Source organism: Streptomyces sp. TLI_146 (assembly GCF_002846415.1).
Taxonomy (GTDB): domain Bacteria; phylum Actinomycetota; class Actinomycetes; order Streptomycetales; family Streptomycetaceae; genus Streptomyces.
On record NZ_PJMX01000001.1, the window covers coordinates 3,988,156 to 4,103,498 of the forward strand.

At 71.9% G+C, this 115,343-nt stretch carries 88 protein-coding genes, 1 tRNA gene and 1 riboswitch (2 of these 90 only partly in view); of the genes, 30 read left to right on the forward strand and 59 right to left on the reverse strand.

Features of this window, described 5'->3' with window-relative positions; all coding sequences use genetic code 11:
• Positions 1 to 1,309, reverse strand: partial view of a glycosyltransferase family 2 protein gene (locus BX283_RS17945; protein WP_101388593.1) — the start only. Its footprint begins 2,474 nt before the window's first position; only the first 1,309 of its 3,783 coding nucleotides appear in the window; the start codon lies at positions 1,307 to 1,309; the stop codon falls past the left edge of the window.
• A 187-nt stretch (positions 1,310 to 1,496) separates the two neighbouring features.
• Positions 1,497 to 1,760, reverse strand: a complete 264-nt coding sequence (locus BX283_RS17950; protein WP_067159810.1) for a WhiB family transcriptional regulator — start codon at positions 1,758 to 1,760, stop codon at positions 1,497 to 1,499.
• Positions 1,761 to 2,420: 660 nt separating this feature from the next.
• Between BX283_RS17950 and BX283_RS17955 the strand changes: the two genes are divergently transcribed.
• The 3 genes from BX283_RS17955 to BX283_RS17965 are packed head-to-tail and all read left to right on the forward strand — an operon-like array spanning position 2,421 to position 5,215.
• On the forward strand, positions 2,421 to 2,930 hold the full coding sequence (locus BX283_RS17955; RefSeq protein WP_101388594.1) for a cysteine dioxygenase family protein: 510 nt from the start codon (positions 2,421 to 2,423) through the stop codon (positions 2,928 to 2,930).
• 12 nt (positions 2,931 to 2,942) lie between these two features.
• On the forward strand, positions 2,943 to 3,899 hold the full coding sequence (gene cofD / locus BX283_RS17960) for a 2-phospho-L-lactate transferase (RefSeq protein WP_101388595.1): 957 nt from the start codon (positions 2,943 to 2,945) through the stop codon (positions 3,897 to 3,899).
• A complete protein-coding gene (locus BX283_RS17965; protein ID WP_101388596.1) occupies positions 3,896 to 5,215 on the forward strand; it encodes a coenzyme F420-0:L-glutamate ligase in 1,320 nt (439 codons plus the stop codon). Before cofD ends, BX283_RS17965 begins: the two co-directional genes overlap by 4 nt.
• Positions 5,216 to 5,323: 108 nt before the next feature.
• On the opposite strand, the gene BX283_RS17970 is transcribed toward BX283_RS17965, so the two are convergent.
• From BX283_RS17970 to BX283_RS17980, 3 genes are all read right to left on the reverse strand, one after another.
• Positions 5,324 to 6,331: a DNA-3-methyladenine glycosylase gene (locus BX283_RS17970; RefSeq protein WP_101388597.1), complete on the reverse strand. Its 1,008-nt coding sequence runs from the start codon at positions 6,329 to 6,331 to the stop codon at positions 5,324 to 5,326.
• Between the two features lie 318 nt (positions 6,332 to 6,649).
• Positions 6,650 to 7,732 (reverse strand): sugar phosphate nucleotidyltransferase, encoded by a 1,083-nt coding sequence (locus BX283_RS17975; RefSeq protein WP_101388598.1) that lies wholly within the window; start codon positions 7,730 to 7,732, stop codon positions 6,650 to 6,652.
• A gap of 105 nt (positions 7,733 to 7,837) precedes the next feature.
• Positions 7,838 to 9,115 (reverse strand): peptidoglycan recognition protein, encoded by a 1,278-nt coding sequence (locus BX283_RS17980; RefSeq protein ID WP_101392423.1) that lies wholly within the window; start codon positions 9,113 to 9,115, stop codon positions 7,838 to 7,840.
• A gap of 128 nt (positions 9,116 to 9,243) precedes the next feature.
• On the opposite strand from BX283_RS17980, the gene BX283_RS17985 reads away from it, so the two are divergent.
• The 4 genes from BX283_RS17985 (at position 9,244) to BX283_RS18000 (ending at position 15,393) form a co-directional block, all read left to right on the forward strand.
• Positions 9,244 to 9,996, forward strand: a complete 753-nt coding sequence (locus tag BX283_RS17985; protein WP_101388599.1) for a TIGR03089 family protein — start codon at positions 9,244 to 9,246, stop codon at positions 9,994 to 9,996.
• A gap of 187 nt (positions 9,997 to 10,183) precedes the next feature.
• Entirely contained in the window at positions 10,184 to 11,638 is a 1,455-nt protein-coding gene (locus BX283_RS17990; protein ID WP_101388600.1) for an LCP family protein, read from the forward strand.
• A gap of 220 nt (positions 11,639 to 11,858) precedes the next feature.
• Complete coding sequence (locus BX283_RS17995) at positions 11,859 to 13,571, forward strand: LCP family protein (protein ID WP_101388601.1); 1,713 nt, start codon at positions 11,859 to 11,861, stop codon at positions 13,569 to 13,571.
• Positions 13,572 to 13,677: 106 nt separating this feature from the next.
• Positions 13,678 to 15,393, forward strand: coding sequence for an LCP family protein (locus BX283_RS18000; RefSeq protein ID WP_101388602.1), 1,716 nt, complete (start codon positions 13,678 to 13,680; stop codon positions 15,391 to 15,393).
• Positions 15,394 to 15,498: 105 nt separating this feature from the next.
• Here the strand turns inward: BX283_RS18000 and BX283_RS18005 are convergent, their stop codons facing one another.
• Positions 15,499 to 16,524, reverse strand: a complete 1,026-nt coding sequence (locus BX283_RS18005; protein ID WP_101388603.1) for a glycosyltransferase family 2 protein — start codon at positions 16,522 to 16,524, stop codon at positions 15,499 to 15,501.
• Positions 16,525 to 16,724: 200 nt separating this feature from the next.
• Here BX283_RS18005 and BX283_RS18010 point away from each other — a divergent pair, with 200 nt between their 5' ends.
• Entirely contained in the window at positions 16,725 to 18,107 is a 1,383-nt protein-coding gene (locus BX283_RS18010; protein ID WP_101388604.1) for an LCP family protein, read from the forward strand.
• Positions 18,108 to 18,216: 109 nt separating this feature from the next.
• Here BX283_RS18010 and BX283_RS18015 read toward each other — a convergent pair whose 3' ends face one another.
• Positions 18,217 to 18,741, reverse strand: coding sequence for an acyl-CoA thioesterase (locus tag BX283_RS18015; RefSeq protein ID WP_180357184.1), 525 nt, complete (start codon positions 18,739 to 18,741; stop codon positions 18,217 to 18,219).
• 128 nt (positions 18,742 to 18,869) lie between these two features.
• Between BX283_RS18015 and BX283_RS18020 the strand changes: the two genes are divergently transcribed.
• Positions 18,870 to 20,195, forward strand: a complete 1,326-nt coding sequence (locus tag BX283_RS18020) for an LCP family protein (RefSeq protein WP_101388606.1) — start codon at positions 18,870 to 18,872, stop codon at positions 20,193 to 20,195.
• Positions 20,196 to 20,398: 203 nt separating this feature from the next.
• Positions 20,399 to 21,655 carry an LAETG motif-containing sortase-dependent surface protein gene (locus BX283_RS18025; protein WP_101388607.1) on the forward strand — a complete coding sequence of 419 codons (1,257 nt, stop codon included), beginning with the start codon at positions 20,399 to 20,401 and terminating at the stop codon, positions 21,653 to 21,655.
• Positions 21,656 to 21,986: 331 nt separating this feature from the next.
• On the opposite strand, the gene BX283_RS18030 is transcribed toward BX283_RS18025, so the two are convergent.
• Positions 21,987 to 23,144, reverse strand: coding sequence for an acyl-CoA dehydrogenase (locus BX283_RS18030; protein WP_101388608.1), 1,158 nt, complete (start codon positions 23,142 to 23,144; stop codon positions 21,987 to 21,989).
• Positions 23,145 to 23,334: 190 nt separating this feature from the next.
• On the opposite strand from BX283_RS18030, the gene BX283_RS18035 reads away from it, so the two are divergent.
• Entirely contained in the window at positions 23,335 to 24,660 is a 1,326-nt protein-coding gene (locus BX283_RS18035; RefSeq protein WP_101388609.1) for a UDP-glucose/GDP-mannose dehydrogenase family protein, read from the forward strand.
• Between the two features lie 7 nt (positions 24,661 to 24,667).
• On the opposite strand, the gene BX283_RS18040 is transcribed toward BX283_RS18035, so the two are convergent.
• The 4 genes from BX283_RS18040 to BX283_RS18055 form a co-directional block, all read right to left on the reverse strand.
• Positions 24,668 to 25,810, reverse strand: coding sequence for a dipeptidase (locus tag BX283_RS18040; RefSeq protein WP_101388610.1), 1,143 nt, complete (start codon positions 25,808 to 25,810; stop codon positions 24,668 to 24,670).
• A 490-nt stretch (positions 25,811 to 26,300) separates the two neighbouring features.
• On the reverse strand, positions 26,301 to 27,485 hold the full coding sequence (locus BX283_RS18045) for a dipeptidase (RefSeq protein ID WP_101392424.1): 1,185 nt from the start codon (positions 27,483 to 27,485) through the stop codon (positions 26,301 to 26,303).
• A gap of 5 nt (positions 27,486 to 27,490) precedes the next feature.
• A complete protein-coding gene (gene purE, locus BX283_RS18050) occupies positions 27,491 to 28,021 on the reverse strand; it encodes a 5-(carboxyamino)imidazole ribonucleotide mutase (RefSeq protein WP_101388611.1) in 531 nt (176 codons plus the stop codon).
• Positions 28,018 to 29,214: a 5-(carboxyamino)imidazole ribonucleotide synthase gene (locus BX283_RS18055; protein WP_257584327.1), complete on the reverse strand. Its 1,197-nt coding sequence runs from the start codon at positions 29,212 to 29,214 to the stop codon at positions 28,018 to 28,020. Before BX283_RS18055 ends, purE begins: the two co-directional genes overlap by 4 nt.
• Positions 29,215 to 29,330: 116 nt before the next feature.
• On the opposite strand from BX283_RS18055, the gene BX283_RS18060 reads away from it, so the two are divergent.
• Complete coding sequence (locus tag BX283_RS18060; RefSeq protein WP_101388612.1) at positions 29,331 to 29,846, forward strand: GtrA family protein; 516 nt, start codon at positions 29,331 to 29,333, stop codon at positions 29,844 to 29,846.
• A 35-nt stretch (positions 29,847 to 29,881) separates the two neighbouring features.
• Here the strand turns inward: BX283_RS18060 and BX283_RS18065 are convergent, their stop codons facing one another.
• Both BX283_RS18065 and BX283_RS18070 read right to left on the reverse strand, forming a co-directional pair.
• Positions 29,882 to 31,144, reverse strand: a complete 1,263-nt coding sequence (locus tag BX283_RS18065; protein ID WP_101388613.1) for an ATP-binding protein — start codon at positions 31,142 to 31,144, stop codon at positions 29,882 to 29,884.
• Between the two features lie 50 nt (positions 31,145 to 31,194).
• Positions 31,195 to 31,872 carry a response regulator transcription factor gene (locus BX283_RS18070; RefSeq protein ID WP_100574199.1) on the reverse strand — a complete coding sequence of 226 codons (678 nt, stop codon included), beginning with the start codon at positions 31,870 to 31,872 and terminating at the stop codon, positions 31,195 to 31,197.
• Between the two features lie 580 nt (positions 31,873 to 32,452).
• Between BX283_RS18070 and BX283_RS18075 the strand changes: the two genes are divergently transcribed.
• Positions 32,453 to 33,985 (forward strand): peptide MFS transporter, encoded by a 1,533-nt coding sequence (locus BX283_RS18075; protein ID WP_101388614.1) that lies wholly within the window; start codon positions 32,453 to 32,455, stop codon positions 33,983 to 33,985.
• 70 nt (positions 33,986 to 34,055) lie between these two features.
• Here the strand turns inward: BX283_RS18075 and BX283_RS18080 are convergent, their stop codons facing one another.
• From BX283_RS18080 to BX283_RS18110, 7 genes are all read right to left on the reverse strand, one after another.
• Positions 34,056 to 34,409: a hypothetical protein gene (locus BX283_RS18080; protein ID WP_101388615.1), complete on the reverse strand. Its 354-nt coding sequence runs from the start codon at positions 34,407 to 34,409 to the stop codon at positions 34,056 to 34,058.
• Between the two features lie 217 nt (positions 34,410 to 34,626).
• The gene (locus BX283_RS18085; RefSeq protein WP_101388616.1) at positions 34,627 to 36,048 is read right to left on the reverse strand and encodes a hypothetical protein; all 1,422 of its coding nucleotides are present in this window, start codon (positions 36,046 to 36,048) and stop codon (positions 34,627 to 34,629) included.
• A 14-nt stretch (positions 36,049 to 36,062) separates the two neighbouring features.
• Entirely contained in the window at positions 36,063 to 37,124 is a 1,062-nt protein-coding gene (locus tag BX283_RS18090) for a hypothetical protein (protein ID WP_257584328.1), read from the reverse strand.
• Positions 37,125 to 37,168: 44 nt separating this feature from the next.
• The gene (locus tag BX283_RS18095) at positions 37,169 to 38,101 is read right to left on the reverse strand and encodes a hypothetical protein (protein ID WP_101388618.1); all 933 of its coding nucleotides are present in this window, start codon (positions 38,099 to 38,101) and stop codon (positions 37,169 to 37,171) included.
• 158 nt (positions 38,102 to 38,259) lie between these two features.
• Positions 38,260 to 38,916 (reverse strand): peptidase, encoded by a 657-nt coding sequence (locus BX283_RS18100; protein WP_101392426.1) that lies wholly within the window; start codon positions 38,914 to 38,916, stop codon positions 38,260 to 38,262.
• 181 nt (positions 38,917 to 39,097) lie between these two features.
• Positions 39,098 to 39,568: an ATP-binding protein gene (locus tag BX283_RS18105; RefSeq protein ID WP_101388619.1), complete on the reverse strand. Its 471-nt coding sequence runs from the start codon at positions 39,566 to 39,568 to the stop codon at positions 39,098 to 39,100.
• An 80-nt stretch (positions 39,569 to 39,648) separates the two neighbouring features.
• The gene (locus tag BX283_RS18110) at positions 39,649 to 40,017 is read right to left on the reverse strand and encodes an STAS domain-containing protein (protein WP_101388620.1); all 369 of its coding nucleotides are present in this window, start codon (positions 40,015 to 40,017) and stop codon (positions 39,649 to 39,651) included.
• A 367-nt stretch (positions 40,018 to 40,384) separates the two neighbouring features.
• On the opposite strand from BX283_RS18110, the gene BX283_RS18115 reads away from it, so the two are divergent.
• From BX283_RS18115 to BX283_RS18125, 3 genes are all read left to right on the forward strand, one after another.
• Positions 40,385 to 41,257 (forward strand): RNA polymerase sigma factor SigF, encoded by an 873-nt coding sequence (locus BX283_RS18115; RefSeq protein WP_101388621.1) that lies wholly within the window; start codon positions 40,385 to 40,387, stop codon positions 41,255 to 41,257.
• 169 nt (positions 41,258 to 41,426) lie between these two features.
• Positions 41,427 to 42,572, forward strand: a complete 1,146-nt coding sequence (locus tag BX283_RS18120) for a DegT/DnrJ/EryC1/StrS family aminotransferase (protein WP_101392427.1) — start codon at positions 41,427 to 41,429, stop codon at positions 42,570 to 42,572.
• Positions 42,565 to 44,775, forward strand: a complete 2,211-nt coding sequence (locus tag BX283_RS18125; RefSeq protein WP_180357186.1) for a lipopolysaccharide biosynthesis protein — start codon at positions 42,565 to 42,567, stop codon at positions 44,773 to 44,775. Before BX283_RS18120 ends, BX283_RS18125 begins: the two co-directional genes overlap by 8 nt.
• 563 nt (positions 44,776 to 45,338) lie before the next feature.
• Here the strand turns inward: BX283_RS18125 and BX283_RS18130 are convergent.
• The 6 genes from BX283_RS18130 to BX283_RS18155 all read right to left on the reverse strand — a co-directional run bounded on the left by BX283_RS18130 (position 45,339) and on the right by BX283_RS18155 (position 51,938).
• Positions 45,339 to 45,722 carry a hypothetical protein gene (locus tag BX283_RS18130; protein WP_101388622.1) on the reverse strand — a complete coding sequence of 128 codons (384 nt, stop codon included), beginning with the start codon at positions 45,720 to 45,722 and terminating at the stop codon, positions 45,339 to 45,341.
• A gap of 82 nt (positions 45,723 to 45,804) precedes the next feature.
• Positions 45,805 to 47,556: a hypothetical protein gene (locus tag BX283_RS18135; RefSeq protein WP_306822809.1), complete on the reverse strand. Its 1,752-nt coding sequence runs from the start codon at positions 47,554 to 47,556 to the stop codon at positions 45,805 to 45,807.
• A 285-nt stretch (positions 47,557 to 47,841) separates the two neighbouring features.
• Positions 47,842 to 48,636 carry a polysaccharide deacetylase family protein gene (locus BX283_RS18140; RefSeq protein WP_257583068.1) on the reverse strand — a complete coding sequence of 265 codons (795 nt, stop codon included), beginning with the start codon at positions 48,634 to 48,636 and terminating at the stop codon, positions 47,842 to 47,844.
• A complete protein-coding gene (locus tag BX283_RS18145) occupies positions 48,633 to 49,889 on the reverse strand; it encodes a glycosyltransferase family 2 protein (protein ID WP_373979592.1) in 1,257 nt (418 codons plus the stop codon). The genes BX283_RS18140 and BX283_RS18145 overlap by 4 nt, the downstream gene beginning before the upstream one ends.
• Before the next feature lie 150 nt (positions 49,890 to 50,039).
• Positions 50,040 to 51,137 (reverse strand): GNAT family N-acetyltransferase, encoded by a 1,098-nt coding sequence (locus BX283_RS18150; protein WP_257583069.1) that lies wholly within the window; start codon positions 51,135 to 51,137, stop codon positions 50,040 to 50,042.
• Between the two features lie 108 nt (positions 51,138 to 51,245).
• Positions 51,246 to 51,938 (reverse strand): aspartate/glutamate racemase family protein, encoded by a 693-nt coding sequence (locus tag BX283_RS18155; protein ID WP_101388627.1) that lies wholly within the window; start codon positions 51,936 to 51,938, stop codon positions 51,246 to 51,248.
• 55 nt (positions 51,939 to 51,993) lie between these two features.
• Between BX283_RS18155 and BX283_RS18160 the strand changes: the two genes are divergently transcribed.
• Both BX283_RS18160 and BX283_RS18165 read left to right on the forward strand, forming a co-directional pair.
• The gene (locus BX283_RS18160) at positions 51,994 to 52,599 is read left to right on the forward strand and encodes an HD domain-containing protein (RefSeq protein ID WP_101388628.1); all 606 of its coding nucleotides are present in this window, start codon (positions 51,994 to 51,996) and stop codon (positions 52,597 to 52,599) included.
• 131 nt (positions 52,600 to 52,730) lie between these two features.
• Complete coding sequence (locus tag BX283_RS18165; RefSeq protein ID WP_101388629.1) at positions 52,731 to 53,597, forward strand: SDR family oxidoreductase; 867 nt, start codon at positions 52,731 to 52,733, stop codon at positions 53,595 to 53,597.
• Here BX283_RS18165 and hutI read toward each other — a convergent pair.
• The 4 genes from hutI to hutU all read right to left on the reverse strand — a co-directional run bounded on the left by hutI (position 53,576) and on the right by hutU (position 59,449).
• Entirely contained in the window at positions 53,576 to 54,742 is a 1,167-nt protein-coding gene (gene hutI / locus BX283_RS18170; RefSeq protein ID WP_101388630.1) for an imidazolonepropionase, read from the reverse strand. The two genes, BX283_RS18165 and hutI, sit on opposite strands and share 22 nt — an antisense overlap.
• A gap of 203 nt (positions 54,743 to 54,945) precedes the next feature.
• Positions 54,946 to 56,283, reverse strand: a complete 1,338-nt coding sequence (locus tag BX283_RS18175; RefSeq protein ID WP_101388631.1) for a formimidoylglutamate deiminase — start codon at positions 56,281 to 56,283, stop codon at positions 54,946 to 54,948.
• Positions 56,274 to 57,464, reverse strand: coding sequence for an allantoate amidohydrolase (locus tag BX283_RS18180; protein WP_101392428.1), 1,191 nt, complete (start codon positions 57,462 to 57,464; stop codon positions 56,274 to 56,276). The genes BX283_RS18175 and BX283_RS18180 overlap by 10 nt, the downstream gene beginning before the upstream one ends.
• Before the next feature lie 320 nt (positions 57,465 to 57,784).
• Positions 57,785 to 59,449 carry a urocanate hydratase gene (gene hutU / locus BX283_RS18185; protein WP_101388632.1) on the reverse strand — a complete coding sequence of 555 codons (1,665 nt, stop codon included), beginning with the start codon at positions 59,447 to 59,449 and terminating at the stop codon, positions 57,785 to 57,787.
• Between the two features lie 172 nt (positions 59,450 to 59,621).
• On the opposite strand from hutU, the gene BX283_RS18190 reads away from it, so the two are divergent.
• Complete coding sequence (locus BX283_RS18190) at positions 59,622 to 60,947, forward strand: diaminopimelate decarboxylase (protein WP_101388633.1); 1,326 nt, start codon at positions 59,622 to 59,624, stop codon at positions 60,945 to 60,947.
• Between the two features lie 345 nt (positions 60,948 to 61,292).
• On the opposite strand, the gene BX283_RS18195 is transcribed toward BX283_RS18190, so the two are convergent.
• Positions 61,293 to 62,132, reverse strand: a complete 840-nt coding sequence (locus BX283_RS18195; RefSeq protein ID WP_101388634.1) for a MurR/RpiR family transcriptional regulator — start codon at positions 62,130 to 62,132, stop codon at positions 61,293 to 61,295.
• Between the two features lie 151 nt (positions 62,133 to 62,283).
• Here BX283_RS18195 and BX283_RS18200 point away from each other — a divergent pair, with 151 nt between their 5' ends.
• Positions 62,284 to 62,700 (forward strand): hypothetical protein, encoded by a 417-nt coding sequence (locus BX283_RS18200; RefSeq protein WP_101392429.1) that lies wholly within the window; start codon positions 62,284 to 62,286, stop codon positions 62,698 to 62,700.
• Positions 62,701 to 63,042: 342 nt separating this feature from the next.
• Here BX283_RS18200 and BX283_RS18205 read toward each other — a convergent pair whose 3' ends face one another.
• A complete protein-coding gene (locus tag BX283_RS18205; protein ID WP_101392430.1) occupies positions 63,043 to 64,035 on the reverse strand; it encodes an SGNH/GDSL hydrolase family protein in 993 nt (330 codons plus the stop codon).
• A gap of 188 nt (positions 64,036 to 64,223) precedes the next feature.
• Between BX283_RS18205 and BX283_RS18210 the strand changes: the two genes are divergently transcribed.
• From BX283_RS18210 to BX283_RS18220, 3 genes are all read left to right on the forward strand, one after another.
• Complete coding sequence (locus BX283_RS18210; protein WP_101388635.1) at positions 64,224 to 65,600, forward strand: cystathionine beta-synthase; 1,377 nt, start codon at positions 64,224 to 64,226, stop codon at positions 65,598 to 65,600.
• 357 nt (positions 65,601 to 65,957) lie between these two features.
• Positions 65,958 to 67,178: an acetyl-CoA C-acetyltransferase gene (locus BX283_RS18215; protein ID WP_101388636.1), complete on the forward strand. Its 1,221-nt coding sequence runs from the start codon at positions 65,958 to 65,960 to the stop codon at positions 67,176 to 67,178.
• A 401-nt stretch (positions 67,179 to 67,579) separates the two neighbouring features.
• Positions 67,580 to 68,371: a hypothetical protein gene (locus BX283_RS18220; protein ID WP_180357463.1), complete on the forward strand. Its 792-nt coding sequence runs from the start codon at positions 67,580 to 67,582 to the stop codon at positions 68,369 to 68,371.
• Between the two features lie 19 nt (positions 68,372 to 68,390).
• Here the strand turns inward: BX283_RS18220 and BX283_RS18225 are convergent, their stop codons facing one another.
• On the reverse strand, positions 68,391 to 69,728 hold the full coding sequence (locus BX283_RS18225) for a tol-pal system YbgF family protein (protein ID WP_101388637.1): 1,338 nt from the start codon (positions 69,726 to 69,728) through the stop codon (positions 68,391 to 68,393).
• Between the two features lie 135 nt (positions 69,729 to 69,863).
• Here BX283_RS18225 and BX283_RS18230 point away from each other — a divergent pair, with 135 nt between their 5' ends.
• Positions 69,864 to 70,196: a hypothetical protein gene (locus BX283_RS18230; RefSeq protein WP_101388638.1), complete on the forward strand. Its 333-nt coding sequence runs from the start codon at positions 69,864 to 69,866 to the stop codon at positions 70,194 to 70,196.
• Positions 70,197 to 70,204: 8 nt separating this feature from the next.
• On the opposite strand, the gene BX283_RS18235 is transcribed toward BX283_RS18230, so the two are convergent.
• Positions 70,205 to 70,528, reverse strand: coding sequence for a hypothetical protein (locus tag BX283_RS18235; RefSeq protein WP_101388639.1), 324 nt, complete (start codon positions 70,526 to 70,528; stop codon positions 70,205 to 70,207).
• 135 nt (positions 70,529 to 70,663) lie between these two features.
• Here BX283_RS18235 and BX283_RS18240 point away from each other — a divergent pair, with 135 nt between their 5' ends.
• Entirely contained in the window at positions 70,664 to 70,894 is a 231-nt protein-coding gene (locus BX283_RS18240) for a DUF4287 domain-containing protein (protein WP_101388640.1), read from the forward strand.
• A gap of 155 nt (positions 70,895 to 71,049) precedes the next feature.
• On the opposite strand, the gene BX283_RS18245 is transcribed toward BX283_RS18240, so the two are convergent.
• Positions 71,050 to 71,922 carry a Bax inhibitor-1/YccA family protein gene (locus BX283_RS18245; protein WP_101388641.1) on the reverse strand — a complete coding sequence of 291 codons (873 nt, stop codon included), beginning with the start codon at positions 71,920 to 71,922 and terminating at the stop codon, positions 71,050 to 71,052.
• 394 nt (positions 71,923 to 72,316) lie between these two features.
• Positions 72,317 to 72,398, reverse strand: a tRNA-Leu gene (locus tag BX283_RS18250).
• 412 nt (positions 72,399 to 72,810) lie between these two features.
• On the opposite strand from BX283_RS18250, the gene BX283_RS18255 reads away from it, so the two are divergent.
• Both BX283_RS18255 and BX283_RS18260 read left to right on the forward strand, forming a co-directional pair.
• Complete coding sequence (locus BX283_RS18255; protein ID WP_101388642.1) at positions 72,811 to 73,581, forward strand: ABC transporter ATP-binding protein; 771 nt, start codon at positions 72,811 to 72,813, stop codon at positions 73,579 to 73,581.
• Between the two features lie 61 nt (positions 73,582 to 73,642).
• Entirely contained in the window at positions 73,643 to 76,171 is a 2,529-nt protein-coding gene (locus BX283_RS18260; protein WP_101388643.1) for an ABC transporter permease, read from the forward strand.
• Positions 76,172 to 76,236: 65 nt separating this feature from the next.
• On the opposite strand, the gene BX283_RS18265 is transcribed toward BX283_RS18260, so the two are convergent.
• From BX283_RS18265 to BX283_RS18335, 14 genes are all read right to left on the reverse strand, one after another.
• Positions 76,237 to 77,505 (reverse strand): phosphatidylserine/phosphatidylglycerophosphate/cardiolipin synthase family protein, encoded by a 1,269-nt coding sequence (locus BX283_RS18265; protein ID WP_257583070.1) that lies wholly within the window; start codon positions 77,503 to 77,505, stop codon positions 76,237 to 76,239.
• A 168-nt stretch (positions 77,506 to 77,673) separates the two neighbouring features.
• Complete coding sequence (locus BX283_RS18270) at positions 77,674 to 78,975, reverse strand: cyclopropane-fatty-acyl-phospholipid synthase family protein (RefSeq protein WP_101392433.1); 1,302 nt, start codon at positions 78,973 to 78,975, stop codon at positions 77,674 to 77,676.
• Positions 78,976 to 79,208: 233 nt separating this feature from the next.
• Positions 79,209 to 80,594: an NAD(P)/FAD-dependent oxidoreductase gene (locus BX283_RS18275; RefSeq protein WP_101388644.1), complete on the reverse strand. Its 1,386-nt coding sequence runs from the start codon at positions 80,592 to 80,594 to the stop codon at positions 79,209 to 79,211.
• A gap of 380 nt (positions 80,595 to 80,974) precedes the next feature.
• Positions 80,975 to 81,889: a Ppx/GppA phosphatase family protein gene (locus BX283_RS18280; protein WP_101388645.1), complete on the reverse strand. Its 915-nt coding sequence runs from the start codon at positions 81,887 to 81,889 to the stop codon at positions 80,975 to 80,977.
• A complete protein-coding gene (locus tag BX283_RS18285) occupies positions 81,886 to 82,422 on the reverse strand; it encodes a DUF501 domain-containing protein (protein ID WP_101388646.1) in 537 nt (178 codons plus the stop codon). The genes BX283_RS18280 and BX283_RS18285 overlap by 4 nt, the downstream gene beginning before the upstream one ends.
• A gap of 71 nt (positions 82,423 to 82,493) precedes the next feature.
• A complete protein-coding gene (locus tag BX283_RS18290) occupies positions 82,494 to 82,970 on the reverse strand; it encodes a septum formation initiator family protein (RefSeq protein ID WP_101388647.1) in 477 nt (158 codons plus the stop codon).
• A 126-nt stretch (positions 82,971 to 83,096) separates the two neighbouring features.
• Positions 83,097 to 84,383 carry a phosphopyruvate hydratase gene (gene eno, locus BX283_RS18295; protein WP_101388648.1) on the reverse strand — a complete coding sequence of 429 codons (1,287 nt, stop codon included), beginning with the start codon at positions 84,381 to 84,383 and terminating at the stop codon, positions 83,097 to 83,099.
• A 442-nt stretch (positions 84,384 to 84,825) separates the two neighbouring features.
• Positions 84,826 to 85,506: a transglycosylase family protein gene (locus BX283_RS18300; protein ID WP_101388649.1), complete on the reverse strand. Its 681-nt coding sequence runs from the start codon at positions 85,504 to 85,506 to the stop codon at positions 84,826 to 84,828.
• Positions 85,507 to 85,508: 2 nt separating this feature from the next.
• Positions 85,509 to 85,755: riboswitch (cyclic di-AMP (ydaO/yuaA leader) on the reverse strand.
• Positions 85,756 to 85,969: 214 nt separating this feature from the next.
• On the reverse strand, positions 85,970 to 86,956 hold the full coding sequence (locus BX283_RS18305; protein ID WP_101388650.1) for a transglycosylase family protein: 987 nt from the start codon (positions 86,954 to 86,956) through the stop codon (positions 85,970 to 85,972).
• 131 nt (positions 86,957 to 87,087) lie between these two features.
• The gene (locus tag BX283_RS18310) at positions 87,088 to 88,323 is read right to left on the reverse strand and encodes a cytochrome P450 (RefSeq protein ID WP_101392434.1); all 1,236 of its coding nucleotides are present in this window, start codon (positions 88,321 to 88,323) and stop codon (positions 87,088 to 87,090) included.
• 119 nt (positions 88,324 to 88,442) lie between these two features.
• Positions 88,443 to 89,402, reverse strand: a complete 960-nt coding sequence (locus BX283_RS18315) for a nucleoside triphosphate pyrophosphohydrolase (RefSeq protein WP_101388651.1) — start codon at positions 89,400 to 89,402, stop codon at positions 88,443 to 88,445.
• A gap of 22 nt (positions 89,403 to 89,424) precedes the next feature.
• On the reverse strand, positions 89,425 to 90,084 hold the full coding sequence (locus BX283_RS18320) for a SurA N-terminal domain-containing protein (protein ID WP_101388652.1): 660 nt from the start codon (positions 90,082 to 90,084) through the stop codon (positions 89,425 to 89,427).
• A gap of 250 nt (positions 90,085 to 90,334) precedes the next feature.
• Positions 90,335 to 90,769 (reverse strand): GtrA family protein, encoded by a 435-nt coding sequence (locus BX283_RS18330; RefSeq protein ID WP_101388654.1) that lies wholly within the window; start codon positions 90,767 to 90,769, stop codon positions 90,335 to 90,337.
• On the reverse strand, positions 90,766 to 91,785 hold the full coding sequence (locus tag BX283_RS18335; protein WP_101388655.1) for a glycosyltransferase family 2 protein: 1,020 nt from the start codon (positions 91,783 to 91,785) through the stop codon (positions 90,766 to 90,768). The genes BX283_RS18330 and BX283_RS18335 overlap by 4 nt, the downstream gene beginning before the upstream one ends.
• A gap of 182 nt (positions 91,786 to 91,967) precedes the next feature.
• On the opposite strand from BX283_RS18335, the gene BX283_RS18340 reads away from it, so the two are divergent.
• Positions 91,968 to 94,427, forward strand: coding sequence for a YfhO family protein (locus BX283_RS18340; RefSeq protein ID WP_101388656.1), 2,460 nt, complete (start codon positions 91,968 to 91,970; stop codon positions 94,425 to 94,427).
• 19 nt (positions 94,428 to 94,446) lie between these two features.
• Here the strand turns inward: BX283_RS18340 and BX283_RS18345 are convergent, their stop codons facing one another.
• The 6 genes from BX283_RS18345 to BX283_RS18370 all read right to left on the reverse strand — a co-directional run bounded on the left by BX283_RS18345 (position 94,447) and on the right by BX283_RS18370 (position 111,025).
• Positions 94,447 to 95,325, reverse strand: a complete 879-nt coding sequence (locus BX283_RS18345; protein ID WP_101388657.1) for a glycoside hydrolase domain-containing protein — start codon at positions 95,323 to 95,325, stop codon at positions 94,447 to 94,449.
• Between the two features lie 100 nt (positions 95,326 to 95,425).
• Positions 95,426 to 95,911, reverse strand: coding sequence for an SUKH-3 domain-containing protein (locus BX283_RS18350; protein ID WP_101388658.1), 486 nt, complete (start codon positions 95,909 to 95,911; stop codon positions 95,426 to 95,428).
• Entirely contained in the window at positions 95,901 to 106,715 is a 10,815-nt protein-coding gene (locus BX283_RS18355; RefSeq protein ID WP_101388659.1) for a LamG-like jellyroll fold domain-containing protein, read from the reverse strand. The genes BX283_RS18350 and BX283_RS18355 overlap by 11 nt, the downstream gene beginning before the upstream one ends.
• A gap of 293 nt (positions 106,716 to 107,008) precedes the next feature.
• Positions 107,009 to 108,454 carry a serine/threonine-protein kinase gene (locus BX283_RS18360; protein WP_101388660.1) on the reverse strand — a complete coding sequence of 482 codons (1,446 nt, stop codon included), beginning with the start codon at positions 108,452 to 108,454 and terminating at the stop codon, positions 107,009 to 107,011.
• Entirely contained in the window at positions 108,451 to 108,864 is a 414-nt protein-coding gene (locus BX283_RS18365; protein WP_101388661.1) for a hypothetical protein, read from the reverse strand. The genes BX283_RS18360 and BX283_RS18365 overlap by 4 nt, the downstream gene beginning before the upstream one ends.
• A 109-nt stretch (positions 108,865 to 108,973) precedes the next feature.
• A complete protein-coding gene (locus tag BX283_RS18370) occupies positions 108,974 to 111,025 on the reverse strand; it encodes an N-6 DNA methylase (protein WP_180357187.1) in 2,052 nt (683 codons plus the stop codon).
• Between the two features lie 177 nt (positions 111,026 to 111,202).
• On the opposite strand from BX283_RS18370, the gene BX283_RS18375 reads away from it, so the two are divergent.
• Positions 111,203 to 111,928 carry a hypothetical protein gene (locus BX283_RS18375; RefSeq protein WP_101388662.1) on the forward strand — a complete coding sequence of 242 codons (726 nt, stop codon included), beginning with the start codon at positions 111,203 to 111,205 and terminating at the stop codon, positions 111,926 to 111,928.
• 91 nt (positions 111,929 to 112,019) lie between these two features.
• Here the strand turns inward: BX283_RS18375 and BX283_RS18380 are convergent, their stop codons facing one another.
• On the reverse strand, positions 112,020 to 112,700 hold the full coding sequence (locus BX283_RS18380) for an HNH endonuclease family protein (RefSeq protein ID WP_101388663.1): 681 nt from the start codon (positions 112,698 to 112,700) through the stop codon (positions 112,020 to 112,022).
• Positions 112,701 to 112,951: 251 nt separating this feature from the next.
• Here BX283_RS18380 and BX283_RS18385 point away from each other — a divergent pair, with 251 nt between their 5' ends.
• Entirely contained in the window at positions 112,952 to 113,230 is a 279-nt protein-coding gene (locus BX283_RS18385; RefSeq protein WP_101388664.1) for an antitoxin, read from the forward strand.
• Between the two features lie 103 nt (positions 113,231 to 113,333).
• Here BX283_RS18385 and mfd read toward each other — a convergent pair whose 3' ends face one another.
• Positions 113,334 to 115,343, reverse strand: the 3' portion of a protein-coding gene (mfd, locus tag BX283_RS18390) for a transcription-repair coupling factor (protein ID WP_101388665.1). 1,524 nt of this gene lie beyond the right edge of the window; only the last 2,010 of its 3,534 coding nucleotides appear in the window; its start codon lies beyond the right edge, outside the window; it ends in the stop codon at positions 113,334 to 113,336.

Consider the following 115,343-nt stretch of genomic DNA (forward strand, 5'->3'; position numbering starts at 1 on the left):
ACTGCTCGATCTCCAGGAAGTCGGCGTCGTCGCCGCCGGGGCCGGACTCGACGGCGCCGTGCCGGGAGCCGCCGGTGTCCTCGGTCCCCGCGCCGAGGCTGGAGGCGACCTGCTCGACGGTGGCGCGGACGGTGGCGCCGGGCGGCGGGAAGAGCGGCCGCAGCTCGCTCGCCTCCAGGCCGCTCTTGCCGCGCCTGCGGCGTCCGGCCAGGATCCGGCCGGGCCGCAGCAGGGTCGCGGACAGGCCCATGATCTCGTCGACGGCCTGGCCGGGCGCCTTGCCCAGCAGATAGGCGAGGGTGCGCAGCACGGTGCCGACGACGATGCGCAGGAAGACGTAGGGCAGTGCGGCGGGGCGCGAGTTGACGAGCATCGTGTAGACGGCGCCCGCCTTGTCGACCCGGTGCGGGTCGACGGCGGAGCGGCCCGCGCAGTCGACGGTGCGGCGCTCGCGGGCGGCGGCCTCGGCGTGCCGTACGACGGCTTCGGGGGCGACGAGGACGGAGTGCCCGGCGGCATGGGCGCGCCAGCACAGGTCGACGTCGTCGCGCATCAGCGGCAGCCGCCGGTCGAAGCCGCCGAGCTCCTCCCACACATCGCGGCGGATCAGCATGCCGGCGGAGGAGACGGACAGGACAGGGCGGACCTGGTCGTGCTGGCCCTGGTCCTGCTCGCGGCGGTCCAGGCCGGTCCAGCGGCGGCCGCTGCGGGCGATGGAGACGCCCACTTCGAGCAGCTGCTTGCGGTCGTACCAGCCGCGCAGTTTGGGGCCGACGATCGCGGCGTAGGCGTCGGAGTCGGCGACGCGCAGCAGTTCGGCGAGGGCGTCGGGCGCGGGGGCGCAGTCGTCGTGCAGCAGCCAGAGCCACTGGACGGGCTCGCCGTGCGGCAGTTCGGGCAGGTCGTAGGTGTCGTCGCGCCAGCTGCGCGAGACGGGGTCCCAGCCGCTGGGGCGCTTCAGATACGGCAGTTCCTCCGGCCCCAGCACCGGCACGGTGCGGACGGCCTCGTCGACGGCGGCGCCGAAGCCGGTGCGCCGCGCGAGGTGCAGGACGCGCTCGTCGCCCAGGGCCTCGGAGACCAGGCGGGCGGAGTCGTCGGCGCTGCCGGTGTCGGCCGCGTACGCGCTCTGCACAGGGCGTTCCTGGCCGAGCAGGCCGGCGAGGGCGTCGGGCAGCCAGCGCGCGCCGTCGTGCGAGACGAGCACGGCGGTGACTACGTGTCGGGGAAACTCGGGTGGGTGGGTGGGAACTAGAGGTGAGGTCGCGGCCTCGGAATACGGGGCCGTCGACTGGCTGTGCACGGACATCGAGGTACGGGCCCCTCCGGCCGGGGTCCGGGGGTTGGGGCCCCGGAGGCTGCTGTGCTGACTGGCAGCGCCCCACACTAATGGCTGGGGAACACGGCAGTCCGCCGCCTGCGGGAGCCGGGTGGAGCCGGAGGGCGTCCGGACAGGGCCCGTAGGGGGTCCGGAGGGGGCAAAGGCCCCGAAAAAACTAGACCGCCGCCTTCTTCAGGCGGCGGCGTTCACGTTCGGACAGTCCGCCCCAGATGCCGAATCGTTCGTCATTCGCGAGGGCGTATTCGAGGCACTCGGAGCGGACTTCACAGGCGAGGCAGACCTTCTTGGCCTCCCGGGTGGAGCCGCCCTTCTCCGGAAAGAAGGACTCGGGGTCGGTCTGGGCGCACAGCGCGCGCTCCTGCCAGCCGAGTTCTTCGTCCACATCGTCGACCAGCAGCTCCTGGAACACCTCGGTCATGTGCACCCCTCGTCTGTCTTTGCTGCCCCGTGATGCTGCCGCTACCGATTTCGGGCGAACGACACGAGTGAAATTACAAGTGTGCGGATCCGGGCCAGTCAAGCCGAGATCTGCTATTGGGCCCCGTATTCACTCTGCGGAACCAAGGCTATACGGAAAGTGTTCAAATCGGCAAAAACCATGACACATGCCAATGGCTCAATCACCCTCCTCCCACCTGCCCGGAGAAGACGAGCCGAATATCGATCTTGTTGCGTCCGGGCGACGGAAGCGACTGGGATCACAGTCCGGTCACGAGAGCGTCATGGCGTTTGCGCGCACGGTTGCAGCGCCACATCTCCGGCGGCGCCTGTGCACAAACCTTTCTCCGTGCACAGTAACCGGATGAGGTGAAACATTACGACCAAATCGGGTATTGAGTTGACAGCCGGGCTCTTCTTGGTCACCTTTGACGCATGCCAGCGACCACAGCGCTCTTCGCGACCCACGTCCGTGGGTTCCGCAGTGCTGTCCAGGCGCGCTGTTGCTGTTCCAGCTGTTGATGCCGTAGCGCTCCAGCCTTCTCCGCGTTCTTCCCGGCCCTTCGGGCCCCCGCGCGCATATGCCCTTGCGACACCCCCGCACAGCTTCCTGAGTTTCTGCCGAGGAACCACCGCATCCATGAACAGCGACAGCGACCTTCAGATCGCCGGCGACATCCTTGAGGTCCTGCACCTCCTCCAGCCCGCCCGCGAGCACCCGAGCACCGTCGCCGACTTCGTCGGCCTGGCCCGCTCGCTGGCGGCCGACCCCGCCCAGTGGGAGCCGCTCGTCCAGTACGACGCGACCAGCCGCTGGTACCACCGGCTGCGCACCGGCCCCGGCTACGAGGTGTGGCTGCTGTCCTGGGTGCCCGGGCAGCGCAGCGGGCTGCACGACCACGGCGCCTCCTCGGGCGTACTGACCGTCCTCCAGGGCGAGTTGACCGAGCGCACCGAGCGCGGCACCCGCAGGCTCGACGCCGGATCGCAGCGCGTGTTCGCGCCCGGATACGTCCACGAGGTCGTCAACGACTCCCTGGAACCGGCCGTGAGCCTGCACATCTACTACCCGGGCCTGACCGACATGCCCATGCACGCGAGCCAGTCCGCTCTGTCCACAGCCGCCGCCACGGATGTCGTACCCGCCTGACACACTCTGTACATGCGCATTGTGGTTCTGGCCGGCGGCATCGGCGGTGCCCGTTTCCTGCGCGGCCTCAAGCAGGCCGCGCCGGACGCGGACATCACGGTGGTCGGCAACACCGGTGACGACATCCATCTGTTCGGGCTGAAGGTCTGCCCCGACCTCGACACGGTGATGTACACCCTGGGCGGTGGCATCAACGAGGAGCAGGGCTGGGGCAGGACCGACGAGTCCTTCCACGTCAAGGAGGAGCTCGCGGCGTACGGGGTGGGACCCGAGTGGTTCGGCCTGGGCGACCGCGACTTCGCGACCCACATCGTCCGTACGCAGATGCTCGGCGCGGGCTATCCGCTGAGCGCGGTGACGGAGGCGCTGTGCGCCCGCTGGCAGCCGGGCGTCCGGCTGATCCCGATGTCCGACGACCGCGTCGAGACGCATGTGGCGGTCGAGACGGACGGGGAGCGGAAGGTCATCCACTTCCAGGAGTACTGGGTGAAGCTGCGGGCGTCCGTGGAGGCGACGGCCGTGGTGCCGGTCGGGGCCGACCAGGCCAAGCCCGCGCCCGGCGTCCTGGAGGCCATCGCGGCCGCCGACGTGATCCTCTTCCCGCCGTCCAACCCGGTCGTCAGCGTCGGCACCATCCTGGCCGTGCCCGGCATCCGCGAGGCGATCGCGGAGGCGGACGTTCCGGTGGTCGGGCTCTCCCCGATCGTCGGGGACGCCCCGGTGCGGGGCATGGCGGACAAGGTGCTGGCCGCCGTCGGCGTCGAGTCGACGGCCGCGGCGGTCGCCGAGCACTACGGGTCGGGGCTGCTCGACGGCTGGCTGGTCGACACGGCCGACGAGGCCGCCGTGGCCCGGGTCGAGGCGGCGGGCATCCGCTGCCGCGCGGTCCCGCTGATGATGACGGACCTGGACGCGACGGCGGCGATGGCCCGCGAGGCGCTGACACTGGCCGAGGAGGTGCGCGCGTGACCACCGGCTCCGCGAACACCCCGCCCTCGTACCGGGTACGGGCCGTCGGCGGCATACCGGAGGTGCGGGCCGGGGACGACCTGGCGAAGCTCATCGCGGGGGCCGCGCCCGACCTCGTGGACGGCGACGTCCTGCTGGTCACGTCGAAGATCGTCTCCAAGGCGGAGGGGCGGATCGTCGAGGCGGTGGACCGGGAGGCGGCGATCGACGCCGAGACGGTACGGGTGGTGGCCCGGCGCGGCGCCCTGCGCATCGTCGAGAACCGGCAGGGCCTGATCATGGCCGCCGCCGGGGTGGACGCCTCCAACACCCCCGCCGGGACCGTGCTGTTGCTGCCCGAGGACCCCGACGCCTCGGCCGAGGCGATCCGGTCCGGGATCCGGGCCGCCCTCGGCGTCGAGGTGGGCGTCCTGGTCACGGACACCTTCGGGCGGCCGTGGCGCGCCGGGCTCACCGACGTGGCGATCGGCGCCGCGGGCGTGCGCGTCCTCGACGACCTGCGCGGCGCCACGGACACGCACGGCAACGAACTGAACGCGACGGTCGTGGCCAGCGCCGACGAACTGGCCGCCGCGGGCGACCTGGTCAAGGGCAAGGCCACCGGCTTCCCGGTCGCGGTGGTCAGCGGCCTGGGGCACCTGGTCTCGGCGGACGCCGAGGGTGGCAGCCGGGCGCTGGTGCGGGGCGCGGCCGACGACATGTTCCGCCTCGGCACCTCGGAGGCGATCCGGACGGCGGTGACCCAGCGGCGTACGGTCCGCGCGTTCACCGACGACCCGGTGGACCCGGGCGCGGTGCGCCGCGCGGTGGCCGCCGCCGTCACGGCTCCGGCGCCGCACCACACCACGCCCTGGCGGTTCGTGCTGCTGGAGTCCGAGGAGTCCCGGATACGGCTGCTCGACGCGATGCGGGACGCGTGGATAGCCGACCTGCGCCGCGACGGGAAGTCGGACGAGTTCATCGCCAAGCGGGTGCGGCGGGGCCAAGTCCTGCGCGACGCGCCGTACTTGGTGGTGCCCTGCCTGGTGATGGACGGCTCGCACAGCTACGGCGACCCGCGCCGGGACGCGGCCGAGCGCGAGATGTTCGTGGTCGCCACGGGCGCGGGCGTGCAGAACTTCCTGGTGGCGCTGGCGGGCGAGCGGCTCGGCTCGGCGTGGGTGTCGTCCACGATGTTCTGCCGCGAGGTCGTACGGGAGGTCCTCGCCCTGCCCGACAGCTGGGACCCGATGGGCGCGGTGGCCGTCGGGCGTCCGGCCGAGGCGCCGAAGGAGCGGGCGGGGCGGGACGCTGACGCGTTCGTCGAGGTGCGGTGACGTGACGCGGTAGCGGGGGGCGGGCGCGGGGCGTTCGGGGCGCGTCGGGTTGTCGGGCGGCTGCGGGCCGTCCTTGGCTGAGCGCGCAGTTCCCCGCGCCCCTCAGGTCTACAGCGCGGCGATGTCGCGGGGTGACATGCGGGGTGCTCGGCGGGGCGGGGTGCGGCCGCTGAGGAGGATCAGGCGGGTGGCGCGGTGGCGCTGGCCCGCGTACGGGGCGAGGAGCTCCAGCATCGCGGCGTCGTCGGCGGTGCGGTCGCCGGCCAGGGCGTATCCGACGATGCCCGGCAGATGGAGGTCCCCGACCGTGACCAGGTCGGGGGCGCCCATCGCGCGCTGAAGGGTCTCCGCGCTGGTCCAGGGGCCGATGCCGGGGACGAGGTGGAGCCGGGCCGCGGCGTCCTGCGGGGGCAGTCCGGTGGCCTCCTCCAGACGGCGGGCCACGCGTACGGCGCGCAGGATCGTCGAGGAGCGCTTGGCGTCCACGCCCGCGCGGTGCCACTCCCAGGACGGGATCAGGGCCCAGGTCCTCGGGTCGGGCATGACGTACATGTGGTCCGGCATGCCGGTCGGGCCCGGGGCGGGCTCGCCGTGCTTGCGCACCAGCAGGCGCCAGGCGCGGTAGGCCTCGTCCGTGGTGACCTTCTGCTCCAGGATCGACGGAATCAGCGACTCCAGGACCAGGCCGGTCCGGGTCAGGCGCAGCCCGGGGCGGTTGCGGGCGGACTCGGCGACGAGGCGGTGCCGGGGGGCGAACTCGGCCGGGTCGTCCGCGTCCCCGAGGAGCGCGGGGAGGTGCCCGAGCAGCCACTCGGCGCCGTCGCCCCAGGCCTCGGCCTCCGCCCTTCCGGCGCGGAGTGCGACGCGGAGGGTGCCGGGGCCTTCGGGGGTGCGGGAGGCTCGCCATACCTCGCCGGCGCGGGTAGTGCGGAAGGTGGGGTCTGCGGGGCCCCTTCGCAGGGGGCCGAGGGTGAGGCCCAGGTCCAGGGGGCCGGGTGGGGTGTAGTGGCGGGTGGCCTTGCCCTTGCCGCCCGTGCCCCTGTGCGTGGGTACGTGGAGGTGGCCGCCGCGCACGGTGGTGCGGGTGGGGGTGCGGGGGGTGAAGCGGCCGGCCACGGTTCGAGACTAGCCGGTTCTTTGCCCCACCCCGCCCCTTCCCGAAAGCCCTCTGGCGGGCGGCCGGGGGCTGCGCCCCTGGACCCGTGTTCGTCTGCGGGCCGTCCCCCACTGGTCGCGCAGTTCCCCGCGCCCCTGAGATGCGCCCCTGCGGGGCGCCCCTATTTGTCGCGCCCACGCGGCGCAGCCGCACATGTCACAGCCCCGCGCCCCTTAAGTGCTCGGCTTCGCCATCGCCAGCGCCCGTACCCCCTAGGGGCGCGGGGAACTGCGCGACCAGCCACCCACGGTCCGCAGACGAACACAGCGGGGTGCTCCCTACTCGTCCGATGAGAATCGCAGCGCCGCCCCCGGGATCACCGCGTCGCACCACACCCGTACCCCGTCCCGGAGCTCGTTGTCCGGGCCCACCGTCGCGCCGTCGCCCACGACCGTGCCGGTCAGTACCGAGCGTGCTCCGATCACCGCGCCCGCGCCGATCAGCGAGTCCGTGATCACCGCGCCCGGCTCGATCACCGCGTCCGCCAGGACCGTGCTGCCGACGATGCGGGCGCCCGCGCCGATCCGAGCGCGTTCGCCGACCACCGTGCCGCCGGTGAGCTTCGCGTCCGGGGCCACCGTGGCGCCGGGCAGGACGAGGCGGTCGCCGCAGCGACCCGGGACCGCCGGGGACGGGGCCCGGCCAAGGACCAGGTCGGCCGAGCCCCGGACGAAGGCCTGCGGGGTGCCCAGGTCCAGCCAGTACGTGGAGTCCACCATGCCCTGGAGGTGGGCGCCCGAGGCCAGGAGGCCCGGGAAGGTCTCCCGTTCCACCGACACCGGGCGGCCCGCCGGGATCTCGTCGATCACCGAGCGGCGGAAGACGTACGCCCCCGCGTTGATCTGGTCGGTGACGATCTCCTCGGGCGTCTGGGGCTTCTCCAGGAAGGCCTGGACCCGGCCGTCCGCATCCGTGGGGACCAGGCCGAACGCCCTCGGGTCCGGCACCCGCGTCAGGTGCAGGGAGACGTCCGCGCCCGAGGACGCGTGCGTGTCGACCAGGGCCCTGATGTCCAGGCCCGTCAGGATGTCGCCGTTGAAGATCAGCACGGGGTCGTCCGGCCCCGAGCGCAGCCGCGACGCCACGTTCCTGATCGCGCCGCCGGTGCCCAGCGGCTCCACCTCCGTGACGTACTCCAGGTGCAGCCCGAGCTCCGAGCCGTCGCCGAAGTACGGCTCGAAGACCTCGGCCAGATAGGACGTCGCCAGCACGATGTGCTCCACACCCGCCGCCCGCGCGCGGGCGAGCTGGTGGGTGAGGAACGGGACGCCCGCCGCCGGGATCATCGGCTTGGGCGTGTGCACCGTGAGCGGGCGCAGCCTGGTGCCCTTGCCGCCGACCAGGAGGATCGCTTCAGTCACCTGTCGTCTCTGCTTCCTGCTGGGGCCGGGCGGAATCGGTGGTTCAACTACGGCCGGCCAGTTTATGCAGACGGTTCGCGCCCGGTCCGTACGCCCCCGTCCAGGTCAGCGCCGGCCCTGGAGCCGGGCCGAGGACGACCGGGCCTTGCCGAGCTTCTTGTAGAGGCGCGCCCCCGGGCACTCGGTGGCGAAACCGTCCCGGTGTCCGGAGATGACGTTGAGCCTGACGCTTCGCCCCTTCCGGTAGAGGTTCCCGCCGGCCGACGTGAGATGCGTGGTGCCCTTGGGATTCACCCCGTACAGACCGAGCTTCCAGGCGGTCAGCCGGGCGATCGCGTCGAGGGCGGCGGCGGACGGGTTGGCCGAGGTGTACGTGCCGATGACCGCGACGCCCATGGAGTTGGTGTTGAAACCGAGAGTGTGCGCCCCGAGGACCGGCTTGGCCACACCTCCCGCGCGGCCTTCGTAGATGGTGCCGCACTTGTCGACGGCGAAGTTGTAGCCGATGTCGCGCCAGCCGCTGCTGCGGACGTGGTAGCGGTAGATGCTGCGCAGCACGGAGGCCGCCTGCGAGCAGCGGTAGTTGTTGCCGGACGCCGTGTGGTGCACGAAGGCGGCCTTGACCTTGCCGGTGTAGACGTAACCGGGCTCGCGCAGCTGCTCGTCGGCGCCCCAGCCGTGGCGCGTGACGATGCGCGGGCGCGGGCCGATGTACGGGCGGGCCGCCGCCGCGCCCGCCCGCGCGCCGGACGCCAGGGCCCGGTCGCGGGCCGGCTCGGCGCCGTCGCCCTGCTCCGCCTCCTCCGCCGCCCCCACCCCGTCCGGGTCCGCGCCCGGGTCGACCAGGTCGACGTGCAGGCCCCGGGGCAGCGCGCCCGGCGTCACCCGGCCCTCCCCGGCCGCCTCCGGCCGTACGCGCACCTCGACGCCGTCCGAATGGCCCACCCACAGCGGGGCGGTGGAGCCGTGGAGGCGCGCGGCGTCGTACTCGGCGGTGCCGGGGTCGGGGGCGTGCTCCTGGTTGTGGGTGTCGACGTCCTGCCAGCCGGACCAGGTGCGGGAGCCGACGGCCCGGGTGCGGACCTGGACGGTGCCGTGGAGTTCGGCCTTCGCGTCGTCCCAGACCACGCCGAGCAGGGAGAAGGGTTCGGTGTTCCGCTCCGGCAACCCCTGGGCGCGGCCGGCCCCGAGCGTCCGGTCGGTCGCTCCCAGCGGGGCGAGCGGCAGCGACTGGGTGGTGCCCGCCGGCTCGGCGGAGGAGGAAGAGGACGACACCGTGGCGACGGAGGACACGGAAGGGGACGCGGCGGCGGACGCCGCGAGCGGCAGGGCGAGTGCGGTGGCGCACGCGACCGAGATCGAGGATGCAAGGAGTGCACGCATGCTGACGATCGTGGACATAAGCATACAAGTCTGTCCATCTCAGAACTGACGGACCGTCGGCCGAACCGGTGTACGCGGACGGCGCTCTCCCCGGGCGCGAGCGGCGCCCCCACCCGTAGGCTTGCCGCGTGAACGCCAGCGACCGCACCCCCGCCGACCTGCTGCGATCCGCGCTCGCCGCGGACCCGGCCCGCCCCCTGGTCACCTTCTACGACGACGCCACCGGCGAACGCGTGGAACTCTCGGTGGCCACCTTCGCCAATTGGGTGGCCAAGACCGCCAATCTGCTCCAGGGCGACCTCGCCGCCGCGCCCGGCGACCGGCTCGCGCTGCTGCTGCCCGCGCACTGGCAGAGCGCCGTCTGGCTGCTCGCCTGCCACTCGGTCGGCGTGGTCGCCGAGGTCGGCGGCGACCCGGCGGGCGCGGACCTCGTGGTGGCGGGGCCGGACGCGCTGGACGCGGCCCGCGCCTGCTCCGGCGAGCGGGTGGCGCTCGCGCTGCGCCCGCTCGGCGGCCGCTTCCCGCAGCCGCCCGCCGGGTTCCAGGACTACGCGGTCGAGGTACCGAGCCAGGGCGACCGGTTCGCGCCGTTCGCCCCCGTCGACCCCGAGGAGCCCGCGCTCGCCGTGGGCGGCGCCGAGCTGAGCGCGGCCGGTCTCGTGGAGCGCGCCCGCGCCGACGCCGAGGCCCTGGGCCTGGAGCCCGGCTCGCGGCTGCTGTCGGCGCTCCCGTACGACAGCTGGGAGGGGCTGGCGCGCGGGCTCTACGCGCCGCTGGCGTCCGGCGGGTCGGTGGTGCTCTGCCGCAACCTCGGCCAACTGGCCGACGGCGGCCTTGAGAAGCGGATCGAGAGCGAGCGGGTCACGCACCGGGCGGTGTGACGGGCGGCGCGCACCCGGTACGACCATCGCCCCGGCGCCACCCTTGTGGCCCACAGCGGGCCGAGTCCCTTGGGCTCCGGGCGCGACTGAGGTGGATGATCGGCGGTACGCCACACAACCAAGCGCGCGCGACGACCGTCTACCGGGGTGCCCCGGCGGCTTTCCGCCCGCCGCAGACCCGTGAAGGATGGACGCCGACGTGACCGACAGCCCGCCCCCCGCGCCCGACCACCGGGCCGAGGACGAGCCACGACCGGACACGCCGACACCGCCCTCACCACCGGAACCGGCCGGGCCGACCGAAGCCGGGCCGACCGAAGCCGAGACGCCGGAAGCCAAGGCGACGGAAGCCGACGCGACAAAAACCAAGGCGCCGGAAGCGAAGACGGCCGAAGCCGAGACGCCGGAAGCCGAGACGCCGGGCGAGCGGCCCGGCGCGCCCGCGCCCGCCGACGGCGGGTCCGACGCGCCCGGCGACGGCAACACCCGTCGCCACTGGGTGCGTTGGACCGCCCTCGGTGTGTCGTTCCTCGTGCTCGCCGCCGCCGGCACCGGCTGGTGGTTCTACAAGAAGCTCGACAACAACATCCGCACCGACACCACGGCCGCCGCCGAGCTGGAGCGCTACGAGAAGGAGCGCCCCCCGCCCGGCGCGGACAACGCGCAGAACCTGCTGCTCATCGGCTCGGACTCGCGCGCGGGCAGCAACAGCCGGTACGGGCGCGACGACGGCGGCAGCCAGCGCTCGGACACCACGATCCTGCTGCACCTGGCGGCGGACCGGAAGTCCGCGACCGCCGTCTCGCTGCCGCGCGATCTGATGGCGGACGTGCCGGACTGCCTCAAGCAGGACGGCACCCGCTCCAAGGCCCAACTGGTGCAGTTCAACTCGGCGTTCGAGTACGGCGGCGCCGCCTGCACCATCCGTACGGTGGAGAAGCTCACCGGGATCCGGGTCGACCACCACATGGTCGTCGACTTCAGCGGCTTCAAGGACATGGTGGACGCGGTCGACGGCGTCGAGGTCTGCCTCAAGCAGCCGGTGGACGACCGGCAGGCGCATCTGAAGCTCCCGGCGGGCCGCCAGACCCTCCACGGCGAGGAGGCGCTGGGGTTCGTCCGGGCCCGGCACGGCTTCGGCGACGGCAGCGACACCGAGCGCATGGACCGCCAGCAGCAGTTCCTCGGCTCGCTGGTGCGCAAGGTGCAGAGCAACGGCGTGCTGCTCAATCCGACCCGGCTCTATCCGGTGCTGGACGCGATGACGAAGTCGCTCACCACCGACCCGGGGCTGAATTCCCTGAAGGACCTCTACGACCTGGTGCGCGGGATGCGCGGAATCCCGACCGACAAGGTGCAGTTCCTGACCGTGCCGCGCAGGCCGTACACGTACGACGCCAACCGCGACGAGCTGGTCCAGCCGGCCGCGCGGCTGCTGTTCCAGCAGCTCAGGGACGACCGGCCGCTCCAGGTGGCGCCGGCCGGGACCACCGAGCAGAACAAGGGGGACGGGAATGCGCGCACCGGGACGCCCGAGGGGGCGGACGGCTCGTCGGCGGACGACAAGCCCGATGATCCCGTTTCCCCGAGCCCGGCGCCGACGTACCCGGGTTCGAATGCCGCCGTGGGCATGTGCGGGTAAAGCGTGTGTCAACGGAGAACAGGCAGCGATACGGATTGGGTGGATTGCCCGGTTGTAAGCGGCGTGGAATTTGTCACGGCCGTCGCTCTTCGCTCAACTGGGCAGATAGTGTGACGCGACCCTGTGCTTGTGCCACCCGAGGCCACGCACTGCAGGATCGAATGACTGAGCGCTTTGGGGGAAGTGACTCGAGTGGCACCGACGGAGGACTAAGGCAACCGTGGATGCGCAGAGCCGTGGGCGGGCGGAAGAAGTCGACCCGGCAGACCAGTGGGTACTCAACCCGCAGACGGGCAATTACGAATTGCGACTGAATCCTTCCGGACCGCAGTCGTCCCCGTCGGCAGGCACTCCCCCGCGCAGAACCACCGCCCCCGGCAGAGGCGGCCCGTCCCGCCGTGACGTCCCCGGTCAGCGCGACAACCGCCGCGCGGGCAACGCCCAGGAGACGCCCCCGACGGCTCCCGGCCGCCGCAAGCGCAAGCCCAAGGCGTCCCGCAAGAAGAAGGCGCTGATGTGGACGGGCGGTGTGCTGGGGTTCGTCCTGATCGCGGGCTCGACCGGCGCGTACCTGCTCTACCAGCACTTCAACAACAACCTGAACACCGTCGACGTGGGTGACGCGGGCAGCAAGCACGCCACCTCCGACGGGCCGGTCAACATCCTGATCATCGGTACGGACAAGCGCACCGGCAAGGGCAACGAGGGGTACGGCGACAAGGGCAGCGAGGGCCACGCCGACACCAACATCCTCTTCCACGTCTCCAAGGACCGGTCGAACGCGACGGCCCTGTCCATCCCGCGCGACCTGGTCACCAACATCCCCGAGTGCCCGACCAAGCAGAAGGACGGCACCACCAAGACCGTGCGGTCCGAGGCGAACGTGCGCTTCAACACCAGCCTCGGCCAGGACGGCCGCGACCCGGGCTGCACCATGCGCACGGTCAAGGCGCTCACCGGGCTCAGCGTCGACCACTTCATGATGGCCGACTTCAACGCGGTCAAGGAGCTGTCGACGGCCGTCGGCGGCGTCCAGGTGTGCCTGACCAAGCCGGTGAACGACCCCAAGTCGCACCTCAAGCTCCCGGCCGGCAAGTCCACGATCAAGGGCGAGCAGGCCCTCGCGTTCGTACGGACCCGGCACAGCTTCGGCAACGAGAGCGACCTGGACCGGATCAAGCAGCAGCAGCAGTTCCTCAGTTCGATGATGCGGAAGATGAAGTCCGACTCGACGCTGAGCAGCCCGACCAAGATGTACGGGCTCGCGAACGCGGCGACCAAGGCGCTCACCGTCGACTCGGGCATAGGGTCGATCAAGAAGCTGACCAGCCTGGCGCAGGACCTCAGCAAGGTCGATCTGAAGAACGTCACGTTCACGACCGTTCCGGTCATCGACAATCCGGCGGACGGCAAGGTGCACAAGACCGTGGTCGTCGACCCGGTCAAGGCGCCGCAGGTGTTCAGCATGATGCGCTCGGACGTGTCCTTCACCGAGGTGAAGAAGAAGGAGAGCGAGGCCAAGGACGCCCAGGCGGCGCTCCTCAAGGGCACCCGCGCCCAGGCGTCCGCCGTGCGCGTCCAGGTGCTCAACGGCGGTGCGGTGGCGGGCTCCGCCTCCCAGACGCTGCTGTGGCTGCAGAACACCAAGGGCGTACTGAAGTCGGACAACGGCGGCAACGCCCCGGCGAAGCTGGCGAACACCACGCTGGCGTACGCGCCCAACCAGGCGGACCAGGCCCGTAAACTCGCGGATCTGATGGGTCTGCCGGCGAGCGCGCTCAAGCCCGGCACGCAGGACGCGGTGGGCAGGACACCGATGGTGCTCACCCTCGGCGCGGACTTCAAGGGCGCCGGGATCCCGATCGCCGCTCCGGCCAAGGCGCCCGAAGGAATTCAGAAAGTGGAAGCGGACAAGTCGGTGTGCGCCAAGTGACGCCGTATGTACGCAACTGATGCGTACGCGACCGACGTGTGCCAAGTGACAACAGGTTTCCTGCCCTTACCGGGCGCGGGGACCACCTGAGACAGGGGGTATTGGGGTGGGGCAGAACAGCGTGCGCGGGGAGGGAACGCGGCCGCGGCGCGTCCAAAACGCCGATCAGCTCGGCTGGGACGAGTCGCTGTACGGCGAGGAGGGGGGCGGCGGCAAGCCGCCCGCCCCGCGCTCCTCGGGCGACGAGCCGGGCGACGGCAAGGGCGCACCCGAGAAGGCCGCGGCCGATGGCGGCGGGCACCGGCGCGGCGGTCCGCGCAAACGCGTGAAGAAGAAGGGCAAGAGACGCATCCTGCGCTGGGTCGCCTCGACGCTCGCCCTGCTCATACTCGGCACGGCCGGCGCCGGTTACCTGTACTACAAGCACCTCAGCGACAGTATCCGCAAGGGCGACCGCAGCGCGGGCGGCTCCAACGCCAAGAAGTCCGCGGCCAACGCCGACGGCCAGACCCCGCTGAACGTCCTGCTGATCGGCTCCGACGACCGCAACAAGGCGGAGAACCTGAAGCTGGGGGGCTCCAAGGACAGCGTCGGCAGCCGGCCGCTCGCCGATGTGCAGATGCTGATGCACGTCTCCGCGGACCGCAAGAGCGCCTCGGTGATCTCCATTCCGCGTGACACCCGCGTGGACATCCCCGCCTGTGTGAACCCGGAGACCAAGAAGACCGAGCCGGCCACCAACACCCTCATCAACGAGGCGCTGGGCCGGGGCGGCGCGGGCTGCGTCCTGGACACCTGGGAGAAGCTCACCGGGGTCTACATCGACCACTGGGTGATGGTCGACTTCGCGGGCGTGGTGTCGATGGCGGACGCGGTCGGCGGCGCCGACGTGTGCGTCAAGCAGAACGTGTACGACGGGCCCAAGCCCAAGGTGCCCGGTGGCTCGCACCTGCGGCTCACCGCGGGCACACACAAGATCAAGGGCGAGCAGGCGCTGCAGTGGCTGCGCACCCGGCATGCCTTCGAGAGCGACCTGGGCCGCGCCAAGGCCCAGCACATGTACCTCAACTCGGTGATGCGCGAGCTGAAGAAGCAGAATGCTTTCACCAACCCCGGGCGCATCATGGGACTGGCCGAGACAGCCGTCAACGCGCTCCAGGTCTCGCGCGAGCTCGGCACGCCCAAGAAGCTCTACGACCTCGGTATGGAGTTCAAGAGCGTGCCGATGGAGCGGATGAACATGCTCACCATGCCCCGGATCCAGGACCCCAAAAACAAGGACCACGTGCTGCCGGCGCCCGGCAGCGCCGACGCGCTGTGGTCGCTGCTCCGGGACGACAAGCCGCTCGACAAGAAGGACGACGCCCCGGCCAAGCCGGAGAGCAAGGGCCCCGCGGCCACCCCGGCCGGCTCGCTCGCGCTCTCGGTCGTCAACGGCACCGGCATCAACGGCGCGCCGCCCACCCAGAAGCGGGCGACCACGGTCTCCGACACCCTGAAGAACAAGGGCTTCTACAAGGCGAAGGCCTCCGACACCCGCGGCTCGGCCGCCGTCACCACGCTCACGTACCCCAAGAGCGCGGGCGCGCAGGGCAAGGCCGACGCGATGTCGGTGGCCACGGCGATGGAGCTGCCCTCCAGCGCGGTGAAGGTGTCCGCCGACGTCTCCACGCTGACCCTCACGGTCGGCGCGGACTGGCGCACCGGCGCCACGTACCCGAAGAAGGACGTCGAGGACAGCGACCCGCTGAAGGACACGGAGAACGTCAACGGCGCCAGCAAGTCGGACTGCATGGACGTGTACTGGCCCTACCGCTGGTAGTCGCCGCTCACGCGCGCACAAAAGGGGGCGCCCGGTGCTTCACGGCACCGGGCGCCCCCCTTTTTCGTACGGGCTGATTCGTACGTACTGACTCGTACGCGCCGATCAGACCTTGACCGCCGGGCGGCGGCTCGCGATGACCTTCTTGGCGAGCGCCTTCGGGCTGGTCAGGAAGCCGTAGCCCCAGGACATGTGCATGGTGGCGAGCGCCACCGGGATCTGGAGGCGGGCCTTGAGCGGAAGGCCCTTGCCCGCCGGGAGCGAGCCCGCCGCGATCGCGGCGAGATAGCCGGCCGGGATCACGAAGCCCACCGGGGTGAGCGCCGCGCCCACCACGATGCCCGCCGCGATCGCGCACACCGCGGTCGGCGGGGCGAGGTAGCGCAGGTTGATGGAGCCCTCGTGGTAGCGGGCCACGACATGGCGCCAGCGGCCGTAGTCCTTGTACTGCTTGGCCAGGGCGCGCACGCTCGGGCGCGGGCGGTATTGGACCCTCAGCTCGGGCGAGAACCAGATGAGGCCGCCGGCCTCGCGGATGCGGAAGTTCAGCTCCCAGTCCTGGGCGCGGATGAACTCCTCGTTGTAGCCGCCCTGTTGCTCCAGCGCCTCGCGCCGGAAGACACCCAGGTACACCGTCTCGGCCGGGCCCGCCGCGCCGCCGGTGTGGAAGGCCGCGTTACCGACGCCGATCTTCGACGTCATGGCGGCCGCGACCGCGTCCTCCCAGGCGTTCTCGCCCTCGGCGTGCATGATGCCGCCGACATTCTGCGCGCCGGTCTCCTCCAGGAGGCGGACGGCGGTGGCGATGTAGTTCGGGGAGAGCATGCCGTGGCCGTCGACCCGTACCACGATCGGGTGACGGGAGGCCTTGATGGCCGCGTTCAGGGCCGCCGGCGTACGCCCGGTGGGATTGGGCACGGTGTGGACCCTGGCTCGTTTATTGGATGCAGTCTCCTGTACGAGCTCGGCGGCGATCTCGTTCGTGCGGTCCGTGGACGGGCCGAGCGCGATCACCACCTCCATCTCGCCGTCGTACTCCTGTTCCAGGATGTGGCGGACCGAGTTGCGCAGATGCCGCTCCTCATTGAGGACCGGCATGATCACGGAAACAGCGGGGTGCGTGGCGTTCATCGTGGTTCACGTTACCGCGAACGGGGGACAGCGTTGCGCGCGGCCGGGGCGGCGGCCGTTGTCGCAGATCGTATGGGCCTACGGTGCTCACTATCCCCCTTTCGCCCGCGGAGGTCCCCGTGCCCACGCCCCCCCGCTCCCGTTCCCCCCGTACCGACCGGCCCCGCAGCAGACAGCAGGACGAGCGGCCCCGCTGGGGCATGCGGATGGCGACGACCCTCTCGGTCCTCGTGCTGGGCGCGGGCGGGGTGGGCCACGCCGTGGTGACCGGTCTGGACGGCGGGATCGGGCGGGTGGACCCGTTCAAGGACATGAAGAACCGGCCGCAGGCGGGACACGGCACCAACATCCTGCTCGTCGGCACGGACGGCCGGGAGACGGTCACGCCGGAGGAGAAGGAGAAGTACCGGCTGGGCGGGGCGCCCTGCCACTGCACCGACACGATGATGATCGTGCACATCTCCTCGGACCGGAACCGGGCGAGCGTGGTGAGCCTCCCCCGCGACAGCTACGCGGAGATCCCCGAGCACACCGACCAGAACACCGGCGCGCACCACAACCAGCACCCCGTGAAGATCAACGCGGCGTACGCGGAGGGCGGGCCCGCGCTCACCGTGCGCACGGTGGAGCACATGACGGGGCTGAAGATGGACCACTACCTGGAGGTCGACTTCACCAGCTTCATGAAGACCGTGGACGTGCTCGGCGGGGTGCAGATCTGCACGGCCCGCCCGATGAAGGACGCGTACACCGGTCTCGACCTCGCGGCGGGCACGCACGAGCTCGACGGCGGGCAGGCGCTCCAGTACGTACGCTCCCGGCACACCGACGGGTCGGCGGACCTCGGCCGGATGCAGCGCCAGCAGCGGTTCATGGCGGCGCTGATCCACAAGGCGACGGGGTCGGGGGTGCTGATGAACCCGGTGCGCTTCCGCGAGGTGGCCTCGACGCTGCTGTCGTCGGTCCGGGCGGACCAGGGCTTCGGGGCGGAGGAGATCCTGTCGCTCGGCCGGACGATGCGGGGCTTCTCGCCGGCGTCGTCGGAGTTCGCGACCGTGCCGATCGGGCAGATGAGCTTCCCGGTGAAGGGGATCGGGTCGACGGTGAAGTGGGACCCGGCGAAGTCGCGGAAGCTGTTCGCCTCGCTGCGCGAGGACCTGCCGCTCGCGCAGGTGCGCGGGGCGCAGGACGGGAAGGGCCACGCGCCCGGGGCGATGGTCGAGGTGGCGCCGGACCGCATCCGGGTCCAGGTCTTCAACGGCACCCGTACGGACGGGCTCGGGCGCCGGGTGGACGACGCGCTGCGGGCGACGGGCTTTCGCACGACGGGGACGCCGATGGCGGGCGGCGTCCGGGACCTGCCGCGCACGCTGGTCGAGTACGACCCGCGCTGGGACCGCTCGGCCCGGTCCCTGGCGACGGCCCTGCCCGGCGCCGAACTCCGCCCGGTCAAGGGGCTGGGCCCCACGCTGAAGGTGACGGCGGGCACGGACTTCAGGGCGGTGACGCCGGTGCGGGGGGAGACGGCGGAGGGGGCGGGGGCGTTCGAGACGGTACGGGGGGATCAGGTGGTGTGCCCTTAGGGGCGCCGCCCCGCATACGGCGGTGCCGCATAAGGGGCGCGGGGAACTGCGCGACCAGCCCACGACGGCCCGCAGCCGCGCGACGAACCCGGGGCCCCCGGGCGGAGCGCTAGTCGTCCAGCCCCTCCGCCGCCCGCTTCTCGCGGAGTTCCAGGATCGCCCGGCGGCGGGCCAGGCGGTGGGTGCGGCGGATCTGGGCCTCCTGGTAGCGGCGCTCGTCGCGCTCCGTCTCCGGGAGCACCGGCGGGACGGGACGGGGCTTGCCGTCCGCGTCGACCGCCGCGAAGACCAGGTACGCCGAGCCGACCTGCTGCGCGGGCGTGGACTCGTTCCAGCGCTCGGCCAGGACCCGTACGCCGACCTCCATCGAGGACCGGCCGGTCCAGTTGACCTGGGCCTTCACATGGACCAGGTCCCCGACCCTGACCGGCATCAAAAACGCCATCTCGTCCATCGACGCCGTGACCGCCGGGCCCCCGGAGTGGCGTCCGGCGACCGCCCCCGCCGCGTCGTCCACCAGCTTCATGATCACACCGCCGTGCACCGTACCCAGCAGGTTCGTGTCATGGGCGGTCATGATGTGGCTCAGGGTGGTACGGGACGCCGAGGTCGGCTTGCCCGGGAGATCAGTCATACCGCCCAGCTTATGCGGGGCCGGGCGTGTCCTCATTGCGCGCACATTGCATCAGCTGTGCAACAGCCCGGGCCCAGATCCCCACCCGCCCTGTCAGACACGCGGGGGACCCGTGCATGCTTGACCGCATGAACGACGGATGGTCCGACGACGACCGCGGCGAGCGCTACGGCCGCGGCAGCTCCGCCGCGCAGCCGGACGGCCCGCGCGTGATGCGCCACGTGCAGCGGCCCGTGGGCTCCACTCCGGTGCGCCCGCAGCGCCCGGTCCCGCCGCAGCAGCCCTCGTACGACGACGGCTCCGGCTACGGACAGCAGCAGTACGGCAACGGTGTGCCCGCGCCGGGCTCGTACGACAGCGGCTACAGCGACGGCCAGGTCTACGGCTCCCCGTCCGGACGCGGCCCCGGCGGCCGGGGTCCGGGCGGATCCGGCGGCGGCCCCGGCGCGGCCGGCGCCCCCGCCAGGCCGCGGCCGAACTGGAAGCGCCGCATCCTGATCGGCTCGACGGTCCTGGTGGTCGCGATCGTCGGCGTCTCCGTCGGCACGTACTTCTGGGCCGACGGCAAGATGCACCGCGACGTGGACCTGTCGAAGGTCATCGACCGCCCCGCCGGCGGCAAGGGCACCAACTACCTCATCGTCGGTTCGGACTCCCGCGACGGGCTCTCCAAGGACCAGAAGAAGAAGCTGCACACCGGCTCCGCCGAGGGCAAGCGGACCGACTCGATGATGATCCTGCACACCGGTGACAACGGGAACACGATGATCTCGCTGCCGCGCGACTCGTGGGTGCAGATCCCCAGCTTCAAGGGCTCACAGTCCGGCAAGCTGTTCCCGGCCAAGGGCCACAACAAGCTGAACGCGGCGTACGCGATGGACGGCCCCGAGCTGCTTGTGCGCACGGTCGAGGCCAACACCGGGCTGCACATCGACCACTACGCCGAGATCGGCTTCGCGGGCTTCGCGAACATCGTGGACGCGGTCGGCGGCGTGGAGATCGACATCCCGCAGGACATCAAGGACAAGGACTCGGGCGCCGACTTCAAGAAGGGCAAGCAGACCCTCGACGGCCAGCAGGCCCTCGCCTTCGTCCGCAACCGCCACGGCTACGCGGCCGGCGACCTGGAGCGCACCAAGAACCAGCAGCGCTTCCTGTCCGCCCTGGCCAGCCAGACGGCGACCCCGTCGACCGTGCTCAACCCGTTCAAGCTGTACCCGGTGATGGGCGCGGGCCTGGACACGCTGGTCGTCGACAAGGACATGAGCCTGTTCGACCTGGGCGACATGTTCTGGGCGATGAAGGGCGTCACCAGCGGCGGCGGCACGTCGATGAACATGCCGATCTCCGGCAACGGCCCGCAGACGTCCCTGGTGTGGGACAGCGGGAAGGTCAAGCAGCTGGTGAACGAGCTGAACAACGACCAGAAGGTCACGGTGACCGCGTCGCGCTGACCATCCATCAGAAGCCCTCGGGCGCGACAAGACTCACAGAGAAACCACAGGGCACTGCACAACTGCCCGCCCTTGCCCCGCTTTGCGCGCCCAAGTGGTGGGCCCAGCGGGGCTTTTGGCGTAAAGAAACCTCTACTGCGCCCCTTGTTCCGGTCATACGATCACCGGCATTCGTGGATTCTCCCGTACCCCGAAGGGCTGTAGTGAACATTCGCCGTGCTCTGACGACGGCCGTCGCCGCCGCTGTGACCGCGCCCGTGGTGATCCTGTCGGCGGGCCCCGCGCTCGCCGACGCCCAGCCGGCCGCGCAGACGCAGAAGCAGAAGAAGCCGACCCTCGCCGAGCTGGAGAAGGCCGCCGCGGCGGCGAAGAAGGTGTACGAGGACGCTCTCGCCGCGGAGACGGCGGCCAGGGCGGCGCTGGACGCGCTGGAGTCGCCCACCGACCCGCTCAACGCGGCGCGCACCGACACGGCGAAGAAGGCCGCTGACGCGACTGCCCGCCAGAAGGTCGCCGACAAGGCGCTCTCCGACGCCGAGTTCGAGCTCCAGAAGCTGCCCGCCGAGGCGACGAAGGACGAGCGGGACGCCGCACGGAAGAAGGTCGACGAGGCCAGGAAGGACGCCGAGAAGGCCGCCGCCGACAAGGCCGCGGCCGACGCCCTGGCCAAGAAGGCCTCCGACGCCTGGGGCGACGCGCGAGTCCTGGCTGCGCAGAAGATCGACGCGGCGCAGAAGGAGGTCGCGAAGGCCCTGGCGGCGAAGGAGGCCGCGGACAAGGCGCTCGCCGACGCCAAGAAGGCGGCCGAGAACCCGGCCTGCGACCCCGGCGGCCTGCTCGTCACCGCGGCCCTCACGGACCTGCCGTCCAAGATCACCGCGGGAACCAGCACCGACTTCTCGCTGCGGATCACCAACGGCACGGACAAGACCCTCGACAGGCTCCGCGCGTTCACCTACCTGTGGGCCGCCGACAAGAGCCACCACAAGATCCCCGGCGGCCTCCTGCACCTCCAGTGGTCCACCGCCACGTCCCAGGGCTGGAAGGACGTCGACACCCTGGACCGCGCGGGCACGGTCGAGGACCTGCGCGCGGGCGCGCACGCCGACATGAAGCTCCGGCTCACCCTCGACGCGAAGACCCCGGCGGGCCAGGGCTTCGCCTTCGTCTCGGCCCTCAGGGGGGAGAAGGCCTGCGACGGCTCGAAGCCGCCGATGAAGAAGTACCCGTTCGAGATCCTCGCGGCCGGCGGCAAGCCGGGCCCGGGGAGGACGAGCACCCCGGACACCAAGCCGCTGGGCGGCACCTCCACCACCCCGGTGAACACCGCCCCCACCGGTCAGCTCGCCGCCACCGGCTCCTCCTCCGCCACCCCGCGGCTCGCCCTGGCGGGCGGCGCGGCGGTGGTGGCCGGGGCGGGCGCGGTCCTGGCCACGCGCCGGCGCCGCACGGACGGCTGAACGCCCGTCCCGCGGCACACCTCGGGTCCGTATCCGTGACGCACGGGTACGGGCCCGAGGTGCTTGTCCGATGGGGAAGCCCGCTGGGGAAGGTTGCGGCCCCCCCAGCCGCACCACAGACGAGCCGGCTCGGGGGCAGGTTACGCGGTTTCCTGTTCCGGCAACCGTGATCGCTTGACCCGCGCTCCTCACCCTCGGTTTCCCGGCCAGTGTCAGCTCAGGATCTCCCCAGCAGGACGCCCATGACCGGCCCGAAACGGACCCGAGCGGACCGGAGGCCGATCACCGCCCGCGAGCCATCGAAAATGGCCGCTGACCTGCGATATCCCAGTTACGGCAGGTTCCTGGCCATCACGATGCGCTGGACCTGGTTCGTACCCTCGTAGATCTGCGTGATCTTCGCGTCGCGCATCATGCGCTCGACCGGGTAGTCGCGGGTGTAGCCGTAGCCGCCGAGGAGCTGGACGGCGTCCGTGGTGGCCTCCATGGCGACGTCCGAGGCGAAGCACTTCGCCGCCGCGCCCAGGTAGGTCAGGTCCGCATCACCGCGCTCCGAGGCCGCCGCGGCCTGGTACGTGAGGGCGCGGGCGGCGGAGATCTTCATCGCCATGTCGGCGAGCATGAACTGGATGCCCTGGAACTCGGCGATCGGCTTGCCGAACTGCTTGCGCTCCTGGACGTAGCCCTTGGCGTAGTCGAGGGCGCCCTGGGCGATGCCGAGCGCCTGGGCCGCGATGGTGATGCGGGTGTGGTCCAGGGTCTTCATCGCCGTGGCGAAGCCGGTGCCCTCCTCGCCGATCATGCGGTCGGCGGGGATGCGGACGTTGTCGAGGTAGACCTCGCGGGTCGGGGAGCCCTTGATGCCGAGCTTCTTCTCCGGGGCGCCGAAGGAGACGCCCGGGTCGGACTTCTCGACCACGAAGGCGGAGATGCCCTTGGAGCGCTTCTCCGGGTCCGTCACGGCCATGACCGTGTAGTAGTCGGAGACGCCCGCGTTGGTGATCCAGCGCTTCACGCCGTTGAGGACCCAGAAGTCGCCGTCACGGACCGCGCGGGTCTTCATGCCCGCCGCGTCCGAGCCCGCGTCCGGCTCCGAGAGGCAGTACGAGAACATCGCGTCGCCCTTGGCCAGCGGGCCCAGGTACTTCTTCTTCAGCTCCTCGGAGCCGGAGAGGATCACCGGGAGCGAGCCGAGCTTGTTCACGGCCGGGATGAGGGAGGAGGACGCGCAGACGCGGGCCACCTCCTCGATCACGATGACGGTGGCGAGCGCGTCGGCGCCGGCGCCGCCGTACTCCTCGGGGACGTGCACGGCGTGCAGGTCGTTGGCGACCAGGGCGTCCAGCGCCTCCTGCGGGAAGCGGGCCTCCTCGTCGACCTCGGCCGCGAACGGCGCGATCTTCGCCTCGGAGAGCGAGCGGATCGCGTCGCGGAGCATGTCGTGTTCTTCGGACGGGCGGTACAGGTCGAAATCAGCCGTTCCGGCCAAGGTGACTCACTCCCCAAGGGCGCTAACTACCGTTAAGTAACCTTAATTTTAGTGGGGTGTACGGCCCGGGGCATACGTGAGCTTGACGACAGGGCGGCGATCGCCGTTGATCGGTGCGGATCACGGGCCCCGTACGGCCCCGACTATGCTCGGGCAGCGCCCTCAAGCCCGTACCTCCCAGGAGCACCGCATGGCCCTCAAGATCACTGTGATCGGCACCGGATACCTCGGGGCCACCCATGCCGCGGCCATGGCGGAGCTGGGATTCGAGGTGCTGGGCCTCGATGTCGTCCCCGAGAAGATCGAGATGCTGGCGCAGGGGCGCGTACCGATGTACGAGCCGGGGCTCGAAGAGCTGCTGAGCAGGCATGTCGCCGGGATCGAGGGATCCAGCGGGCGGCTGCGCTTCACCACCTCCTGGGAGGAGGTCGGCGCCTTCGGCGATGTGCACTTCGTCTGTGTGAACACCCCGCAGAAGCACGGCGAGTACGCCTGCGACATGTCGTACGTCGACTCCGCCTTCGCCTCGCTGGCCCCGCAGCTGCGCGAGGGCGCGCTGGTGGTCGGGAAGTCGACCGTGCCGGTCGGGTCCGCCGCCCGGCTGGCCGCGACGCTGCCCGAGGGGGTGGAGCTGGCCTGGAACCCCGAGTTCCTGCGCGAGGGCTTCGCCGTGAACGACACCCTGCACCCCGACCGGATCGTGGTCGGCGTGGAGAGCGAGCGGGCCGAGAAGCTGCTGCGCGAGGTGTACGCGACCCCGGTCGGCGAGGGCTCCCCGTTCGTGGTGACCGACTTCCCGACCGCCGAGCTGGTGAAGACCTCCGCGAACTCCTTCCTGGCCACCAAGATCTCGTTCATCAACGCCATGGCCGAGGTGTGCGAGGCCGCCGACGGCGATGTGGTGAAGCTGGCCGAGGCGATCGGGCACGACGAGCGGATCGGCAACAAGTTCCTGCGGGCCGGGATCGGCTTCGGCGGCGGCTGTCTGCCGAAGGACATCCGCGCGTTCATGGCCCGCGCCGGTGAGCTCGGCGCCGACCAGGCGCTCACCTTCCTGCGCGAGATCGACTCCATCAACATGCGCCGCCGCGGCCAGATGGTCGAGATGGCGCGGGAGGCGCTGGGCGGCGGGTCCTTCCTCGGCAAGCGGGTCGCCGTGCTGGGTGCGACCTTCAAGCCGGACTCCGACGACGTACGCGACTCGCCCGCCCTGAACGTGGCCGGGCAGATCCACCTCCAGGGCGGCCAGGTCACCGTCTACGACCCCAAGGGCATGGACAACGCCCGCCGCCTCTTCCCCACGCTCGGTTACGCGGACACCGCGCTCGACGCGGTCCGGGGCGCGGACGTGGTGCTCCACCTCACCGAGTGGCGCGAGTTCCGCGAGCTGGACCCGGCCGCGCTGGGCGAGGTGGCCGGGGCCCGGATCGTCCTGGACGGGCGGAACGCGCTGGACGCGGTGAAGTGGCGCGAGGCGGGCTGGACGTTCCGGGCGATGGGCCGCCCGAGGGCCTAGCCCGCACCTACGCCGGGTCCAGGTCCTCGATGGTGGCGGTGGAGGGGCCGCGGCGGGGCTGGGCGGCGCGGGCGGCGAAGTCGACGTCGCGGATGACCCGGGCGAAGTTCCCCCAGGTCAGCGCGGCGAGATCGGTGTCGTCCCAGCCGCGTGCGAGGAGCTCGGCGAGCAGTACGGGGTAGCAGGAGGCGTCCTCCAGGCCGACGGTGCGCGGGGCGCCCGCGGTCAGGCCGTACCCGCCGGAGAGGCCGATGTGGCCGGGCCCGACGACGCCCCGCAGATGCTCGACGTGGTCGGCGACATCCTGCACACAGGCGGCTCTGCCCGCCCCCGCGACCTGGGCCGGGGAGAAACTCACCAGGCAGACTCCCCCGTTCTCCGGGAGCTCCTCGACGACCTCGTCGGTGACGTTGAGCGGGTGGTCGGTGAGGGCGCGGGCGGCCGAACGGGTGAAGATCACCGGGGCCTTGGCGGCGCCGAGGGTCTGGCGGATGGTCTCGGGGGCGGCGCCGGACAGGTCGATGACCATGCCGAGCCGGTTGAGCTCCCGTACGACCTCCTGGCCGAAGCGGGTCAGGCCCGCGCGGGTCCAGCTCGTGGTGGTGGTGAGGGCGACCGCACGTACGCCGAGGGCGTGGTACGCCCGGACCGTGCCCAGCGAGTCGCCCAGCGCGTGGGCGGCGACCGGTCCGAACAGCGACGCGATACGGCCGTGGTTACGGGCGTCGGCGAGGTCCCCGACGGCCCGCGCCAGCCGCAGGCCCTCCGGGCAGGCGTCGACGAGCGTACGGAGCCGGTCGACGCGTTCCAGCGTGGCGCTGACGGGGTCCGGGCAGTCGGCGGCGACCATCAGCGACCAGAACTGCGCGCCGACGCCGCCGTGGCGCAGCCGCGGGATGTCGGTGTCGAGCGAACTCTCCCCGAGCTCGACGTCGTGCCACGGGGTGTTCACCAGCACCTGGGCGAGGGTGTTGTAGCCGTCGGCGACGGGGTGCGCGCGCAGGAGGGTGTGGAGGCGGGTGCGGACGTCGGGGTCGAGGGCGTCGCCGGGGGCGGGGGCCTCCGGCTCGCCCCGTTTCTGGGAGGCCGGGCGGTCCGGCGCGCCTATCCCGGCGGTGGCGACATCGGCCTCGTCCTGCAGATCTGCCATGACAGCCTCCCGGTTCGGCCTCGGCGGCGGCAGTGCTGCCAGCGTCACACGGGGGTGACGGGAGGTCGCGGCGGACGCGGCGTTCGGATGAGCGACGTTAATCGGCCCGGGGTTTGTCTGCGGGTGTGTGGTGGGTTGCTCGCGCAGTTCCCCGCGCCCCTAAACCCTCCTTCGTCTGCGGACCGTGGACGGTTGCTCGCGCAGTTCCCCGCGCCCCTCAACCCTCCTTCGTCTGCGGACCGTGGACGGTTGCTCGCGCAGTTCCCCGCGCCCCTAGGGGGTCGGCCGCAGCCGGCGAAGCCAGCTCAGCCACAGGCTTTCAGGGGCGCGGGGAACTGCGCGAGAAGCGAGCACGGTCCGCAGACGAACGAGGGTTTCCAGGGGCGCGGGGAACTGCGCGACCAGCCATCTACGGTCCGCAGACGAACGCGAGCCGGGGTGCAGGGGCCGCAGGCCCCGCCCAAGGGGGCCGGGGCGCAGCCCCCGGGGCTCAGGTGTCCAGGGACTCGCGGGTCGCGTTGGACGGGCCCCGGCGCGACCGCTCGTCCCGCCCCACCGCCTCCGCATCCCGCAGCACCCGCACCCCGTTCCCCCACGTCAGCTTCGCCACATCCCCCTCCGACCAGCCACGGCTGAGGAGTTCGGCGATCAGGTTGGGGTAGCCGGAGACGTCGTCCAGGCCGGACGGGGTGAACGCCGTGCCGTCGAAGTCGCCGCCGATGCCGATGTGGTCGATCCCGGCGACCGCCCGCATGTGGTCGAGGTGGTCCGCCACCGTGACGACGGTCGCGACCGGCCGCGGGTGCGCCGCCTCGAACGCCGCGTGCAGCGCCATCGCCTCGGGCGAGGTGTCCAGCGCGTGCAGCCCGTGCGCCCGCAGGTTCTCGTCCGCCGCCGCCGTCCACTCCACCGCCGCGGGCAGGATGAACTTCGGTACGAAGGTCACCATGGCCACTCCCCCGTTGGAGGGGAGGAGCGCCAGGACGTCGTCCGGCACGTTGCGCGGGTGGTCGCACACCGCCCGCGCGGAGGAGTGCGAGAAGATCACCGGCGCCGTCGACGTGGACAGCGCGTCCCGCATCGTCGTCGCCGCCACGTGCGAGAGGTCGACGAGCATGCCGAGGCGGTTCATCTCCCGGACCACCTCGTGGCCGAACGGGGACAGGCCCCCGACCCCCGGCGCGTCCGTCGCCGAGTCCGCCCAGGCGGTGTTGTCGTTGTGCGTCAGGGTCATGTAGCGCACGCCCAGCGCGTACAACGCCCGCAGCGTGGCGAGGGAGTTGTTGATGGAGTGGCCCCCCTCGGCGCCCTTCAGCGACGCGATGCGGCCCGCCGCCCGCGCCTTCTCCATGTCGTCCGCCGTCAGCGCCCCCGCCAGGTCCCCGGGGTAGCGCGCGATCAGCTGGTCGACGCAGTCGATCTGCTCAAGGGTCGCGCTGACCGCCTCGTCGCCCGCCAGGTCGGTACGTACGTACACCGACCAGAACTGCGCACCGACCCCGCCCGCCCGCAGCCGGGGGATGTCGGTGTGCAGCTGTCCGCTCTGGTCCTGCCCGACGTCGCGGCGCGCGAGGTCGTAGCGGACCTGCTCGCGCAGCGCCCAGGGGAGGTCGTTGTGGCCGTCGACGACGGGGTGCTGGGCCAGCAGCGTACGGGCTCGCGCGAGGTGGTCCACCGTGCTCACTTTCCGAAGCCGAAGGACGCCGAGGCCTCCACCTTGGAGCGCAGCCGCCTGCCCTTCTCGGTCGCCTGGTCGTTCAGCTCCTGCTGGAACTCCCGCATGCGCGCGAGGAGTTCGGGGTCGTGGGCGGCCAGGATACGGGCGGCCAGCAGGCCCGCGTTGCGCGCCCCGCCCACCGACACCGTCGCCACCGGCACCCCGGCCGGCATCTGCACGATGGACAGCAGGGAGTCCATGCCGTCCAGGTACTTCAGCGGCACCGGCACGCCGATGACGGGCAGCGGGGTGACCGAGGCGAGCATGCCGGGCAGATGGGCGGCCCCGCCCGCGCCCGCGATGATCGCCTTCAGGCCGCGGTCCGCCGCCTGCTCGCCGTACGCGATCATCTCGTGCGGCATCCGGTGCGCGGAGACCACGTCGACCTCGTACGCGATCTCGAACTCGTGCAGGGCCTGGGCGGCGGCCTCCATGACCGGCCAGTCGGAGTCCGAGCCCATGACGATGCCGATGACAGGAGAGGTGGTGCTCATTCGGTGATCGTTCCTCTGAGGTAGTCCGCCGCGTGCCGGGCTCGCTCGCGTACGTCCGCGAGGTCGTCGCCGTAGGTGTTGACGTGGCCGACCTTACGGCCGGGCTTCACGTCCTTGCCGTACATATGGATCTTGAGCTGGGGGTCGCGGGCCATGCAGTGCAGATACGCGTAGTACATGTCCGGGTAGTCGCCGCCGAGCACGTTGCACATGACCGTCCACTTCGACCTCGGGCGCGGGTCGCCCAGCGGAAGGTCGAGGACGGCACGGACGTGGTTGGCGAACTGCGAGGTGATCGCGCCGTCCTGGGTCCAGTGGCCGGAGTTGTGCGGGCGCATCGCCAGCTCGTTCACGAGGATGCGACCGTCGCGGGTCTCGAAGAGCTCGACCGCGAGGTGGCCGACCACGCCCAGCTCGTCCGCGATGCGCAGCGCCAGCTGCTGGGCCTCGCCCGCGAGCTCCTCGGCGAGGTCGGGCGCGGGGGCGATGACGGTGTCGCAGACGCCGTCGACCTGCACCGACTCGACGACCGGGTAGGCCACGGCCTGACCGTGCGGGGAGCGGACCACATTGGCCGCGAGCTCCCGTACGAAGTCGACCTTCTCCTCGGCGAGCACGTCCACGCCCGCCTTGAAGGCGTCGGCCGCGTCCGCCTCGGAGCGTACGAACCACACGCCCTTGCCGTCGTAGCCGCCCCGGACGGTCTTGAGGATGACGGGGTAGCCGTCGCCCTCCGCCGCGAACCGCGACACATCGGCCGGGTCCGCCACCAGCCGGTGGCGGGGGCAGGGCGCGCCGATCTCGTCGAGCTTGGCGCGCATCACCCCCTTGTCCTGGGCGTGCACCAACGCGTCGGGCCCCGGGCGGACGGGGATGCCGTCCGCTTCCAGGGCCCGCAGGTGTTCGGTGGGCACGTGCTCGTGATCGAACGTGATCACGTCACAGCCGCGCGCGAAGGCACGCAGCGTGTCCAGGTCGCGGTGGTCGCCGATGACGACCTCGCTCACCACCTGGGCCGCCGAGTCCTGGGGGGTGTCACTGAGCAACTTGAATCTGATGCCGAGGGGGATGCCCGCCTCGTGGGTCATACGGGCGAGCTGACCGCCACCGACCATGCCGACTACCGGGAACGTCACACCCCCAGGGTATCCGCCGTCCCGGGGACCCCCGCCGGGCCCGGGTGTGGCCGGGATTTGCGGGCGTCCACGAGCAATGCCCAGAGGCGCTGGTTAGCATGGCCGGGTTGGCGTACGACCGACGACACCGACACCGAGTACGACACCGAACCGAACGGGGCTGGGCGATCACCATGAGTGAACGGGGCGCATTGCGTACGCGGCTGCAGGCGCTCGCCCGGGAGATCGCGAAGTTCGGGGCCGTGGGCGCCATCGGATTCGTCGTCAACGCGATCGTCTTCAACCTGTGCATGCACGTGGCCCACCTCGCGGTCGTGCGCTCCGGCGTCATCGCCACCGCCGTCGCCATCGCCACCAACTACGTCGGCAACCGCTACTGGACCTACCGGGACACCGACAGCGGCCGGCGCAGCCGGGAGCTGATGCTCTTCCTGCTGTTCAGCGGCATCGGCCTGGTGATCGAGAACGGTGTGCTGGCGCTCTCGCACTACGGATTCGGCTACACCTCGACGGTCGCCGACAACGTCGCCAAGAACGTGGTGGGCCTCGGCCTCGGCACGGTCTTCCGGTTCTGGTCGTACCGCACCTGGGTGTTCCGGGCGCTGCCCGCCCGGGAGGCCGTGCAGACCGCCGAATCCTTTCTCGGCGAGGCCTCGCAGCCGTACGCCCGCAACAATTCCGGCTCCTGAACCCTTCGGGCACGTGAATCAGGGGCGGGAACCGGTCATCTGATCGTCTGCTCCGGCTCGCGCGGGCCGCGCGCCACCCGGCTCAGGAACAGCGCGAACACCGCGGGCTGCTGCTGGAGCATCTCCAGCCGGCCGCCGTCCGCCTCCGCCAGGTCGCGGGCGACCGCGAGGCCGATGCCGGTGGAGTTGCGGCCGCTGATGGTCCGCTCGAAGATCCGCGCCCCCAGGTCGGGCGGCACGCCGGGCCCCTCGTCGGTGACCTCGATGACGGTCTGGTTGCCGGTGACGCGGGTGCGCACCGCGACCGTCCCGCCGCCGTGCATCAGCGAGTTCTCGATCAGCGCCGCCAGGACCTGGGCGACCGCCCCCGGGGTGCCCACCGCCCGCAGCCCCTGCTTGCCGGAGCGGACGATCGCGCGGCCCGCGCTGCGGTAGGCCGGGCGCCACTCCTCCAGCTGCTGCTTGACCACCTCGTCGAGGTCGAAGACGACGGCCGAGCCGATCCGGGGGTCGCGGGAGTTGGTGAGCAGGCGCTCCACCACGTCGGTGAGCCGCTCGACCTGGGTGAGCGCGATCGTCGCCTCCTCCTTGACCGTCTCCAGGTCGTCGGTGAGGGCGATCTCCTCCAGCCGCATCGAGAGCGCGGTGAGCGGGGTGCGCAGCTGGTGGGAGGCGTCGGCGGCGAGCCGGCGCTCGGCGGTGAGCATCCGCCCGATCCGCTCGGCGGAGGAGTCCAGGACGTCGGCGACCCGGTCCAGCTCGTGCACCCCGTACCGCTTGTGGCGGGGGCGCGGGTCGCCGGAGCCGAGCCGCTCCGCGGTCTCGGCCAGGTCGGTGAGCGGGGAGGCCAGCTTGTTGGCCTGGCGTACGGCGAGGAGCACCGCGGAGACGATGGCGAGCAGCGCCACCGCGCCGATGATCAGCAGGGTGCGCCCGACCTCCCGGGTGACCGTGGAGCGGGACTCCTCGACCACGACGGCCTCGCCGCGCTCGCCCTTGGCGGAGCCGCGGATGAGCGAGCCGCCGGGCCGGGTGCCGAGCTCGATGGGGGCGCGGCCGGGGATGTCGATGCGGGCGTAGCGGTCGGGGCCGACCCCGGCCAGCGACTGGGCGCCGACCGTCTCGCCCGCGAGCATCCGGCTGTCGATGACGCTCACCAGCCGCAGCGCCTCGGAGTTCACGCTCTCCTGGGCGCTGCTGCTGATCGTCCTGGTCTCGACGATGACGAGGGAGACGCCGAAGACGGCGATCACCACGAGCACCACGGCGAGCGTGGAGTTGATCAGTCGGCGGCGCATGGCTCAGTGTCCCAGGACGTACGGGCGCGAGGCGCCGGCTCTCGCGGTCGTCAGCTCTTCTCGAAGCGGAAGCCGACGCCGCGCACGGTGGCGATGTAGCGCGGGTTGGCGGCGTCGTCGCCGAGCTTCTTGCGCAGCCAGGAGATGTGCATGTCGAGCGTCTTGGTCGAGGACCACCAGGTGGTGTCCCAGACCTCGCGCATCAGCTGGTCGCGGGTGACGACCCGGCCGGCGTCGCGTACGAGGACCCGCAGCAGGTCGAACTCCTTGGCGGTGAGCTGGAGCTCCTCGTCGCCCATCCAGGCGCGGTGCGACTCGACGTCGATCCGCACGCCGTGGGTGGCGGGCTGGGGGGCGGGCTCGGTGGCGCCGCGCCGCAGCAGGGCCCGCACCCGGGCGAGCAGCTCGGCGAGCCGGAACGGCTTGGTGACGTAGTCGTCCGCGCCGGCGTCGAGGCCGACCACGGTGTCCACCTCGTCGGCGCGGGCGGTCAGCACCAGGATCGGGACGGTGTGGCCCTCGGAGCGGAGCCTGCGGGCCACCTCCAGGCCGTCCATTCCGGGCAGCCCCAGGTCGAGCACGACCAGGTCGGCGCCTCCCTGGAGTCCGGCGTCCAGGGCGGTCGGGCCGTCCTCGCGGACCTCGACCTCGTAACCCTCCCGACGCAGTGCGCGGGCCAGCGGCTCCGAGATGGACGCGTCGTCCTCGGCGAGCAGTACACGGGTCATGGGGGTGATGGTAGTCCGCGACCGGGACGGGCTGTCCGTGGAACCCGTCAGGGACCGGCCGGGGTTGGGGGCCGCGCCCGTTCTTGATCGTCCGCTGATCGCCTCTTGATCGTCCGGCGGCCGTTCCTTGATCGTCTTTTGGCCGTTCATCCCTGCGGCTCTGGGATGCGATCCTGTTAACCACCTTCGAATGTGGGCAGATGGTTCCAGCGACGCCTGTGATCCATGTCTCAAGTCCTTCCACATGCGGCTATGTGGTGTCGTATGGTGTCTCAACGCCTTTAGCACTAACACGGGGACCTTTGGCCTGCTTGGCGCGCCAAGGGTCTCTTTTCTGCACAAAGACCGGAATTACTTATTCCGGTTCTGAAGACAGTGAATGACCTATGGGCCGGGCCCCGGGCGCGATGGTGTGCCCCGGGCGTGGATCCCGGTGGGTCCGTCCTCTCGCCTCCGTCACCACGGCGGCGAATCCCCTCGGGCGTAGGGGCGGGACGGCTCCCCTGCCGGTGCCGGCCACCCCCCACCGGGCGCGATCACCGCTCACGAAGCGCGCGTCCCGAGCAAGCAAGGATCGACCATGGCGTCCAGCCTGACGAAGGACTCGGCCAGCACCACCGGCTCCGAGAAGACCTTCTTCGGCCACCCCCGCGGCCTGGCCACTCTCTTCATGACCGAGATGTGGGAGCGCTTCTCCTACTACGGCATGAAGGCACTGCTCACCGTCTACCTGCTCTCCGGCGGCCCCGGCGCCGGAGAGGGGAGCATGGGCGGCGGTCTGGCCATGGACGTGGCCACCACCACGGTCATCGTCTCCGTCTACTCGGCGATGGTGTACCTGCTCGCCATGCCCGGCGGCTGGCTCGGCGACCGCGTCTGGGGTCCCCGCAAGACGGTGGCCATCGCGGCCGTCACGATCATGGCCGGCCACGTCACACTGGCGCTGCCCGGCGGCCAGGCCCCGTTCTTCGCGGGCCTCGCGCTGGTCGCGGCCGGTTCCGGTCTGCTCAAGGCCAACATCTCCACGATGGTGGGCCACCTGTACGACGGCCCGGACGACCCGCGCCGCGACGGCGGCTTCACGATCTTCTACATGGGCATCAACGCGGGTGCGTTCTTCGCCCCGCTGGCCATCGGCACCGTCGGCCAGAAGGTCAACTGGCACCTCGGCTTCAGCATGGCCGCGGTCGGCATGGCCATCGGTCTCGCCGCCTTCCTCCTGGGCACCCGCAACCTGAGCCCGAAGAGCAACATCGTTCCCAAGCCGCTGGCGGCCGAGGAGCGCACGGCCTTCCTGCGCAAGGGCCTGATCTGGCTGGCCCTCGCCACCGCCTTCTACGCGGTCGTCGGCTTCACCGGCCACTTCACCCTGAACTGGGCGATGATCCCGCTCACCATCATCGGCCTGGTCGTTCCGGCCGCCGTGCTGCTGCGGATCAAGCGCGACAAGGACCTCTCGGCCCCCGAGCAGTCGAAGATGACCGGCTACATCTGGTTCTTCATCGCGGCCGCCGTGTTCTGGATGATCTACGACCAGGGTGCGTCCACCGTCCAGGCGTTCGGTGAGGGCAAGGCCTCGCACTCGATGCTGGGCTTCGGCTTCCCGACCTCCTGGTACCAGTCGCTGAACCCGCTGTTCGTCATGGCGGCGGCGCCGGTCTTCGCCTGGATCTGGCTGTGGCTGAACCGTCAGGGCAAGGAGCCGAGCAGCATCGTGAAGTTCACGATGGGCCTGGTGCTCATCGGCGTCTCGTTCTTCTTCTTCCTGATCCCGCTCGGCATGGCGGCGAACGGCACGGCGGTCAGCCCGATGTGGCTGGTGGGCATCTACTTCATCCAGACCGTGGGTGAGCTGTGCCTGTCGCCGGTCGGCCTGTCGGTCACGACGAAGATGGCCCCGGCCAAGTACGCCAGCCAGATGATGGGCGTGTGGTTCCTCGCGGTCACCGCCGGTGACTCCATCACCAGCCTGCTGTCGAACGACGCCCTGTTCGGCGTCGACCTCAACGGCACCGGCGCCGTGGCGGTCGAGGCCACCCTCGCCGTCCTCGCGGGCGTGGCGGTCTTCATGTACCGCAAGAAGGTCAAGGAGCACATGGGCAGCGTCCGCTGACGCTTCCGCACAGCACGGGAACGGCCCGGTACGCACGATGCGTACCGGGCCGTTCCCGTGTTCCGGACCGCTACTTGGTCTGGACGCTGAAGCCGCGCAGGAAGTTCTTGAACCCGCACTGCACCGTGGACTTCTGGCCGGGGCCGACCCACGGACCGTGCATCGTGTACGTCACGACGTGCTCCCGGGCCCCCTGGACCTGGTCGCACTTGATCTCGACGCGGTGCTGCGACACGGTCTTGCTGCCGCCGCCGCTGCACACGGAGTAGGCGTTCGGACGGCCCGCCTTGTCCATGTCGGCGTACGCCTTGCAGGTGTACTTCCCGGCCGCCTGGGCCGGCGCAGCGGCGATCAGGCCCGTGCCGCCCGCGCCCAGCACGACGGCGAGCGCCCCTGCGGCGGCCTTGTTCCCCCAACGCATCATGTGCGTTCCTTTCTGTGCAACGAATCCGCAGATGGGGCAGTGGTCACCTGCCTCATCTGCGGATTCAGGAAATCCGTGACATCCGCCATTTACTTGAGCGAACACCCTCAACTTTTCATGTCAGTCCCTCTCGCCACAAGGTTCCGACGCGGGATCACACAAGGTATGAGGAGGATCTGAGCATCACGGATCGGCATCACGAATGCCTTTGGGACGATCACCCCCGCCCGCGCAGCCGCCGCCACGGCGTGAACGTGAAGACCGCGCCGCCGAGCAGGACCGCGGTCCCGGCGATCAGACCGAGGGCGCGCAGGGCGCCGTGGTCGTTCGCGCCGGTCTGGGCCAGGCCCCCGGCCGCCGACGCACTGCCGCCGGTGGCCCCGGCCGAGGTGCCGGTGCCGGAGGAGCCGGTGCCGCCGGACGCGCCGCCCTGCTGGGCGGTGGTGTCCAGTTCCAGGGACACGGGTGCCGTGCCCTTGACCGCGCAGGGGATGTTGATCTTCGAGCCGCCCAGGGTGACGTCGATCGTCAGGGTGCCGGGGCTGAGCGTCGACTTGCCGCTCGCGCCCGGTTTGTAGGTGCCGGTCATGTCGGAGAGGCTGACCGGGTCGCCGGTGTTCAGGGGGCCGGAGTTGGGCGGTCCCGTCACCGACACCGAGCCCTTGTCGGCGCCGCCGACGGTGACCTGCATGGAGGGCTTCAGCGCGCCCGCGGGGAGCGGGGCCGGGCTGTTCATGACGCCCTTGGCGGTCTTGACCGTGAGGTCGTAGCTCCCGCCGTTCTTCTTGGCGCCGATCGTCACCTTGGAGTTGATGCCGGCCGGGCCGGGGGACTTGCAGGCGAAGGTGACCGCGACTTCCTTGCCGGGGAAGTCGCTCTGCCCGCCGCCTCCGGTGGTGCCGCCCGCGGAGGTACCACCCGCGGTCGTGCCGCCGGTCGTCCCGCCGGAGGTGGTGCCGCCACTGCCGGTCGTCCCACCGGACGTGGTCGTCCCACCGCTCCCGGTCGTTCCACCGGACGCCGTCGTCCCGCCCGAGGTCGTGGTGCCTCCGGACGTCGTCCCGCCGGAGGTCGTGCCGCCGGACGTGGTCGTCCCGCCCGTCGTCCCCCCGCCGTCCGTCACCTTGATCGTCGCCCCGGCGCCGGCCTTCTCCTTCGGGGAGCACTTGGTGTCCGTCGATATCGGCTTGCTGACGTTGATCGTGTACTTGTCCGGCGTCAGCGTGACCTCGCCCGCCTTGGTCAGCTTCAGCTTGGCCTTCATGTCGGGCAGGACCATCGGGCTGTTCTTGGGGATCGGCGGGTTCTGCCGCGGCCCCTCCACCGCCAGGTCGGCGCTCTGCGCCCCGGCCACCTTGACGGTGCCGGTCGGCTTCACGGTGTCCTTCTCCAGGTCGAGCACATCGGGGTTCTTGGACGCGGCCTGGACGGTCTTCCACACCACCTCCACCTCGTCGCCCACCTTCGCCTCGGCGGGCGCGGTGATCTGCACCTTGGTGGTGCCCTCGACGGGCGGCAGGCCGGAGATGGGTGGCGGGATGCACTCGGTGGCGTACGAGACCTCTGCCGCCCGGGCGGGCCCGGCGGCCAGAATGATTCCCGCGCCGCCGAGCATCAGCGCGACTCCTGCCGCGCTCATCCTCCGTTGCGTGGTCACGGATTTCCCTTCGTCGTGGGGGTGTTCGGACGGTTCTCGGTCGGTGCGGAGTCGGGGGTGAACCACGGCAGGGCCGCGGTGGTCGTGGTGGTCGCCGTGGTCGTGGTGCCGTTCGCCGTCGGCGGCGGGACCGGCTCGGCCGGTCGGTGTACGGGTCGGCGGAACCGGCCCCACCGGGCGCGGCCACGGTCGGACCGCCCGCCCTCCCCACGCCCCCGCCGCGCGTGCCCGGCCCCGCTCGGGCGGACCTTGTCCACCACCGCCATCCCGATGCGGAACACCGCCGCCGGGACGACCAGGCACAGCAGGATCCAGAAGAGCGTGACGCCCCACGGGCGGCCCACCCCCCAGGGCTGGGTGGCGAGCACCTTCTGCCCGTACTTCACGGAGACCTGGTAGTCGCCGTGCGCGCCCGCCGACAGCTCGAAGCCCAGCCGCACCTCGGCCTTGCCGCCGGGCGCGATCGTGCCCTTCCACCGCCGGTCCTCCCACTGCGGCGCGAACACGCCGTGCGAGGTGCCCACTTGGAAGACCGGGTCCTTGACCGGGGCCGAGCCGAGGTTGCCGACGGTGACGACGAGCGTGCGCGAGGGCGGCGCCCCGAACCAGGTGAGGATCCCGCCGCTCCCGTCGAGCCGCGGCGCGGTCAGGACGCTCAGGCGCCCGGTGCCCGACTGCTCGGGCAGCGGCGCCACCGGATGGCCGGTGATCCTCAACTCGGCGTCCACCACGGCCTGTTCTCCCGTCACCGTGGCCACGTGCACCACACAGGGGCAGGGCTTGGGCGGTGCGGCCACCGGCAGCGGCTTGCTGAAGGCGCCCTTGGCGTCGGTGGTCACCGCGCGCCCGTCGGCGTTGGCGCAGGAGTTGGTGCCGCCGATCACGCCCTGGCCGGGGGTGGACTGGCCGCAGACGAGCAGCATCAGGAGCGTGCCGGGCCGCCAGCCGGTGCCACTGGCGGTGATCTCGGTCCCCTTGGCCGCCTCGGGCGGGGAGAGCGTCACGACGGGCTTCGTGTCGTCGGCGGCCGCGGGCGGCGCCCACGCCGACAGGAGCATCAGCAGTACGGCCGCGACCAGCGCCGCCCCTCTCGTCCGCGGCTTCACGACGCTGCTCCCGTCATCTCCGACTCGCTTACGGGCTCGGGGGATTCGGGGCCGCCCGGGTCCGGCCCGCGCCGCCGCCTCCGTATCCACAGCGCCGCGCCCGCACCCGTCACCACGCACCCCGCGCCCGCCACCGTGCCCCACGGCACGAACACCGCCGAGGCCGTCGCCTCGCTCGGGGCGGCCCCGGCCGCCGTCACCGTCAGACGCACCTCGACGCGGTCGAGGGCGGGCGGATGCCGCCACGGCTCGGTCAGCTCGACGCGCTGACCGGGCAGCAGCTCCAGCGGCAGCGGCCGGGCGGCGCGCCGCAGCGGGTGTCCGAAGAGCCCGTCGGTATGGGTGGCCAGGCTCGGGGCGAGCGTGGTGTTGCCCCGGTTGACCAGGGCGTAACGGATCAGGGAGCGGCCCTTGTCGACCCGTACGTCCTCGACCGTGAGCGCGGGAAGCACCGGGCCCGCGACCCGCACCCGGACCCGCACCCCGGTCTCCCGGCCGCCGCCGGACGCCACGAGCGCCGCCGGGTGGTCGCCGGGCGCGGCCCCCGCCGGGACGGTGACCGCGAACGGCACGTCGGCCCGGGTGCGCGGCGGGATCCGCACCTCGGCCGAGGCGAGCGCCAGCCACGGATCGGCGCCGGGGCGCACCGCGAAGGCGCCGGTGGCAGTGTTGCGGGCGGCGGCCCCGCGCAGCCGCAGGGTCAGCGGGCGCGCGGTGGGGTTGGTGAGCGAGAGCCGGTCCTCCAGTACGGAGCCGGGCGCGCCCTCCAGGTAGAAGTACGGTCTGCCGTCGCCGCTGGGCCGCGAGCCCCCGCCGGACGCGGGCGCGGCGGTCCACTCCCCGTCGGCGGCGCGCGCGGCGGGGGCGGACAGGGCGGTCAGGGCCAGGGCCGCGGCGAACACGGCCAGGCTGATCGGTCGTGGCGGCATCGGCGGCTCCCCGTCGGGCGGTGCGGCGTGCGGCGTGACGACGTGCGGCTTGCGGCTTGCGGCTTGCGACGTGCTGAGTGCTGCGTGACGGCTTACGGCGTGCGGCTTACGGCTTCACGGCGTGCGGCTGGGAGCGCGCCCCGTGCCCCCGCGCCCCGTCAGCCGTGCGCCCGGGCGCCGCGCCGAGTCAGCCACAGCACCCCCGCCGCACCGCTGAGCAGCACCGTGCCGCCGAGCGTGCCGAGGGCGACGGCCGAGTCGAGCGGGCCCGTCTTGGGCAGCGACTCGGGCGCCGGGGTGCCGGTGCCGGTGCCGGTGACGTCGAGGGTGAGGGAGGGGCCGGGGCTGTTGCCCGGGGTGCAGGTCGTGGTGGTGCCCAGCGCCTTGATGGTGAGGATCGAGGCGGTGAAGGTGGCCTTGCCGGACGCTCTGGGTGTGTACGTACCGCTCAGGTCGCTGATCTTGATCGGGCTGTTGGCGGGGATCTCGGCCGTGTTCGCCGGTCCGGACACCGCCACCGTGCCCTTGTCGGCGCCGCCGACCTTGATGACCGCGCTCGGGTTCATCGCCCCGGCGCCCAGCGCCACCGGGCTGGAGGAGACGCCCTTCTGGAACGACATGGTCAGCTTGTAGGCGCTGCCGCTCTTGACGGCCCTGATGTCGATGGGCGACACCGCGGCCTTCGGGCCGATCGGCGTCTCGCACTTGTAGTTGACGTCCACGACGTCGGCGTGGGCGGCCGGGGCGGCCATCAGCACCACCGGGCCCGCCAGGGCAGCCGCAAGGGCGAGTGCTGTCCGCTTCTGGTACGACACGTACGACACCTCGAATTTCCCTCGTTCCCGAGGCCGTTCAAGTTACTGACGGCACATCAGATTGGGCGTCAAGGTACGCCGGGGACCTTGGAGAGGGAAGACACACAACGCAAGGGATGACGGACGCGAGTGACACGAGTGCCCTGGGCGACCGTCCGGCGGGTGCGGGTGCGGGTGCGACCTACGCGGGCGCGGCGAGCTCCGCCCAGACCGTCTTGCCGGGCACACCGGGCGTACGGACGACCCCCCAGTCCAGACAGAGCCGCTGGACGATGAACATGCCGTGGCCGCCGGGCCGTCCGGCGCGGTGCGGGGTGCGCGGCGCGGGCTGGCCGGAGCCGCGGTCGGTGACCTCCAGGCGCAGCACCTTCGAGGTGCAGGCGACGCGGAGCTGCTCAGGGCCCTCGGCGTGCAGACAGGCGTTGGTGACCAGCTCGGAGACCACGAGCAGGACGTCCTCGGCGGCCGCGCGCCGGTCGGCGGTGGCGGCCGGGAGCCAGCCCCACTCGTGCAGTGCCTGGCGGGTGAAGTCGCGGGCCAGCGGCACGATCCCACTGGCTCCGTACAGGGCGAGGACGCGCGAGGCCGCGACCGGAGCTCCGTCCGGCTCGGGGCCGCGGTCGCCCGGCTGATGCTGCCGGGTGGTGCTCATCAGCGCTTCACCTCACCGATCCACCGAACGCCTGGTTCGCCAACGTCTTGAGTCTGGTCTCCTGCCCCGCCGGAGCGGGGTCAGTCGTCCAGAGCGGCTTCGAGCGAATCATGCACGGTGAAGACCGCTTCCGCTCCGGTGATCTCGAAGACACGGGCCACCACGGGGAGCATGCCCGCCAGATGGACCCCACCGCCGGCCGCCTCGGCCTTCAGCCGGGCACCGAGGAGCACGTTCAGCCCGGTGGAGTCGCAGAACTCCAGCTGGCCGCAGTCCACGACGAGCCTGCTGCGGCCCGCCTCGACGGCGGCCTCCAGCGGCTCGCTGAGGAGGTCGGCCGTGTGGTGGTCCAGCTCGCCCACGGGCGTGAAGATCTCGCTGCGGCCGTGCGAACGAACGCCGACCCTGAGCCGGCCCCGATTCGCGCTGCCGACCGTGCCGCGGTCCATGCCCGTCCCTCTTCGCCATGATGTCGCCGTGCCGCACCGTGACCGGTGCGGCAGTGGTTCGTGTCCGTTTCGGTGCGAAAACTGTGCTCCCCGTCACAAGTGACGCACCTCTCCGCATACGTCACCGAACACGGCTCCGTACACGCGGACTCCCCGAGAACACTACGCCTTCCCTACGCGCCTCGGAAGTCGAACACCGCCCAGAAACGGGCATTTACGGACAATGCGACCTTGCGGCGATACGACGAAAGCGGGTAGGGGTAGTAGAGACAGTTTTTTCACCGCGACCGGCCATGGAGGCGCCGCACACCGATTCGCCACGTATGGGCATCGGCAGCCATATGCCGAGAACGATGGAGGAGACCCCATGTCACCCCGGCTCGACGAATCCATGGATACGTCGGCAACGCACGTGCCGCACAGCCCGATCGAGGGACTCGACGATCTCCCGGAGATCCCTCCCTACGAAGACATCGCGCCGCTGGACGCGCGAGCCCTGTCGAAGACGCTCTTCGCGCGGCTCGACTCCCTCGAAGAGGGCACCCACGCGTACTCCTACGTACGCAACACGCTCGTCGAACTGAACCTGGCGCTGGTCAAGTTCGCCGCCTCCCGGTTCCGCTCGCGCAGCGAGCCGATGGAGGACATCATCCAGGTCGGCACCATCGGTCTGATCAAGGCGATCGACCGGTTCGAGCACGACCGCGGCGTGGAGTTCCCGACCTTCGCCATGCCGACCATCGTCGGCGAGATCAAGCGCTTCTTCAGAGACACCTCCTGGTCGGTGCGGGTACCCCGGCGCCTCCAGGAGCTCCGCCTCGACCTTGCCAAGGCGGGCGACGAACTCGCCCAGCAACTCGACCGCGCACCGACGGTGGGCGAGCTCGCCGAGCGCCTCGGCATCACCAAGGAAGAGGTCGTCGAAGGGATGGCCGCGAGCAACGCGTACACCGCGAGCTCGCTGGACGCCCAGCCCGAGGAGGACGACACCGAGGGCGCGCTCTCGGACCGGATCGGCTACGAGGACCACGACCTCGAAGGCGTCGAGTACATCGAGTCGCTCAAGCCGCTGATCGCCGAACTCCCGCCCCGGGACCGGAAGATCCTGTCGCTGCGGTTCGTCGCCAACATGACGCAGTCCGAGATCGGCGAGGAGCTCGGCATCTCCCAGATGCACGTCTCCCGGCTGCTCGCGCGCACCCTGTCACGGCTGCGCAAGGGGCTGACGCTCGAAGAGTGAAACGCGCGGTGAGGCACGCCTGTGCGAGGGCCCGTTCCTTCTGGGGACGGGCCCTCGGCGTTGTTGACGAACAGTGCGGCGTGGGTCACATTGAGCGCGGGGCAAGCCGGGGGGTCTGGGGGGACTCATGCCGTACGGGACCACGTCGTGCTCGACGCTCGAAGCGACCATGCGGGACCGGCTCGGGCGCGAGTGCCTGTATCTGCCGTCCGGCCGGCTCGCGCTGTACGTGGCGCTGCGGCACTGGTGCGCGCCCGGCGGCCGGGTCCTGATGTCGCCGGTCAACGACGACGTCATCTTCTTCGTGGTGCTCGCGGCCGGGCTGCGGCCCGTACAGGCGCCCCTCCACCCGCTCGACGGCTCGATCGACCTCGCCGCCGTGCCCGAGGAGACCTGGTCCGGCCTGTCGGCGGTCCTCACCACCAATCTGTACGGGAACCCCGACCCGGCGCCCGAACTGCGCGCCCGGTGCGACCGGTCGGGTATCGCGCTCATCGAGGACGCGGCACACGCCATCGGAAGCGAGGTGGCGGGGCAGGCGGTCGGCACGTTCGGCGACGCGGCCGTCTTCTCCCTCTCCAAGCACACCGCCGCCAAGGCGGGCGGCTTCCTCGCCGTCGCCGACCCGGGCCTGCGCGAGGCCCTGGCCAAGGCCCGTGCCGAACTCCTCGACCCGCCCCGGCGCACGGCCGAACTCGCCTACTGGGCCCGGCCGTACGCGGAGGCGGCGGTCCGGGGCCTGCGGCTCGCGCCCGCCGCGTGGGCGGTGCTGCGGATGCTCGGCCGCCAGGAGCGCGAGGACATCCGGATGGCGCTCAGACCCGACGAGCTGGGCCGGGCCGTGCGGGCCGCGCCCTCGCTGGACGACTTCCACTCCTGGGTACGGGTGGACATGCACGACTACCGCACCGGCGCGGGCGGCCTCAGACGCGCCCGGATCGCGCGCAGGCTGGGCCGCCTGGACACGGTGCTCGCCCGGCACCGGGCCGGGGCCGAGCGGCTGCTTGCCAGTGAGTGGGCGCGGCCGGGGCCCGGTCCCGCACAGCCGCTGTTCCGGGTGCCGCTGCTCGTCGAGGACCGGGACGCGGCCCGGGCGGCGCTCGCCGAGGCGCGGGTGAACGTCGGCTACCTCTACGACCCGCCGCTCGACGACTACGCGGGCGCCGCCTTCACCGACCCCTCGCCCGCCCCCGAGGCCGGGCGCTGGTTCGCGCGGCACGCCCTGCCCGTCGACCCGCTGAAGGCCGAGCTGTCGCTGCGGGTCCTGAAGGAGTCGGGGGCCCGGCCCGCGAGAGGCGGGCCCGCCGGTGTCTGACACCACCTCCGACGCGCGCCGGGCCGTCGGCGGGGACGGGGAGCCGGTGGCCGTGGGTCAGCCCGGGGCGGAGCCGCAGGGTGCGCCGCCCGCCGACGGCGGCGGTGACTCCATGTTCCGCAACGCCTACGCCCTGATGCTGTCCACGGCCGTCTCCGCCGCCCTCGGCCTCGGCTTCTGGCTGGTCGCGGCCCGCTACTACAGCGAGGAGGCGGTCGGCCAGGGCTCCGCCGCCATCGCCGCGATGCGGCTGCTCGCCTCGATCACCGCCACCACGATGATCGGCGCGGTGGTGCGCTATGTGCCGCGCGCGGGCCGGGCGACCGGGCCCCTGGTGGTACGGGCGTATGTGGCGAGCACCGTGGTGGTGGCGGTGGCGAGCACCGGCTTCCTGTTCACGCTGCCGCTGTGGGGCGCCTCCTACGACCCGCTCGGCGGGCCCGCCGCCGGGGCCGTCTTCGTGCTCGCCTCGGTCGCCTGGGCGGTGCTGACCCTCCAGGACGGGGTGCTCACCGGGCTGCGCAAGGCGATCTGGGTGCCGGTCGGCAACGCGGTGTTCTCGCTGGGCAAGCTGCTCCTGCTGGCCGGCTTCGCCGCCTTCACCCTGGGCGTCTTCCTTTCCTGGGCGGCGGCGATGGTCCTGTCGATCCTGCCGCTGGGCTGGCTGATCTTCCGCAGGCTGATCCCCGCCCAGGCGGCCGCCGACCACGACCGGCCGGTGCCGCAGCTGCGCGAGATCGGGCGCTTCCTGGCGGGCGACTCGGTCGGCGCGCTCTTCTCGCTGGCGATGATCAATCTGCTGCCGGTGATGGTCGCGGTCCGCTTCGACGCCGCGCAGAACGGATTCTTCTATATCGCGTACACGGTCGGCGGGACCATGGAGTTCATGGCCATCAACATGGCCTCCTCGCTCACCGCGCACGCCTCGCACAGCCCGGACCGGCTCGCCGACGGCGTACGGGGGGCGCTGCGCCGGATGGCGCTGCTGCTCGTCCCGGTCGTCGTCCTGCTGATCGTCTTCGCCCGGCAGATCCTCGCCCCGTTCGGCGCGGACTACGCCGAGCACGGCACGCTGGTGCTCCGGCTGCTCGCCGCGGCCGCGCTGCCGCGGGTCGCCGTCGAGCTCTACATCGGGGTGCTGCGCGTCCAGGGCCGCACCGGTGTCCTCGCCCTGCTCCAGGGCGCCATGTGCACCCTGGTCCTGGGCAGCGCGGCGGTCCTGCTCGGCACCACGGGCATCGAGGGCGCGGGCTGGGCGGTGCTGGTGTCGATGTGCGGCATGGCGCTCGTCTCGGCGCCCGGGCTGCGCGCGGCCCTCGCCGGACGCGCCACCGTGCGTACGCCGCGACCCCGCAGGGGCAGGTCCGAGGAGTACGGCACGAGCTGGGCCCGGGACGCGGCGCTCGCGCGGGCCGAGGAGGCGAAGGGGTACGGGACGCGGTGGACCACCCAGACCGCGTACCTCAGCGGCGGGCTGGAGACGGGGACGCCGGCGCTGGGCATCCCGGTGTACGTCCCCGGTGGCGCGTCCGGTAGCGGGCCGGGCGGGGCGACCGCGACCACGCTGCATCTGCGGGCGGTGCGGCCGGGTGAGCCGGAGCCCGACGACGAGCCGCTGCTCACCGCCGTGCTGTGGCTGCTGCTCGGGCTCGCGACGGCGCTGTTCTGGGTGCCGCTGTCGCGGGCCGAGGACGCCAGGAACGCGGTGTCGGACCACGTCGACGGCACCGGCCTCATCTCCGCGCTGCCGCCCGTCTCGCTCACCGCCGGGGTGCTCCTGATCGTGGTGTGCAGCGCGACCGTCTCGCTCTACCGGGCCAAGCCCGCCCTGCTCGCCGCCGGCCTCGGCGTGACGGTGGCCGCCCTGCACACCGCGCCGCTGATCCTCGGGGTGCAGCCGGACCGGCTGGCGGGTCCGTGGCACTCGGCACCGACGCGGCTGCTGACGTCGGTGGCCGGCCTGGACTCGCCCACCGGGGTCGAGCGGGCGCTCCCCACGGCGCTCCAGGTGCTGTGCCTGGCGCTGGCCGCGGTGACGCTGATCGCGCTGGGCGCGCATTGGCGGCTGACGTGTGTGGTGGTGTGGGTGCTGGCTGTCGCGGGGTGGGCGGGGCAGGCGGTGTTCGCGGGGGTGGGGGTGCCGGTGTTTGTGGGGCTGTGCGGGGTGGCGGGGGTGGGGGTGCTGCGGCGCGGGTGGCCCTGACTCCGCGGCCGGGCCGTCTGCGGCTGGCCTTTGGCCCGGCCCTTGTCTGCGGCCCGGCGGTCGGCTGGTCGCGCAGTTACCCGCACCCCTTTTTGGCCCGGTGTTTGTCTGCGGGCCGCTGACGGGCTGGCCGCGCAGTTCCCCGCGCCCCTGGGGGGTTGCGAAGCTCGGGGCGAGTGGGCTGCCCAGGGGCGGGTTCTTTCTCTGCGGACTGGTGGTGGGTTGCTCGCGCAGTTCCCCGCGCCCCTAAAATGCCGCTCCGCGGCAATCCCCTGGGCGCCCCGCAGGGGCGCATCTCAGGGGCGCGGGGAACTGCGCGGCCAGCCCACCACGGTCCGCAGACAAAGGCCGACGCGACCAGCCCCCACCGGCCCGCAGTCGTCGAGCACCCGCCCGCTCCGGGGGCTGCCCGAGCGAGACGCCCCCGTCACTTAAGGGGCGCGGGGAACTGCGCGGCCAGCCGACCACCGGCCCGCAGACGAACACCGGGCGGAAAAGGGGCGCGGGGAACTGCGCGAGCAACCCACCACCGGGCCGCAGACAAAGGCCGGGCACAGACACCGTCAGCGGCGTCGCCCCCGCTCCGCCGCCCCCCGCGTCGCCGCAGGCAGCGGCAGACCCGGGAACGCGGACGCCAGCGTCGCGAACGCGGCGAGGGATGCCAGGAACGCCGTCGACGAGAAGCCCTCCACCAGGAACAGGCACGTCGACACCAGCGCCCCCAGCGACAGGCTGAGCGGGGCCGCCAGGGCCAGGGCTTCCAGGCGGGCGCCGGGGCGCAGCATGTCCGGCTGCGGGTAGAGCAGCGCGAAGCCGGGGCCGAAGCAGACGAACAGGAGCACCGGGATCCAGCGCGCCGGAGTGGCGGCAGGCAGCAGGGTCGCGGCCAGCGCCACCCAGCCGGAGAGCGCCACGGCGACGCGGATGCGGTTCTGTACGAGGGTCACGGCGGCTTGCCTCCGGTCAGCGACGGGGATCGGGCGGGGCTGGTGCTCCCCAACAGCGGGGAACGGGCGGGGCCGGTACTGCTCAGCCGTGGCGTGCCCGCGGCGGCTCATACCGCAGGATCGTTCCGTACGCGTTGCGGTCGATCACCCGGAAAAGAGGCGACGCCGACAGCTTCGTCGTCAGTTCCGCGAAGCCTCCGGCCGGCAGCAGCCCCTCCCCCGCCGTGTAGACGTCCTGCGTGTGCGTGAGCAGGACGAACGCCGGTCTGCCGTCCTTGGGCAGGCCCGGCGCCAGGAAGCCCGCCGGGTCCTTGAGCATCCGGATGTTGTCCGGCAGCGCCTGCTCCACGAAGAACCAGTGCTCCAGCTGGTCGTAGCGGTGCAGCGCCATCGGGAAGGAGCCGGTCGCGGCGAGGATCAGCGAGTCGCGCGGGGCCCGGTCGATCACCTTGGTGACCAGGGCCGTCTCGGCGGGCGGGGTGTAGTACATCCGCTCCTTGCCGTAGTACGCGGGCAGGAACCCGGCGACGAGGGCGAGCAGCACGGCGGGCAGCGCCACCGACCTCAGGCGGACACGGCCGGGCGACTCGGCGGCGCCGGGCGCGGGCACCAGCGCCGCCGCGGCGAAGAACGCGGCGCCCGGCAACCCGAACAGATAGACCCGGAAGAGCATTTCGCCGCCGTAGTCGTTGATCAGGAACATCGGTACCGGCGCGATCGAGACGAGCAGCAGCGGCAGCGCGCTCCGCAGCAGTTTGCGCCGGGTCAGCACGGCGAAGCCCGCGAGCGCGGCCACCACCAGCACCATCACGATGTCCGCCCGGCCCTGGAGGACGGGCCCGGGCCCGGTGAGCTCGCCCGCGTACCCCGCCCGCGAGTTGTTGAGGAGGTTGCCCGCGGACTCCTTGAGCGAGTCGAGGGTCTCCACAAACAGCGGGCGGCCCATCGTGAGGTCCCAGACCAGCATGATCAGACCGGTGACGACGAGCAGGCCGGGGTTGCGGTAGCGGCGGGTGAGGTTGAGCGCGAACAGGGAGACGCAGAGCATCACCGGCGTGAGCTGGTGGGTGAAGTTGATGGCGGCGATCAGCGGGGCGAGGATCACCACGCAGACCGCGCGCTGGCGGGCCGTGGTCGGCGGCGGCACGGAGGCGGCCGCCGGGTCCAGGTGCGCGCGCGAGCGCAGGTCCCCGGCCGAGCCCGGGCGCACGAAGTGGCGCAGCACCACGACGAGTACGGACAGGTGCAGGATCAGCGCCAGGCCCTGCGGCGAGAAGTAGTCCTGGCCCACCCAGTTGGCGACCTCGAAGATCCACACGCCGGTCCACACCAGCCGCCAGTCCTCGGCGAAGGTGCGGTAGACCAGCACCAGTACGGGGATGAGGACCACGCCGTAGAAGAGGGCCGCCCAGTTCAGGTACGACTGGGTGGTCTCTACGCCGAAGGCGCGCACCAGCGCCGAGTTGAGGGTGAAGAAGCCGGGCCACTGGTCGTAGGCGGCCATGTTGCCCGACAGCGGGGTGCCCGGCCGCAGGTCCTGGTTGACCAGCAGGTGCGTGACGACGGCGTCATGCTTGGAGGCCCACGGGTAGCGGACCGAGTCGTAGAGGATCGCGGTGGGCGCCTTGAGGGCGAAGAGCAGGGCGACGCTGTAGAGGCCGGGCCACCAGGGCGCGGTGCCCGCCCGGCGCAGACTGACCACGAACCCGGCGGTGAGGACGGCGAGGGAGAGGAAGAAGGCGGCGGGCAGCCGGTCGAGCAGGCCCCAGTCGCCCATGTGCCGGTAGTCGATGTGCGGCAGCGCGTACAGCCACAGGGCGGTCGCTACGACCAACGGAAGCCAGGTGAAGAGCGTTTGAGGGTCTGTCAGGTTCCGTGGAACGCGCTTCGGGACGCGCGCGGCCTTCCCCTCCTCGCTTGCGCCGCTCTCCGGTGGCAGCTCGCCGCTTCCGGTCGCCGGCGCGGGCACGCGTTGCTGCACAGTGCGACTCCCCCCACGAAGGTGGTGCGCGGCCGTCACGCCGCCGTCCCCTGCTGTCCCTTCAGCGAAGTATAGGAATCCACTTCGCTTTTGTGATGCTGTCGTACGGTCCCGGTCCGGGCGTTCGCGCCGCTCCGCTCACCCCGCGAAGACCGGGCCGCGCACGGCCGCCCGCGCCCTGCGGAAGAGCCGCCAGCCGAGGGTCGCCGCCGAGTCCCGGTAGGGCGCGACACGGGCCCCGGCCCCCGCCGTCCAGGCCTCGACGTCGGCCACCGTGTGGCCGCGGCGGACGATCAGACGAGCGATGCGGTACGCGTCGTCGGCGTCCGAGCTCAGTGCGTGCCGCACCGCGACGGCGCTCTCGTACCCGGCGGCGCGGGCGGCCCGGCGCACGGCGCCGCTGTTGTAGCCGTGCGGATAGGCGAGATGGACGACCTCGTGGCCGAGCGCGTCCTCCAGCACAGCCTTGGAGTCGGTCAGCTCGCGCCGCAGGGCCTTCGCGGTGAGCGTGTCGAGCTGGGGGTGCGAGACGGTGTGGCCGCCGATCTCCATCCCGTACTCCTCCAGGCGTTTCACCTGGTCCAGGGTCATCATCGGCGCCGGGGGCAGCAGTGAGCGGCCGCCCGGGGCGAGGGCGCCGGTGGTGAGGTACGCGGTCGCGGGCAGCCCGCGCGCGGCGAGCGCGTCGGCGGTGGGCCCGGGCAGATCGGCGAACCCGTCGTCGAAGGTGAGCGCGACGGGCCTGGGCGGCAGCGGCGCCCGCCCCGCGAAGTGGTCGGCGAGGGCGCCCACGGTGACGGGTGTGCGCCCGCTCGCCACGATCGCATCGAGGTGCGCGGCGAACTGCCGGGGCGAGACGGTGAATTCGGCGATCCAGGCGGGCGGGTCGTCCATGACGGCGTGGTACAGGAGCACGGGGACGGGTTGTGTCATCGGGCCGCCTCCCACGGCCGCCGCAGTCCGCGCACCCGGCGCCGGGCCCGCAGATAGCCGAGCGGGCCGTACAGCATGCCCCGGCGCTCCAGCCGGGACAGGCCGCGCGGCCACGGGTAGTCCTGGGCGCCGTGCTCGCCCGGCACCGACTGGGCGCCCGCGGCCCGGTGGGCGCTGATGGCGCGGGCGTGGGCGAGGCCGCGCGGCAGCCGGGCCAGGAGCGCGGGCAGCAGGGCGGGGCGGCGCACCAGGAGCGCGGTGAGGTAGGCGGTGAGCCCGGCGCCGTACCCGTACGCCTGGTTCTCCAGGTCCTGCCAGGTCTCGCGGTGGTGGTGCCAGACCAGCGCCTCGGGGGTGTAGCCGAGCCGGTGCCCGGCGACCACGACGCGCGCGAACGCGTACAGGTCGTCGCCGCCCCGGGCCGGGGTGCCGGTGCCGGTCGCCGGGTCGAAGCCGCCTACGGCGCGCAGCGCGTCGGCCCGGAAGGCCATGTTGGCGCCGGAGCCGAACCGTCCGGCGGTGAACGGGAACAGCGGCTCGTCGGCGGGCGGCCGGGCCGGGTCGAAGCAGCGCGGCGCGAATCCCTTGGTGAATCCGCCGTGGCTCTCCAGGAGGATCTGCGCGGGGGTGCGCAGCCGGGCGGGCAGGATCAGCCCGGTCGTACAGCCGAGCCCCGGGTCGGCGGCGAAGGGCGCGGCGAGCGCGCTCAGCCAGTGCGGGTCGGCGACCACGTCGTCGTCGGTGAACGCCAGAATCGTTCCCTCGGCGGCCGCGACGCCCCGGTTGTGCGCGGCGGCGAGGCCGGGCACGGGCTCGCGGACATAGCGCACGCCGTGCGCCGCGTAGCTCCCCTCGACGAGTTCGCGGGTCTGGGCGGTCACCGGGTTGTTGTCGACGACCACGATCTCGTAGTCGGGGTGGTCCTGGGCGAGCAGCGAGTCCAGTGCGCGGGCGAGCTGCCCGGCCCGCTCGCGGGTGGCGACGACGACGCTCGCGCGCGGCGGCCGCACCGGCGCCGCGGGCCGCCCGTCCGGCGGCACATGCCCGGCGAGCTGCTTGCGGGCGGCGGCGGCCAGTACCTCGGCGGCGTCCTCGCCGGGTCCGACCCGGCCGATCACGGTGCCGACCGGGCGGCCCCTGAGCCGGACGAGCACATACGCCTCGCCCTCCCCGACGGGCGGCCCGCCGGGCGCGGGGGTCAGCGAGAGCACCCCGCCGTCGAGCCCGTCGAGGTCCAGCTCCCCGACGCCGATGCCGCCCCGGACGCCCTGCTCCCGGACCAGCGCCTCGGCCTCGGGCATGAGGGGCGTGCGGGATCTGTATGCCTGTGCGTGTGCCGTACGACGTGCCATGGCGACTCCCCCGTGATCTTCAGGGTGGTGCGGGTGGGGCGGCGGGCGGGGCTAGCGCCCGCCCCGCAGGCGGCCCGCCTGCTTCAGCGTGCGCTGGGCGAGGGCGGCGAGTGCGGGCCGCCCCCGGACGAACCCGTGCGCGCGGCGGGACGGCTCGCGGCCCAGCCAGTGCAGTGCGGCCCCGGCCCCCGGCCGCACCGACGCGCCCTCGTACACCGGGATCTCCCCGGTCTTCAGCCCGTTCTTGTACTCGGCGGCGCCCCGCCCCAGGTCCAGCATCCCGATCCCGGCGGAGGCCGCGGCCTGGGCCATCCGCAGATGCAGGGCGAGCCCTGGCGAGTACTTGGCGAACTCCGGGTCGTACGAAGGGAACCAGCACGACAGGACCGTGCGCGAGCGCAGCCCGAAGTGGGCGGCGACCGGGCGGTCCGCCGCGTAGAGGACGGACAGGACGCCGGAGCAGCCGGGCGCGCGGGTGTGCGCGAGGTGGCGCACCAGGGTGCTGATCCACTCCTGCGCGAACCGGTCGCGGCGGCCGGTGCGGCGGTACTGCGCGGACTTCCACGCCATGAGCTGCCGCAGCGCCGCCGGATCGCGCTCGTCGAAGACGAACCGCACCTCGCCCGCCTGCCGCCCGAGCCTGCGCTCCTTGGCGGCGGTGGTGCGGAAGAACTTGGGCGAGCGCGCGCGCAGCCCGCTCTCGTACGCCTCGTAGCCCGCGCCGACGTCGACGACGAAGGAGGGGTACGAGTCGGCCGCGCCCGGGGTGAACAGCTCCTGCCCGGCCTCCAGGTTGTCGAACTCCCAGGCGGAGAGGGAGCAGGCGCGCAGCAACTCCCGTGCGTCCAGGGCGAGTTCGGGCCTGGCGACGATCCCCTGGCAGTCGGACACGCCGAACCCGATGGCGCGCCCGCGCCCGAACCGCCCCTTCTCGAAGGGGAAGAAGGCGGCGGGTTCGCCCCCCTCCCGGACGACCGCGACCCGCGCCGAGGGCCGCACACGGGAGACGGCGAGGGTGAACTCGGGCTCCATGAAGGGGTTCGCGGGCGCGGCCGACTTCGCCCGTATCTCACGCCAGAGATCCAGCTCTCCGGCGTTCAGCTCACCGGGTCCGACCACCCGGATCCGGCCATCGCGTCCACTGCTCAACTCGACCCCCCGGTCTCCCCCTGAGCATGTGCCAAGGACGGTACCGGCGGAAATGTCGGGAGGGTAGCGGGTCGGCCGTCTTGTGACCGGACGGTGAAAGTCGCCGTATCAGCCGAGGGCGGCGGTGACGGCCGCCTCCGCGTGGAGGCGGGTGGTCGGGAACACCGGTACGGGGCTGTGTTCCTGACGGATCAACAGCTCGATCTCGGTGCAGCCGAGGATGACGCCCTCGGCGCCCCCTTCTTCGACGAGCCGTGCGATGACCTCCTGGTACGCGGCCCGCGACTCGTCCCGCACCACGCCCAGGCACAACTCCTCGTAGATGACGCGGTGGACCAGGGCGCGGTCGTCGGCGTCCGGGGTGATGACGTCGAGGCCGTGCGCACGCAGCCGGTCCCGGTAGAAGTCCTGCTCCATGGTGAAGGCGGTGCCGAGGAGGCCGACGCGCCGGATGCCCCGGGCCCGTACGGCCCCGGCGGTCGCGTCGCCCAGGTGCAGCAGCGGTACGGAGACGGCGGCGGCGACCTGGTCGGCCACCTTGTGCATCGTGTTGGTGCAGATCAGCACGAGGTCGGCCCCGGCCGCCTCCAGCCCCTTGGCGGCCCCGGCCAGGACCTCCCCGGCGCGCTCCCACTCGCCCGCGCGCTGGAACTCCTCGATCTCGGCGAAGTCGACGGAGTGCAGGACGCAGCGGGCGGAGTGCAGCCCGCCGAGCCGTTCGCGTACGAGCTCGTTGAGGAGCCGGTAGTACTCCGCGCTGGATTCCCAGCTCATTCCGCCGATCAGCCCGATGGTCTTCATCCGGCCAGCTTAGGCTGAGCATGATCACTTGACTCGACGAAGGGCGGGGACGCGGATGTTGACCGAGGTCGCGGGGATCAAGGTGCCCGAGGGGCACGCGGCCCAGGCCGCACGGCTGGTCTGCGCGGAGTACGCGGACGAGGCGCTGTACCACCACTCGCTGCGGGCGTACTTCTTCGGCGCGGCGTGGGCCGAGGAGCGGGGCCTCGACTACGACCGCGAGCTGTTCTTCGTCTCCGCGCTCCTGCACGACCTGTCCCTCGTGCCGCCCTTCGACAGCCACACCCTGCCGTTCGAGGAGGCGGGCGGCCATCTGGCCCGCGTCTTCACGGCGGGCCTGGGCTGGCCCGACGCGCGCCGCGACCGGGCGGCCGAGCTGATCGTGCTGCACATGCGGGACGACGTGTCGCCGGAGGTGGACCTGGAGAGCAGGCTGCTCCAGGTGGGGACGAGCGCGGACGTGTCGGGTACGGGTCTTGAGGCGTTCTCCCCCGCGTTCCAGGCGGAGCTGGTGGCCGCGTACCCGCGGCTGGGCTTCGCGTCCAAGTTCGTCGACCTCTTCCGCGACCAGGCCCGGCGCAAGCCCGGGTGCGCGGCGGCGGAGCTGGTGGCCGGGGGCTGGGAGTCACGGGCGCTGGGGAACGGGCTGGACCGGGCATAGCCCCTGGGAACGGGGCTGAGGCCGGGCGGGTTGCACTTGGCGGCGTGCGCCGCGTGCCGCTGTGCCCACCCTTGCCGCCCCAGCGGCACGATTGCCCACAGCCAAGTAGGTAACGGACCCCAGGAGGCCCTGTGACACCCGTCGTCGCCGTGACCGGAGCCAGTGGAGCCATCGGCGGGCGGGTGGCCCGGCGGCTTGCCGAGCGGGGGGTGGCGACCCGGCTGGTCGGGCGCAGCCCCGAGCGGCTGCCCGACCTGCCCGGGGCCGTCAAGGCCCCGGCCGCCGCCTTCGGGGACGGGGACGCCATGCGAGACGCGCTCGCGGGGGCCGGGGTCCTGCTGATGGTGTCGGCGCACGAGAGCCCCGGCCGCGTCCAGGAGCACATCACCGCCGTGGACGCGGCCGTCGCCGCGGGCGTGCGGCGCATCGTGTACGTGTCGTTCCTCGGCGCCGCCCCCGACGCCGCGTTCACCTTCGCGCGCGACCACTGGCACACCGAGCGGTACATCCGGGACACGGGTCTGGCGTACACGTTCCTGCGGGACAGCCTGTATCTGTCCGGGCTCGCCGCGATGGCGGGCCCGGACGGGGTGATCCGGGGCCCCGCCGGGGACGGCCGGGTCTCGGGCGTGGCGCACGACGACATCGCGGACGTGGCGACGGCCGTGCTGCTGGAGGAGGGCCACGACGGTCTCGCCTACGACGTCACCGGGCCCGAGGCCCTCACCCTCGCCGACGTGGCCGCGGAGCTCGGCCGGGTCACCGGCCGGGAGATCGCCTATGTGCCCGAGACCCGCGAGGAGGCCTTCGCCTCACGGGCCGGGTACGGCGCCGAGGAGTGGGAGGTCACCGGCTGGGTGAGCTCGTACGAGGCGATCGCCGCCGGGGAGATGGCGACGGTCGCCGACACCGTGCCCCGGCTGGCGGGACACGCGGCGCAGTCGTTCGCCGCGTACCTGGACGCCCACCCCAGGGCCTACCGGCACTTGATGCCCTGACGCCAGACGTCGCTGATCAGCGGCACCCCGGGCCGGTAGGCGAGGTGGACGTGGCTCGGGGCGTCGAGCAGCGCGAGGTCGGCGCGGGCGCCGGGCGCGATCCGGCCGACGTCGGTACGGCGCAGCGCGGCGGCGCCACCGGCCGTGGCGGCCCAGACGGCCTCGTCCGGGGTCATCCTCATGTCCCGCACGGCGAGCGCCACGCAGAACGGCATCGAGGACGTGAACGAGGACCCCGGGTTGCAGTCCGTGGACAGCGCGACCGTCACCCCCGCGTCGAGCAGCCGCCGGGCGTCGGGCCACTGCGCGCGCGTGGAGAACTCCGCGCCGGGGAGCAGCGTGGCGACGGTGGAGCCGTTCGCCAGCGCGTCGACGTCGGCGTCGGTGAGGTGGGTGCAGTGGTCGGCGCTGGCGGCGTCGAGCTCGACGGCGAGCTGGACGCCGGGGCCGTACGAGAGCTGGTTGGCGTGGACGCGGGGGATCAGGCCCTTCGCCTTGCCCGCGAGGAGGACCGCCCGGGCCTGGTCCCCGTCGAACGCGCCCTTCTCGCAGAAGACGTCGACCCAGCGGGCGTACGGGGCGCAGGCGTCGAGCATCTCGCCGGTGACGAGCTCGACGTAGGCGGCGGGGTCGTCGGCGTACTCCGGCGCCACGATGTGCGCCCCGAGGTAGGTGACCTCGTCCGTGTGCTCGGCGGCGATGCGCAGGGCGCGGGCCTCGTCCTCGACGGTGAGGCCGTATCCGGACTTGGTCTCGAACGTGGTGGTCCCCTGCCGCAGGGCCTCGCCGATGTACCGGGCGACGTTCGCACCCAGCTCGGCGTCGGTGGCGGCGCGGGTGGCGGCGACGGTGGTCCGGATCCCGCCCGCCTTGTACGGCTGCCCCGACATCCGGGCGTTGAACTCCTGGGTGCGGTCACCGGCGAAGACGAGGTGGGAGTGGGAGTCGACGAAGCCGGGGATCGCGGCGTGGCCGTTGGCGTCGTGGGTGGCGTCAGCGGCGGGGGCGTCCGCGCTCCGCCCGACCCAGGCGATGGTGTCGCCCTCGATCACGACGGCGGCGTTCTCGACGAGGCCGAGGGGGGTGGGGCCGAGGGTGGGGTCGTTGGTGACGAGGGTGGAGATGTTGGTGACGAGGGTGCTCACGGGTGCTGGCTCCTGTCGGTGGTCCGGTGTTCGTCTGCGGTCCGGCGGGTGGCTGGTCGCGCAGTTCCCCGCGCCCCTGAGATGCGCCCCTTCGGGGCGCCCCTTTAGGGGCGCGGGGAACTGCGCGAGCAACCCAGCACAGTCCGCAGACGAAGCGCCGAGCCGCCCGGCCGAGGGCTTACGGGAAGGGGCGGGGTGGGGGCTTAATCCCGTAGGGACGCGATGGCCGTCGCCAGGGCCGCCCCCACGTCCGGGACCGCCGCGTGCACCCCGTCCCGCACCACCTCACGTCCCCCCACCACCACATGCCGTACATCCGCCGCAGACCCCGCGAACACCGCCGTCTCCGCGCCAAGGCGCGGCACCGCACCCGCCGTGCGGGGCGACGACAGGTCCAGGGTCGCCAGGTCGGCGAGCGCGCCCGGCGCGATCCGCCCCGCGTCGCCCCAGCCCAGCGCCGCGTGCCCGTCCGCGGACGCCGCCCGCAGCAGCGCGGCCGCCGTCCAGTGCCCCCGCGTCCGCGTCCGCAGCCGCTCGTTCAGCTCCATCGCCCGCGCCTCCTCCAGGAGGTCGATCACGGCGTGGCTGTCGCTGCCCAGCGAGAGCGGGGATCCGGCGCGCTGGAGGGCGACGGCGGGGCCGATGCCGTCGGCCAGGTCCCGTTCCGTCGTCGGGCACATGCACGTGCCCGTCCCGGACCCGCCGAGCAGCGCGATGTCCTCGTCGGTGAGGTGGGTGTTGTGGACGCCCGTCGTCCGCGCGCCCAGCACCCCGTGGTCCGCGAGCAGCCGCGTCGGGGTGCGGCCGTGCGCGGCCAGGCACGCCTCGTTCTCCGCGATCTGCTCGGAGAGGTGGACGTGCAGCGGCGCCTCCCGCTCCTCGGCCCACGCCGCGACGGTACGCAACTGGTCCGCGGGCACGGCCCGTACGGAGTGGACCGCCGCTCCGATCCGTACGCCGTCACGCGGCTTCAGGAGGGACACCCGCTCGGCCCACGCCTGCGCGGTGCCGTCGGAGAACCGCAGCTGGTGCGTGTTCGGCGGCTCGCCGAAGCCGGAGGACAGATACGCCGTGTCGAGCAGCGTGATCCGGATCCCGGCGTCGGCCGCGGCCGCGATCAGCGCCTCGCCCATCGCGTTCGGGTCGGCGTACGGCGTGCCGCCGGGCGCGTGGTGGAGGTAGTGGAACTCGCCCACCGCCGTGATCCCGGCCAGCGCCATCTCCGCGTACACGGCCCGCGCGAGCGCGTGGTACGACTCGGGTGTGAGCCGCGCCGCGACCGCGTACATCGTCTCGCGCCAGGTCCAGAACGTGCCCGAGCCGACCTGGACCGTGCCGCGCAGGGCCCGGTGGAAGGCGTGCGAGTGGGCGTTGGCCAGGCCCGGCAGGGTGAGGCCGCGCAGGGCGACGGCGCCGGGGGGCGGCGCCTCGACTCCCTTGCGGACGGCGGAGATCCGGCCGTCCGCCACCTCCACCAGCACGCCCGGTTCGACCTCGGGGTCGAGCCAGGCGTGCTCCAGCCAGTACGACGTCACCTGCACGCCAGGCCCTCCAGTACGTCGGCGAGTGCGAGCACCCCGGCCACGCAGTCGTCCTCGCCGGCGAACTCGGCCGGGGAGTGCGAGACGCCGGTGGGGTTGCGTACGAACAGCATGGCGGTCGGGACCGTCCCGGAGAGGATTCCGGCGTCGTGTCCAGCGCCGGTGCCGAGGACGGGGGTGTGCCCGCCGAGGATCTTCGCGAGCTCGTCGCGCAGGGCGTGCCCGAACTCGACGACGGGCGTGAACGACTCCCGTACGACGGTCAGGTCCACACCGTCGCGGGCGGCGCGGTCCCGGGCGGCCGCCTCGATCGCCGCGACGACCGTGTCCAGGGTCTGCTGGTCGGCGGCGCGCGAGTCCAGCCAGCCGCGCACCAGCGACGGGATGGCGTTGACGCCGTTCGGCTCGCAGGAGATCTTGCCGAAGGTGGCGACCGCGCCCGCGAGTTCGGCCTCGCGGCGGGCGGCGAGGACCGTCTCGGCGTACGTGAGCATCGGGTCGCGCCGGTCCACCAGGCGGGTGGTGCCCGCGTGGTTGGCCTCCCCGGCGAAGTCGAACCGCCAGCGGCCGTGCGGCCAGATCGCCGAGGCGATGCCGACGGCGTCGCCGCTGAGGTCCAGGGCGCGGCCCTGTTCCACGTGCAGCTCGACGAACGCGCCGATACGGGCGAGGCGTTCGGGGTCGGGGCCGATGGCGTCCGGGTCGTACCCGGCGCGCTCCATCGCCTGCGGCAGGCTGATCCCGTCGCCGTCGCGCAGCCGGTGCGCGGCCTCCACGGTCAGCTGCCCGGCGGCCAGCCGCGAGCCGACGCAGGCGAGGCCGAAGCGGGCGCCCTCCTCGTCGCCGAAGTTGACGAGGGCGAGGGGGCGGGTGGGTACGGCTCCCCGTCGCCGCAGCTCGTCGAGCGCGGCGAACGCGGAGACGACGCCGAGGGGGCCGTCGAAGGCGCCGCCGTCCGGGACGGAGTCCAGGTGCGACCCGGTGACGACGGCGTCCCCGGCGGTGGGGTCGCCGTCCCAGGCCCACTGGTTCCCGTTCCGGTCGACCTCATAGGTCAGCCCGCGGGCGTCGGCCTGCGCGCGGAACCACTCCCGGCACTCGGCGTCGGCGCCGCTCCAGGCGAACCGGCGGTACCCACGGGTCCCGGCGTCCCGCCCGATGGGGGCGAGCTCGCGCCACATCTCGTGGAACGAGGGAGTCTCCCCCACCCCGCCCCTTCCCGAAACGCTCCGCGGGTGGGGGTGAGCAGAGGAAGGGGCGCCACCCGGGGGCTCCGCCCCCGGACCCCCGAGCGGGGGCTGCGCCCCTTCAGGGCCCCGGTCCGTTCCCGCGCCATCCGCGGACCGTGCGTGGCCGGTCGCGCAGTTCCCCGCGCCCCTTACGGGGCCCGGAGCGGGCATACCCAGCCCGTCCGGCGTTTGAGGACGAGCGCCGTTCAGGCGCGACTGGGGGGCCGGGGGCGCAGCCCCCGGTTCAGGAAGGGGCGGGACCGGGGACGAGCTCACTGGCCCTCGCCCTCCCGCATCGGCACCCGCACGCCCCGCTCGTCCGCGACCGACTCCGCGATGTCGTAGCCCGCGTCGACGTGGCGGATGACGCCCATACCGGGGTCGTTCGTCAGCACCCGGCGGATCTTCTCGCCCGCCAGCGCCGTGCCGTCGGCCACCGTGACCTGGCCCGCGTGGATGGAGCGGCCCATGCCGACGCCGCCGCCGTGGTGCAGGGAGACCCAGGACGCGCCGGAGGCGACGTTGACCATGGCGTTCAGGAGCGGCCAGTCCGCGATCGCGTCCGAGCCGTCGAGCATCGCCTCGGTCTCGCGGTACGGGGACGCCACCGAGCCGCAGTCCAGGTGGTCGCGGCCGATGGCCAGCGGGGCCGCCAGCTCGCCCGACGCCACCATGTCGTTGAAGCGCTCGCCCGCCTTGTCGCGCTCGCCGTAGCCGAGCCAGCAGATGCGCGCGGGCAGGCCCTGGAAGTGGACGCGCTCGCCCGCCATCTTGATCCAGCGGTGCAGGGACTCGTTCTCCGGGAACAGGTCCAGGATCGCCTTGTCCGTCTTGGCGATGTCGGAGGCCTCGCCGGACAGGGCGGCCCACCGGAAGGGGCCCTTGCCCTCGCAGAAGAGCGGGCGGATGTACGCGGGGACGAAGCCGGGGAAGGCGAACGCCCGGTCGTACCCGGCCAGCTGGGCCTCGCCGCGGATCGAGTTGCCGTAGTCGAAGACCTCGGCGCCCGCGTCCATGAAGCCGACCATCGCCTCGACGTGCTTGGCCATGGACTCACGGGCGCGGGTGGTGAAGCCCGCCGGGTCCTTGGCGGCCGCGTCGGCCATGTCGTCGAAGTCGACGCCGATCGGCAGGTACGCCAGCGGGTCGTGCGCCGACGTCTGGTCGGTCACGATGTCGATCGGCGCGCCCTCGGCCAGCATCTGCGGCAGCAGCTCCGCCGCGTTGCCGAGCAGGCCGATGGAGAGCGGGCGACGGGCGTCGCGCGCCTCGACCGCCAGCTCGAGCGCGTGCCGCAGGTTGTCGGCCTTGACGTCCAGGTAGCGGTGCTCGATGCGGCGCTCGATGGCGCGCGGGTCCACGTCGATGCAGATCGCGACGCCGTCGTTCATCGTCACGGCGAGCGGCTGCGCGCCGCCCATGCCGCCGAGCCCGGCGGTGAGCGTGATGGTCCCGGCGAGCGTGCCGTTGAACTTCTTCGCGGCGACGGCCGAGAACGTCTCGTAGGTGCCCTGGAGGATGCCCTGGGTGCCGATGTAGATCCACGAACCGGCCGTCATCTGGCCGTACATGGTGAGGCCGAGGGCCTCCAGGCGGCGGAACTCCTCCCAGTTCGCCCAGTCGCCCACCAGGTTGGAGTTGGCGATCAGGACGCGCGGGGCCCACTCGTGGGTCTGCATCACGCCGACCGGGCGGCCCGACTGGACGAGCATCGTCTCGTCCTGCTTGAGGGTCCTGAGCGTGCGCACCATCGCGTCGAAGGAGCGCCAGTCGCGCGCGGCCTTGCCGGTGCCGCCGTAGACGACGAGCTTGTCGGGGTGCTCGGCCACCTCGGGGTCGAGGTTGTTCTGGAGCATCCGGAGGGCGGCTTCCTGCTGCCATCCCAGGGCGCTCAGTTCCGTACCGCGCGGTGCCCGTACGGGGCGGGGTCCTGACATGGCGAGGCCTCCTCACGACGTGACTCAGATATTCACATCCTGGACGTCTGAATAGAACTAGTCAATAGACCGGTGGAGGGGAACGGGGACCGGTAGAGGGGAAAGGCCGCCGGGGCGCGGAAATCGGGGCGTATTCCTGCGCCGCCGCACCGCCGGTGCTTGGCTTGATCCCATGACCGACACACCGGCGGCGGCGCGCCGCGACCAGGCCGTGCGGGCGGCCGTGGAGCAGGGGATCGTCGGTCCGGACGCCCCGCTCGCCGCCCTCCTCGACGTCACCGGCATCCGGCGCGGCGCGGCCGCGCTGACCTCGGCCTTCGCGGCCGTGACCGACGCGCCCGTGCTGCACGCCTTCGCCGTCAAGGCGTGCCCGCTGGTGCCTGTGCTGCGGCTGCTGGCGGCCGAGGGGCTGGGCGCGGAGGTCGCCAGCCCCGGCGAGCTGGCGCTGGCCCGCGCCGCCGGGATCGGGCCCGGCCACACCGTTCTGGACTCCCCCGCCAAGACCCCCGCCGAGCTGCGCGAGGCGCTCGCGCTCGGCATCGCCGTCAACGCCGACAACCCGCAGGAGCTGGCCCGCCTGGACGCGCTCGTCGCCTCCGGCGGGACCGCCTCGCCGCTGGGCCTGCGGATCAACCCGCAGCTGGGCGCGGGGTCCATCGGCGCGCTCTCGACGGCGACGCCGACCTCCAAGTTCGGGGTGGGGCTGCGGGACGAGGGGGCGCGGGAGTGGATCGTCGAGGCGTACGCGGCCCGCCCCTGGCTCACCCGGCTGCACACCCACGCGGGCTCCCAGGGCGTGCCGCTCGCCCTGATGGCGGAGGGCGTACGGGCGGCCCACGAGCTGGCCGAGGAGGTCAACGCGCGCGTGGGCCGCCGCCAGATCGACACGGTCGACCTCGGCGGCGGGCTGCCGGTGAACTTCGCCTCGGACGAGGAGAGCCCCACGTACGAGGAGTACGCGCGGCTGCTGCGCGACCGGGTCCCCGGCCTCTTCGACGGCTCGTACGCGCTGGTGACCGAGTTCGGCCGGTCGCTGCTCGCCAAGCACGGGACGGTGCTGGCGCGGGTGGAGTACGCGAAGACGTCCGGGGGGCGGCCCATCGCGGTCACCCATGCGGGCGTCCAGATCGCGGCCCGTACGGTGTACGCGCCCGCGTCCTGGCCGCTGCGGATCGCCGCGTACGGAGTGGAGGGCCGCCCCAAGTCCGGCCCGCCCGTCCTCCAGGACGTGGCCGGCCCGGCCTGCTTCGCGGGCGACCTGCTGGCCGAGGCGCGGCTGCTGCCGCGGCTGGAGCAGGGGGATTACGCGGCGGTGCTGGACACCGGGGCGTACTACTTCGCCCACCACTACGCGTACAACAGCCTCGCCAGGCCGGGCGTCTACGGCTTCACGACATCACCGTCGGGCGTCCGCTTCGCGGTGGTCCGGGAGCCGCAGTCCCTGCGGGAGATCGTGGCGGAGTCGGGGGGTGCGACGCCGGACGCGCTGCTCTTCTAGGCATGCCGCACGCGTGCGGGCCGTCTGGGGCGCGCCCCTTCTGGGCCCGGTGTTCGTCTGCGGGTGTGTGGTGGGTTGCTCGCGCAGTTCCCCGCGCCCCTGGGGGGGGGTCGGCCGCAGCCGGAGAACCAAGCTCAGCCACAGGCTTTCAGGGGCGCGGGGAACTGCGCGACCAGCCCACCACCGGGCCGCACACGAACGAGGGTTTCCAGGGGCGCGAGGAACTGCGCGACCAGCCCGCCACCGGGCCGCACACGAACGAGGGTTTTGAGGGGCGCGGGGAACTGCGCGACCAGCCACCCCCCGGGCCGCAGACGAAAACGCGCCCCCCGGGGGCTTACGGGGCTACTCCACGAACAAACCCCGCCCCGCGGCCCCCGCGTCGAACTCCTCCAGGCGGGCCTGCGCGTCCGGGAGGTCGTCGCACATCGCCTCCAGGAGGACACGGCCCAGCAGCATCGGCGCGCAGGCCGTGTCGAACGCGAGGCCCGTGCCGACGGCGGCCGGGATCAGCAGGTCGCTGTGGCGCGCCACCGGCGCGAACGCGGAGTCGGCCACCGTGACGACGGCGAGCCCCTTGCCGCGCGCGTACTCCAGCGCGTCCACCACCTCCCGGGGATGCCGCGGCAGCGCGAAGCACAGCAGCGCCGACGCCCCGGCCCGGTGCGCCGCGTCGATGCGGTCCACCAGCATCGAGCCGCCCTCGTCGAGCAGCCGTACGTCGGGATGGACCTTGGCCGCGAAGTAGGCGAAGCCGCGCGCCTGCGAGGAGGCCGCGCGCAGCCCGAGCACCGGCAGCGGCCGGGACGCGGCGAGCAGCCGTCCGGCCTCCTCGACCGGCGCCGGGTCCGCGAGCAGGCCCGCCAGGTGCCGCAGGTTCTCGATCTCGGCCTGGACCGCCTGCTGGTACTCGTTGTACTCGTCCTCGCCCGCCTCCGGCGACGCCGCGGGCACCACCTCGCGCAGATGGCGGCGGAGCGCCGGGTACCCGTCGAAGCCGAGCGCGACCGCGAACCGCGTCACCGACGGCTGGCTCACCCCGGCCAGCTCGGCCAGCTCCACGCTCGACAGGAACGGCACGTCGGCGGCCCTGCGCACCATGGAGTGGGCGATCCGCCGCTGGGTCGGCGTCAGCCGGCGCCCCTCGAAGAGCTGTTGCAGCCGTGCGGCAGGCCCGTCGCTCATGCCGTCCCCCCTTCGTCACGCCCGGAGCTCCGCACGCCCGGAGCTCCACGATATTCAGTCGCCCAGCACTCTGCATGACCATATGCAGACGGGCAAGTACGGGGGCTATCCCCACTGCGCCCGCGCCGCCCGCTCCGTACCGTGGGGAAACATGGAAGCCCGCGACGCCGACCTGAGAAAAGAACTCGACGCCACCCTGCACGCCCGCAGGGAGCTCGGCGAGGAGTACGAGCCCGCGCTCGTCGACTCCTTCCTGGAGAAGGTGGAACAGCGCCTGGACCCGGCGATCGACCGCCGGGTGCGGCGCCAGCTCGCCGAACAGCAGATGGTGGTGGCCCGCGGCGGCCGCCCGTCCGGCCAGACCCCCGACATGGGCTTCGCCGAGCGCTTCGGATTCGGCATGATCTCGCTGGTCCTCGCCATCCCGCTGTCCGCGATCGGCGCCGTGAACGCGGGGCTGAGCGGCCTCTTCGTCACCTGGCTCGGCATCTTCGCCGTGAACGCCGTGCACGCCGCCCGCCCGTGGCCGTGGCCGCGCCGCCACCGCGCCGACGGCGACACCGACTGACGTACGCGACTGGCGTAGGCGACTGGCGTACGCATGGGTGAGCGCGGGGACCGCCGCACCCCCGGTCGCCCGGGGGGCGGGACGACGGCGGTCCCCGCGCGGGACACGGTCCCGGGTCAGGGCCGGTCGCCGCGTCCTGGGCGTCGGGAGGTCCGGGAGCCGCTCCGGAGGTCCTTGACGCCGCTGGTGGTGCCGGCCGGGTCTCCCCCGCCGACATCCACCAATGTGCCGCACTCGTGTTAAGCCGGTGCTGCGCGGACATGTCGCGCTCGTACCATTTCCGCGACCAACACGACGGACCGTCAACTGACGCGGGGCGTACGGCGCTCGGGCGTACGGACGTCAGGGGTGGGCCGGGTGCGCCGGGTGCGCGGTGGACGGCTCGGTGGCGGTCACCCGCCGCCGCCGGCGGTGCTTGAGCAGCGCCCAGGGCGCGCGGGCCCCGCTGACCTCGGTGCCGGGCTCCGCCGCCGCCTCGGCCGCCGCCTTGGCGACCGGCAGGATGTCCTCGTCGCGGTCCGCGTCCAGCCGGTCGGCGTCCGGCCACAGCCCGAGCGAGGCGCAGAGCGTGGGAAGGACGGCCATCGCGGCCGTCGCGTACCCCTCGGCCGACGGGTGGTAGTTGTCCGGCCCGAACAGCTCGCGCGGGTTCGCCTCGAACTCGGGGCCGAGCAGATGGCCCAGCGAGACCGTCCGCCCGCCCTGCTCGACCACCACGATCGTCTGCGCGGCCGCGAGCTGGCGCGAGACCCGGCGGGCCAGCCAGCGCAGCGGCTGGTAGACCGGCTCCACCGAGCCGAGGTCGGGGCAGGTCCCGACGACCACCTCGGCGCCCGCCGTCCGCAGCCGCCGCACCGCACCCGCCAGATGGCGTACGGAGGCGGTGAGCGGCATCCGGTGGGTGACGTCGTTCGCGCCGATCATGATCACGCAGACGTCGGGGATCCGGACCGGGTCCGCCAGCAGCAGCGAGACCTGGCGGTCCAGGTCGTCCGACTGCGCGCCCGGCTGGGCCACGTTCCGCAGCGTGACCATCTGCTCGGCCACCGCCGCCAGCCCCGAGGCGAGCAGCGCGCCCGGGGTCTGCCCGGCCCGCCGCACGCCCTGTCCGGCGGCCGTGGAATCACCCAGGATGCCCATGCGCAGCGGCGGCGTGCCATTGGCGAAGGCCACCCCGTACAGCCCGTCGGCGCTCGGCGGGTGCGGGGCGGTGCCGCCGCCCACCGACCGTCTGGCCAGCGCCGCCTCGGCGAGCAGCACGCCGACCGCGGCCGTGGCGAGCAGCCCGATCCCGCCGCCGCCGAACGCCGCGCCCGCCGCGATCCGGCGGGCCACTCTCGCCCTCGAACCGGCCGAAACCCCGGCCGACACGGTCGACACACTCCCAGCCACCGCCACCTCCTTGGAGCCGTACATCAGCTACCTGCCCGGTGACAGGTGTCGCTCAATCCCGCCGTGAGGTGAACGGGCGCTCGCTCTGCGCATACGCTGGCGGCACCATCACGGAGACCCCGGAGACAACGGTGCAATTCCACGACTCGATGATCAGCCTCGTCGGCAATACCCCGCTGGTGAAGCTCAACAGTGTGACCGCGGGCATCCAGGCGACCGTCCTGGCCAAGGTCGAGTACTTCAACCCGGGCGGCTCGGTCAAGGACCGGATCGCCGTGCGCATGATCGAAGCGGCGGAGCAGAGCGGTGCGCTCAAGCCGGGCGGCACCATCGTGGAGCCCACCTCGGGCAACACGGGTGTCGGTCTCGCGATCGTGGCCCAGCAGAAGGGCTACAAGTGCATCTTCGTCTGCCCGGACAAGGTGTCGCTCGACAAGATCAACGTCCTGCGTGCGTACGGGGCCGAGGTCGTCGTCTGCCCGACGGCGGTCGACCCGGAGCACCCTGACTCGTACTACAACGTCTCGGACCGCCTGGTGCGCGAGACGCCCGGCGCCTGGAAGCCGGACCAGTACAGCAACCCGAACAACCCGCGCTCGCACTACGAGACCACCGGTCCGGAGCTGTGGGAGCAGACCGACGGGAAGATCACGCACTTCGTGGCGGGCGTCGGCACCGGCGGCACCATCACCGGCACCGGCAGGTACCTCAAGGAGGTCTCCGGCGGCTCCGTGCGCGTCGTCGGCGCCGACCCCGAGGGCTCGGTCTACAGCGGCGGCTCCGGCCGTCCGTACCTGGTCGAGGGCGTGGGCGAGGACTTCTGGCCCACCGCGTACGACCGTGAGGTCACGGACGAGATCGTCGCGGTCTCCGACAAGGACTCGTTCCAGATGACCCGCCGCCTCGCCAAGGAGGAGGGCCTCCTGGTGGGCGGCTCCTGCGGCATGGCGGTCGTGGCGGCGCTGCGGGTGGCCGAGGGCCTGGGCCCGGACGACGTGGTCGTCGTCCTGCTCCCGGACTCCGGCCGCGGCTACCTCTCCAAGATCTTCTCCGACGAGTGGATGGCCGGGCACGGCTTCCTGGAGGAGGCGGGCCCCTCGGCCCGTATCGGCGACGTCCTCGCCGACAAGGAGGGCGCGATGCCGTCGCTCGTCCACATGCACCCCGAGGAGACGGTCGGGGAGGCGATCGAGGTGCTGCGCGAGTACGGCGTGTCGCAGATGCCGATCGTCAAGCCCGGCGCGGGGCACCCCGACGTGATGGCCGCGGAGGTCATCGGCTCGGTGGTGGAGAAGGAGCTCCTGGCGGCGCTGTTCGCGCAGCGCGCCTCGCTCTCCGACCCGCTGGAGAAGCACATGAGCCCGCCCCTGCCGCAGGTCGGCTCGGGCGAGCCGGTCTCGGAGCTGATGTCGGTCCTGGGCGAGGCCGACGCGGCGATCGTCCTGGTGGAGGGCAAGCCGACGGGCGTGGTGAGCCGCCAGGACCTGCTGGCGTTCCTGGCGAAGTAGCGACCCCGCCTCCGCCCGGCCTCTGTCTGCGGCCGGGTGGTGGGCTGGTCGCGCAGTTCCCGCGCCCCTTGGGTAGTCCCCGGCAGCCGGAAATCCCAGCTCTGCCACCGATCCTTAGGGGCGCGGGCACACCCGCAGACGAAGGCCGCCCGCCGGAGGGCTTTCGGGAAGGGGCGGAGTGGGGGCTCCTGCCCCGGCAACCCGCCACCGGGCCGCAGACGAAGGCCGGGCCACAGCCACCGCCCTGAGCAACCGCTTAGAAAAGAGGCCCGCATCACACGCGTCGGCCGATGACCAATTCCGTACGTACGGGTAACTTCCCAGAGAGCCCGCCCGCTTAAAGCCTCTGGAGCCCCGATGCCCGAAGCCGTGATCGTCTCGACCGCCCGCTCCCCCATCGGCCGCGCCTTCAAGGGCTCGCTGAAGGATCTGCGGCCGGACGACCTCACCGCCACCATCATCCAGGCCGCACTCGCCAAGATCCCCGAGCTCGACCCGCGCGACATCGACGACCTGATGCTCGGCTGCGGCCTCCCCGGCGGCGAGCAGGGCCACAACCTGGGCCGCATCGTGGCCGTGCAGATGGGCATGGACCACCTGCCGGGCTGCACGATCACCCGCTACTGCTCCTCCTCGCTCCAGACCTCCCGCATGGCGCTGCACGCCATCAAGGCGGGCGAGGGCGACGTCTTCATCTCGGCCGGCGTCGAGATGGTGTCCCGCAGCGTGAAGGGGTCGAGCGACGGCCTCCCGGACACCCACAACCCGTTCTTCGCCGAGGCAGAGGCCCGTACCGCCGAGGTCGCCCAGAGCGAGGGCGCCTCCTGGCACGACCCGCGCGAGGACGGCCTGGTCCCCGACGCGTACATCGCGATGGGCCAGACCGCCGAGAACCTGGCGCGCGCCAAGGGCGTCACGCGCGCGGACATGGACGAGTTCGGCGTACGGTCGCAGAACCTCGCCGAGGAAGCCATCAAGAACGGCTTCTGGGAGCGCGAGATCACCCCCGTGACGACCCCGGACGGCACGGTCGTCTCGAAGGACGACGGCCCGCGCGCCGGCGTCACCGTGGAGGGCGTCCAGGGCCTCAAGCCCGTCTTCCGCCCCGACGGCCTGGTCACGGCGGGCAACTGCTGCCCGCTGAACGACGGCGCCGCCGCGCTGGTCATCATGAGCGACACCAAGGCGCGTGAGCTGGGCCTGACGCCCCTCGCCCGGATCGTGTCCACCGGCGTCACCGGCCTCTCGCCCGAGATCATGGGCCTGGGCCCGGTGGAGGCGTCGAAGCAGGCCCTCAAGCGCGCGGGCCTGACCGTCGGCGACATCGACCTGTTCGAGATCAACGAGGCGTTCGCCGCCCAGGTGATCCCGAGCTACCGCGACCTGGAGATCCCGCTCGACAAGCTGAACGTCAACGGCGGCGCCATCGCGGTCGGCCACCCCTTCGGCATGACGGGCGCCCGCATCACCGGCACGCTCATCAACTCCCTCCAGTTCCACGACAAGCAGTTCGGTCTGGAGACGATGTGCGTGGGCGGCGGCCAGGGCATGGCCATGGTCATCGAGCGGCTGAGCTGAGCTGAAGCGGAGGGTAGGGGTCGCCCGAGGAACGAGGGCGGCACCTGCCCGCAGCGGAAGCGAAGCGGAGCGCGACCAAGAACAACGCGCGCTTGAGCTGACGAGGCCCTACGCTGCGGCGGGGGGCATCTGCGGTGACTCGGCGGGGTGACCCCTTCCTGCACCGCGTGAACCCCACCGCGTCCGCTTCGTGACCGAATCTCCCCCAGGATGTGACGTATATCCCGGGGGAGATACGTTCCCGCAGGTCACGGCGTTTTCGGGGGTCGCGGGGATAAACCTCAGGCACAAAGACCTGTCCGTTTCGTGACGTAATGCACTGACAAGGGGAGCGGGCGCCCGACAAGCTGATGTAGGAAGTCGGGGAATCGTTTGAATCCGGGAGTAAGTCAGTGAGCGCCATGTCTCTTGCCCTGCTGCTGACCACGGCCGCTGCCACGGCCGTGGGCGCCGCTGCCCTGCACGCCGCCCACGGGCTGCGCAGGCAGGTCGTGGCGCTGCGCGCCGACCTCGCGGCCACGAACGCCGGCCGGTCCGCCACCGTGCCCCACCAGGCGCGCGGCGCGGAGACGCCGCTCGCCGAGATACGCGCGGCCGTCGCCGAGGCGCTGGCCGAGGAGCGCGAGCGCGAGCTCGCCGAGGCGCGGGCGTTCTGGGCGGCGCAGGAGGCGCGGGACGCGGCGGACGCCCCGTCGCTCCTGGGCGGCCTCTCCGGCCTCGGGGACGACGCCTCCCTGTTCCTCCCCCGGCAGGCCGACTTCGTCGGTCTGGAGGGCGTGGAGCTGGGCGCCGAGCCGTACGAGGAGTTCCCCGAGGACTCCCCGGAGCTCGCCGCGGCCCGCCGCCGCCACCCCTCGCACCCCGACTTCGTCCCGGTCCAGACGCCGGTCGTGGCCGACCACGAGTCCACGGTGGCGCGCCTGGAGGAGCTGGCCGAGGCCCGCACGGCCCTCGCGGACGTCCGCCCCGGCCCGCTCGGCACGCTCGACGTCTACGTCTTCACCGACGGCACCACGCTGTGCATGACCCCCGGCCACCGCGAGACCTCCGAACGCCTCGCCGAGGCCCTGCGCGAGGGCGACACCCCGGTGCTGCTCGGCGGCTCGGGGATCTCGGGCGCGTACGCCCTGACGTTCTCGTGCGGCGAGGAGAGCGTGTACATCCTGGCGGACCGGGTCATCGCGTCGCTGTGAGCGACTGCCGGACGGCCCGTCAGGTGCCCAGCGGCAGCGGCGTGACGAGCCGTGCGCGCTCGTACAGAACGCGAGCGTGCCGGTTCTTGAGATAGGGCCGGATGCGCTCGTACATCGTCGTGACGCGCTGGTCGCACTGCCCCGACTGGACGTGCGGGTAGATCTCCACCACCTGCTCCCAGGTGGCGCAGGCCGCCTCGAGGTGGCCCAGCTCCAGTTGGCGTTCGGCCATCATGGACAGGTAGCGCACGCGGTTCCGGCGGAACGTGTGGTGCCGGAGCTTGTCGGACTGCTCCAGCGCCTCGATGGAGCCCTTAACGTCTCCGAGCTCGTATCTGACCTGCCCCACGTGGTACGCCAGGGAGGACGGGTTGTACGACGCGAAGGTGGTGGCTCGCGACTCGGCCTTGTCCATCGCCGCCTCCGCCTCGCGCAGGTATGTCAGCGCGGCGTGGCGGTCGCCGATCTGCGCTGCGGCGTGGGCCTGCTGACCCGCGAGGAAGGCCCGCATCCGCGGCCCGGCCTGGGGAGACGCGGCCGCGGCCGAGTCGGCGAGCCGCATGGCTGTACGGCCGTGCCCCAGGTCGACCGCCTGGACACTCATTCCGCGCAGCGTGGTGCAGTACGTCAGGTGGTCCTTCGCCGCACCGGCGAGCTCCAGAGCCTTGAGGTAGTAACCCTGCGCCAGCCCGTGGAGCCCCTCGTCGACGGCCATGTAGCCGGTCAGGTAGCAGAGGTCCGACGCGGCCGACCGCATCGCGTCCTTCACCGGCTCGGGACCGTCGGCGCGCAGACCGGGGGCCACGATGTTGACCAGGAAGGCGGCAGCCATCGGACGCGCATACCGACCGCCGAACTCGTCGTCCAGGTCGGATACGCGCTCGGTCATCGCCACGACCATGTCGACGTCGGTCATGCCGATGCGCTTGATCTGCCCTGTCTGGATCGCCTCGGCCCGGCTCACCACTTCCGGCCAGCCGGGTACCGCCAGGGCGACGGAGAACAGCCCGACGCCGAGGACGCTGCGCCGTGACGGGTCCATGTCGCCCTTCCCCAGCTCGATCAGCCCGTCCACCGTATCCGGCAGAGTGGCGGGCCGATCGGCCGGAGCCACGAATCCGGCGTCGGCGGGGGTCACCGGACGATGGAGGCGGCGCGAGAACGCCTCAAGGATGATCCGCCGTACATCAGCGCGCGGAATCGTCCCGCCCAGCCAGTGATGGACGGCGGACGCGTTGTAGCGCAGGGTGGTACCGGTCTCCCCGCCCACCTGGTTCACGGCCCTGGCGCACTGGCTGAGGGTCCAGCCGCTCTCCGTGAACAGGCGTCGCAGGTGCTGGTTCGGTTCGCTCGCCATGATCGCTCAACTCCCGGCGCCCGTACGCCCGTTAAACGCATTAAAACCGCAGCGCCAGCGTAACGGTACTGCTGTGCGTGGTCACACGGTTGCGTAGAGGCAGGAGAGGCCAGTCGGGAAACGGAGCTGACGACCATGGCTGATGTCGAGTACCGGTGCTGGGTCACGGCCGTCCGGGCGGGCGCCGAGCCGTACGAGGAGAAGGCGTTCGGTGCCGCGCGCACCCCCTCGCTGCTCCTGGCCACGTCCTGGCTGCGCGCCCAGGCGTCGCTGCTCGCCTGGCGGCTGGAGCCGGATTCACCGGCCTCGGCTCAGCTCACCACCTGGCGCGACGACCCCAGAAGCCAGTGGCAGGTCTCCGAGGCCCTGGGCGCCGGGGACGGCGTCCGGTTCCGGGTCCGCCACGAGGAGACGACGTACGAGCTGGCGGCGGCGCGGGTGGGCGGGGCGCAGGAACCGCACGCGTGAGCGGCCCGCTACCCGAACGCGTTCCGGGACGCCTCCTCCACCAGCCCCACCGCCTCCGCCAGCGAGGCGGCCGGGGCCGCCCCCGTGCGCAGCGCCTCGGCCAAATCGCGGCCGGCCACCGCCACTTGGTCGGCCACCGCGAAGGCGCCCGCGTCCGGCATCACCCGGGGCTCGGCGTCCGGGGTCTCGGCGCGCTGCGCGCGGGTCGACAACTCCCTGGCCAGGGCGAGGCCCGTGGCGGCGGCGCCGCGGCGCAGGCGGCTCTCGGGGGCGGCCCGGAGGCGGTCGGCGAAGCGGTCCACGGCGGCGAGGAGCGGGGTGACATCTAGCACGCCGTGACCCTACGCGCCGCCCCGGGACTGTTGCCAATACGCGAACGCTCAGGCACGGTGGCGTGAAGGACCATCCCCCGCGTTCTCGGCCCCGCCCGAGCAGGGGACCCCCAGGCAATGCGTCCGGAGGCGCCGATGTCCCAACTCTTCTCCGAAGAAACCCATCGCAACCTGCTCTCCCGCATCCCCCATTGCACCGGTCGTGAAGTCTCCGACTGGCTCCGCACGGTAGACGAAGGCCCTTCCCTCGTACGGTTCGAGGAGAAGGTCAGCTGGCTCCGGAGCGAGCACGATCTCGCCTACGGCCACGCCAAAGCGATCATCCATGAGTACGACCTGAGGCGGGCCGCGCGCCGCCTGCTGTAGGACTCCAGGAAGGGAATCCCGTACGAGTGTGTGCTCCGCCCCGCCGATCCGACCCCCCGGCGGGGCGGAGCCCTGGACCGGGACGAGGCGCAACGCAACAAAGGGGCCCGCCCGGCTGCTGCCGGGCGGGCCCCTCCGTCACTGCGGTGCGGGCGTCAGTCGTCGCCCTGGAGAATCGCCACCAGACGCAGCATCTCCAGGTAGATCCAGACCAGCGACATCGTCAGACCGAACGCCGCCAGCCACGACTCCTCGCGCGGGGCGCCGTAGGTGATGCCGTCCTCGATCTGCTTGAAGTCGAGCGTCAGGAAGAAGCAGCCGATCAGGATGGCCAGCACGCCGACCGCGAAGCCGAGCGGGCCGAAGCTGCGCAAGCCCCCGCCGTCGGCGCCGCCGAAGGCGACGACCAGCAGGTTCACCATCATCACCAGGACGAAGGCGATCGCGATGGTCATACCGATGCGCGCGTACCGCGCGGTCACGCGGACCCAGCGCTGCTTGTACGCGAACAGCGTCGCGCCGGAGACCGCCAGCGTGCCCAGGACCGCCTGGAAGGGCGCACCCGACCAGCGCTCGTTGAACATCTCGCTGATCACGCCGAGGAAGATGCCCTCGAACGCGGCGTAGCCGATGATCAGCGCGGGGACGGGCTTCGCCTTGAACGACTGGATCATCGCGAGGACGAACGCCACCAGGGCGGCACCGATCGCCAGCCCGTAGCTGGTCGAGGAGACCGGCAGCAGGGCCCAGGCGAGGGCCGCGCCCGCGGCCACCACGCCCAGCGTGATCGCGGTGCGCGAGACGACGTCGTCCATCGTCATCACATTGCCGCGGGCCGGGGCCTGGGGGGCGCCGTACTGCGTGTCCTGCTGGGCGTAGGGGTTCGTCGCGTACGGATTCGTCGCGTACGGGTTCGTCGGTGCCTGCGCGTACGGGTTGCCCCCGGCCTGCGGCGCGGTGTTGAAGCCCGCGTAGCCGTTGTCGCGGCTGAACCCCCGTCGCGAGAAGACCGGGTTGCTGCTCCTCATCTCACTCCTCCATGGCCGCCGTGCGCGGCCTTGACGTCCAGGGTAATGGGAAAGCAAAACAATCACCCTAGTGCTCTGGGAGGATCTTTCCTCGCCAGGCGAGACGTACACCAGGGGGTCCGCGGTCACAAGAGTGCCACGGGAGGTGACGGGAGGGGCGTCGGCGGCGGGAGCGGGGCGCGCAGCGGCCCGGTGGTGCCGGGACGGGAGTCGGGGTGCGGGGCGGGAGGGCCCGGGGGCGCGGTAACTGTTTACCCACGCGTCACTCATTCGCCGGTAATCCGGCCGCGCCGGTCGTTCAGCGGCGGTTCCGCAGCCGTTCCGAGAGCGTTCCGCAGTCGTTTTGCGCACCGAATTATCGGTTCTTCCACCCCTCCCCCGAGGGGGCGAGAGGTGCCCGGAGCCGGACTTGAACCGGCACGGCCCTAGGGCCAGCGAGGTTTAAGCTCGCCGTGTCTGCATTCCACCATCCGGGCTGGTCGCGCGGTTCCTACGTTCGCCCGAAGAGCCTATCCGGGACGGCTCGCCCACACGGCGGAACAGCGGTTGATGTTGTCTTATTTTATTGGCGCTTGAGGGTGTGTCAGTCCGGCCCGAAACGGCTGCGGCACATGCCGGAGGCGGTTGGCAGGCATACCGGTCAGCCGGACTGTGCGTAGCGGAATGACGCGAATTCGCCTGCCGCTCCCGGACCGCCCGCGCGACCGGGGCCGGACGGGAGCGGCCAGGGGCGCCTCGGGGGTCGTGTCATACCCGAGGAGGAGGCGAGCGGCGCCCGTATAAGACTCAAGACGGCCCGGGAACGGGCACAGGGACTGACGTTCCGGGGGGCCGGCGGCATCGAGGATGGAGGAGTCCCCAGTTCCGGCTTCCGACAGGAGTCCTCCGTTGACCACCATCCCCACCGCACACCGCGCCACCGCGGTGGCCGCCCGCGCCACCGAGCTGTCGAAGGTCTACGGCACGGGCGAGACCCAGGTGGTCGCGCTCGACCGGGTGACGGTCGACTTCCGCCAGGGCGAGTTCACCGCGATCATGGGCCCGTCGGGCTCCGGCAAGTCCACGCTGATGCACTGCGTGGCCGGGCTCGACTCGTTCAGCTCCGGGTCGGTCCGCATAGGCGAGACCGAGCTCGGCTCGCTCAAGGACAAGCAGCTCACCCAGCTGCGCCGGGACAAGATCGGCTTCATCTTCCAGGCGTTCAACCTGCTGCCGACGCTGACCGCGGCCGAGAACATCACGCTGCCGATGGACATCGCCGGCCGCAAGCCGAACAAGCAGTGGCTGGACCAGGTCATCGACATGGTGGGGCTCTCCGGGCGCCTCTCCCACCGGCCCACCCAGCTCTCCGGCGGCCAGCAGCAGCGCGTGGCCGTGGCCCGTGCGCTGGCCTCCCAGCCCGAGATCATCTTCGGTGACGAGCCGACCGGAAACCTGGACTCGCGCTCGGGCGCCGAGGTCCTGGGCTTCCTGCGCAACTCGGTGCGCGAGCTCGGCCAGACCGTGGTCATGGTCACCCACGACCCGGTCGCCGCGTCGTACGCGGACCGCGTGATCTTCCTCGCCGACGGCCGCGTCGTCGACGAGATGCTCCACCCGAGCGCCGACGGCGTACTCGACCGCATGAAGGAGTTCGACGCCAAGGGGCGTACGAGCTGAACCCGCGGGCCACCGGCCCCGCTCGCCCCCTGTTCGAACCCCTCCAGGACTGAGAAAGCCCATGTTCAAAACCGCCCTGCGCAACGTGCTCGCGCACAAGGCCAGGCTGCTGATGACCGTGCTCGCCGTGATGCTCGGCGTGGCCTTCGTCTCCGGCACCCTCGTCTTCACCGACACCCTCAAGAGCGCCTTCAAGAACCAGTCGGCCAAGAGCTACGACAACGTGGCCGTGGCCGTCGAGTCGTTCGGCAGCCGGGACGACGACAAGCAGGACCCGGGCATCGGGAAGCAGACCCTGCGCAGGATCGAGGCCCTGGACGGGGTCACCTCGGTCAACGGGCGCGTCGACGGGTTCGCCGGGGTGGCCGACAAGAAGGGCAAGCTGATCGGCCAGGGCTGGGCCAACAAGGGCGGGAACTACTCCCCCGGCAAGGACGGCAAGGACCCGGCGTACACCTTCACCCAGGGCTCCGGGCCGGTCCGGGACGCGGACATCGCGCTCGACAAGGACACCGCGTCCAAGGGCGGGTACCAGGTCGGCGACCGGATCCGCGTCGCCACCAACGGGCCGGTGAAGACGTACACGCTCTCGGGCGTCTTCACCACCGAGGACGGCGGGGTCAACGCGGGCGGCAGCCTCGTCCTGTTCGACACCAAGGTCGCCCAGCAGCTCTACCTCAAGCCCGGGTTCTTCCAGAAGGTCAACGTCTCCGCGAAGCCCGGCACCGACGCCCAGAAGCTCCTCGACCAGGTCCTGCCGACGCTGCCCGAGCACGCCACGGCCCGCACCGGCCAGGCGCTCGCCGCCCAGGAGGCGGACGACATCGAGGAGGGGCTGAGCGCGCTCAGCCAGACGCTCCTCGCCTTCGCCGCCATCGCGCTCTTCGTCGGTATCTTCCTGATCTCCAACACCTTCACCATGCTGGTCGCCCAGCGCACCAAGGAGCTGGCCCTGATGCGGGCCGTCGGCGCCTCCCGCGCCCAAGTGCGGCGCTCGGTCCTCACCGAGGCGCTGGTCGTCGGCACGGTCGCCTCTGCGGTCGGCTTCGGGCTCGGCCTCGGGCTCGCGGTGGGGCTGCGCTCCGCGATGGACTCGTTCGGCGTGAAGCTGCCGGCCGGTTCGCTGATCGTCTCGTCCACCCCGGTGATCGCCGCGCTCGCCGTCGGTGTGATCGTCACCCTGATCGCCGCCCTGCTGCCCGCCTGGCGCGCCGCGAAGATCCCGCCGGTCGCCGCGATGAACAGCGTGCACGCCGCCGCGACCACCAAGTCGCTGGTCGTACGGAACACCATCGGCGCGATCATCGCCCTGGGCGGCTTCGGCGCGATCCTGGCCGGCGCGGGCGCCGGGCGGGACGGCAAGACCATGATCGGCTTCGGCGCCTTCCTCGCGCTGGTCGGCATCATCGTCCTGATCCCGCTGCTCTCGCGGCCGGTGATCGGCGCGGTGCGCCCGCTGCTGGCCCGCGCGTTCGGTGTCTCCGGCAAGCTGGCCAGCCAGAACGCGGTCCGCAACCCGCGCCGCACCGGCGCCACCGCCTCCGCGCTCGCCATCGGCCTGACCCTGGTCACCGCCCTGTCGGTGCTCGGCATCACGGTCGGCAAGGCGGTCGACAAGACCACCACGGACAACATCAAGGCCGACTACATGGTCGCGATGGCCAGCGGGGAACGGCTGGACAAGTCGGTCGTGCCGGAGCTGCGCAAGGCCCCGGGCGTCGTCGCGGCCTCGCCCAAGCAGGCCTCGTACCTGAAGGTCGACGGCGACTTCCGCTCGGTCACCGGCGTGACGCCGGGCGACATCGAGAAGGTGCTGAACGTCGAGGCGGTCTCCGGCTCGCTCGCCACCCTCGGCAAGGGGCAGCTCGCGATCGACGACGAGACGGCCGAGAAGCAGGGCTGGAAGCCGGGCACGCGGCTGCCGGTCGAGTTCGACGACAAGAAGAAGACGTCCCTCACGGTCGGCGCGGTCTTCAAGAAGCAGGAGTTCCTGGACCCGGTGCTCGCCGCGACCTCGGTCCTCGACCCGCACGAGAGCCGGCCGCACATCGAGTCCGTCTTCGTGAAGATGTCCGGCGGGGCCACCAAGGCCAATGAGCAGGCGCTGGTCAACGCGCTCGGCGACAACCCGGCGATCAGCTTCATGGACCAGCAGGACATCCGCGACACCTTCGGCGGCATGATCAACACCCTGCTGAACATCATGTACGGGCTGCTCGCGATGGCGCTGCTGATCGCGGTCCTCGGTGTCATCAACACGCTGGCCATGTCGGTCTTCGAGCGCCAGCAGGAGATCGGGATGCTGCGGGCGATCGGCCTGGACCGCTCCCGGGTCAAGCGCATGATCCGCCTGGAGGCCGTCGTCATCTCGGTCTTCGGCGCGGTCATCGGCACCGGCCTCGGCACCTTCCTGGCCTGGGCGATCGGCGAGACCATCAAGGGCTCGATCCCGGCGTACGCGCTGGTCATCCCGTGGGACCGGATCGCGCTGTTCCTCGCGCTCGCGGGCCTGGTGGGCGTGCTGGCCGCGATGTGGCCGGCCCGCAGCGCCGCGCGGCTGAACATGCTGACGGCGATCAAGACGGAGTAGCCGGTCCGGAACGCCAAAAGGGCCGGATCCCCTGGTGGGGGTCCGGCCCTTCGCGCGGGTACGGGTCAGCTGCCGGCGCAGTACGACATCAGCGTGTCGTGGTTCGCCTTGAACTGGTCGTAGACCGCGTCGTCGTTGATCTTCAGGATCGTCTCGTCGTTGGAGCGCAGCGCCTGCCACGAGTAGTTGTGGCTGCCGGTCCAGACGACCTTCTCGTTGGCGACGCCCTCGTACGTGCCGTTCACCAGCAGGTACTTGGAGTGGATGCCGATGTTGGTGGTGTGCCCGGCGGGCGGGGTCTCCCAGCACTCGACGCGCCCGGTGAGCTGCCCGTACAGGATCGACTCGACGGTCTTGCCCATCGACGGGACGCCCGTGCCGCCGCCGTTAGGGTTGGCGTCGGCCGCGAGGTACACCTTGCAGCCCGCGTCCACCATCGAGGCGAGCTTGGTGGCGATCTGGTCGCGGTAGAAGAGGTTGGCCGCCATCCGCACCTCGGAGTGCTGGGTGGAGGAGCAGGTGACCTTGTCGAGGATCAGCTTGACCGTGTCGGTGGCCGGGTCCGTCGAGTAGGTGGTGCCGGACGTCTCCTTGCGGGGGAAGAAGTACGTCTTGTAGTCCGGGTCGGTCGAACTGATCGGCGTGGAGTAGTAGTTGTTGTTGCTGGTGCCCGAGGAGCCGTTGGTCACCTGGTCGTTGAAGTACGCCTGGTAGTTGGCGTAGAGACCGGCGTCGACCAGGGTGACGGCGTTGTTGAAGAGGTCGGTGCGCTGGGTGCCCGACATGTTGGCCGAGGTCTGCACGACGACGTTGTCCGCGCCTCCCGTGTGGGAGAAGAGGAAGAACTTGTTGTGGTTGATCGAGCCGTCGTCGTCGGCGTTCAGCTTGCGGTTGGCGATGCAGGCGCGGCCCTGCGGGCAGGACAGGATCCAAGACGCCTTGGTGCGGTCGGTGCCGAGCGCGGCGGCCAGGTTCTCGTACTCGCCGCCCTTGGTCAGCTCGCTGCCGTCCGGCTTGAAGTTGTGCGACTTGTAGTCGACCACGAGCTTCACGGAGACGCCGCGGTCCTTCGCGGCGATCAGCGCGGTGCGCAGGACGTCGTCGGTGAAGGTGTACATCGACATCTGGACGGTGCTGCCCGCGGGGGCGTCGTTCACCAGCGAGACGACGTAGTCGCGGATCTTGTCCTGCTCGGCGGTGGAGCCGGAGGGGTCGTTGAAGATCGCGCCGTTGGTGACGGTGACCGTGTCCGCCTCAGCCGCGCCCGGCGCGGCGAAGGCGGACATCAGGGCAACGGTCAGGCCGAGGAGCCAGGTTCTGCGGTGGCGGTGCACAGGAACTCCATATATGGCATATGCATGACAATTCGGACTCCGGGACGCCGCCCGGGTTGCCGAACGTATCATTCCGGCCGCGGGCCGTCTTGGGCTGGTCGCGCCCAAGCGGCGGAGCCGCACATGTCACCGCCCCGCGCCCCTAATCGGCGCCCCAAAGGGGCGCACTCAAGACGCGCTTCCCCAACTCCTCGACCGCAGCGGCATCCCCGACCGCCCACCCTCCGGAGTCCGCACCGCCAGGATCTGGTTGACCCCGATCCTGTTGCGCTCGAAGGACAGGGCCGAGGCGGCCATGTAGAGCCGCCAGACCCGGGCCCGGCCGGGGGTGGTCAGCCGTACCGCCCGCTCCCAGCCCGCCTCCAGATTGCGCACCCACTGACGCAGCGTCAGCCCGTAGTGCTCGCGGATGGCCTCCACGTCGCGCGCCTCGAAACCCGCGTCCTCCAGGGTCGAGAGCGTCCGCCCGAGCGGGGCCAGCTCGCCGTCGGGGAAGACGTACGCGTCGATGAACTCGTCCACGTGGTACGCCGCCTCGTCCCCCTCGGGGCGCCGGGCGATCTGGTGGTTGAGCAGCCGGCCGCCGTCCTTCAGCAGGGCGTACAGGTCGTCCGCGTACTCCCGGTAGCGCACCGAGCCGACGTGTTCGGCCATCCCGATCGAGGAGACGGCGTCGTAGGGACCGTCCCGTACGTCCCGGTAGTCCTGCACCCGGATCTCGATCCGGTCGGCCAGGCCCTCCTCGGCGACGCGCTTGCGGGCGTAGGCGGCCTGTTCGGCACTGAGCGTGACGCCGACGACCTGGGCGCCGTGGTGGCGGGCGGCGTGCAGGGCCAGCGAACCCCAGCCGCAGCCGACGTCGAGCAGCCGGTCCCCCTCCTTCAGGCCGAGCTTGCGGCAGATCAGCTCCAGCTTGTCGCGCTGGGCCTCCTCCAGGGTGGCGTCGGGGCGCTCCCAGTAGGCGCACGAGTAGACCATCGAGGGGCCGAGCACCAGCTCGTAGAAGGCATTGCCCACGTCGTAGTGGTGGCTGACGGCCCGCTTGTCGCGGCGTCTGGTGTGCAGCCGGCCGGTGCGGCGGCGCAGCTCCTCGGCGGGCGGGGCGGGCGGCGGCAGGGGGCCCGCGAGCCGCAGCAGCTCCCGGGCGGCGGCCCGCAGCCTCGGGTCGCGTACGGGATGGACCGCGTCCTTGGGGTCGCCGCCGCGGTCCCAGACCAGCCCGGCCATCAGGTCCAGGGCCCGATAGAGGTCGCCCTCGATGTCGAGCTCGCCGGCCACCCAGGCGCGCGCCAGGCCCAGTTCGCCCGGCTTCCACAGCAGTCGGCGCAGGGCGCGGCGGTGGTGCAGCACGACGACGGGGGCGCCCGGCGGGCCCGCCTCGCTGCCGTCCCAGGCGCGGATGCGGACCGGAAGGGCCTCGCCCAGGAGCTCGCGGGCGAGAGCGGTCAGCCGCGTCGCGGCGTCGGCCATGGCGCACACCTCCGTGAAGTCGACCCCCACATGCCCAGCACCCCGGACAACAGTGCCCCGGCCACCGGCTTTCCCGCTACAGCGCCACGGGCGTACATCGGCGGCGCGAGGGTGACGGCCGCGGGTGACGGCCACAGCAGACGGCCTCCGGGCGGGGCACGCACGCCGAAGGGGCCGTCCGCACCACGGATGGCGGACGGCCCCTTCGGGACGTACTCAGCAGGTGACCGAGGTCAGGAGGCCTTGGCCTTCTCCTCGACCTTGTCCTTCGCGGCCGGGGCCGGAGCGGGCTTGGCGGCCTCGTAGAACTCCTCGCGCGGCGACTCCATGGCGCCGAGCGAGACGACCTCGCGCTTCAGGAACATCGCGAGGGTCCAGTCGGCGAAGACGCGGATCTTGCGGTTCCAGGTGGGCACGGCCAGACCGTGGTAGCCACGGTGCATGTACCAGGCGAGACGGCCCTTGAGCTTGATCTTCATCTTGCCCATGACGATCATCGCGACGCCCTTGTGGAGGCCGAGGCCCGCCACCGCACCCTTGTTGGCGTGCGCGTACTCCTTCTGCGGGAAGCCCCGCATGCCGGAGACCACGTTGTCGCCGAGGACCTTGGCCTGGCGCAGCGCGTGCTGGGCGTTCGGCGGGCACCAGGCGTTCTCGACCCCGGCCTTGCGGGCGGCGAGGTCCGGGACCTGGGCGTTGTCGCCCGCGGCCCAGATGTAGTCGGTGCCCTGGACCTGGAGGGTCGGGGCGGTGTCGACGTGGCCGCGCGGGCCGAGCGGCAGGCCGAAGCGGGCCAGCGCCGGGTTGGGCTTGACGCCCGCGGTCCACACGATGGTGTTGGAGTCGACCTCGAGGCCGTTCTTCAGCACGACGTGGCCGTCGACGCAGGAGTCCATGGAGGTCGAGAGGTAGATCTCGACACCGCGGCCCTCAAGGTGCTCCTTGCCCCACTTGCCGAGCTGCGGCCCGACCTCGGGGAGGATCTTGTCGGCGGCGTCGACCAGGATGAAGCGCATGTCCTCGCGCTTCACGTTGGTGTAGTACTTGGCCGCGTCGCGGGCCATGTCCTCGACCTCGCCGATCGTCTCGGCGCCGGCGAAGCCACCACCCACGAAGACGAAGGTCAGCGCCTTGCGGCGGACGTCCTCGTCGGTCGTGGAGTCGGCCTTGTCCAGCTGCTCCAGGACGTGGTTGCGCAGTCCGATGGCCTCCTCGACGCCCTTCATGCCGATGCCCTGCTCGGCGAGGCCGGGGATCGGGAAGGTGCGGGAGACCGCGCCGAGGGCGACGACCAGGTAGTCGAAGGGCAGCTCGTAGGCCTCGCCGACGAGCGGCGCGACCGTGGCGACCTTGCGGTCCTGGTCGATGCTGGTGACACGGCCGGTGAGCACCTCGGCTCCGCGCACGACGCGTCGCAGCGGGACGACGACGTGGCGCGGGGAGATGCTGCCTGCGGCGGCTTCGGGGAGGAAGGGCTGGTACGTCATGTACGACCGCGGGTCGACGACCGTGACGGTCGCCTCGGCGTAGCGCATCTTCTTGAGAATGCGCCGTGCCGCGTACAGGCCTACGTACCCACCGCCTACGACGAGGATTCGGGGACGCTCCGTGGTGCTCATGCCATCGAGTATCCACCCCCCTGTGGACCCTCGCTCGTGCGCCCCTTCACAAGGTCCGACGGACCCTCTGCTACACTTCGCGGCCCACGTGACCCAAGTCATGGTGCACAGAGGGAACCACGGTGTAGGGGAGAAAGTTGTTCACCCCTCCTGAACTGGCCCTCACACGGTTCCGCGGGCTAGACCACCGGGCCGCGACACACGCCCGTAACATACGGTCCGCCCCTTGGATCGCGCCCCGTTGAGCCTCTGGACCTACAGAAGAGAGGCCCATGGCCCTCGATCGGGGCCAACTGACGGGTTTTCCTTGTGAAGAACTTCACGAACTTTCTTGCGGAGGGTGGCCCGGAGGGCCCTTCCCAGGCCCTCCGGGACCCCTTTCACGCGATCGACCAGGCGATTCCGTCGAGGATGTCGTGCTCGCTGACCACGACCTCGTCCGCGCCCGTGCGCTCCATGACCGCCAGCAGGACCAGCGCGCCCGCCGCGATCACGTCGATCCGGCCCGGGTGCAGCACCGGGATCGCCGTGCGCTCCTCGTGGGTCGAGGCGAGCAGGCGCTCGGTGACCGCGCGGACCTGCTCGTAGGAGATACGGGAGTGGTGGATCGCCGCCGAGTCGTACGCCTTCAGATCGAGCGCGATCGCGGCGACCGTGGTCACCGAACCGGCCAGGCCCACCAGCGTGCGGGGCTCGCGCAGCGGGACCGTCCGCTCGGCGAGGTCGAGGGCGCTCTCGACGTCCGCCCTTATCGCCGCGATCTGCTCGGGCGTCGCCGGGTCGCCGGGGTGGTGGCGCTCGGTCATCCGGACGCAGCCGACGTCCACGGACCGGGCCGCGCGCACGTGCCGGGAGCCGACCACGAACTCGGTGGAGCCGCCGCCGATGTCGACCACCAGGTAGTCGCCGTCGGCGTGGAGCTCCTTGGTGGCGCCGGTGAAGGAGAACTCGGCCTCCTGGTCGCCGGTGATCACCTCGGGCTCGACGCCCAGGATGTCCAGGACGCCCCGGACGAACTCGTCGCGGTTCTCCGCGTCGCGGGAGGCGGAGGTGGCGACGAAGCGCAGCCGCTCGGCGCCGAACTCCTTGATGACCGCGGCGTACTCGCGGCAGGCCGCGAAGGTGCGCTCCAGGGCCTCGGGGGCGAGGCGGCCGGTGCGGTCGACGCCCTGGCCCAGGCGCACGATCGTCATACGGCGGTCCAGGTCGACCAGTTCGCCCGTCGCCGGGTCGCAGTCGGCGACCAGGAGGCGGATCGAGTTCGTACCGCAGTCGATGGCGGCGACGCGGGTCACTTGGCGTCCTCCCCCGGCGCGCAGGGCGTCACGCACGGGCCCTTCGCCCACCACTCGGGCAGCATCGCGATCGCCTCGTCGCCCAGCGGGTTCACCCCGGGCCCGGCCGCCAGCGAGTGGCCGACGAGCACGTGCAGGCACTTCACGCGGTCCGGCATGCCGCCCGCGCTCGGGAAGCCCTCCAGGACCTCGATGGCGTCGCGGCGGGCGATGTAGTCCTCGTGGGCGGCGCGGTAGGCCGCGGCCAGCTCGGGGTCGGTCGCCAGACGCTCCGTCATCTCCTTCATGACGCCGTTGGCCTCAAGCGTGCCGATCGCCGACGCGGCCCGCGGGCAGCTCAGGTAGTACGTCGTCGGGAACGGCGTGCCGTCGGGCAGCCGGGGGGCCGTCTCGACCACGTCCGGGTTGCCGCACGGGCAGCGGTGCGCGATCGCGCGCAGTCCGCGCGGCGGACGGCCCAGCTGCTCCTGGAAGGCGGCGATGTCCGCGGCGGTCGGCTCGGTGTGGGGAGTCTGGGGCGGGGGCGTTTCCATCGCGGTGTCTGTCTCAGTCTCTGTCTGTCTGGATCTGTCGCTGGCTGGATCTGTCGCTGACCGGCACGTCGTCAGTCGCCGGGGCGGTCGGTCTTGTCCACGCCGTCCCAGAGGTTCTGGTGCCAGGGGCGGCCGGTGGCGGCCTTGCCGTCGCGGCGGCCCTTGCCGGCCGACGGGTCGGTCACGGTGTAGCCGGTCTCGCCCGGAAACTGCATGTGCAGATGCTCACGGGCCAGCCGCTTGATGTACGCGTCGTCCTGGAGCCGCGCCTTCTCGTCGCGCAGCCGCTCGACCTGCGCGGCCGCGTCGTGCTCCTTGCGGCGCTGCTCGGCGATGTCGCCGCGCTGCGACACGTACTGGCGCATCGGGTACGCGAGGGCCACCACCAGCGAGCACATCACCAGGGCGAGCAGGGCGGCGCGCCCGGTGAGCCGGGAGCGGCGCGCCTGGCGCTTGTTCTGGGAGCGGTAGACCCGGGCCGCGGTCTGCTCGCCGAGCACCTTGAGCCGGGCCGCGGTGGAGAACCGGTCCCGGTTGCCCTTGGCCATGTCGCCCCGCTCCCCTCACGTACGTACAACGTCCCCGGACACGGTACGGGACCGGGGCCGGGGACGTACGTACGACAGGGCGGTCTGCCCATGTCAGGACTGCTCAGCCGGTCAGTCGGCCGCTGGTCAGCCCTTGAAGCGCGGGAAGGCGCTGCGGCCCGCGTACACCGCGGCGTCGTCGAGGATCTCCTCGATGCGCAGCAGCTGGTTGTACTTGGCGACGCGGTCCGAGCGGGCCGGGGCGCCGGTCTTGATCTGGCCGCAGTTCACCGCGACGGCGAGGTCGGCGATGGTGACGTCCTCGGTCTCGCCGGAGCGGTGGGACATCATGCACTTGAAGCCGTTGCGCTGGGCCATCTCGACGGCGTCCAGGGTCTCGGTCAGCGAACCGATCTGGTTGACCTTCACGAGCAGGGCGTTGGCGGAGCCCTCCTCGATGCCGCGGGCCAGGCGCTCCGGGTTGGTGACGAAGAGGTCGTCGCCGACGATCTGGACGCGGGCGCCCAGCTTGTCGGTGATGACCTTCCAGCCCGCCCAGTCGTCCTCGAACAGCGGGTCCTCGATGGACACCAGCGGGTAGGCGTCGACCAGGCCCTCGTAGTACTCGGTCATCTCGGCGGCCGAGCGGGACTGGCCCTCGAACTCGTACTTGCCGTCCTTGTAGAACTCGGACGCGGCGACGTCGAGCGCGAGCGCGATGTCCTTGCCCGGGGCGTAACCGGCCTCCTTGATGGCCTCGAGAATGAGGTCGAGGGCGGCGCGGTTGGACTCCAGGTTCGGGGCGAAGCCGCCCTCGTCGCCGAGGCCGGTGGACAGGCCCTTGCGCTTCAGGACGGCCTTGAGGGTGTGGTAGACCTCGGCACCCCAGCGCAGCGCCTCGGAGAAGGACTCCGCGCCGATCGGGGCGATCATGAACTCCTGGATGTCGACGTTGGAGTCGGCGTGCGACCCACCGTTGAGGATGTTCATCATCGGAACGGGCAGCAGGTGCGCGTTCGGGCCGCCCAGGTAGCGGAACAGCGGCAGGTCGCTGGCCTCGGAGGCGGCGTGGGCGACGGCGAGCGAGACGCCGAGGATGGCGTTGGCGCCGAGCGAGCCCTTGTTGTCCGTGGCGTCCAGGTCGAACATCGCCTGGTCGATCAGGCGCTGCTCGGTGGCGTCGTAGCCGACGAGCTCCGGGCCGATCTGCTCGATCACGGCGAGGACGGCCTTCTCGACGCCCTTGCCCATGTAACGGCTGGGGTCGCCGTCACGGAGCTCAATGGCCTCGAAGGCACCGGTGGAGGCACCCGAGGGGACGGCGGCACGGCCGGTGCTGCCGTCGTCGAGGCCGACCTCGACCTCGACCGTGGGGTTGCCTCGGGAGTCCAGGATTTCCCGGGCTACGACGACGTCGATGGACGGCACGAGCATCTCCTTCTGGGATGTGACGCGAATACGCCGGGCCGCGTGGTCCGGCACCCCTGAGCCTAACCGCCTCCGAGGCATCGGCCAGCCGACCGACCGGCCCGTGGGACGAAACGGGGGGCAAAATGTTCCCGAACAAAACAATCCCCCTGGCGGGGGTGGGGGCGGGACGGGTTCAGCTTTCAGCTGAGCGGGCCTCGCGGGGCGGGGGCGTGGATCGCCTGCGGGCCGCCTGTGGCTGGTCGCGCAGTTCCCCGCGCCCCTTGAATGCGCCCCTGCGGGGCGCCCTGTAGGGGCGCGGGGAACTGCGCGCTCAGCCGTCGATCACCCGCAGCCGCGAAGCGAGGGGCCCGCCCCGGACCGGGCGATCAAGGGGCGCGGGGAACTGCGCGCTCAGCCACCCACAGCCCGCAGCCGCGAAACTTAGCCCCGCACCCCGGCATCGCGCCTAGCGCAGGTGGAGCTGCTGGCCCACGTAGATCAGGTTCGCGTCCTTCACGACGTCCTTGTTCAGCTCGAACAGCTTCTGCCAGCCGCCCTTCACACCGTGGGCCGCGGCGATCGAGCCGAGCGTGTCGCCGGAGACGACCTTGTACTCGCCGTCGCCGGTCTTGACCGGCGACGGGCGGGACTCGCCGCGCGAGGCAGGCGCGGACTCGCGCTTCGGGGCCGGGGCGGCCTTGGGCGCGGCCTTGGGCGCCGCCTTCTTCGGGGCGGCGGCGGAGCCGGACGTGTCCACGTCCGGGGACGAGCCACCGGCCGTCAGGTTGCCCGCACCGGCGCAGGACCAGGCACCCGGCCCCTGCATGGCGAGCAGCTTCTCGGCGGTGGCGATCTGCTGGCCCTTGGTGGCCAGGTCGGCGCGGGAGGCGTACTGCGTGCCGCCCGCCGCGGCCCAGGAGGACTGCGAGAACTGGAGGCCGCCGTAGTAGCCGTTGCCGGTGTTGATGGACCAGTTGCCGCCGGACTCGCACTGGGCGACCGCGTCCCAGGTGGAGACCGAGGCGGCGGAGGCGGAGCCCGCGGCCATCAGCGGGGCGGCGACGGCCGCGCCGGTGACACCGGCGAGCGTGGCGACGCGGACGGCCTTGGACGGGCGGCGGTGCTTGCCCTTGCCGGAAAGCAGCATGGAGTTCTCCTCACCGACGCCTGCGAGGTGAGCTGTCGGGTTCGGGCGAGTGAGTGGCCCGGCCGCGCCCCGGAAGGCGCGTCTTCACCCCAAGCCGGTCCCCTGGGCCGTCTCGTACGTCTCGCCGCGTGGCGTACGTCCCTCAACGGCCGGGCCCGGCGCTTACCTTGGGTCCCCCGCTCCTGCCTACGGCGCATCGAGCGTCGACTGTTCCCCACGACCGACGGCAGGATTCGGCGTTTCCGGTCGGAGGGGCCCGTGGTGACGAGCGCTCCGACCGTAAACACACCAACCCCTGATGTTCAAAGGGGCACATCGGGGAGAAATCGCCCCCCGCACCCCTTCCAGAACACCCGTTTCCGCAGGTCGGGGGCGTATCGCCCGTACCGGACCGACGGGACACGCCAGTTGACGGAAAGAGACCCATGTCTCACTTGCACAGAAGTGGACATAGGCCCCTGAACTACCCCTTGGCCGGGGCCGGGTTGTCCGTCTTTGTCGGGTTCTCGTTGGGGCTCAGATCCAGGCTCTGACCGGGCAGGATGAGGTTCGGGTCGGTGCCGATCGTCTTCTCGTTCGCCTTGTAGAGCGCGGACCAGCCGCCCTCGACCTTGTGCGAGCGCGAGATGTCCCACAGGTTGTCGCCGGGGCGGACGGTGTAGTCGCCGCCCCCGGTGAGCACGTCGCCCGACTCGCGTGAGTCGGCGTCACCTCGCGAGGCGTGCCGCCCCGATTCATGCGTGCTGTCCGTATTGCCCGGCTCGGTCGTCGCGGGGGTGCCGCCCTCGGCCGGGTCCGGCGTGCCGCGGTGCTTGCCGCCGGAGGCGGAGTCCGTGGAGCCGGTGGCGGGGTCGCTGGGCGTGGTGGACCCGGGCTCGCCGCTCGTGCCCGTGGACGGCTTGGACGGCGTCGTGGAGGGCTTGGGCGCGGTGGAGACCGAGCCGGACGGCTTGGTGGGCGCCGGAGCCGTCTTGGCGGGCGCGGACGGGGTGGCGGCGTCGGGGGTCGCGGCCCCCTCCTCCGAGGGGACGTACGGCGAGGGCGTGGCGCCCGGGTCGACGGCCGGGGCGCCGGCGCCGGAGGTGAGTCCGGAGACCGCCGAGCAGCTCGTGAAGGCCTTGGGGCCCTTCGCGGCGAGCACCTTCTCGGCGATGGCTATCTGCTGCGAGCGGCTGGCCAGGTCGGGCCGCTCGGCGTACGACGTACCGCCGTAGGCCTGCCAGGTCTCCTGCGAGAGCTGGAGCCCGCCGTACAGTCCGTTGCCGAAGTCGGCGCTCCACGCGCCGCCGCTCTCGCACTCCGCGACGCGGTCCCACGTGGTCGCCGAGGCGGCGTTCGCGCCGCTCGCCGCGAAGAGCGGAAGGGCGAGGGCCGAGCCGGTCACCCCCGCCGCGACGACGAGTGCGGGAGCCTGGCGGGGTCGGCGGTGCCGTCCGTTCCCGGAGCGCATGCTGTGGCCTTCCGTGTGACTACGTCTGTGACTGACGAGCCGGGTGTGGAACCCGGTTCCCGAGTCGAGGGGTGAACGTAGCCGTACTCGAACGCTTGTCACAAGTCGATGCACCCGCGATAACGCCAAAGTCACAGTTTTGACGGACCGTCAGTTCCAGCCGGCGTGAACTCGACCGGAAGCGTGCGCAGTCCGCGCATGATGAGCCCGCCGCGCCAGCGCAAATCGGCAGGATCCGCCCCGAGCCGCAGGTCAGGAAGGCGGCGCAACAGGGTCGCCAGCGCGGTCCTCGCCTCCAGCCGGGCGAGCGGGGCGCCCAGGCAGTAGTGGATGCCGTGGCCGTAGCCGAGGTGCTGGTTGTCGCGGCGGCCGAGGTCGAGCACGTCCGGGTCGGGGAACCGGCCGGGGTCGCGGTCGGCGGAGGCGAGGACGACGAGGACCGGGTCGCCGGCGGCGATGTCCTGCCCCCCGATCGTCAGCGGCCTGGTGGCGAACCGCCAGGTGGCGAGCTCCACGGGCCCGTCGTAGCGCAGCAGTTCCTCGACGCCGGTGTCCAGCAGGTCCGACTCCCCGGCCGCGAGCGAGGCCTGGAGCCGCTCGCGCTGGTCCGGGTTGCGCAGCAGCGCGTACACCCCGTTGCCGATGAGGTTCACGGTCGTCTCGAAACCGGCGAACAGGAGGATGAAGGCCATCGCGGCGGCCTCGTTCTCCGTGAGGTGCTCGCCGTGGTCGCTGGCGCGGATGAGTCCCGAGATAAGGTCCTCGCCCGGGTTCTCCCTTTTGCGGTGGATGAGTTCGAGCAGATACCCGCGCATCTTCTTGACCGAGCGGGCCACGCCGCCGCGCGGGCCGCCGCCGTGCCGGATCATCATCCCGGCCCAGTCGCGGAAGTCGTCCTGGTCCTCGCGCGGCACGCCCAGCAGGTCGCAGATGGCGTAGATGGGCAGCGGGAAGGCGAACTCGTGGATGAGGTCGGCCTCGCCGCGCCCGGCGAACCCGTCGATGAGCCGGTCGGTCAACTCCTGCACCCGGGGCGCGAATTCGGCGACGGTACGGGGAGTGAACGCCTTCGACACCAGCCGCCGCAGCCGGGTGTGGTCCGGCGGGTCGATGTTGAGCAGATGCGTCATCAGATCGGCCTTGCGCTCGCCCGGGATGCCGGTCTTGCCCTTGGCGTGCGCGGGCTCGTCGTGGTGCGCGGGGTTCTTGGAGAGCCGCTGGTCGGCGAGCGCCTGCTTGGCGTCCGCGTACCGTGTCACGAGCCACGCCTCGACGCCGCTGGGCAGCTTGGTCCAGTGCACGGGCGAGTGCTCCCGCAGCCAGCCGTAGGCGGGGTACGGGTCGGTGGCGAACTCCCAGGTGAACATCTCCGGGGCCGGGGCCTCGCCGGCCGGGCGGGAGCCGGACACGGGGCACCCCGAGCCGGGCGGGGTCTGCGGGTGCGGGCTCTCGTCGGGGCCCTGCGGGGCGGGGGCGGGCACAGCCGTCAGCTCTTCTCCGCCGTACGGATCGCGTCCCGGTACGCGCGGGCCGCCGCCCGCAGCGCCGCCTCCGGGTCCGTGCCGTCGGCCTCCGCCGCGGCCGCGAGGGCGAGCAGACGGTAGCCGACGCCCTCGCCGGACGGCAGGGGGACGTCCAGGGAGGCGGTACGGGCGCGGGAGGCGAGCTTGGCCGCCAGGGCCAGGGCGGGCTGGCCGAGCGGGATGCCCTCGGTCACCGAGTCGCGCTGCTTCTCGGCGGCCTTCTGCCGCAGCCAGTGCTCCTTGACCTCCGCCGGCGTCTCGGCGCTCTCGTCGCCGAAGACGTGCGGGTGGCGGTGGATCAGCTTCTCCACGATCGTCCCGGCCACGTCGTCCACCGAGAACGGCTCCTCGGGGTCTTCCTCCGCGATCCGGGCGTGGAAGACCACCTGGAGGAGCACGTCGCCGAGCTCCTCGCGCAGCTCGTCGCGGTCGCCCTCCTCCACCGCCTCGACCAGCTCGTACGCCTCCTCAAGGGCGTACTTCGCCAGCCCCTTGTGGGTCTGCTGGGACGACCACGGGCACTCGCGCCGGATCCGGTCCATGACCTGGACGAGGTCGAGCAGCCGGGCGCCCGGCAGGTCGTACGAGCCCGGCAGCAGCTCCAGGTCGGGCATGGCGACCCTGCCCGAGCCCGCGAGCCGGGCGAGCCCGTCGGTGAGCCGCCGGTCGCCCTCGCCGGAGGGGAGGACGACCACCGTACGGCCGCCGGCGCACGCCTCGACCAGCTCCCGCGCCTCCGGGTCCGCGATCTCGACCTCGACGCCCGCCTCGCGCAGATACGGCAGCTGCGGGTGCCCGGGGTCGGCGCACAGCACCTGGTCGGCGGCGCGCAGCGTCTGCCACGCGGGCCAGGACAGCAGTCCGGGCGCCACCCGGTGGCTGGCGGTGAGCAGGACGACGCGGCCGGGTTCTTCGAGAGTCACCTCCCGAACCTACCCCGAGCGGTCACCCGGTGACCGCGTCCCCTTCCTGGGGCCCGTTCTTGGTGACCTGGGCGATCCACGGCGTCTTGGTGTCGGCGAGCTGGATCGCCTTGTCGTCCCACGTCCCGTACCGCGGATTGACGTCGATCTTCAGCTTCTTCGACGCCTCGGTGAGCGTCCTGGTGACGGACGCCTGGCCCTGCGGGGTGGACAGGTCGGCGCCGGTCGCGGCGGCCAGCGCGGTCAGCTGGACCTGCTCGCGCACCGCGTCGTCGATCTGGCCCGGGGCGACGCCGCGCTGCTGGAGGAGCATGTCCGCGAACGCCTTCTCGCCGCCTGCCTGCTGGGCCATCGCGGCCCGGGCGTCCTGGAGCTGCTTGCGGGTGACGCTGACCCCGGCGTCGGCGGCGGCCCGGTCGAGGACCCGGTCGAAGATCAGGCCGTGCAGTTTGGCGCGGCTGAGCTGGCCGGTGTTCTTGATCAGCTGGGCGGCCTGCGGCGAGGCCTGCTGCGCCGTACGGACGTCCTTGACCTGGGACTGGAGCGCGGAGACCGGGATCCGGTCGCCGCCGACGACGGCCGCGGCGCCCGGGTGGGCCTCGCTGCCGCAGGCGGTCAGGAGTGGGCCCGCGCCGAGAAGCGCGACACAGAGGGCGAGTGCGGTGCGACGGCGGCGGTGCAAAGGAGCCTCCCGGCGGATCGTGCGACAGTGCAGCGACCTGATGACCTTGCGGTGATCGATGTTAGGGCCTGTCCGGCGGCTCTGGTTGGCTTTCAGCCCCGAGGGCCTCTTCGGTGCTGGTGAGCGGTGGTCCGGTGCGTCCAGCTGCAAGGCGGAGGAGGGCGTCGACGCGGAGCGTCGGCAACCGACGACAACGCCGCAGATGGGCGTGCCGGACCACCGCGTGCCGACCAGAGCCGCCGGACAGGCCCTAGGCAGTCTCAGTGGCGTGGGCCACTGATTCGCCCAACGATTCGGCCGTACCCGGGGTCTCGGGCCGCAGCATGATCGTCCGGGAGAGGACGAAGGTGACCGGAATGGCCGTCGCGGCGGCGATCAGCGGGGCCCAGGTGCTGCTGAGGCCGAGCAGGTCCACCAGGACGTACATCCCGGTCGTGGTGATCACGAAGTTGGCCGCGTTGGTGAGCGGGAAGAGCAGGAACTTCCGCCAGGTGGGCCGGGTGCGGTAGGTGAAGTACGAGGTGAGGAAGAACGAGCCGACCATGGCCAGCAGGAAGGCCGTGATGTGGGCGACGACGTACGGCACCCAGGGCAGGAAGAGCAGATAGAGGCCGTAGTACGTGCCCGTGTTCACCACCCCCACCAGGGCGAACCGGACGATCTGGGCGGCGGTTCCCGGCTTCATCGGCGGGCGAACTCCCGGTCGGTGCTGTCGCGGTCCGTGCTCCCGCCGCCGGTGGTCGCGCGGCCCGGCTGGCGCGGCACGCCGCCGGTTTCCTGGCCGGAAACGTTCGTCGACTGCACCAGGAAGTGCGGACGGCGCTTGACCTCGTAATAGATACGGCCGACGTATTCGCCGACCACGCCCAGCATCACCATCTGCACTCCGGCCAGCGCGGTGACCACGACGAGCAGGGTGACATATCCGGGGGTGTCCACGCCGTTCACCATGGCGACACCGACGATCCACGCGGAATACGCCGTGGCGATCCCGAGCAGCAGCATGCCCAGATAGACGGCGGCCCGCAGTGGCTTGTTGTTGAACGAGATGACCCCGTCCAGGCCGTAGTTCAGCAGTTTTCCGAACGTCCAGGCGGAACGTCCCTGTTCACGGACCGCATTCTCGTAACCGAACGTGGCGGTGGGGAATCCGACCCAGGCGAAGAGCCCCTTGGAGAAGCGGTTGTACTCGGTGAGTTCGAGTACCGCGTCGACCGTCCTGCGCGAGAGCATGCGGAAGTCTCCCACGCCGTCGACCAGTTCCACATCGACCAGGCGGTTGATCAGGCGGTAGTACAGGCGCGCGGTGAGGGTGCGCGTGACGCGGTCGCCCTTGCGGGTGCGCTGGGCGATCACCTGGTCGTGGCCCTGGGCGTGCAGGTCCATCATGCGGCCGATGAGCTCCGGCGGGTGCTGGAGGTCGGCGTCCATGATCACCACGGCGTCCCCGGCGGCGTGCCGCAGCCCGGCGAGCATCGCCGCCTCCTTGCCGAAGTTGCGGCTGAAGGAGACGTAGCGGGCGCGCGGATCGCGGGCGGCGATCTCCTGGAGCAGCGGGAACGTGCGGTCCTTGCTGCCGTCGTCGACATAGAGGAGTTCGAATTCCGCGTCGAGCCGGGAGATTTCCTTGGTCACCTGATCATGGAAGCGGCCGATGATCTCCTCTTCGTTGAAGCAGGGCACGACAATCGAGATGAGCACGGTTCTCCCCCGTCGATACGGAGTACGGCTGTGGCAGTCAACGAAGAACAGCCGGGCCAGACGTCCGGGGCGGATTCACCGAATGACGACCGGGCGTCGATTAAGTGAACTGAACCCCCGGGCCGCTGATTTACGTGCAGCGGTCCGGCATATTCGACGGCAGCGAACAGCAGAGGATCCCCATGCCGACTCTCGAAGCCGTCCAGCTTCCCCCCGCCGCCCCGGCCGTGGCCGCCGGGACCGGCCGCCCCGTCGCCCGCGCGTCCGCCCTGGCCGCGCTGGTCACCGTGGTCGCGGTGTGCGCCGCCGACGCCGTCGCCCGGACCTTCCCCTTCGGGCGGCACACCCGCAGCGTGAACGACCTGGGCAACCAGTTCGTCCCGTTCCACGCCCATCTGTGGGACCTGCTGCACGGCCGCGCCCACGGCGGCGCCCTGGTCAACTGGCAGTCCGGGTACGGGACTTCGTTCCTGCCCGACGTCGGTACGTATCTGGGCAGCCCGTTCGCCCTGCTGGTCGGGGTCTTCCCGCGCGACGAGGTCGACCTCGCGGTGTACGTGATCACGGTCCTGAAGATGGCCGCGGCGGCGGTCGCGATGACCGTCCTGCTGCTCACCCTGCGCCCCTCCCCCGGGCGGCGCTGGGCGGCCGGGGTGCTGGGGGCCGCGTACGCGCTGTGCGGCTGGTCGGTGATCGAGGCCACGTACAACACGATGTGGCTGGACGGGCTGATCGCCTTCCCCATGCTCTGCCTGGTCGGCGAGTGGGCCCGCACGCGCAGGCACGCGCTGATCGGCCCGGTCGTGGTGGCGCTGGCCTGGACGGCGAACTTCTACACCGCCTACATGGCCACGATCGGGGCGGGCCTGGTCCTGCTGCTGCGGCTGTTCCTGGAGGAGACGGAGGTACGGGCCCGGGTGTGGGCGCTGGCCCGCGCGGCCTGGACGTCGGCGCTGGGCATCGCCCTGTCCGCGCCCATCCTCTTCACCGTCTTCCTGGGCACCAAGCACGCGTATCCGGGCTGGAGCAAGGAGTTCGAGCCGGTCCCGTGGAGCGACTTCCTGGCCCGCTGGCTCCCGGCGACGTACAGCTTCTCCAGCCCGGCGCTGTTCCTGGGCACGGGCGCGCTGCTGCTCGCGGGGGCGCTGGCGTTCAACCGGGCGGTGCCGGGCCGCGAGCGGTACGCGTGGACGGGGCTCGCGCTCCTTGTCGCGCTCTCCTTCCAGTGGAAGCCGACGCATCTGGCGTGGCACGCCTTCCAGACCCCGAACGGCAGCCCGTACCGCCAGACGTTCGTGCTGAGCGGGATCCTGGTGATCGCCGCGTGGCTGTGCGTGGCGGACGGGCTGCCGGGCCGGCGCGCGGTGCTCGGCGGGGGTGGGGTGCTCGCGGTGATAGCCGGTGGGGCCGCCTTCAGCGAACTGGTCTCGCCCTGGTCGTACCCCTTGTTCTTCGGCGGGCTCGCGGCCGCGCTCGGCGCGCTGCTGATCGCCGGGCGGGCGCGGGGCCGCCGGGCGTTCGCACTGGCCGCCGTGGTCCTCCTGGCCGGGGCGCAGACCGCGCAGGCGGCGGTGACGGTGGCGTACGGCGACCGGGAGCGGCTGCACCGGCTCGACAGCTATCCGGTGTGGGGCTCGGCGCACGACAAGCGCGAGGCGGCGGTGGCCGGGGCCGACGGCTGGCCCGCGTACCGCACCGACCCCGGCAGGCGCCAGATCACCGGCAACGACCCGCTGCTGCTCGGCGGCGAGGGCGCCTCGTACTACAGCAGCCTCACCCCGGACGTGCTCACCAGGACGATGACGGCGCTGGGCGGCGGCTGGACCTCGCGGGGCCGGTCCGTGCAGAGCCTGGACAACCCGGTGACGGACGCGGTGTTCGCGGTCGGGGCGCGGGTGCGGGCGGACAAGGGCGGGGCGCCGACGGTCACCCGCGCCCCGGTGCCGCCGCTGGTGACGGTGCGGGGCGGCAACGGGCCTCTGCGGTACGGGAGTTCACCCTTCCGCAACCAGGAGATGCTGCTCGGGGCGCGGGTGTACACGCTGCCGCGCACGGTCGGTGAGGGGTGCGCTGCCGGGCAGGAGGCGTTCCTGTGGGCGCCCGAGTACACCGGCTGGGCGCGGCTCGGCACGACCGGGAAGTGGGTCGAGTTCCGGGGCGGCGCCCCGAAGCGCCGTGCGGCCCTGGCGCCGCTGGGCGTCTCGTCCGGCCCGTCGTCCGCCGTGGTGCTGCGCCCCGCGTACAAGAAGGCGCAGCTGGGCTGTCTGGACCGGGGAGCACTGACGGCGGCGGTGGAGCGGCTGCGGACGACGGGGGCGACGGACGTCCATGTCACCGACAGCGGGGTACGGGCGGTGCTGCCCGCCGGGGCGGCCGGGACCGCGGTGTTCGCGATGCCGAGGATCGCGGGGTGGAGGTGCGCGGTGGACGGGGGCGCGGCGAAGCCGGCGGGGTCGTATCTGGGCCTGGTAGCGGTGGAGTTGAGCGCATCCGGCTCCCCCTCCACGGTCTCCTGCGACTTCCGTCCGCCGGGGCTGAAGGCGGGTTCGGCGGCGGGGGCGGCGGGGCTGGTGGGGCTGCTCGGTACGGGTGGGCTGCTGGCGGTACGCAAACGGCGGGCCGGGGCGCCGGAGCACCCCTGACCCGCCTTGGCGTTGCTCGCTACTTGGCGACGACGGCGACCGGGGCGTCCCAGGCGTTCCGGTCGACCGTGAGGGTCACGCCGCCGTACGTCTCCTTCTTGTTGATGGCGTACTGGTGGCCCCTGCGGTGGCCCGGCCACTTGGTCCCGAAGGGGTAGCCCGTGGTGGTCGACTCCGTGTCGTCGTACGCCGCGTACCAGAGCGCGTCCGGCATGTCGGTGCCCGGCGAGACGGCGGCGACGGCGGCCGCGCTGGAGGAGGCGAAGCCGTAGTAGCCGGTGCGGTAGCCCTTGGCGTGCAGGGCCTTGTTCCACGCGCGGGTGTAGGTCAGCACGGTGTCCTTGCAGGAGGTGTTCGTGAGGTCGAACCCCTCCATGTCGAGGTAGACCGGGCTGCCGGGCCGCATCCCGAGGGCGCCTGCCTTGACCCCGGCGTCGGCGCCGTCGGTGGCGCCCAGGGAGGCGGCGGTGGCGGCGGTCATCCTCTCCGGGTTGCTCCCGGACTTGCAGGGCGGCTGGGCGCCGACGTAGAGGGGGATGAGCTTCCACCCGACCGCGCTGACGGCCTTCACCCAGTCACGGGTGAGCTGCGGCTGCGCACACCCCCGGTTCTTGCCCCCTATGTAGACGGCGGCGCCGCCGTACGGCGAGGCGGTCTTCCACGCCTTCATCTGCGCGAGCGTGGGCGCGGTGCAGGTGTCGAAGGCGCGGCCGGTGTAGGTGACGGGCTTGGAGAGGGAGACGGGGCGGGCGGGGCTGGTGGCTGTGGCCGCACTTCCGCTCCCGCTTCCGCTTCCGGACGCGGCCTCGGCGGTGAGGGCGCCGCCTACGAGGAGTGCGGCGCCGCCGAGGGCCATGGCTATGGTGCGGTGCTTCTTGGACAGGCGATGACGAGCCACATCGATTCCTCAACTGATCGCGAAAGAAACTGATCACGAAAGAAGGGGAGGAGGGCGTGCGCCCTCCTCCCCTCTCACTCCTGCGGACGTGCGTTAGCCGCTACTCAAGGAACTCCCGGCGGAACAGGACCTCCGGCGGGACCGGGAGCCGCGGTTCCAGGGGGCGGGGATCGAGCACGAGCCTACCCAGCCCCTCGAGCGCGTTGGCGCCCAGCCTGCCGAGCTCGGCGTCGAACGCCCCGTAGAGGGCGCCGCTCTCGCCGGACAGCAGGACGCAGTTGCCACCGGCGAACTGGCCCACCGGGTACAGCGGTTCGCCTGCCGCACCGCTCCAGACGTCCACCCACCCGGTGGTCTGGGGTGGGACAACCTCCACGTCCGTATCCGCCTCACTCATTCGAGGATTGGCGAACATCAGTCGCAATCCGCCGAACTCGGCGAGAAAGTCCCGGGCCGCCCGGTGAGGCGGACCGTAGTCGGCCACCAGCCGGGCTTCCGCGGTGGCACCGGACGTACGGCCCGGCACCCATCCCGCAGCCCGCAGGACCTCACGAGCCGCTTCCCTGTACTGCTCCTCAGAAGACATCGCCCAACCTCACGTGGTGCGCCAGATCCACCGCGTCGTGGAAGGTCCTCGCGCAGTTTCCACAGAACGGCAGCGGTTTGCCCGTCTCGGTGTACACGGTGAGGAACGCCAGGTTCGACCTCGCCGAGGCGAAGTTGTCGAACGCTCCCGCACAGGCCCCGATCTCCGCGCAGCCCTCCACATCGTGCCACGGCTCGACGCTGGTCTTCGGCATGTGCTGCGTGATCTCCGGGTCGAGACCATGCCTACCACCCATCGTCGCTGCCTCGCCACGGAAGCCGAGTCCGGTGATCTCGGAGCCCTCCGCCGCTGCCCGGTCGAAGGCGACCGAGACGGTCGTGGGCGGCTTCACTCCGTTCTTGGCCGCTTCGGCGAGTGCATTCAGGCGGTAGGTCCGGAGCGGCTCCGCCACCTTGCCGATGATGTCGCGGGCCTCGTCGTGCCCGATCCCACAGTTGTGAACCAGTACCGGCGTGTCCCCGGCCTCCACGTAATACGTGTGGAGCCCGTCGACCGTCAGGTCGTACGTGACCGTGTTCGCGTGGTACAGACGGACGCCCGTGACCTCGGCCGTGCCGGTCGGGGTCTGGAGGACGTCGCCCTCGTGGAGGTCCTTCGCCTCCACGAACGCCGACTGCGTGGCGTCGTAGAACGGGTGGTGGAACGTGGTGGTGAGGTGGTCGCCCTTGGCGGTCACCTCCGCCGCCTGCGCCTTCTGCGGGGTCGCCGTCAGCGCGCCCAGGACCGCCGCCGAGGCCGCGAGGCCCAGCGCCGCCCTGCGGACCGCCTTCTTGACCGCCGCGCCGCGCTTGGTGGCCTTGATCGTGACGTCGACGAAGTCGTGGTCCGTCTTCGTGACGATGACGTCCGTGACCTTGTGCGCCTCGGTGCCGGAGACACCGGGGGCCGAGTTGGCGACCGTGTCGCCGACCTTGACCTGGTCGATGGCCTTGCTCGTGCCGTTGGCCATCAGCACCTTGGTGTTGCCGGTGAAGCTGTGCGGCGGACGGACCTTGCAGCCGACACCGGACTCGCTGCGCGACCCGGCCCCTTCCGCCTGACCACGGGAAGCAGCCGCCTCCGTCGCATCCTTCGCCGCAGTCTCCTCCGCGGCCGCCCCCTTCCCGAACAGACCACCCACGGCCTTCATCGCCTTGGGTGCCGCCTTCGCCAGCAGGGAGCCGCCGATCTTGCCGAGGACGCCGCCCAGTGCTCCGGACGCCGCGCCTTCGAGCGCCGAGCCCGCGAAGGCGCCGAGGCTGCACGCGTCGCCGCCCTTCTGGGCGCAGGCGAAGCCCTGGGTGACCAGGGAGCCGACCGCTCCGGCGACCGCCGCGCAGCCGATGGAGCCGACGCCCGCGGTGACCGCCTCACAGCCCATGAAGACCGCCGTGGAGACCACGAACGAGGTGATCGCGGCCGCGTGGTGCTTCACGAACGTGGCCGTGGTCTTCGCCGCCTTCACGGTGGCGTGGTAGGCCGTGCGGGCCGCCTTGGCGACGGTGTGCACGGCCGCCTTGGCGACCTTCTTCGCGGCGTGGACCACGCGCTTCACCGTCTTGGTGACCTTGTGGTACGCCGTATGCACGGCATGGACCGCCGCGTGGTAGACCCGCCTCACCTTGCGCACCGCGTAGTGGTAGACGCGGCGCACCACGCGGACCGTCTTGCGGTACACGTCACGGACCCGGTGGACGACCTTCTTCGCCACGTGCTTGGCGACCTGGACGACCTCGTGCACCACCTGGACGGCGGCGTGGTAGATCGGCGCCGCGACCTGGTGGACGACCGCCGCGGCCTTGTGGGCCACCTTCTTGGCGCCGCACACCACGTCGTACCAGGAGCAGTTGCCGGACTGGTCCGTGCCCGCGAGCGGGTTGTCGTTGACGTACGCGAACGGGTTCGCGGACACCGAGTTCGGGACCGGGTTCAGCGAGATGCTGTCCTTGTTGCGGAACTGGCCGGTCGCCGGGTTGTACCAGCGCGAGGCCGTGCCCACGTCGCCCGAGCCGGGCTCGGTCCAGCCGGACTGGAAGCCGAGGTGGCCGAGGACGGTGTTGGTGCCGATGCCCCTGCCCAGCGGGTCGTAGCTCGCCGAGCCCGACAGCGCGGTCGCGCCGGCGGTGAAGGTGCCGATCACGTCGTCGTGCTGGTCGGTGAGGGCCAGCGCGCTGCCGGAGGGGCCGTTGCCGACGCCGACCAGCGAGCCCGACGGGCCGTAGGTGTAGGTGTAGTTGCCGTCGGAGGCGATGGTGTTGCTCGCGCCCGAGTACTGGAAGGTGCGGCTGCCCTGGGTCGCGGTGTCGGTGTCGGTGATGTTCCGCCCGGCCGCGTCCAGGTTGTACGCGTGGGTGCCCGCGGTGATCTGGGCGCCGAACGCGTCGGTGGTGAAGGCCACCGTGCCGTCCGACCCGGCCTGCTGGGTCATGGTGCCCCGGGCCGAGTAGCTGAAGGTGTGGTTGCCGTCCGAGGTCAGCTGGTCGCGGGCGTCATAGGTGTAGACGTCCGCGCCGACCCGGGTGCGGTTGCCGGAGGCGTCGTAGCCGTAGCTGGTCGTCGTGGAGCCGTTGTTCCACGAGGCGAGCCGGTTGGCGTAGTCGTAGGTGTAGGTGTGGCTCGCCGCGCCCGGCACCCCGGTCGTCGTCTTCGACGTCAGGTTGCCGTTCTTGTCGTAGCCGTACCCGACGGAGGCGAGGCCGGTGGCGCCCTGCATCAGGGTGTCACTGGTCAGCCGGTGGGCACTGTCGTAGCCGAAGGTGCGGGTCTGGCCGGTGGCGCCGTACTTGATCTGGGAGATCTCGTTCAGCTTGCCGTAGGTGTACGTCAGCCGGTTGCCGGTGGCCGCGTCGTCCAGGGTGGACAGCCGGCCCGCGGTGTCGTAGCCGTACGTCGTCGTGCCGGCCGCGTCGGTGCGGGTCAGCGGCGACGAGTCGGCGTTGTAGGTGAAGCTGGACGAACCGGCGGAGCCGGACGCGTTGAGCAGGTCACCGCGGTCGTCGTAGCCGAACGCCTCATGGGTGGCCGACTGGTGGTCGGCGTTGCCCGTGATGCCCGCCTCGGCGGTGTCGGCCGACAGGACCCGGCCCGACTTGTCGTAGCTGAAGGAGCGGGTGGCGGTCGCGGCGTCCGCGCCCTGCCCGTCCATCGTCAGGACCTGGTCGTTCGAGTCGTACGTCAGGGACGTCGACGTACCGCCCGGCTTGACCGCCTTCACCATCCGGCCGTCGGCGTCGTAGCTGTAGGTGGTGGTGGAGTCCGCCGCCGAGGTGTACTGCGCGGTGAACGGCTCGATCGCCTTCTCCCGCTGGCCCCACGGCGTGAAGGTGTAGCGCCAGGAGTTGCCCCGCCCGTCGGTGAACCGGGTGCGGTGGCCCGCCTGGTCGTAGCCGAACGAGGTGGTGATCGACGAGGTGTCGGAGACCGGCTGGATCTCCTGGGTGACCGTGCCCGCCGCGTCGTAGGTGAAGCGGGTGGTGTGGCCGAGCGCGTCGGTCGTGGTGACCGCGTTGCCCACCGCGTCGTAGGTGACGGAGGCCTGCGAGAGCAGGGTGTCCGAGGCGTCGTACTGCTTGTTGTACGTCGGCTGGCCCGACGCGTTGTAGTCGGTCTGCGTCCAGGTGTTGTCCGGCAGGATCGTCTTCTGCTGGTTGCCCTGGAAGTCGTACGTGAACCGGGTGGTGTTGCCCGCCCCGTCCGTGACCGACGTGGTCTCGCCCGCGCGGTTGTAGCCGTACGAGGTGGTGACCCCGCCCGGCGTCGTCGACGACGAGATGTGCGTGCCGTACGGGTTGCCCGCCGTCACCGCGTAGGAGTTGGTGCTGGTCAGCGTCCGGGTGGACGGGAACCGCTCCAGCGTGGTGGAGGTGAGCTGGCGGCCCAGGTAGTCATAGGTCGCCTGGGTGGTGGCACCCGTGCCGTCGGTCACCGAGAGCGGGTCGCCCGCGTTGTCGTACGTGGTGTGCAGGGTGGCGCCGTCGGGCCTGGTGACCTGGGCGACACGGCCCAGCTGGTCGTAGAGGTAGCTGGTGGTGCGCCCGCCCGGGGTGGTCGACGACGTCTGGTTGCCCTCGCTGTCGTACGTCCACAGGGCCGGGGCGGTGACCGAGGCGGTCCCGCCGGCCGGGGTGTACTGCGGCAGGGTCTCGGAGACCTTGTTGCCGTTGGCGTCGTAGACCGTGGTGGTCACGTCGCCGTTGGGGCCCTGCTCCTCGACGGCCTCACCGAAGGTGTTGAAGCCGCTGGTGGTGACGGGGCGCACGGTCAGCGGGTTGGTGCCGTCCGTCTCCGCCTGGACGGCCGGGGCGGTGGCGACCGCCAGGTTCCCGGCCTCGTCGTAGGCATAGGTGGTGGTGTTCTGGTTGGCGTCCGTCATGGACGTGCGCAGACCGCGCTGGTCGTACGTGTACGTGGTCTTCTGCTCGGCCGAGGAGGCGGCGGTGCCGCCGGTGCGCCCCTTGCCGTACAGCGAGGTGACGTCGGTCGAGGTGAACGCGCGCTGGTAGACCTGCACGTTCGAGACCCCGCCGGGCAGCGCGTCGACCACGCTGCCGCCGTACTTGGCGCCGCCGATCATCAGCGGCCCGTGCGCGCTCCAGGGCGCGGTGTTGGTGGCGCTGCCGGAGAGCGTGCCGTTGACGTAGACCTGTACGGCGCCGTTGGTGGCGTTGTACACGCCGACGACGTGCGTCCAGGTGCCCGCGACGGGCTTGGCCGTGGAGTAGGCGGCCGGGAACGAGGGCCCCGCCGCGTCCGAGCTGGTCTGCTCCATGGACCACAGCGGCGCGTTGGTGTGCGCGTAGTTGTACTGGAGCATGAACGCGCTGTTGGTGGTGCCCGCCTGGGCCACGACCGTCGCGTTGTGGGTCGGCAGCGACGCCATGTTCACCCACGCGGAGACCGTGTAGGAGGCGGCGGTGTCCAGCACCGGGCCGTTGGTGGCGATCTGCTGGCCCGCGTTGCCCGCGAAGTTGGCCGCGGAGTCGTTCCAGGTCACGCCGGTGGCGGCGGCGGTGTTGCCGGAGCCGGAGGCGTCGGTGACGGTCGAGCCGGCGGTCTGGTCGAGCTTCCACCAGCCGGTCGGGTGCCCGGCGGCGTCCCCGTACAGCGTCTCGGCGATCTTGTTGCCCATCGCGTCGTACGCGTTGGTGACCGTGCGGTCCCAGCCCGAGGAGTCGCGGCTGTTCTCGGTGGCGATCTCGTCGTCCGGCGTGTACGACACGCTGGTCACCCGGGCCACACCGCCCGGGTCGAGGGTGGTGGAGGTGTTGCGGGAGGCCGCGTCGACCGTGTGGGTCGTGACGGTCTCGCCGTTGTCGGTGGTGCTGGAGAGCAGGTTGCCCGCGGCGTCGTAGGAGTTGGACTGAAGGACGCTGGAGCTGGTGCCGTCGGCGCTCTTCTTGGTGACCGTCGAGGTCAGACCGTTGTCGGTGTAGGTGTACGACGTCGTCGCGCCCATGGCGTCGGTGACCGACGCGAGCCGGCCCGCCGGGTCGTAGGCCCGCGAGGACTCGGTGAGCAGCGTCGGGGACTGCGGGTTCACCGGGTCGCCCTTGTACATGACGCCCTGGGTCAGCAGCTGACCGCTGTCGTCGTACGTGTAGCGGGTTTCGGTGCCCGAGGAGGAGACCTCCTTGGTCTTGTTGCCCTGGTTGTCGTAGGTGTACGTGACCGTGTTGCCGTTGGCCGCGCCCGCGTTGGCGTTGGCGTCCTTCTTGGTGGCGACGTGGTCGTACGCGTCATAGGTCTGCGTCTCGGTGCGGGTGTAGTCCCCGCCGCTGCCGTCCGCGACCGACTGCGAGGTGATGTTGCCGTCGACGTCGAAGACGGTGGTGGAGACCGCCGCGTGCACCGCGCCGGTGACCCGGTCGGTGAGCTGCGGGTCCTTCTCCTGCACGACCTGGCCGTCCGCGTCGTACGTGTACGTCGTGGTGAGCCCGGCCGGGTAGGTGTCGGAGACGACCTTCTTGCTCAGGACCTGGCCGACGCCGTCATAGGCGTACGAGGTGACCAGACCGCCGGCGTCCGTGGTGGAGGCCACGTCGCCGTTCTTGAAGTAGGCGACGGAGTTGACCGCGCCGCCCGGGCTGACCGTGCGCACCGGCAGGCCCTTGGGGACGTTGCCGCCGCCGGTCGCCGGGTAGGTGGCGGTGCCGTCGCTGAAGACGGTCGTGGTGGTGCGCCCGCCCGGGAAGCCCGCCACGGCCGGACCGGTGATGGTGGTCTGGTTGCCCGCGCTGTCGTAGCCGAAGGACGTCAGATACGTGTTGTCCGTCGCCGAGGCCGAGCGGCCGTCGCGCCGGGTGAGCAGCAGGTCGTTGCGCGGGTCGGCGGTGGTGAGCTGCTCGGTGGTGTCGTCCGGGAAGTAGCTGAAGTACTCCGTGGAGCAGGCGTTGGCGGCCTGGTTCTGGCAGCTGGTCGTGGAGACCGTGTTGCCGCGGACGTCGTGGCCGGTGACCGTCGTCGCCCCGTTGGGGTCGGTGACGGTGTGCTCGAAGCCGCCGGTGTCGTAGCCGAAGCTGGTGGTGTTGCCGAGGCCGTCGGTCTCGGTCAGCATCCGGTTGTTGTGGTTGACGTCGTACTGGTAGGTGAGCGTGGCGTTGGCCGGTGAGGTGACCTTGACGGTCGACACCGGCAGCAGGCCCGTGGAGTTCTTCGCGGCCTGGAAGTGCGCCGCCGCGTCCTGCGCGGTCAGCGCGGTGCGGTAGGTGGCGGCCTCGGCGAGCGAGCCGTTGAAGTACACGGTCGCCGGGTAGGGCAGACCGGTCCAGCCGGAGCCGGTGGTGGCGGCGCCGAGGTAGTCGGTGGTGCGACCGCCCGTGGTGAGCGCGGCCGTGCCGGTCCTGGTGGCGGCCTGGGTGCCGTCCAGGTACAGCGTCTGGCTGCTGCCCGTGGCGGAGAGCAGCACATGGTGCCACTTGCCGTCGGTCACCGTGCCGGTGGTGCCCATCTGGACGGAGCCGGAGGTGGTGTAGAAGCCGCCGTACAGCTTGTTGTCGGTGCCGATCCACAGCTGCGGGGTGGTCGAGGAGACCGTGCCCCCGATCGGCCCGCTCTGCGCGTTCATCAGGACCGCCCCGCCGCGCGTGGTGCTGAACCAGAGCTCGGCGGAGGCGGAGGTGCTGCCGGTCTGGACGTCCGGCACCTTCACCCAGGAGCCGGTCCCGTTGAAGGCGGCCGCCTTCTGGTCGCTGAACGGCCCGGTGGCCCCCAGCGTCACGCTGTTGTACGTGCCGGTGCCGCCGCGCGTCTCGTCGACCGCGGTGGTCGCGCCGGCCGCCTCACCGAGGCGGAAGTACGTGGCGGGCGCGCCGCCGAGGACCGCTCCCCGGTAGGTCTGGCTGGAGCCGGTGACCGTGGGGGCGCCGAGCTTCCAGACGCCGCCGTTCTCGTCGGTGAGCTGAGTGAGCGCCGCCGTGCCCGGGTCGTAGGTCATCGCCGCGTACGTCTTGCCGGACGGGCGGGTGACCGAGGACAGCAGGCTGGAAGCGTGCGTGCCGTAGTTGTAGAGCGCGCTGACGTCGGCGGCGACCAGCGGGCGGTCGTACCACGCGGCGCCCGCGATGGAGCCGTTGAAGTAGGTGGCGTAGCCGGTCTTGCTGGTGCTGCTCTGGTGCGGCTGGTCGGGCCAGTTGCCGCCCAGGAAGCCGGTGCCGAGGTAGTTGAACGGCTGGTTCTTGCCGAACGCGGTGCCGCTCTTGATGGAGACGGTGCCCGAGAGCGAGCCGACCTTGGCGTTGTCCAGGAACAGCGTCTGCGAGTTGCCCGCGGCGGAGAGCACCACGTGGTGCCACTTGCCGTCGGTGACCGCCGCGGAGGTGGTGAGCGGGGCGATGCCGCCGCTGTACCAGAACTCGGCGTTCAGCTTGCCGTCGCTGCCGACGTAGATGGACGGGGTGTAGTACCCGGCCGCGTTGCCCGCGTCGATGGGCTGCGAGGCGTACGAGTAGAGGACGCCGGGACCGGCCGAGGTCTTGAACCAGAGCGACAGGGCGCCCGAGTCGGTGTTGTTGCCGGTGTCGTTGGGGAGCGCCACGGCGGAGGAGGTGCCGTCGAAGCCCGCGGCGGTGCCGCCGTTCGGCGGCCCGGCCTGGCCGAGCGTGACGTTCTTGTACGTGGCGTCGAGGGTGTTCTGGTTGCCGAGGACGGCGTCCTTGGCGACCGTGCCCGAGGCGTCCGACAGCGGCCACATGGCGCGCGGGTCGAGGTCCAGCGAGGCGTTCTGGTACTGGGAGCCCGCGGTGTAGGTGTACTTGGTGCAGGCGGTGGTGGACGACGGCGGGCAGACCGAGACGAGCTGGTCGCCGGTGTAGCCGTAGGTCCAGGTCAGCGCGGTCGACTGGTCGGCGGCGACGACCGGGTCGGTGACGACGGTCGCCACGTGCGCGGCGGCGGCGCCGGACGGCGTGGACCAGGTGACGTTCAGGGCGCGCCCGGAGACGGCCGAGGTCAGCTTGGAGACGTGGCCGCCGGACCAGGTGAGGTTCAGGGCGCGGCCGTTGGCGTCGGTCACCGAGGTGAGGCCGTAGCCGCCGGAGCCGAGCGCCTGGGTGAAGGTGTAGACGGTGTCGTCCTTGTCGGTCAGCGAGTAGCCGCCGGTGACCGACTTGAAGGTGGAGAAGCGGCCGGAGCCGGCCGAGAAGCTGCCGTCGCCGTTCTTGCCGTACCCGACCTGCGAACCGTTCGGGTAGGAGACGACCGCGCTGGTGACGGCGCCCGCCGCGTTGTACTGCTCGGTGGCGCGGCTGTCGAGGATCGAGGACCAGCCGGAGCCGAACGAGCCGGTCCAGCGCGGGTCACGGGAGTTGTAGAAGCGCTCCACGTCGAGGCTGGGGCCCACGGTGGAGATCGAGGCGTCCGTGTCGCTGGTGGTGTAGTTGGCGCTGGACGCGTCGAAGCCGTGGTTGCCACTGTTCTGCGAGAGCCCCGAGGTGATCACCGGCTGGGGCACCTGGATCTGCAGCGCGTACCAGTCGGCGGCCGGGGTGTAGAGCGAGCCGTCGTACCCCTGGACCGTCCAGTAGTACGTCTGGCCCCACTTGAGCTTGCCCGCCGGGACCGTCCAGTCGCCGTTGGCGATCAGGCCCGAGTCGGCGACCTTGGTGTTGGTGTTGTCGTACACCTGGAAGACGTACTGCGGGGTGGTGGTGACGTCGTCGCCGGCCCAGGCGGTCAGCTCGGGCGTGGTGGTGTTCGCGACGGCGTTGTTGTTCGGGTACTGCTGGTAGATCTGCGGGGCCGCGTTGCCGGTGTAGGTGACCGACATGTACGGGCCGAGCGCCGGGTCGTTGAACGAGCCGAACTGCTTCCAGTGCAGGTTGTCGTTGGTGGCCGCGTAGACGGCGAGGCCGTTGTCGGCGGTGGTGCCGTTGAACCAGCCCTGGATCGCGCTGGTGGTCAGCGGCACGTCCACCCAGTCGCCCACGGTCCGGTCGGCGCCGGTGTTGGCGCAGGCCTTGGGCACGCTCGGGGTCGCGTTGCCGATGGAGGCGCCGTAGGACGGGCCGGGGTAGCTCGTCACCGTGTTCGGCTTCCAGGCCTGGGTGACCAGCGCGACGTCGAAGCGCTCCGGGGTGCAGGTGGAGGCCCAGGTGTCGAAGAGGTGCAGGGTCGCCGAGGTGACCGTGGCGTGCGTGCCGTCCCAGGTGTTGTACCAGTGGTTGACGTACGCGGCCGCCGAGTGCGGGCCGGAGTCGTAGGAGCCGACCTTGACGGTCTGCTCGGACGAGTGGTCGCCGGCGGGGATGCCGGACTCCGCGTAGGTGGTGGTCCAGCCGTCGGTGACGGTCGGGTCGACGGTGACCGGGAAGACGCGCGCGCTGTCGTGCAGCCAGCGCGGGTCCAGGGTGACCTTCAGCGCGGTCTTGGCGCCCTGGCGGACCAGCTGGTAGGTCACGGAGTGGGTGGTGGCCGGGTCACCGGAGCGCGGATCGACCTTCGCGTCGTAGGCGTACGCGGAAGGGATGCGCTCGACGGTCTTGCCGGAGGCGTCCGCCAGGTCGATGGAGCCGTCCTTCGCCTGGCTCGCGGTCAGACCCTTGAGGTCGAGGGGGAAGGTCCAGCTGTTGCCGGCCTTCGCGGAGTGCAGGACGATCGCTTCCTTGAGCCCGGTCGCGGTGGGCGCGAGCTCCAGGTCGGTGCCGGGGAGCACGTTGGCGTAGGTGACGCGGGAGCCGTGCGCGGTGCCGGTGACGGGGGCCGCGCCCTGGAGGCTGTAGCTCAGGGCGTGCGAGCCGTCGGTGGCGAACGAGGCGAGCGCCGGGTCGGCGGCCTTGGCGGCGAAGTCCACGTCGAGGGAGTTGGCGGACTCGTGCCAGCGCTTGTCCGGCCCCGCTCTCACGTCGACGTCGATGGGCTGCCATGTGCCCTGCTCGTCCTTGTAGTTCACCGGCGTCATGGCGAGCTGCCGGGTCATGGAGCCGTCCGCGTTGTCGAAGACTGTCGCGGTACGGGATGACTTGGCCGGATTGCGGTGGCTCGTCTTGGCGTTGAAGCCCTGGGCCGAGCCGCTCTTGCCGCCCTTGGTGGCCTTCGCGTACGGGTGGTACGCGTCGAGCTCGCCGTGGCCCTTGCCCGGCTTGTGCCCCTTGCCCTTGTTCGCCTTGGTGGCGGCGGCACCGGTGTGGTGGCCGTGCCCGGCGGCGGTGCCGCCCTGCTGCTTGGGCAGCGAGCCCCAGTGCGGGTCCTTGAACCAGGCGGTGATCGAGCTGAGGCCGGGCAGCGATATCCGGCCCAGATGGGCGTCGTCGGCCACGGCCTGCTGGGTGGTCAGCATCAGCGCGATGCTGGTGAGCAGCAGCAGTGCCACACGTCTGTGACGGCGGCGGTACAGCGAGGGCCGCCGTATGGAACGGCGGAAGGGGCGCGGGCGCACGGGGCGACTCCCTGAAGATGGGCACAGTTCGGCCAAAGACAGAAACGCGCCGATCTTGTCCGTAAAGAGCACCTAAATGACAGTCAGCAGGCCTGTTCTTGGCAGCCGCTTGGGCAACCCATTGCTTATGTGGAAGGGGTTGTTCCGTCTGTCCGTTTAGGACTTTCCCGTACTTTTGCCAGAAGAAGTCCGGCGCGATGCCTCCCCGTGACGTGGGGCCGCCCAGGTCAAGAGCGTCCCGCAATGGCCGTGAGGCGCAGCAGCTGGTCGACCCGCCGGCGGATCTCGGCCGCGCGGGCCGGGTCGCCGGTGCCGTAGGGGCTCTCGAAGTACGGCAGGACCGCGCGGTACTCGGCCAGCGCGGCGGGGCCGTCGCCGAGCTGTTCCAGGCAGAGCGCGGCGTCGTGGCGGAACGCGAGGGCCTGCGGGTCGGCCGGGCCAGCCTCGGCGGCCCGCTCCTCGGCGAGCCGGCGCAGCTCGGGCAGCGCCCGGCGGTACTGGCCGTCGTCCATCAGCGTCGCCGCGTACTGCTTGCGCAGGATCCGTACGACCGGGGAGCCCTCGCCGTGCCGCTCGGCGGCGGCGGGCAGGATCGCGCCGAGGATGTCCACGGCCTGGGTGATCCGCCCCTCCCCGAGCAGCCGCTTGGCCTCGTCGACGGCGCCCGCGACATCGGGCTGGGCGGGGGCGGGGGCGCTGCCCGGGTCCGGCGCCCACTGCGGGGCCGGGGGCTGGGCGTGGACCGGCGGCGGGGTGGCCGCGCGGTCCGGCCAGGGGGCGTGCGGGCGCAGGAACGGGCGCGTCGGGTCGAGCGGGTGGCCCACCGGGGTGCCGCGCACCGGAAGCAGCGGGGCCAGCGCCTCGTACACCTCCTGCGCGGAGCCGGGCCGGTGCGCCGGGTCCTTGGCGAGCAGCCGCAGCACCAGCGCCTCCAGGGCCTCGGGCACCTCCGGCCGCACCTGGCGGACCGGCAGCGGCGGCTCGTAGAGGTGGCGGTGGAGCACGCCGAGCGCGGTGGACCCGGCGAAGGGAACGTTTCCGCTGAGCAGTTCGTGGAGCAGCACGCCGAGCGCGTACAGATCCGTGGACGGGCCGACCGCGCCGCCCATCGCCTGCTCGGGCGCCATGTACGCCGGGGAGCCGATCGGCGAGCCGGTGCGGGTCAGACGCGTGGTGTCGTGGTCGAGGACGGACGCGACCCCGAGGTCGAGGACGGTGACCGTGCCGTCGGGCCGCACCATCACATTGCGCGGCTTGAGGTCGCGGTGGACGATCGGCACCGCGTGCACGGCGGAGAGGGCCGCGCACAGCTGGGCCGCCACCGCCACCGCCCACGGCCAGGGGTAGGGCTCGTGCTCGGCGAGGTGGTCGGCGAGGTCGGCGCCCTCCACGTGCTGCATGACGAGGTAGAGGTCATCGCCGTCGCTGCCCGCGTCGTGCACGGTGACCAGGCCCGGGTGGTCGACCTGCGCGGTCACCCGGCACTCGCGCACGAACCGGCGCCGGGTCTCGTCGGCGGCGCTCGCGCCCGCCACCAGGTCGGGGCGGAGCAGCTTCACCGCGACCCGCCGGTCCAGCCGCTGGTCGTACGCCGTCCAGACCTGGCCCATGCCGCCCTGGCCGAGCAGCGCCGCCAGCTCGTACCGCCCGCCGACCACGCGCCCGGCGCTCATCTGCCCTCCTCCTGGCGCAGCAGGGAGCTCAGCTCGTCGAGCTCGGCGCGGACCTGGTGGATGCGCGGGGACGGCGGCGCCGGGGGGTACGGCGGCGGCGCCGGGACGCGCCGCTGGTGGAAGTGGATGTCGACGACCAGGTAGTAGACGACCACGACGAGGGCCTGCACCAGCAGGATCGCCATGCCCAGGTTCGAGACCCAGGTGTCCTTGAAGTGGGTGTGCAGCATCGCCAGACAGCCGATGTTGACCGTCAACTGGCCCCAGAACAGCAGCCAGTCGCGCCGGGTGCGGCGCATGATGGCGAGCCGCAGCATCGCCGTCCACGCCAGCAGGCCGAGGGTGAGCACCACCAGCACGGAGAAGACCACCCGAACGGTGATCACCTTCACGCTCGCGGGGCTCTGCATCTGGGCTCCTGACAGGGCGGTACGTACATCGCTGGCCAGAGCGTAGAGGTGACGCCCGGTCAGGGTCCACCCAGGTCAGGGGTCCGCAGGTGGAACCTGGCGGTCCGGATCAACCCCCGGTCTGCTCCGGCCGGACGACACCGTCCGTGAGGCCGTCGTGCAGCCCCTGCACCAGCTGCTCGCCGAGCCGTCCCGCGAGCCGCAGCGCGTCCTCGAACGCGGCGAGCGCGCGGAACCGCTCGCCGTACCGCGCCTGTTCGGCCAGCGGCAGCCGGGGCAGCTGGAGCCTGCGCACATCGAGCCGGGACGCGGTGGTCGCATAGCTGCTGGCCTGGCGGTTGTTGGCGGTGCCGCGCAGGAACCCGGCGAGGAACCAGGGGTCGAGGGCGGCCGGCGTCGGCCGCAGCAGCTGGAGGTTGCGGCCGAGCGCGGCCCCGGCGGTGGCGGCGTCGACCACCCGCGCGACCGTGCCGCCGCCGAGCACCGGCACCACCACGTCGCCCGCCTCGGTCAGCACCGGCTCCTCGGCGGGGCCGTCGGGCAGGGCGCCGGAGGGGGCGGTGCCGCTGAGCACGTCCTGCTCGGTGAGCACCGGCACACCGGGGGCCGAGGCGCCCGCGCCGCCGGAGCGCAGCACCAGGGCGCCCGCGCGGGCGAGTTCGCCGACCGTGGTGAGCGGCAGCCGGGCGCCCGGGTGCGGGGCGGGCCCGGCGGGCGGCGGGGTGAGCTCGGCGGTCCGCCGCAGCGTCGCGCCGAGCTCCTCGCGTACGGCTTCGAGCGCGTCCGCGCCGCCCGCCGCGGCCGGGGGCGGCAGATGCCGGGCGGGGGCCAGGTCCACGTCGTCGTCGAGGAGTTCGATGACCGGGACCGCGCGGCTGACACCGGGCCGCTCCTCGGCGGTGCCGTCCCGGTCGAACGGCGCCCAGGCCTCCAGGACCGCGCTCTGCACGGCCTGCCAGGGCAGCTTGTCGCGGCCGCCGCCGTCGCCGCCGGGCAGCCCGGCCGCGTCGACGAGCAGCAGCTCGGGCGCGGGGTGGCTGCCCGCGCCGGGCCTGCGCAGCACCCACAGCTGAAGCGGGATGCCGTACGGCGGGGCCGCTCCGGCGGGCAGCGCGATCACCGCACGCAGGGCGCCCCGGCGCAGCAGCCCGGCGCGGATGCGGCGCCCGGAGCGGCGGGAGGCGGCGGCCGGGGGCATCAGCAGGACGGCGGTGCCGCCCTCGCGCAGCCGGGCCAGCGCGTGCTGCACCCAGGCCAGTTCGGACTCGGTGCGGGCGGGCAGGCCGTACTCCCAGCGCGGGTCGTACGCGAGCTCGTCGTGGCCCCAGTTGCGCTCGTTGAACGGCGGGTGGCAGAGCACCGCGTCCACGGCGAGGCCGGGGAAGGCGTCGGCGCGCAGCGAGTCGGCGGCGGCGGTGCGCACCTCGGCCGGGCCGTGCAGGGCGAGCCGCAGCCCCGCCAGCGCGGCGAGCTCCGGGTCGGCGTCCTGCCCGTACACCGCCTCCGCGTGCGGGACCGCGCGCAGCAGCGTGCCGGTGCCGCAGGCAGGGTCGAGCACCGAGGCGGCCTGCGGGCCCAGCGCCAGCGCGGCCATCAGCTCGGCGGGTCCGGGCGGGGTCAGCGTGTACTGGCGCGGGTTGGCGTCGAGGTGGCGGCCGAGCAGGAACTCGAAGGTCTGCCGGGCGCCGAGCTCGGCGGCGAGCTCCCCGACCCCGCGCAGCAGCGGCACGGACGCGGCGAAGTCGGCCGGGACCGGGGCGGGGGTGTTCACAGGGCCGCTGTGAACCGACTCGTCCAGCACTTTCGCCAGCCGCTGGGCCATCGCGCTGTCGGAGAGCGCGGCCAGGCGGCGCCACTGGTCCGGGTCGTCCCGTACGAGAAGGAGCGCGCGGCCCGCGTGGACCAGGCCCGTCACAGCTCCCTCGGGGTGGCCGGACAGCTGCTGCCAGACGCGCTCGCGCAGCGGCACTTCGGCGAGTTTTCCCTGGTCGCGCAGCCACTGCTCGACCTCGGGGAGGGCGAAGGAGGGGCTGGTCTCGGTGCCGCCGACGGGCTTGGGGAAGTCGGCGTGGCGGCGACGCCAGTTGCTGACCGCCGCCCGGCCCACCCCGGCGAGCCGGGCGATTCCGGCAGCGGTCACCTCTGCTGCGTTGTCCGGCACGGGCCCGACTCCCCTCGTCTTGTTGTGCCTCCCAGCATAGCGATCACCACCTGAGCACTCCATACACGAGCGTGAACCGATCCATTCCTGTGAATCACGTTGACTCGGTTCACAGTCTCTGTTGTGATTGACCCATCGGTTCACACGGCCCTCAAGGCCCGTTGGAAAGGCACAGCCATGTCTCAGCGGAAGCGCAACTGGTTCGCCCGCCACAAGGTCTTCACGGGCGTCGGCGCGGTCGTCGCGGTGATCGCCATCGGTGGCGCGGTCGGCGCGGGCGGCGGCTCGGACGACACCTCCCCGACGGGCGCGGCCGCCCAGGGCGCGCCCGAGAAGGCGCAGAAGACCGGCGGTTCGCAGCAGCCCGGGGCCAAGAATTCGCAGCAGCCCGAGGCGAAGAAGGAGAAGGGCCTCGGCGACGGCAGCTTCCAGGTCGGCTCGGACATCAAGCCCGGTACGTATGTGAGCAGCGGGAACAAGGACGGCTGCTACTGGGAGCGCGCCAAGGACGCCTCGGGCAGCACCGACGCGATCCTCGCCAACGACAATGTGACGGGCGCCAGTTACGTCACGGTGCTGGCGAGCGACAAGATCTTCAAGAGCAGCGACTGCCAGGACTGGCACCTCGTCGACCCCAAGGCCGCGGCCAAGAGCGCCCCGAAGACCACGCTCAAGGGCAACGGGGGCATGTTCAAGGTGGGCACCGACATCGCGCCCGGCACGTACAAGTCGACGGGCAACAAGGACGACCAGTGCTACTGGGAGCGCGCCAAGGACGCCTCGCACAGCACCGAGGCCATCGCCGCCAACGAGAACGTGACGGGCACGGCGATCGTGAGGATCGGCGCGGGCGACGCGTACTTCAAGAGCAGCGGCTGCCAGGACTGGGTGAAGACGGGCTGAGCGTCAGCCGTGCCACGAGGAGCGGCCGGACCTCACCCCAGGGCCGAAGGGGCGCCGGGCCTCGGCCCGTGGCCGAGAAGGGCGCCGGGCCTCAGCCCGTGGGCAGCTTCTGCTGCGGACACTCGGTGAGGACCTTCTTCATCGCCTCCTTCTCGGCGTCCGTCACCCACACCTGGTACTTCTTCTTGACGGCCACCTGGTCCGCCACATACGTGCAGCGGCCCGCCGCGAACGTCGGCAGCCAGGTCGCCGCGTCGCCGTCGCTCTTGCGGCGGTTGGCGCTCGCGTCCACGGCCAGCAGGTTCAGCGGGTCATTGGCGAAGGCAACCCGCTTCTTCTTGTCCCACTGCTGGGCGCCCTTCTGCCAGGCGTCCGAGAGGGCCACCACATGGTCGATGTCGACCTTGCTGCTGCCCCGGACGAACTTGATGGTCTGGCCCGTGTAGACGTCCTTGTTCAGCGTGCCGGACGCGATGTCGCACTTGTCCTTGAACTTCACGTCCGTGAGATCCCGTTTGAGGATGTCCTCCCGGGTGGCGCAGCCGTTGGCGTCGGTGTCGGTCCAGCCCTTGCCGAACTGGTCGCGCGAGTAGCCGGTCTTGGGCGCCCGGCCCTTCACCGTGAGGGAGTCGACGGCGGCGAGGGCACTGCCCTGCGCGGCGGGCGCGCCGGGCTTCGCCTTCTTGGCGTCGGTCTTGCTGTCGGAGCATCCGGTGAGGGCGAGCGCGGCCGCGAGCGCGGCGGCGGGAAGGGCGATTCGGTACGTACGCATCACAACGGGCCGTCCTCGAAGGAAGTTGGCGGAACCCCGCGATCCTATGGACCGAGGGACTTCTACCCGGCCACCCGGCGGCCATAGGGGCTCGAAGGCGGAAACCCGCGGCCGGGCCGGGCGCCCGCGTACGGCGGCGCGGGGGCCGCACCCGGCCGTGCCCCACTCCACCGGCGGCGGCCCGCCCGCGGCGGGGCGGCGGCGCGTAGCGTCGTGACCGTCCCTGCCTCCCCCGACGAAGGAGAGCCCGGATGGGGATCCTCGACCGTTTCAAGGACCAGGCGCACAACAAGGCGGACGACCTCGTCGAGTCCGCCGGCGACGAGGTCGACGAGAGGACCGGCGGCCGGTTCGCCGATCAGGTCGACCAGGCGCAGGACAAGGCGAAGGACAAGGCGAGGGAGGCGCTCGGCATCGACGCGTCCGCGCAGGAGCCCGCCGGGCAGCGGCCCGTCGAGCAGCAGGCTTCGGAGCAGCAGACCTCCGAGCAGCCCTCGGAACAGCCCGAGCAGCAGCAGCCCCCGGCCTGAGCTTCCCGGCGGGCCGCCAGGCCGCAGGCCGGTGGGAGGACGGGTGGGCGCTGCCCACCCGTCCTCTTCTGTCAGGTTCCGTCAGGGGTTTTCCCTCAGCGGCTCAGGACCCCAGGATCGTGGTGAGGAACTCGCCCGTCCACGCCAGCAGTTCGCGGCCCACCACCGGCTTGCCGCCGATCTTGCCCGTCGTCGGGCGCGGCACCAGGATCTGGTGCGTGGGCGCCTTGATGACCGTACGCGGGTAGAGCCGCTTCAGGCGCAGCTCCTGGGACTCGCGCAGCTCCACCGGCGCGAACCGGATGTTGGCGCCCTGGAGCACGATCTCGCCGACGCCGCAGGCCCGCGCCAGCATCCGCAGCCCGGCCACCAGCAGCAGGTTCTCGACCGGCTCGGGCAGCTTGCCGTACCGGTCGGTGAGCTCCTCTCGGACCGCCCTGATGTCCTCCTCGGAGTTGGCCGAGGCGATCGCCCGGTAGGCCTGGAGGCGCAGCCGCTCGCCCGGCGCGTAGTCGTGCGGGACATGCGCGTCGACCGGCAGCTCGATCTTGACCTCCAGCGGCGGCTCCTCCTCCACCCCGCCCTCCACGGCCGCCCGGTAGTCGGCCACGGCCTCGCCGACCATCCGGATGTACAGGTCGAAGCCGACGCCCGCGATATGGCCGGACTGCTCGCCGCCGAGCAGGTTGCCCGCGCCGCGGATCTCCAGGTCCTTCATCGCCACGTACATGCCCGCGCCCATCTCCGTGTGCTGGGCGATGGTCGCCAGGCGCTCGTGGGCGGTCTCGGTGAGCGGCTTCTCCGGCGGGTAGAGGAAGTACGCGTAGCCGCGCTCGCGGCCGCGGCCGACGCGGCCGCGCAGCTGGTGGAGCTGGGAGAGGCCGAAGTTGTCGCCGCGCTCGACGATCAGCGTGTTGGCGTTGGAGATGTCGATGCCGGACTCGACGATCGTGGTCGAGACGAGCACGTCGAACTTCTTCTCCCAGAAGTCGACGACGACCTGCTCCAGCTGGCTCTCGCCCATCTGGCCGTGGGCGGTGGCGATCCGCGCCTCGGGGACGATCTCGCGCAGCCGGGCGGCCGCCCGGTCGATGGACTCGACCCGGTTGTGGATGTAGAAGACCTGGCCTTCGCGCAGCAGTTCGCGCCGGATCGCGGCGCCGATCTGCTTCTCCTCGTACGGCCCGACGAAGGTGAGCACCGGGTGGCGCTCCTCCGGCGGGGTGGTGATCGTCGACATCTCGCGGATGCCGGTGACCGCCATCTCCAACGTACGGGGAATGGGGGTGGCGGACATGGTCAGCACGTCGACGTTGGCGCGGAGCTTCTTCAGCTGCTCCTTGTGCTCGACGCCGAAACGCTGCTCCTCGTCGACGATGACGAGCCCGAGGTCCTTGAACTTGGTCTCGGAGGAGAAGAGGCGGTGGGTGCCGATGACGATGTCGACGGCGCCGTCCTTGAGGCCCTCCAGGGTCGCCTTCGCCTCGGTGTCGGTCTGGAAGCGGCTCAGCGCCTTCACGTTCACCGGGAACTGTCCGTACCGCTCGGTGAACGTGCCGAAGTGCTGCTGGACCAGGAGCGTGGTGGGCACCAGGACCGCTACCTGCTTGCCGTCCTGGACGGCCTTGAAGGCGGCGCGGACCGCGATCTCCGTCTTGCCGTAGCCGACGTCGCCGCAGACCAGCCGGTCCATCGGGACCGTCTTCTCCATGTCCTCCTTGACCTCGGCGATGGTGGAGAGCTGGTCGGGCGTCTCCGCGTACGGGAACGCGTCCTCCAGTTCGCGCTGCCAGGGGGTGTCCGGGCCGAAGGCGTGGCCGGGGGCGGCCATCCGCGCCGAGTACAGCTTGATCAGGTCGGCCGCGATCTCCTTGACCGCCTTCTTGGCCTTCTGCTTGGTCTTGGTCCAGTCGGCGCCGCCGAGCCGGTGCAGGGTCGGGGCCTCGCCGCCGACGTACTTGGTGACCTGCTCCAGCTGGTCGGTGGGGATGTAGAGCCGGTCGCCGGGCTGGCCGCGCTTGGCGGGCGCGTACTCCACGAGCAGGTACTCGCGAGTGGCGCCCTGGACGGTCCGCTGGACCATCTCCAGATAGCGGCCGACGCCGTGCTGCTC

Coding starts and splice junctions, on each gene's coding strand:
- BX283_RS17950 (WP_067159810.1), bottom strand. CDS start 1,760: ATGACCGAGGTGTTCCAGGAGCTGCTGGTCGACGATGTGGACGAAGAA.
- BX283_RS17955 (WP_101388594.1), top strand. CDS start 2,421: ATGAACAGCGACAGCGACCTTCAGATCGCCGGCGACATCCTTGAGGTC.
- cofD (WP_101388595.1), top strand. CDS start 2,943: ATGCGCATTGTGGTTCTGGCCGGCGGCATCGGCGGTGCCCGTTTCCTG.
- BX283_RS17980 (WP_101392423.1), bottom strand. CDS start 9,115: ATGCGTGCACTCCTTGCATCCTCGATCTCGGTCGCGTGCGCCACCGCA.
- BX283_RS17990 (WP_101388600.1), top strand. CDS start 10,184: ATGGACGCCGACGTGACCGACAGCCCGCCCCCCGCGCCCGACCACCGG.
- BX283_RS18005 (WP_101388603.1), bottom strand. CDS start 16,524: ATGAACGCCACGCACCCCGCTGTTTCCGTGATCATGCCGGTCCTCAAT.
- BX283_RS18010 (WP_101388604.1), top strand. CDS start 16,725: ATGCGGATGGCGACGACCCTCTCGGTCCTCGTGCTGGGCGCGGGCGGG.
- BX283_RS18015 (WP_180357184.1), bottom strand. CDS start 18,741: ATGACTGATCTCCCGGGCAAGCCGACCTCGGCGTCCCGTACCACCCTG.
- BX283_RS18020 (WP_101388606.1), top strand. CDS start 18,870: ATGAACGACGGATGGTCCGACGACGACCGCGGCGAGCGCTACGGCCGC.
- BX283_RS18035 (WP_101388609.1), top strand. CDS start 23,335: ATGGCCCTCAAGATCACTGTGATCGGCACCGGATACCTCGGGGCCACC.
- BX283_RS18040 (WP_101388610.1), bottom strand. CDS start 25,810: ATGGCAGATCTGCAGGACGAGGCCGATGTCGCCACCGCCGGGATAGGC.
- purE (WP_101388611.1), bottom strand. CDS start 28,021: ATGAGCACCACCTCTCCTGTCATCGGCATCGTCATGGGCTCGGACTCC.
- BX283_RS18060 (WP_101388612.1), top strand. CDS start 29,331: ATGAGTGAACGGGGCGCATTGCGTACGCGGCTGCAGGCGCTCGCCCGG.
- BX283_RS18065 (WP_101388613.1), bottom strand. CDS start 31,144: ATGCGCCGCCGACTGATCAACTCCACGCTCGCCGTGGTGCTCGTGGTG.
- BX283_RS18070 (WP_100574199.1), bottom strand. CDS start 31,872: ATGACCCGTGTACTGCTCGCCGAGGACGACGCGTCCATCTCGGAGCCG.
- BX283_RS18075 (WP_101388614.1), top strand. CDS start 32,453: ATGGCGTCCAGCCTGACGAAGGACTCGGCCAGCACCACCGGCTCCGAG.
- BX283_RS18080 (WP_101388615.1), bottom strand. CDS start 34,409: ATGATGCGTTGGGGGAACAAGGCCGCCGCAGGGGCGCTCGCCGTCGTG.
- BX283_RS18085 (WP_101388616.1), bottom strand. CDS start 36,048: ATGAGCGCGGCAGGAGTCGCGCTGATGCTCGGCGGCGCGGGAATCATT.
- BX283_RS18090 (WP_257584328.1), bottom strand. CDS start 37,124: ATGCTCCTGTCGGCGTGGGCGCCGCCCGCGGCCGCCGACGACACGAAG.
- BX283_RS18095 (WP_101388618.1), bottom strand. CDS start 38,101: ATGCCGCCACGACCGATCAGCCTGGCCGTGTTCGCCGCGGCCCTGGCC.
- BX283_RS18105 (WP_101388619.1), bottom strand. CDS start 39,568: ATGAGCACCACCCGGCAGCATCAGCCGGGCGACCGCGGCCCCGAGCCG.
- BX283_RS18110 (WP_101388620.1), bottom strand. CDS start 40,017: ATGGACCGCGGCACGGTCGGCAGCGCGAATCGGGGCCGGCTCAGGGTC.
- BX283_RS18115 (WP_101388621.1), top strand. CDS start 40,385: ATGTCACCCCGGCTCGACGAATCCATGGATACGTCGGCAACGCACGTG.
- BX283_RS18120 (WP_101392427.1), top strand. CDS start 41,427: ATGCGGGACCGGCTCGGGCGCGAGTGCCTGTATCTGCCGTCCGGCCGG.
- BX283_RS18140 (WP_257583068.1), bottom strand. CDS start 48,636: ATGACACAACCCGTCCCCGTGCTCCTGTACCACGCCGTCATGGACGAC.
- BX283_RS18155 (WP_101388627.1), bottom strand. CDS start 51,938: ATGAAGACCATCGGGCTGATCGGCGGAATGAGCTGGGAATCCAGCGCG.
- BX283_RS18160 (WP_101388628.1), top strand. CDS start 51,994: ATGTTGACCGAGGTCGCGGGGATCAAGGTGCCCGAGGGGCACGCGGCC.
- BX283_RS18180 (WP_101392428.1), bottom strand. CDS start 57,464: ATGTGGCGCGAGCTCGCCCCCATCGGGCGGGACGCCGGGACCCGTGGG.
- hutU (WP_101388632.1), bottom strand. CDS start 59,449: ATGTCAGGACCCCGCCCCGTACGGGCACCGCGCGGTACGGAACTGAGC.
- BX283_RS18190 (WP_101388633.1), top strand. CDS start 59,622: ATGACCGACACACCGGCGGCGGCGCGCCGCGACCAGGCCGTGCGGGCG.
- BX283_RS18195 (WP_101388634.1), bottom strand. CDS start 62,132: ATGAGCGACGGGCCTGCCGCACGGCTGCAACAGCTCTTCGAGGGGCGC.
- BX283_RS18200 (WP_101392429.1), top strand. CDS start 62,284: ATGGAAGCCCGCGACGCCGACCTGAGAAAAGAACTCGACGCCACCCTG.
- BX283_RS18215 (WP_101388636.1), top strand. CDS start 65,958: ATGCCCGAAGCCGTGATCGTCTCGACCGCCCGCTCCCCCATCGGCCGC.
- BX283_RS18220 (WP_180357463.1), top strand. CDS start 67,580: ATGTCTCTTGCCCTGCTGCTGACCACGGCCGCTGCCACGGCCGTGGGC.
- BX283_RS18225 (WP_101388637.1), bottom strand. CDS start 69,728: ATGGCGAGCGAACCGAACCAGCACCTGCGACGCCTGTTCACGGAGAGC.
- BX283_RS18230 (WP_101388638.1), top strand. CDS start 69,864: ATGGCTGATGTCGAGTACCGGTGCTGGGTCACGGCCGTCCGGGCGGGC.
- BX283_RS18240 (WP_101388640.1), top strand. CDS start 70,664: ATGTCCCAACTCTTCTCCGAAGAAACCCATCGCAACCTGCTCTCCCGC.
- BX283_RS18245 (WP_101388641.1), bottom strand. CDS start 71,922: ATGAGGAGCAGCAACCCGGTCTTCTCGCGACGGGGGTTCAGCCGCGAC.
- BX283_RS18260 (WP_101388643.1), top strand. CDS start 73,643: ATGTTCAAAACCGCCCTGCGCAACGTGCTCGCGCACAAGGCCAGGCTG.
- BX283_RS18270 (WP_101392433.1), bottom strand. CDS start 78,975: ATGGCCGACGCCGCGACGCGGCTGACCGCTCTCGCCCGCGAGCTCCTG.
- BX283_RS18275 (WP_101388644.1), bottom strand. CDS start 80,594: ATGAGCACCACGGAGCGTCCCCGAATCCTCGTCGTAGGCGGTGGGTAC.
- BX283_RS18285 (WP_101388646.1), bottom strand. CDS start 82,422: ATGGAAACGCCCCCGCCCCAGACTCCCCACACCGAGCCGACCGCCGCG.
- BX283_RS18290 (WP_101388647.1), bottom strand. CDS start 82,970: ATGGCCAAGGGCAACCGGGACCGGTTCTCCACCGCGGCCCGGCTCAAG.
- eno (WP_101388648.1), bottom strand. CDS start 84,383: ATGCTCGTGCCGTCCATCGACGTCGTCGTAGCCCGGGAAATCCTGGAC.
- BX283_RS18300 (WP_101388649.1), bottom strand. CDS start 85,506: ATGCTGCTTTCCGGCAAGGGCAAGCACCGCCGCCCGTCCAAGGCCGTC.
- BX283_RS18305 (WP_101388650.1), bottom strand. CDS start 86,956: ATGCGCTCCGGGAACGGACGGCACCGCCGACCCCGCCAGGCTCCCGCA.
- BX283_RS18310 (WP_101392434.1), bottom strand. CDS start 88,323: ATGTTCACCTGGGAGTTCGCCACCGACCCGTACCCCGCCTACGGCTGG.
- BX283_RS18330 (WP_101388654.1), bottom strand. CDS start 90,769: ATGAAGCCGGGAACCGCCGCCCAGATCGTCCGGTTCGCCCTGGTGGGG.
- BX283_RS18340 (WP_101388656.1), top strand. CDS start 91,968: ATGCCGACTCTCGAAGCCGTCCAGCTTCCCCCCGCCGCCCCGGCCGTG.
- BX283_RS18350 (WP_101388658.1), bottom strand. CDS start 95,911: ATGTCTTCTGAGGAGCAGTACAGGGAAGCGGCTCGTGAGGTCCTGCGG.
- BX283_RS18360 (WP_101388660.1), bottom strand. CDS start 108,454: ATGAGCGCCGGGCGCGTGGTCGGCGGGCGGTACGAGCTGGCGGCGCTG.
- BX283_RS18365 (WP_101388661.1), bottom strand. CDS start 108,864: ATGCAGAGCCCCGCGAGCGTGAAGGTGATCACCGTTCGGGTGGTCTTC.
- BX283_RS18375 (WP_101388662.1), top strand. CDS start 111,203: ATGTCTCAGCGGAAGCGCAACTGGTTCGCCCGCCACAAGGTCTTCACG.
- BX283_RS18380 (WP_101388663.1), bottom strand. CDS start 112,700: ATGCGTACGTACCGAATCGCCCTTCCCGCCGCCGCGCTCGCGGCCGCG.
- BX283_RS18385 (WP_101388664.1), top strand. CDS start 112,952: ATGGGGATCCTCGACCGTTTCAAGGACCAGGCGCACAACAAGGCGGAC.